Origin of the sequence: Bradyrhizobium sp. BLXBL-01, assembly GCF_051853025.1 — a bacterium.
Classification (GTDB): Bacteria; Pseudomonadota; Alphaproteobacteria; order Rhizobiales; family Xanthobacteraceae; genus Bradyrhizobium.
The window spans coordinates 6,892,873-7,008,215 of the sequence record NZ_CP182471.1 but is presented as its reverse complement, the minus strand read 5'-3'; the positions used below and the strand labels follow the sequence as shown (position 1 = coordinate 7,008,215).

At 63.7% G+C, this 115,343-nt stretch carries 96 protein-coding genes (1 of these 96 running past the window's edge); 46 read left to right on the top strand and 50 right to left on the bottom strand.

Translation table 11 applies throughout. The annotated features are described in order from the left end of the window. Nucleotides 1–630, top strand: partial view of a GDP-L-fucose synthase gene (gene fcl, locus ACNJYA_RS32465; protein WP_439401364.1) — the 3' portion only. The gene continues 312 nt to the left of window position 1, outside the view; the window shows 630 of its 942 coding nt (coding positions 313–942); the start codon falls outside the window, past its left edge; the stop codon is at nucleotides 628–630. A 1,059-nt stretch (nucleotides 631–1,689) separates the two neighbouring features. Here the strand turns inward: fcl and ACNJYA_RS32460 are convergent. The 4 genes from ACNJYA_RS32460 to ACNJYA_RS32445 form a co-directional block, all read right to left on the bottom strand. After that, on the bottom strand, nucleotides 1,690–3,018 hold the full coding sequence (locus tag ACNJYA_RS32460; protein WP_212257604.1) for an IS1182 family transposase: 1,329 nt from the start codon (nucleotides 3,016–3,018) through the stop codon (nucleotides 1,690–1,692). 1,547 nt (nucleotides 3,019–4,565) lie between these two features. Next, nucleotides 4,566–5,141, bottom strand: coding sequence for a hypothetical protein (locus tag ACNJYA_RS32455; RefSeq protein ID WP_439401363.1), 576 nt, complete (start codon nucleotides 5,139–5,141; stop codon nucleotides 4,566–4,568). Then, nucleotides 5,138–6,280, bottom strand: a complete 1,143-nt coding sequence (locus tag ACNJYA_RS32450) for an ERF family protein (RefSeq protein ID WP_439401362.1) — start codon at nucleotides 6,278–6,280, stop codon at nucleotides 5,138–5,140. The genes ACNJYA_RS32455 and ACNJYA_RS32450 overlap by 4 nt, the downstream gene beginning before the upstream one ends. Then, nucleotides 6,264–7,124 (bottom strand): YqaJ viral recombinase family protein, encoded by an 861-nt coding sequence (locus ACNJYA_RS32445; protein WP_439401361.1) that lies wholly within the window; start codon nucleotides 7,122–7,124, stop codon nucleotides 6,264–6,266. The genes ACNJYA_RS32450 and ACNJYA_RS32445 overlap by 17 nt, the downstream gene beginning before the upstream one ends. A gap of 193 nt (nucleotides 7,125–7,317) precedes the next feature. Here ACNJYA_RS32445 and ACNJYA_RS32440 point away from each other — a divergent pair, with 193 nt between their 5' ends. After that, nucleotides 7,318–7,764, top strand: coding sequence for a hypothetical protein (locus tag ACNJYA_RS32440; protein WP_439401360.1), 447 nt, complete (start codon nucleotides 7,318–7,320; stop codon nucleotides 7,762–7,764). A 404-nt stretch (nucleotides 7,765–8,168) separates the two neighbouring features. Here the strand turns inward: ACNJYA_RS32440 and terL are convergent, their stop codons facing one another. From terL to ACNJYA_RS32420, 4 genes are all read right to left on the bottom strand, one after another. Then, entirely contained in the window at nucleotides 8,169–9,575 is a 1,407-nt protein-coding gene (gene terL / locus ACNJYA_RS32435) for a phage terminase large subunit (RefSeq protein WP_439401359.1), read from the bottom strand. Continuing rightward, a complete protein-coding gene (locus tag ACNJYA_RS32430) occupies nucleotides 9,572–9,994 on the bottom strand; it encodes a DUF5681 domain-containing protein (protein WP_439401358.1) in 423 nt (140 codons plus the stop codon). The genes terL and ACNJYA_RS32430 overlap by 4 nt, the downstream gene beginning before the upstream one ends. After that, a complete protein-coding gene (locus ACNJYA_RS32425; protein ID WP_439401357.1) occupies nucleotides 9,991–11,460 on the bottom strand; it encodes a site-specific DNA-methyltransferase in 1,470 nt (489 codons plus the stop codon). The genes ACNJYA_RS32430 and ACNJYA_RS32425 overlap by 4 nt, the downstream gene beginning before the upstream one ends. A gap of 98 nt (nucleotides 11,461–11,558) precedes the next feature. Then, nucleotides 11,559–12,215, bottom strand: a complete 657-nt coding sequence (locus ACNJYA_RS32420; RefSeq protein ID WP_439401356.1) for a hypothetical protein — start codon at nucleotides 12,213–12,215, stop codon at nucleotides 11,559–11,561. A gap of 577 nt (nucleotides 12,216–12,792) precedes the next feature. Between ACNJYA_RS32420 and ACNJYA_RS32415 the strand changes: the two genes are divergently transcribed. Further along, nucleotides 12,793–13,545 (top strand): Crp/Fnr family transcriptional regulator, encoded by a 753-nt coding sequence (locus ACNJYA_RS32415; protein WP_439401355.1) that lies wholly within the window; start codon nucleotides 12,793–12,795, stop codon nucleotides 13,543–13,545. Nucleotides 13,546–13,768: 223 nt separating this feature from the next. Here ACNJYA_RS32415 and ACNJYA_RS32410 read toward each other — a convergent pair whose 3' ends face one another. The 11 genes from ACNJYA_RS32410 to ACNJYA_RS32360 form a co-directional block, all read right to left on the bottom strand. Then, nucleotides 13,769–14,143: a c-type cytochrome gene (locus ACNJYA_RS32410; RefSeq protein ID WP_172785785.1), complete on the bottom strand. Its 375-nt coding sequence runs from the start codon at nucleotides 14,141–14,143 to the stop codon at nucleotides 13,769–13,771. Nucleotides 14,144–14,155: 12 nt separating this feature from the next. Continuing rightward, complete coding sequence (locus tag ACNJYA_RS32405; protein ID WP_439364427.1) at nucleotides 14,156–14,788, bottom strand: c-type cytochrome; 633 nt, start codon at nucleotides 14,786–14,788, stop codon at nucleotides 14,156–14,158. Next, nucleotides 14,788–15,621: a substrate-binding domain-containing protein gene (locus ACNJYA_RS32400; protein WP_439401354.1), complete on the bottom strand. Its 834-nt coding sequence runs from the start codon at nucleotides 15,619–15,621 to the stop codon at nucleotides 14,788–14,790. The genes ACNJYA_RS32405 and ACNJYA_RS32400 overlap by 1 nt, the downstream gene beginning before the upstream one ends. Next, complete coding sequence (locus tag ACNJYA_RS32395; RefSeq protein WP_439401353.1) at nucleotides 15,605–17,440, bottom strand: methanol/ethanol family PQQ-dependent dehydrogenase; 1,836 nt, start codon at nucleotides 17,438–17,440, stop codon at nucleotides 15,605–15,607. The genes ACNJYA_RS32400 and ACNJYA_RS32395 overlap by 17 nt, the downstream gene beginning before the upstream one ends. 104 nt (nucleotides 17,441–17,544) lie before the next feature. After that, nucleotides 17,545–18,336, bottom strand: coding sequence for a heme-binding protein (locus ACNJYA_RS32390; protein ID WP_439364424.1), 792 nt, complete (start codon nucleotides 18,334–18,336; stop codon nucleotides 17,545–17,547). 70 nt (nucleotides 18,337–18,406) lie between these two features. Then, on the bottom strand, nucleotides 18,407–19,330 hold the full coding sequence (locus ACNJYA_RS32385; protein WP_439401352.1) for a cytochrome c oxidase assembly protein: 924 nt from the start codon (nucleotides 19,328–19,330) through the stop codon (nucleotides 18,407–18,409). Further along, nucleotides 19,318–19,671: a hypothetical protein gene (locus tag ACNJYA_RS32380; RefSeq protein ID WP_439401351.1), complete on the bottom strand. Its 354-nt coding sequence runs from the start codon at nucleotides 19,669–19,671 to the stop codon at nucleotides 19,318–19,320. The genes ACNJYA_RS32385 and ACNJYA_RS32380 overlap by 13 nt, the downstream gene beginning before the upstream one ends. Continuing rightward, the gene (locus ACNJYA_RS32375; protein ID WP_439401350.1) at nucleotides 19,668–20,267 is read right to left on the bottom strand and encodes a cytochrome c oxidase subunit 3; all 600 of its coding nucleotides are present in this window, start codon (nucleotides 20,265–20,267) and stop codon (nucleotides 19,668–19,670) included. Before ACNJYA_RS32375 ends, ACNJYA_RS32380 begins: the two co-directional genes overlap by 4 nt. Further along, nucleotides 20,264–22,171 carry a cytochrome c oxidase subunit I gene (ctaD, locus tag ACNJYA_RS32370; RefSeq protein WP_439403499.1) on the bottom strand — a complete coding sequence of 636 codons (1,908 nt, stop codon included), beginning with the start codon at nucleotides 22,169–22,171 and terminating at the stop codon, nucleotides 20,264–20,266. The genes ACNJYA_RS32375 and ctaD overlap by 4 nt, the downstream gene beginning before the upstream one ends. Nucleotides 22,172–22,173: 2 nt before the next feature. Further along, the gene (gene coxB / locus ACNJYA_RS32365) at nucleotides 22,174–23,499 is read right to left on the bottom strand and encodes a cytochrome c oxidase subunit II (protein WP_439401349.1); all 1,326 of its coding nucleotides are present in this window, start codon (nucleotides 23,497–23,499) and stop codon (nucleotides 22,174–22,176) included. A 308-nt stretch (nucleotides 23,500–23,807) separates the two neighbouring features. Continuing rightward, nucleotides 23,808–23,930 (bottom strand): hypothetical protein, encoded by a 123-nt coding sequence (locus ACNJYA_RS32360; RefSeq protein ID WP_257187481.1) that lies wholly within the window; start codon nucleotides 23,928–23,930, stop codon nucleotides 23,808–23,810. A 2,887-nt stretch (nucleotides 23,931–26,817) separates the two neighbouring features. On the opposite strand from ACNJYA_RS32360, the gene ACNJYA_RS32355 reads away from it, so the two are divergent. Then, the gene (locus ACNJYA_RS32355; RefSeq protein WP_271504703.1) at nucleotides 26,818–26,973 is read left to right on the top strand and encodes a hypothetical protein; all 156 of its coding nucleotides are present in this window, start codon (nucleotides 26,818–26,820) and stop codon (nucleotides 26,971–26,973) included. Nucleotides 26,974–27,009: 36 nt separating this feature from the next. On the opposite strand, the gene ACNJYA_RS32350 is transcribed toward ACNJYA_RS32355, so the two are convergent. Together ACNJYA_RS32350 and ACNJYA_RS32345 are read right to left on the bottom strand one after the other, a co-directional pair. After that, on the bottom strand, nucleotides 27,010–27,165 hold the full coding sequence (locus ACNJYA_RS32350) for a hypothetical protein (protein ID WP_439401348.1): 156 nt from the start codon (nucleotides 27,163–27,165) through the stop codon (nucleotides 27,010–27,012). 1,679 nt (nucleotides 27,166–28,844) lie between these two features. Continuing rightward, complete coding sequence (locus ACNJYA_RS32345) at nucleotides 28,845–29,108, bottom strand: hypothetical protein (protein WP_172785796.1); 264 nt, start codon at nucleotides 29,106–29,108, stop codon at nucleotides 28,845–28,847. 618 nt (nucleotides 29,109–29,726) lie between these two features. On the opposite strand from ACNJYA_RS32345, the gene ACNJYA_RS32340 reads away from it, so the two are divergent. Next, a complete protein-coding gene (locus tag ACNJYA_RS32340) occupies nucleotides 29,727–30,005 on the top strand; it encodes a hypothetical protein (protein ID WP_439401347.1) in 279 nt (92 codons plus the stop codon). 54 nt (nucleotides 30,006–30,059) lie between these two features. Here the strand turns inward: ACNJYA_RS32340 and ACNJYA_RS32335 are convergent, their stop codons facing one another. Then, nucleotides 30,060–30,797, bottom strand: a complete 738-nt coding sequence (locus ACNJYA_RS32335; protein ID WP_439364415.1) for a metallophosphoesterase — start codon at nucleotides 30,795–30,797, stop codon at nucleotides 30,060–30,062. A gap of 614 nt (nucleotides 30,798–31,411) precedes the next feature. Between ACNJYA_RS32335 and ACNJYA_RS32330 the strand changes: the two genes are divergently transcribed. Beyond that, nucleotides 31,412–32,842, top strand: a complete 1,431-nt coding sequence (locus tag ACNJYA_RS32330) for an undecaprenyl-phosphate glucose phosphotransferase (RefSeq protein ID WP_439364414.1) — start codon at nucleotides 31,412–31,414, stop codon at nucleotides 32,840–32,842. Between the two features lie 42 nt (nucleotides 32,843–32,884). Here the strand turns inward: ACNJYA_RS32330 and ACNJYA_RS32325 are convergent, their stop codons facing one another. The 3 genes from ACNJYA_RS32325 to ACNJYA_RS32315 all read right to left on the bottom strand — a co-directional run bounded on the left by ACNJYA_RS32325 (nucleotide 32,885) and on the right by ACNJYA_RS32315 (nucleotide 36,348). After that, a complete protein-coding gene (locus ACNJYA_RS32325) occupies nucleotides 32,885–33,172 on the bottom strand; it encodes a hypothetical protein (RefSeq protein WP_439401346.1) in 288 nt (95 codons plus the stop codon). A gap of 376 nt (nucleotides 33,173–33,548) precedes the next feature. Further along, nucleotides 33,549–35,750, bottom strand: coding sequence for a Wzz/FepE/Etk N-terminal domain-containing protein (locus tag ACNJYA_RS32320; protein WP_172785800.1), 2,202 nt, complete (start codon nucleotides 35,748–35,750; stop codon nucleotides 33,549–33,551). 31 nt (nucleotides 35,751–35,781) lie between these two features. Then, complete coding sequence (locus ACNJYA_RS32315; protein WP_246708843.1) at nucleotides 35,782–36,348, bottom strand: hypothetical protein; 567 nt, start codon at nucleotides 36,346–36,348, stop codon at nucleotides 35,782–35,784. Nucleotides 36,349–36,943: 595 nt separating this feature from the next. On the opposite strand from ACNJYA_RS32315, the gene ACNJYA_RS32310 reads away from it, so the two are divergent. Genes ACNJYA_RS32310 through ACNJYA_RS32295 form a run of 4 tightly spaced genes read left to right on the top strand, consistent with a single transcriptional unit; the run spans nucleotide 36,944 to nucleotide 41,704 of the window. Further along, complete coding sequence (locus ACNJYA_RS32310) at nucleotides 36,944–38,155, top strand: acyltransferase family protein (protein WP_257187480.1); 1,212 nt, start codon at nucleotides 36,944–36,946, stop codon at nucleotides 38,153–38,155. Nucleotides 38,156–38,162: 7 nt separating this feature from the next. Continuing rightward, the gene (locus ACNJYA_RS32305) at nucleotides 38,163–39,503 is read left to right on the top strand and encodes a hypothetical protein (RefSeq protein WP_439364411.1); all 1,341 of its coding nucleotides are present in this window, start codon (nucleotides 38,163–38,165) and stop codon (nucleotides 39,501–39,503) included. Between the two features lie 9 nt (nucleotides 39,504–39,512). Beyond that, nucleotides 39,513–40,619 carry an acyltransferase family protein gene (locus ACNJYA_RS32300; protein WP_439364410.1) on the top strand — a complete coding sequence of 369 codons (1,107 nt, stop codon included), beginning with the start codon at nucleotides 39,513–39,515 and terminating at the stop codon, nucleotides 40,617–40,619. Next, on the top strand, nucleotides 40,616–41,704 hold the full coding sequence (locus tag ACNJYA_RS32295) for an acyltransferase family protein (protein ID WP_172785803.1): 1,089 nt from the start codon (nucleotides 40,616–40,618) through the stop codon (nucleotides 41,702–41,704). Before ACNJYA_RS32300 ends, ACNJYA_RS32295 begins: the two co-directional genes overlap by 4 nt. A gap of 15 nt (nucleotides 41,705–41,719) precedes the next feature. On the opposite strand, the gene ACNJYA_RS32290 is transcribed toward ACNJYA_RS32295, so the two are convergent. Next, entirely contained in the window at nucleotides 41,720–42,817 is a 1,098-nt protein-coding gene (locus tag ACNJYA_RS32290; RefSeq protein WP_439401345.1) for a glycosyltransferase family 4 protein, read from the bottom strand. 287 nt (nucleotides 42,818–43,104) lie between these two features. Here ACNJYA_RS32290 and ACNJYA_RS32285 point away from each other — a divergent pair, with 287 nt between their 5' ends. Continuing rightward, nucleotides 43,105–44,559, top strand: coding sequence for a lipopolysaccharide biosynthesis protein (locus ACNJYA_RS32285; protein WP_439401344.1), 1,455 nt, complete (start codon nucleotides 43,105–43,107; stop codon nucleotides 44,557–44,559). 19 nt (nucleotides 44,560–44,578) lie between these two features. Beyond that, complete coding sequence (locus ACNJYA_RS32280; RefSeq protein ID WP_439401343.1) at nucleotides 44,579–45,940, top strand: polysaccharide pyruvyl transferase family protein; 1,362 nt, start codon at nucleotides 44,579–44,581, stop codon at nucleotides 45,938–45,940. A gap of 52 nt (nucleotides 45,941–45,992) precedes the next feature. Here ACNJYA_RS32280 and ACNJYA_RS32275 read toward each other — a convergent pair whose 3' ends face one another. The 7 genes from ACNJYA_RS32275 to ACNJYA_RS32245 form a co-directional block, all read right to left on the bottom strand. Further along, nucleotides 45,993–47,114: an acyltransferase family protein gene (locus ACNJYA_RS32275; protein ID WP_439364406.1), complete on the bottom strand. Its 1,122-nt coding sequence runs from the start codon at nucleotides 47,112–47,114 to the stop codon at nucleotides 45,993–45,995. A 235-nt stretch (nucleotides 47,115–47,349) separates the two neighbouring features. Further along, the gene (locus tag ACNJYA_RS32270) at nucleotides 47,350–51,258 is read right to left on the bottom strand and encodes an RHS repeat protein (RefSeq protein ID WP_439401342.1); all 3,909 of its coding nucleotides are present in this window, start codon (nucleotides 51,256–51,258) and stop codon (nucleotides 47,350–47,352) included. 466 nt (nucleotides 51,259–51,724) lie between these two features. Further along, on the bottom strand, nucleotides 51,725–53,116 hold the full coding sequence (locus tag ACNJYA_RS32265; RefSeq protein ID WP_439401341.1) for a hypothetical protein: 1,392 nt from the start codon (nucleotides 53,114–53,116) through the stop codon (nucleotides 51,725–51,727). Then, nucleotides 53,113–54,378 carry a glycosyltransferase family 4 protein gene (locus ACNJYA_RS32260; RefSeq protein WP_439364403.1) on the bottom strand — a complete coding sequence of 422 codons (1,266 nt, stop codon included), beginning with the start codon at nucleotides 54,376–54,378 and terminating at the stop codon, nucleotides 53,113–53,115. The genes ACNJYA_RS32265 and ACNJYA_RS32260 overlap by 4 nt, the downstream gene beginning before the upstream one ends. Before the next feature lie 30 nt (nucleotides 54,379–54,408). After that, complete coding sequence (locus ACNJYA_RS32255) at nucleotides 54,409–55,734, bottom strand: hypothetical protein (RefSeq protein ID WP_439364402.1); 1,326 nt, start codon at nucleotides 55,732–55,734, stop codon at nucleotides 54,409–54,411. Between the two features lie 103 nt (nucleotides 55,735–55,837). Beyond that, nucleotides 55,838–56,977, bottom strand: a complete 1,140-nt coding sequence (locus ACNJYA_RS32250) for a glycosyltransferase (RefSeq protein WP_172785812.1) — start codon at nucleotides 56,975–56,977, stop codon at nucleotides 55,838–55,840. Between the two features lie 253 nt (nucleotides 56,978–57,230). Next, nucleotides 57,231–58,334: a glycosyltransferase family 4 protein gene (locus tag ACNJYA_RS32245; RefSeq protein WP_260380388.1), complete on the bottom strand. Its 1,104-nt coding sequence runs from the start codon at nucleotides 58,332–58,334 to the stop codon at nucleotides 57,231–57,233. A 180-nt stretch (nucleotides 58,335–58,514) separates the two neighbouring features. Between ACNJYA_RS32245 and ACNJYA_RS32240 the strand changes: the two genes are divergently transcribed. Continuing rightward, nucleotides 58,515–59,402 (top strand): aldose 1-epimerase family protein, encoded by an 888-nt coding sequence (locus ACNJYA_RS32240; RefSeq protein ID WP_439364401.1) that lies wholly within the window; start codon nucleotides 58,515–58,517, stop codon nucleotides 59,400–59,402. 24 nt (nucleotides 59,403–59,426) lie between these two features. Here the strand turns inward: ACNJYA_RS32240 and ACNJYA_RS32235 are convergent, their stop codons facing one another. After that, entirely contained in the window at nucleotides 59,427–60,275 is an 849-nt protein-coding gene (locus tag ACNJYA_RS32235; RefSeq protein ID WP_439364400.1) for an MBL fold metallo-hydrolase, read from the bottom strand. A gap of 246 nt (nucleotides 60,276–60,521) precedes the next feature. Between ACNJYA_RS32235 and ACNJYA_RS32230 the strand changes: the two genes are divergently transcribed. Next, on the top strand, nucleotides 60,522–61,322 hold the full coding sequence (locus ACNJYA_RS32230; protein ID WP_212259472.1) for a response regulator: 801 nt from the start codon (nucleotides 60,522–60,524) through the stop codon (nucleotides 61,320–61,322). A 17-nt stretch (nucleotides 61,323–61,339) separates the two neighbouring features. Here the strand turns inward: ACNJYA_RS32230 and ACNJYA_RS32225 are convergent, their stop codons facing one another. Together ACNJYA_RS32225 and ACNJYA_RS32220 are read right to left on the bottom strand one after the other, a co-directional pair. After that, nucleotides 61,340–62,104, bottom strand: coding sequence for a lytic transglycosylase domain-containing protein (locus ACNJYA_RS32225; protein WP_212259501.1), 765 nt, complete (start codon nucleotides 62,102–62,104; stop codon nucleotides 61,340–61,342). 50 nt (nucleotides 62,105–62,154) lie between these two features. Further along, nucleotides 62,155–63,291, bottom strand: coding sequence for an alpha/beta hydrolase family protein (locus ACNJYA_RS32220; protein WP_439364398.1), 1,137 nt, complete (start codon nucleotides 63,289–63,291; stop codon nucleotides 62,155–62,157). A gap of 161 nt (nucleotides 63,292–63,452) precedes the next feature. Here ACNJYA_RS32220 and pgm point away from each other — a divergent pair, with 161 nt between their 5' ends. From pgm to ACNJYA_RS32200, 4 genes are all read left to right on the top strand, one after another. Continuing rightward, entirely contained in the window at nucleotides 63,453–65,099 is a 1,647-nt protein-coding gene (gene pgm, locus ACNJYA_RS32215) for a phosphoglucomutase (alpha-D-glucose-1,6-bisphosphate-dependent) (protein ID WP_439364397.1), read from the top strand. Nucleotides 65,100–65,414: 315 nt separating this feature from the next. Next, nucleotides 65,415–66,464, top strand: a complete 1,050-nt coding sequence (locus tag ACNJYA_RS32210; RefSeq protein ID WP_439364396.1) for an aromatic ring-hydroxylating dioxygenase subunit alpha — start codon at nucleotides 65,415–65,417, stop codon at nucleotides 66,462–66,464. Nucleotides 66,465–66,467: 3 nt separating this feature from the next. Beyond that, nucleotides 66,468–67,220, top strand: a complete 753-nt coding sequence (locus ACNJYA_RS32205) for a GntR family transcriptional regulator (protein WP_172785821.1) — start codon at nucleotides 66,468–66,470, stop codon at nucleotides 67,218–67,220. 11 nt (nucleotides 67,221–67,231) lie between these two features. Further along, nucleotides 67,232–68,212: a PDR/VanB family oxidoreductase gene (locus ACNJYA_RS32200; RefSeq protein WP_439401340.1), complete on the top strand. Its 981-nt coding sequence runs from the start codon at nucleotides 67,232–67,234 to the stop codon at nucleotides 68,210–68,212. A gap of 212 nt (nucleotides 68,213–68,424) precedes the next feature. Here ACNJYA_RS32200 and ACNJYA_RS32195 read toward each other — a convergent pair whose 3' ends face one another. From ACNJYA_RS32195 to ACNJYA_RS32185, 3 genes are all read right to left on the bottom strand, one after another. Beyond that, the gene (locus tag ACNJYA_RS32195) at nucleotides 68,425–70,386 is read right to left on the bottom strand and encodes a putative bifunctional diguanylate cyclase/phosphodiesterase (RefSeq protein WP_439401339.1); all 1,962 of its coding nucleotides are present in this window, start codon (nucleotides 70,384–70,386) and stop codon (nucleotides 68,425–68,427) included. A 168-nt stretch (nucleotides 70,387–70,554) separates the two neighbouring features. Next, nucleotides 70,555–71,415 (bottom strand): DMT family transporter, encoded by an 861-nt coding sequence (locus tag ACNJYA_RS32190; protein ID WP_439401338.1) that lies wholly within the window; start codon nucleotides 71,413–71,415, stop codon nucleotides 70,555–70,557. Nucleotides 71,416–71,481: 66 nt separating this feature from the next. Further along, complete coding sequence (locus ACNJYA_RS32185) at nucleotides 71,482–72,042, bottom strand: TetR/AcrR family transcriptional regulator (RefSeq protein WP_271504564.1); 561 nt, start codon at nucleotides 72,040–72,042, stop codon at nucleotides 71,482–71,484. Between the two features lie 297 nt (nucleotides 72,043–72,339). On the opposite strand from ACNJYA_RS32185, the gene ACNJYA_RS32180 reads away from it, so the two are divergent. Then, nucleotides 72,340–73,284, top strand: coding sequence for a hypothetical protein (locus ACNJYA_RS32180; protein WP_439401337.1), 945 nt, complete (start codon nucleotides 72,340–72,342; stop codon nucleotides 73,282–73,284). Between the two features lie 11 nt (nucleotides 73,285–73,295). On the opposite strand, the gene ACNJYA_RS32175 is transcribed toward ACNJYA_RS32180, so the two are convergent. Further along, on the bottom strand, nucleotides 73,296–73,661 hold the full coding sequence (locus tag ACNJYA_RS32175; RefSeq protein ID WP_271504556.1) for a nuclear transport factor 2 family protein: 366 nt from the start codon (nucleotides 73,659–73,661) through the stop codon (nucleotides 73,296–73,298). A gap of 287 nt (nucleotides 73,662–73,948) precedes the next feature. On the opposite strand from ACNJYA_RS32175, the gene ACNJYA_RS32170 reads away from it, so the two are divergent. From ACNJYA_RS32170 to hemC, 3 genes are all read left to right on the top strand, one after another. Further along, nucleotides 73,949–74,539, top strand: a complete 591-nt coding sequence (locus tag ACNJYA_RS32170; RefSeq protein ID WP_439401336.1) for a TetR/AcrR family transcriptional regulator — start codon at nucleotides 73,949–73,951, stop codon at nucleotides 74,537–74,539. Nucleotides 74,540–74,787: 248 nt separating this feature from the next. Next, nucleotides 74,788–76,413 (top strand): GMC family oxidoreductase, encoded by a 1,626-nt coding sequence (locus tag ACNJYA_RS32165; protein WP_439401335.1) that lies wholly within the window; start codon nucleotides 74,788–74,790, stop codon nucleotides 76,411–76,413. A gap of 26 nt (nucleotides 76,414–76,439) precedes the next feature. Next, complete coding sequence (hemC, locus tag ACNJYA_RS32160) at nucleotides 76,440–77,420, top strand: hydroxymethylbilane synthase (RefSeq protein ID WP_439401334.1); 981 nt, start codon at nucleotides 76,440–76,442, stop codon at nucleotides 77,418–77,420. A gap of 70 nt (nucleotides 77,421–77,490) precedes the next feature. On the opposite strand, the gene ACNJYA_RS32155 is transcribed toward hemC, so the two are convergent. Together ACNJYA_RS32155 and ACNJYA_RS32150 are read right to left on the bottom strand one after the other, a co-directional pair. Then, complete coding sequence (locus ACNJYA_RS32155; RefSeq protein WP_439401333.1) at nucleotides 77,491–78,645, bottom strand: alpha-hydroxy acid oxidase; 1,155 nt, start codon at nucleotides 78,643–78,645, stop codon at nucleotides 77,491–77,493. Between the two features lie 13 nt (nucleotides 78,646–78,658). After that, nucleotides 78,659–80,305 carry an L-lactate permease gene (locus tag ACNJYA_RS32150; protein ID WP_439401332.1) on the bottom strand — a complete coding sequence of 549 codons (1,647 nt, stop codon included), beginning with the start codon at nucleotides 80,303–80,305 and terminating at the stop codon, nucleotides 78,659–78,661. 224 nt (nucleotides 80,306–80,529) lie between these two features. Here ACNJYA_RS32150 and ACNJYA_RS32145 point away from each other — a divergent pair, with 224 nt between their 5' ends. Continuing rightward, nucleotides 80,530–81,291: an FCD domain-containing protein gene (locus ACNJYA_RS32145; RefSeq protein WP_439401331.1), complete on the top strand. Its 762-nt coding sequence runs from the start codon at nucleotides 80,530–80,532 to the stop codon at nucleotides 81,289–81,291. A 203-nt stretch (nucleotides 81,292–81,494) separates the two neighbouring features. On the opposite strand, the gene hemE is transcribed toward ACNJYA_RS32145, so the two are convergent. Then, the gene (gene hemE / locus ACNJYA_RS32140) at nucleotides 81,495–82,529 is read right to left on the bottom strand and encodes a uroporphyrinogen decarboxylase (protein WP_439401330.1); all 1,035 of its coding nucleotides are present in this window, start codon (nucleotides 82,527–82,529) and stop codon (nucleotides 81,495–81,497) included. Nucleotides 82,530–82,635: 106 nt separating this feature from the next. On the opposite strand from hemE, the gene ACNJYA_RS32135 reads away from it, so the two are divergent. Further along, nucleotides 82,636–82,851: a hypothetical protein gene (locus ACNJYA_RS32135; RefSeq protein WP_172785832.1), complete on the top strand. Its 216-nt coding sequence runs from the start codon at nucleotides 82,636–82,638 to the stop codon at nucleotides 82,849–82,851. A 176-nt stretch (nucleotides 82,852–83,027) separates the two neighbouring features. After that, the gene (locus ACNJYA_RS32130; protein WP_439401329.1) at nucleotides 83,028–84,929 is read left to right on the top strand and encodes a diguanylate cyclase; all 1,902 of its coding nucleotides are present in this window, start codon (nucleotides 83,028–83,030) and stop codon (nucleotides 84,927–84,929) included. A gap of 5 nt (nucleotides 84,930–84,934) precedes the next feature. Here ACNJYA_RS32130 and ACNJYA_RS32125 read toward each other — a convergent pair whose 3' ends face one another. Further along, nucleotides 84,935–85,153, bottom strand: a complete 219-nt coding sequence (locus tag ACNJYA_RS32125) for a SlyX family protein (protein ID WP_197955420.1) — start codon at nucleotides 85,151–85,153, stop codon at nucleotides 84,935–84,937. Further along, a complete protein-coding gene (gene trhO, locus ACNJYA_RS32120; protein WP_439401328.1) occupies nucleotides 85,143–85,901 on the bottom strand; it encodes an oxygen-dependent tRNA uridine(34) hydroxylase TrhO in 759 nt (252 codons plus the stop codon). The genes ACNJYA_RS32125 and trhO overlap by 11 nt, the downstream gene beginning before the upstream one ends. Before the next feature lie 196 nt (nucleotides 85,902–86,097). On the opposite strand from trhO, the gene ggt reads away from it, so the two are divergent. The 5 genes from ggt (at nucleotide 86,098) to ACNJYA_RS32095 (ending at nucleotide 92,313) form a co-directional block, all read left to right on the top strand. Next, nucleotides 86,098–87,684, top strand: a complete 1,587-nt coding sequence (gene ggt / locus ACNJYA_RS32115; RefSeq protein WP_439401327.1) for a gamma-glutamyltransferase — start codon at nucleotides 86,098–86,100, stop codon at nucleotides 87,682–87,684. A gap of 173 nt (nucleotides 87,685–87,857) precedes the next feature. Beyond that, nucleotides 87,858–88,472, top strand: coding sequence for a (2Fe-2S)-binding protein (locus tag ACNJYA_RS32110; RefSeq protein WP_439401326.1), 615 nt, complete (start codon nucleotides 87,858–87,860; stop codon nucleotides 88,470–88,472). Nucleotides 88,473–88,515: 43 nt separating this feature from the next. Next, complete coding sequence (locus ACNJYA_RS32105; RefSeq protein WP_439401325.1) at nucleotides 88,516–89,493, top strand: FAD binding domain-containing protein; 978 nt, start codon at nucleotides 88,516–88,518, stop codon at nucleotides 89,491–89,493. Nucleotides 89,494–89,495: 2 nt separating this feature from the next. Continuing rightward, nucleotides 89,496–91,787: a xanthine dehydrogenase family protein molybdopterin-binding subunit gene (locus ACNJYA_RS32100; RefSeq protein ID WP_439401324.1), complete on the top strand. Its 2,292-nt coding sequence runs from the start codon at nucleotides 89,496–89,498 to the stop codon at nucleotides 91,785–91,787. 61 nt (nucleotides 91,788–91,848) lie between these two features. Then, nucleotides 91,849–92,313: an FKBP-type peptidyl-prolyl cis-trans isomerase gene (locus ACNJYA_RS32095; RefSeq protein ID WP_036013901.1), complete on the top strand. Its 465-nt coding sequence runs from the start codon at nucleotides 91,849–91,851 to the stop codon at nucleotides 92,311–92,313. Between the two features lie 58 nt (nucleotides 92,314–92,371). Here ACNJYA_RS32095 and ACNJYA_RS32090 read toward each other — a convergent pair whose 3' ends face one another. Then, the gene (locus ACNJYA_RS32090; protein WP_439401323.1) at nucleotides 92,372–92,590 is read right to left on the bottom strand and encodes a CsbD family protein; all 219 of its coding nucleotides are present in this window, start codon (nucleotides 92,588–92,590) and stop codon (nucleotides 92,372–92,374) included. 128 nt (nucleotides 92,591–92,718) lie between these two features. On the opposite strand from ACNJYA_RS32090, the gene ACNJYA_RS32085 reads away from it, so the two are divergent. The 3 genes from ACNJYA_RS32085 (at nucleotide 92,719) to ACNJYA_RS32075 (ending at nucleotide 94,316) form a co-directional block, all read left to right on the top strand. Continuing rightward, complete coding sequence (locus ACNJYA_RS32085) at nucleotides 92,719–93,237, top strand: cupin domain-containing protein (protein WP_128262978.1); 519 nt, start codon at nucleotides 92,719–92,721, stop codon at nucleotides 93,235–93,237. Between the two features lie 126 nt (nucleotides 93,238–93,363). Continuing rightward, nucleotides 93,364–93,792: a VOC family protein gene (locus ACNJYA_RS32080; protein ID WP_172785841.1), complete on the top strand. Its 429-nt coding sequence runs from the start codon at nucleotides 93,364–93,366 to the stop codon at nucleotides 93,790–93,792. 35 nt (nucleotides 93,793–93,827) lie between these two features. After that, nucleotides 93,828–94,316 carry a VOC family protein gene (locus ACNJYA_RS32075; RefSeq protein WP_439401322.1) on the top strand — a complete coding sequence of 163 codons (489 nt, stop codon included), beginning with the start codon at nucleotides 93,828–93,830 and terminating at the stop codon, nucleotides 94,314–94,316. 141 nt (nucleotides 94,317–94,457) lie between these two features. Here ACNJYA_RS32075 and ACNJYA_RS32070 read toward each other — a convergent pair whose 3' ends face one another. Together ACNJYA_RS32070 and ACNJYA_RS32065 are read right to left on the bottom strand one after the other, a co-directional pair. Then, complete coding sequence (locus ACNJYA_RS32070; RefSeq protein WP_439403498.1) at nucleotides 94,458–95,498, bottom strand: hypothetical protein; 1,041 nt, start codon at nucleotides 95,496–95,498, stop codon at nucleotides 94,458–94,460. Nucleotides 95,499–95,527: 29 nt separating this feature from the next. Next, nucleotides 95,528–96,229, bottom strand: a complete 702-nt coding sequence (locus ACNJYA_RS32065) for a FecR family protein (RefSeq protein ID WP_439401321.1) — start codon at nucleotides 96,227–96,229, stop codon at nucleotides 95,528–95,530. Between the two features lie 200 nt (nucleotides 96,230–96,429). Between ACNJYA_RS32065 and ACNJYA_RS32060 the strand changes: the two genes are divergently transcribed. Then, entirely contained in the window at nucleotides 96,430–97,710 is a 1,281-nt protein-coding gene (locus ACNJYA_RS32060) for a phospholipid carrier-dependent glycosyltransferase (protein ID WP_439401320.1), read from the top strand. A 54-nt stretch (nucleotides 97,711–97,764) separates the two neighbouring features. On the opposite strand, the gene ACNJYA_RS32055 is transcribed toward ACNJYA_RS32060, so the two are convergent. Continuing rightward, complete coding sequence (locus ACNJYA_RS32055; RefSeq protein ID WP_172785846.1) at nucleotides 97,765–98,406, bottom strand: OmpA family protein; 642 nt, start codon at nucleotides 98,404–98,406, stop codon at nucleotides 97,765–97,767. 373 nt (nucleotides 98,407–98,779) lie between these two features. Here ACNJYA_RS32055 and ACNJYA_RS32050 point away from each other — a divergent pair, with 373 nt between their 5' ends. The 3 genes from ACNJYA_RS32050 to ACNJYA_RS32040 all read left to right on the top strand — a co-directional run bounded on the left by ACNJYA_RS32050 (nucleotide 98,780) and on the right by ACNJYA_RS32040 (nucleotide 100,643). After that, a complete protein-coding gene (locus tag ACNJYA_RS32050) occupies nucleotides 98,780–99,016 on the top strand; it encodes a hypothetical protein (RefSeq protein ID WP_172785959.1) in 237 nt (78 codons plus the stop codon). Nucleotides 99,017–99,114: 98 nt separating this feature from the next. Further along, nucleotides 99,115–99,360, top strand: coding sequence for a hypothetical protein (locus ACNJYA_RS32045; RefSeq protein ID WP_260383735.1), 246 nt, complete (start codon nucleotides 99,115–99,117; stop codon nucleotides 99,358–99,360). A 122-nt stretch (nucleotides 99,361–99,482) separates the two neighbouring features. Continuing rightward, nucleotides 99,483–100,643 carry a winged helix-turn-helix domain-containing protein gene (locus ACNJYA_RS32040; RefSeq protein WP_439401319.1) on the top strand — a complete coding sequence of 387 codons (1,161 nt, stop codon included), beginning with the start codon at nucleotides 99,483–99,485 and terminating at the stop codon, nucleotides 100,641–100,643. Between the two features lie 38 nt (nucleotides 100,644–100,681). Here the strand turns inward: ACNJYA_RS32040 and ACNJYA_RS32035 are convergent, their stop codons facing one another. After that, entirely contained in the window at nucleotides 100,682–101,161 is a 480-nt protein-coding gene (locus tag ACNJYA_RS32035; RefSeq protein WP_172785849.1) for a DUF2809 domain-containing protein, read from the bottom strand. Between the two features lie 80 nt (nucleotides 101,162–101,241). Between ACNJYA_RS32035 and ACNJYA_RS32030 the strand changes: the two genes are divergently transcribed. From ACNJYA_RS32030 to ACNJYA_RS31990, 9 genes are all read left to right on the top strand, one after another. Further along, complete coding sequence (locus ACNJYA_RS32030; RefSeq protein WP_439401318.1) at nucleotides 101,242–102,579, top strand: MFS transporter; 1,338 nt, start codon at nucleotides 101,242–101,244, stop codon at nucleotides 102,577–102,579. 233 nt (nucleotides 102,580–102,812) lie between these two features. Beyond that, nucleotides 102,813–103,919, top strand: coding sequence for an efflux RND transporter periplasmic adaptor subunit (locus tag ACNJYA_RS32025; RefSeq protein ID WP_439401317.1), 1,107 nt, complete (start codon nucleotides 102,813–102,815; stop codon nucleotides 103,917–103,919). A 220-nt stretch (nucleotides 103,920–104,139) separates the two neighbouring features. Next, a complete protein-coding gene (locus tag ACNJYA_RS32020; RefSeq protein WP_439401316.1) occupies nucleotides 104,140–107,277 on the top strand; it encodes an efflux RND transporter permease subunit in 3,138 nt (1,045 codons plus the stop codon). 33 nt (nucleotides 107,278–107,310) lie between these two features. Next, nucleotides 107,311–107,910 (top strand): TetR/AcrR family transcriptional regulator, encoded by a 600-nt coding sequence (locus tag ACNJYA_RS32015; RefSeq protein ID WP_212259013.1) that lies wholly within the window; start codon nucleotides 107,311–107,313, stop codon nucleotides 107,908–107,910. Nucleotides 107,911–108,126: 216 nt separating this feature from the next. Next, on the top strand, nucleotides 108,127–108,750 hold the full coding sequence (locus ACNJYA_RS32010) for a flavin reductase family protein (RefSeq protein ID WP_172785854.1): 624 nt from the start codon (nucleotides 108,127–108,129) through the stop codon (nucleotides 108,748–108,750). A gap of 304 nt (nucleotides 108,751–109,054) precedes the next feature. Continuing rightward, a complete protein-coding gene (locus ACNJYA_RS32005) occupies nucleotides 109,055–111,322 on the top strand; it encodes an acyl-CoA dehydrogenase (protein ID WP_439401315.1) in 2,268 nt (755 codons plus the stop codon). Next, entirely contained in the window at nucleotides 111,322–112,605 is a 1,284-nt protein-coding gene (locus ACNJYA_RS32000; protein ID WP_439401314.1) for an acetyl-CoA C-acetyltransferase, read from the top strand. Before ACNJYA_RS32005 ends, ACNJYA_RS32000 begins: the two co-directional genes overlap by 1 nt. Nucleotides 112,606–112,607: 2 nt before the next feature. Beyond that, nucleotides 112,608–114,704, top strand: a complete 2,097-nt coding sequence (locus ACNJYA_RS31995; protein WP_439401313.1) for a 3-hydroxyacyl-CoA dehydrogenase NAD-binding domain-containing protein — start codon at nucleotides 112,608–112,610, stop codon at nucleotides 114,702–114,704. 21 nt (nucleotides 114,705–114,725) lie between these two features. After that, nucleotides 114,726–115,136 carry an acyl-CoA thioesterase gene (locus ACNJYA_RS31990; protein ID WP_027577195.1) on the top strand — a complete coding sequence of 137 codons (411 nt, stop codon included), beginning with the start codon at nucleotides 114,726–114,728 and terminating at the stop codon, nucleotides 115,134–115,136. The last annotated feature ends 207 nt before the right edge of the window (nucleotides 115,137–115,343 follow it).

Below are 115,343 nucleotides of genomic sequence, written 5' to 3'. Positions count from 1 at the left end.
GCGGAGAAGCTGATGTTTCTCGGCTCGTCCTGCATCTATCCGAAGCTGGCGCCTCAGCCGCTCCGCGAAGACTACGTGCTCTCGGGTCCGCTGGAGCCGACCAACGAACCCTATGCGATCGCTAAGATCGCCGGCATCAAGATGGTCGAGGCCTATCGCAGTCAATACGGTTGCGACTTCATCAGCGTGATGCCGACCAACCTCTACGGGCCCGGCGACAATTATCATCCTGAACTGAGTCACGTCGTTGCTGCGCTCATGCGCCGGTTCCATGAGGCCAAGTTGTCCGGCGCGCAGAACGTCGTGGTGTGGGGCACCGGCACGCCCCGACGCGAGTTCCTCTATGTCGACGACATGGCGGATGCCTGTGTGCACCTGATGAAGACTTATTCCGGCGCCGAGCTGGTCAACATCGGTACCGGAAAGGACATTGCCATTGCTGAGTTCGCCCAACTCGTCGCAGACATCGTAGGTTACAACGGTGAGATCGCGTTTGACACCTCGAGGCCAGACGGCACGCCGCGCAAGCTACTCGATGTCAGCCGTCTCGAAGAGCTCGGTTGGCGCGCGAAGACCTCCCTCGCGGACGGTCTGAAGCAGGCGTACGCGGCATATCTGTCGCTTGGATGATAGCGCGGTTACTCCTGCTTAAAGCAAGCTGTCCTATTGCACCTTGAAGGCGTGTCACGTCGAAGGCGATCGAGCCTTCGATAGTCGTATTTTCTCGACGGTGTTTGCCGCGTCGGCGCGAGCACGGGCGCCGGTCGCGCTCCCTGCTTCTCTCCCTTCGCGTGAAGATCATAAAGTTGAGTAGCTTCCCAGCTCATCGTCGCCAATTAGTCATAAGCAAAGTTTTCTCTGAATGCGTCTAAAGCGCAAAATAAAAAACACGTGAGATTTAATCGTCCCATGTGCGGTCGCCGCACTCGCATTCAAATGAGCGCAGGGTCTTTTCCCGATCTGGGAAATGCACGACCTTTAGCAGGCGGAGCGTTCTTCCGCAGAATCTACACGTTCTATTTGGCCGGCTTTCGATTTCGCCAACCTTTTCGGCTCTAAACAGCTCCATCCCCTCCCCCAACCCGGCTCTCCTGAGCAAGAATTAGGCAAATACCCTAGATTGTCATCAAGAATCAACTTAGCCCCACTTGCGCAAACTGCGCTGGGCCGAACCAACTCCGATAAGATTGTCGCATCACCCGACAAGGCGGCAACTTCGGAATACGGTTTCTCGAGCACCAGTTAGAATGAGGAGTCTACGTAATGCTTCCTGAAAGCTCGATTATTGCCCTTGTTCGTACATGTTGACGACGCGGCAGCGTAGGCTGGCGCCGTCGCCAAAGAGGTAGGTGGCCACCTTCCAACTTTCGACGCGTTATCAGTCATTATGGCCAGGATTACGTATCATGTTGCCACAGCGCCGATCCAGATCGAGCGATCCGCCTTAAGAGACACCTTGAGAAATTCTTGACCGGAAAATGGGAAGATTTGCCCCCCGTTCAGTCGCTTGACCACGGGCCGTGTCACAGCTGGGCGCGGGCGTCATCCCATCAAGGATGCTCAATTGACCCCCAAACGGCTCCGACATCCGTAGAGCCTGTGAGCCAATTCGTTTTGTTTCGGCTTCGGCATCAAGGGGTGGTATCGCCCCTTGATGGGGGAAGCCGGCGGCGTCAGGCTGTTGGTTATCTATGCTTTTGCGAGACGATGCCCTTGCAGGATGTTGTTGGTGAGGGCGTACCAGAGGACGACGGCACGGACCTTCTCGATGCCGCGCACGGTCAGTTGCCTGAGGTCCCAGTTGCGCCAGCGGGCATGGATGCATTCGCAGATGGTACGGGCCTGGTACTGTGCCTTGCCGGCTTCGCTGGCCATGCGAGCACGCCAGGCCGCTATGCCAGGACCGTCGCTGCTCCGGGGTAAGAAGGGATCGACACCGCTCCTGGATTGGGGCGGTGGACAGTAAACCTCGATGCCCTCGCCATGCGCCCATTCGATGTCGTCGCCAGTGCAGAACCCGCCATCGGCGAGGTAGCGGCGTGGCAAGCGCTTCAGCCGAGCGCGCGTTCGCTCCAGCATCGGGCGCATCAAGCCACGATCTGAGCCGCTGTTGTCGACATCGATCGCGACCACGATCAGTTCGCCAGCCGCGCTAGCCACCTGCACATTATAGGCCGGACGGAAGCCGGCATCGGCCATCTTCATCACCCTGGCCTGCGGGTCGGTGGTGGAGGCCCGAGGCTCCTTCGGCTTCTTGCCATTGCCGCCCTTGTCGTCGAGCTGTTTTCGCTTGCGCTTGATCTCGGCCAGCGCGGCCTGCGCGGCTTGCACCCGCTCGCTGCGTTCGCGCGCCGCCCGCTCTTTGGCGGCCCGGATCCGCCGATTGCTGGCTTCCGGGTCCGCATCGACCTCGCGCTTGAGCTCTTCCACAATGGCCTCGGCCTGCGCCATCTGCCGATCCAGCGTCGCCTCCCGCCGGAACGATCCGGTCCCGGCATTCGCTCGTATCCGCACCCCGTCCTGGGTCAGCTTCTCCAGATCGACCAGCCCTGCCTCGTTCAGGGCCACCAGATGTTCAACCAGCAAACGGTCGAGCAAGTCGGCACAGCCGACCCGGAAGTCCGACAGCCCGTGATGGTTCAACGACACGCCACCGCAGAGCCAGCGGTAGACGTCGTGGCTGTCGCAGAGCCGGTCCAGCGCCCGCGCGCTGCCAACGGCATCGCTCGCGGCGTACAGCCAAAGCGCCAGCAACAACCGTGGCGATGGCGCCGGATGGCCCGGCCTGTTTTCCCGTGCCTTGACGCGATCTTCCAGCTCGCTCAGGTCCAGCCCTTCGACATAAGCCCAGATCACCCGCGCTGGATGATCCTGCCCGATCAGGCTGTCGATATCGACCGCTCGCAATTCGACCTGATTGCGCACAGGCTCGCGCAGCCGAGGTGCGCCTTGCGGCACCGCTTCGGTTCGTGCCGACTGCTCCGGCAATTCACCAAAAAGTCCGTCGTCAGCCATCATCCTCTCCAGCAGATCAGTCTGCCCAGAGAATCACATTCGTCTGACGTGCGGTACAAAAGATTCACAGTCTCGTACCAGCCGGTGCTCGGCATGGCTTCGTTCGTCACTTCAGTACTTAGGCTTGGGCTAAGGCGTCGGCCTGGTGCGCGGCCTCTCAGAGCACCGTCACCATGAGGCAAATTCGTTCAAATATTACTTCGCAAGTGCTTGATCCTCTGCATCACGAGCCTTCAAGCGGTTTCCGTTATACGTGAGGCGTGTCGCCGATTACACCGAGATTACGCCTGATTGCCGATTTCGAGAACAGCGTCGATGGCGGCCGAAAGCGACCCACAAGCTAACTGTTCACTTTCCGCACGTTCCTCTCAGGGTACCGAACTGGTGACGTCGTGACGTACTACACAGCCTTTGCAAATTGCCAGCTTCGAGTTCAGTCGCCGATCATTGGCTGCGTCAATCTCATCACGCACCGCCCACCATGCTTCAGAGTAAGGTCGCAACGTTGCTAGCACCTTCTCACGTTGGTAGGTTGGGTCTTCAGGGTGCTTGTCTTCGTCATGCGTCGGCGCTCGCCTCTGTGTGGTGGGCAGGTTGGGGTCGCGGCCAAGTCCATCCCAGGCAACGGTATGTGTGAGTTGAGTGGGCGCGCTCGCACAGGATGCAGTGACCAACGACAGCGCGATCACTGAAAGGGTGGGATTAAAATGCATGTTCTCGTCTCAATAAGCGGTGACGAGATACATGTTCCGCTTCCGGGAACCTACATCCAGCACGGTTAGCAGATAGTTAATGTCCACTCCCTCAGGGCGGCGGTCCACTCTCGTCAAGGCACCCGGTGTCTCTCTCATAGGTGAGGACGCGGCCCATTTGCTCGGCAGCAGACGGGCCCAGGCGCCCGAAGTAGTACGTGTGGACTGAAGTGCAGGCTCACATTCGGCGCGGCGCTCCGCTTTCGCGACTTGGCCTAGAAGTCTTCAAGTAAAACGAGGGCCGTTGGTCTTGGCGCACGTGCGTGGCGCATTTATCGGTGAGTGCGCCGGTTTCGCTGGCTCCGACACCAGTTGCAATTCGGCGAGGACGGTGACTGTGGACGTTACTCATGAAACCCTCCGGCTCGCTTCGCCGTATTATCCTGGCCCGACTGAGGCGAAGCGGTTAGCTGCACCGTTCAAAAGTGATCACGAGCGAGCGAGACCAACGAGAATGCATGCCTACCAGTTGAAAAACGGGGCTGCATGAGGCAATTGCAGCGGTGCAAGCAGCGAAAGAGGTGTCATCGCTGTCGACGAGCAGCGTGGCGCTGTACTGGCAGGGCGAGCCGGGCGACCGACCTGAGCCGGAGGAAGTGCGGGAAGCCGCGCATCGGCTGGAAATGCTGGCGGATGCCCCGGAAACTGCGCAAGCAACAGCCTCATTGATCAGGCGGAGCCGAAGATTGCGGGTGCGATGCTACTGCTGTTGCTTCGCACCTCGCTTCGGACCTCAGCGGTCGCGATGAAGCTATCATTGAGCACATGGCCACATTGAGGGCTCGGCGATCGGATCTTTCACCGCGGCCGGCGTATCGGTCCACTTCCGAGGTGTTGGTTTCTGATCTCGCGGAGGAGCAACATCCGTTTGGTTTGTGCGGCGTTGAGCAAGCCGTCGAACAGGACCAGGACCTCGCGCGCCTGGACGTAGACCTCGGTGGTGACGGCGGCTTGATCGAAGCCGTAGGCGCCAAGCCGCGCCTCGATCTCGGTCGCAGCAATCGGGTCAATGCGCCAGCTCAGGGCATTTTGCTGCGTGTAGTATTCCGCCCGGGGTTCGAAGTCGGGATCGATCCCGACCCTGTCGATGTGCCGCAGCGCCGCTGCGATCGCCTTTTGGCGATAGGTCTCGAGCAATTTGTGCCGCAGCATGCGGTAGCGCTGGATCTCCCAGGACAGCTCGGCGATATCGATGGCGAGCAGCCACTCAATGGCGGACCGGGGCGCAAGGTCGGCAAAGATGGCCTGGCGCAGCGCCTGGTAATGGTCGAGATGTTCGCCGGGCAGCAACAGGGGCGGCGGCGCCAAGGCGGCAAACTCGGCCGGGAGTGCCGTGGCGGTCAGTTCGCATGCGGTTTGGAACGGGCCGTTCATCGGGATGCGGCCTCCGCGCCGAGGTTGGCGAGGACGGCTGCGGCGCCCGCCGCGTTGTCGGCCGGACCATGGACCGGGCTCGCCGCCCACAGCTCCTGTGCGAGCGGCAGTGGGGCGATCTGCAGGTTGGCCCACCACGCCCGCTCGTTGCCATGCCGATGCAGCTCCTCGTGATGGGCTCGGCACAGCGGCACCGTGAACTCATCGCTGACCTTGCGCCCGAGCGCCCGCGGCTGGGCGAATGTCAGATGATGGGCATCGCATGGCGTTTGCCGGCACACCAGGCAGGGCTGCTCCCGGACAAACAGCAGGTGCGCCTTGCTGCGCTTGCGCGGCGGCTCCTTGGGATGCGCGAGCCCCGCCTCGGGATGCGCGGGCTGCAGCGCGGCGTCGGTGTCTGCGGCAGGCGCCGTCGGGGGTGGGGCGCCATCCAAGTCGGCCGTCTGCTCGGCCTGGGCCGGGGCCGCGTCCTCGAGCTTGGCCTGATAGGCGGCCTCGACGCGCCGGGCATCCGGCTCCTGCAGGCTGTTCTTGAGCGGCAGGCTCGCCCTGGCCCAGCCGAGCAGATCGGTGCTGGCGGGCAGCGCCTCGAGCTGGCGCAACAGCTGCTCCCGGAGTGCGGCGGACTCGCCCGGCCGCAGCACCGGCGCATGGTTGAGCGCGCCCTTGCCGGGCGCGGCCCTGAGGTTGGGAGGTGCCGGGGGACCCGCGGCCGTATCCGGGGCGTCCAGATCATCCTCGCCGGCAATCCCAACCAGCGCGAACAGGGCGTAGCGTCGGGCGTAGGTCAACGCCGCCCCCATGCGCTGCGGCGCCTCGATGTCCCGGGCGGCGCAGACCGGCCAGTCCGAGGAGATCCACTCGCCGGAGGAATGGGCGAGCAGGGTGGTGAGGTGGATGTGGCCGCTGGTTTCTTCGACCCGGGTGGTCTGGATGGTGGCGATCTCCTGCTGGCTCAAGGTCTTGCGCACGATGTCGAGGCCGCTCGCCAGCGAGGCGTAGCGAAAGGTGCGGTCGTCATCGCGCAGGAACGGCGAGCGGATTTGAGCGGTCAGGGTCTTTTCCGGGTTGGTCAGCTCGGCTTGGGCGCGGGCCAGCGCCGCCGCGATCGCGCCGATATGCTCACTGGCCTGGTGCATGGACGGCCTCCATCTCAACCGGATCAAAGCTGACGGCGCCGGCTTTGGAGCGCTTGGCGCGAACGCCATGGCCAAACGCCTCCTTGGCATCCTCCGGCAGCAGCTTCTTGAGCTCGGCCTTGGCCAGCTCGTGCTCGGCATGGGCCTCGCGGGTGCGCAGGTAGATCGCCGCACATTCGGCCCAGACATTGGACGCGCTCATGTCGACGACCTTGACGGCGGGGAGCCGCGGCCGTGGGGTCTCGATGCCAAACAGCAGCGGCGGCTCGCCGCTCTGCACGCAGCGCCAAAACTTCTTCTCCGCAGTCAGCAACAGGTGCTGGTAGAGCGGGTCGGCATGCACGGTGATTTCGATCCATTTGCCGCCGCCGGTGATGATCGAGAGCACGGCCGCGCGCGCTGCGACCACCCACATGTTGTGCTGCAGCTGCGCCATGTGCTTCTCCGCCGCGGCCTCTTCGGTAAAGCCCCAGGGCAGCATGAACTTGGCCTCGAACACCGCGCCGGTCGGGGCGACGAGGCCGTCCAGCGTGGCCGCCATCCAGCCATGGACGGAATGCCGCACCCGCTTCTGGATGTCGGTGATCGCGTGCCCGGTGGCGTCCTGGTACCAGGCGCGGTTGAGCGCTTCGGTGGCGAGGCCGAGCTGCACGACCAGGTTGCGGGACAAATCTTGCGGCGCGATCTCGCCGCGCTTTTCCCGCCACAGGCGAAGCAGCGCGTCCTGGTCGTGGCCCATGATGATGCGTGCGTCCGAGCCGCCAATGAAGGCGCGGCGGTCGTGGCGGTTCAAATTGATGACGGAGCGGGGCGCCTCGGCGCCGTCGGTTGCAATTGTGGTCACCGGTCTCTCCTGGGTTGGCACACGCGGCTTGCCGCCGCACCGCCAAAACCCCCGCCGCTGCGAGGGGAGAGACCGGGGCCAAGGGCCGAAAGGCCGGTCCGGTGATTAACGCTCCTTTTGCGCGGGAATGCCAGTCCTTTCTGCAGCCATTTTGCGACTCGTTTGGCGGGAAAAGCCTTGAGGTTTCAGGAGGTTGGAGCGAGCTTTCGGGGGCCGCAACCCGCCCCGGCCGAGGCGCTCGGACATGACGTCAATTCGACAAATCGAAGCCAATCGCCGCAACGCCAAGCGCAGCACCGGGCCGAAAACGGCGGGCGGCAAGACGAGGTCCAGCCGCAACGCGCTGCGTCATGGGCTGGCTTGCAGCGCCATCAGCGATCCTGCCGAGGCGGCGAAGCTTGCCGTCGCGATTGCTTCCGGGCTCGGGCATCCGGTCGCGCCCGATGCGGCGATGGCGCTGGCGCGGTCCAAGCTCGCGCGGCTGCAAATCCGCAGCCTGCGGCAGTCGATGTTGGCCGCGCTTTTGACCGGTCCACTGCCGGCAGATCTGAAAGGGCTTCAAGGGCTGGAGCGCTACGACCGGGCCGCTTTGGTGCAGCAGAAGCGGACGCTTCGCTCGCTCGGCGTCGCCCGCGACTAAGGCAAGGTCAGCTGGCTTCGTTCTGGAAATTGGCCGCACCGCCCGATGACTGCGGCAATCCTTGTTGATAATCATCCTTGCGCGCAGCGGGCTGGAATCGGGTCTCCGCGCTCGGCGGCACCAAGAAGCGGGTCGATCTCGAGCTGGAGCATGCGGCGATCAACGGAGCGGGCAGCAGTCGAGGTAAGTCTCCCGCCAGCCAAAAGACGTTGGACGCCGATATCCGTCGGATAGACGCCACCGAGCAGTTCGCTTCTTCCTTTGTCATTCGCCGAAGGAGGCGCTGTGCGCCCCCTTCGACTGCTCTGACATTCACGTCTGGAACGGTCGTGAGCGCGGTTCGACCATCATGCGGCTCGGGCTGCGCGATTGGGTGATGGAGAGGCTCGCCTTAGCGGCAACCATCAGAGCCAACTGAAAGTGTGGTCGTAGCCATTGGTGTCATCGTAAGCAAGCGCCTGGCTGATGCTGTCGACCTGATCGTCGTGACGGCCTTGCGGGAAGGTCAATAGCTCCATCTCGAGATCGGGCAGGAATGGCGCGTTCCTGGGAAACCACACCCGTCCGGCCGCAAACTTCGCCTGCTGGACATACAGGCGACCGATCTTGTCGTGCTCGACCTTGATCGGGTTGACGAAGCAATCCGTTCGATCGCCGAGCTCCTGGGCCAAGGCAATTCCAGTGGAGGCCTCCTCGATCAGGATTTCGTGCGGCTTGAAGCGCCTGGCGAGCTCGATCGCGGTGTCGCGCAGCGCCGGATACTCGAAGCGGCCGCGCACGAGATCCAGCAGGTAATAGGTCCCGTCCACGACCAGCCACGTCGTACACACTGACCAGTCATTTTGAGCGCCATTTTTCGCAGCAGTATCCCAGCTCTGGATGATGCGGCAGCCCAGCCCATCTTGTGATGGGGGCTCGTCGTAATATCGCAGCCAAGGGCGCTTGATCATGGCGCCGCCGGCCGGCACCGGCGCCTGCTGGTATTGCGCAGCGAACACATCGGGCCCGAGCGTCTGCTGCAGCTTACGCAACATTTCAAGCGATTCATGGGCGGGATGCAGCGCCTCACCGGCCCTCCTGAAATGGAATTGGTTGGGCCCGATCGGGATCGCGGCGTCGGTCTCGGCGATCGCGGGCAGGCTGAGCACCTTCCACTCATCGGATGAACTAGCCAGAAACCCGGACAGATCGTCGAGATGAACGCGCTGCATCACCAGGATCACAGCGCTAGTCAGCTTGTTGTCGAGCCGCGACATCAGCGTATTGGTGACCCACTGGTTCACGGCAATTCGGCGCGACTCCGATTGCGCATCGGCCGGCTTTTGCGGATCATCAATCAGGATCAGGTCACCACCCAGTCCCGTCAGCGTTCCCGAAACCGATGTCGTCCGGCGCGAACCGCGCCGGGTCGTGACCAGCTCGGATTCGGTACTGCGCGCGATGCGCATGTCGGGAAACGCGCGCCGATACCAGTCGGAATGCACGATGGAGCGGAAGTCGCTGGCATGTTTGGCCGAGAGGTCATCACCATAGCTGAGGGAGATGATGCGGCGGCCCGGCGCGTGCCCGAGCAAGAACGCCGAAAATGCCACTGATACCGTGATCGATTTGAGGTAGCGCGGTGGCATGTTGATAATCAAACGCGTCAGCTCGCCGCGGCGTACGCGCTCGAGCTGATAGGCAATCGCCTGGATGTGCCAATTGGGCAGGAATTTGGCGCCGGGGTTTAGGTGAAGAAAGCAGCGGTAGACGAAGCTGAAGAAGTCAGCGCGCAAGATGGCGCTTAACAATGCGAAGTCGTAGGCAGTCATTTGGAATCTCCTTGCTTTTTGAATTTCTCGTAAAGCTGTGTGTTATAGAAATCCAAGACCTTGCGATCGTCGATGTCGAGCTGCGGCACTGCAGGCTGTTCGCTGGACTCGACCTGCTGCTTGCGGTTGAGAAGGAAGGCGGCCGCTTTGTCCTTGCCCTTCAGCGCATCGTCGGCAGCTTTGGTCAGGATGCCTTCGAGCACGCTGATCATCCGCGCCTTGCCGTTGTCACGGATGGGGATTTTTCGATTGAGAATCTCGTTGATGATGGTGGCCTCGTTCTTCGAGCCTTTCGGCCGACCGTGCTTGTTGCCGGATTGACCCGGCTTGAATTGGTGCTCGGGGGGCGGGCGGCCGTAGCCGACGTCGGTTCGTTTTCCGCGCCCCCCGCCCGGTCCGGTTTGCTTGCGGCGGCTCATGTGGTGCGCTCCGCTGACGTGGTCGCTCGCTCAGCCGCCACCTCGTCGAAGGTCTGGCCGGTCGCGACCAAGATGGCATCGCGCTTGGTGACGTCCTGCCAGCGGCGGATGGCAGTATCGACGTAGAGCGGATCGATCTCCAGGCCATAAGCGCGGCGGCCGACGCGCTCGGCCGCCAGCAGGGTAGTGCCCGAGCCCAGAAAGGAATCGAGCACGAGATCGCCGCGCCGGGTGCAGTCCTTGATCGCATCCGCGAACAGCGCGACCGGCTTCACCGTGGGATGCACCGCGAGATCATCGAGGCGATCTTTGCGGAAGGTGTTGACGCCGGCATAGGTCCAGACGTTGGAGCGGTTGCGGCCGTGGCGGCCAAGCTCGACGTTGTTGAGGTGCGGCGCATCGCCGTTCTTGTAGAGGAAGATCAGCTCGTGCTGGGAGCGATAGAAGCTGCCTTGGCCGGCGTTGGTTTTGTTCCAGACCACCAGGTTCTGCAGCGGACCGTAGACGGCGCAGCCCGCGGCATGCATTTCGCCAAGGTGGCGCCAGTCAATGAAGATGTAGTGCATTGACCCGTCGTGCGAGAACTTGACGGCCAGGCGCATCCAGCTGGTGAGAAAATCAGTAAACTTGGGCGACGACATTTCCCCAGACCCCACCGCAAATTCGCGGTGCTTGATCTTGCCGCGGCCGAGCGTCTTGGAAATTTGCACGTTATAAGGACAGTCGGCGATCAGCATGCTGGTCCGATCGGATCCCATTAGCCTCGCCCAATCGCTGTGATCGCAGGCATCGCCACACAGCACACGATGCGTATCAAGCTGCCACAGCTCGCCCCTGCGGCTGATGGGCCGCTCGCCGATCGTGCAGGACGCGTCACCTGAATCATGCTCTGAATTGCCGAAATCGAGCATCAACCCGTCGATTTCGGCCGGCGCAAACCCGGTGATGTCGAGGCTGAGATTGCATTCCGGCAGCAAGGACGCGAGCTCACCAAGTTCTTCGGCGAGCAGTTTGCGATCCCAGCCTGCGTTCGCTGGTATCTTGTTGTCGGCGAGAGCAAGTGCGCGCTTTTCTGCGTCGCTCAGGCCGCCCATCACCAAGACGGGGACCTCCTTCAGGCCAAGCTGCTTGGCCGCCTCCCAGCGGGCATGGCCGCAGATGATCCGCCGATTTGCGTCCGCTAGGATCGGGTAGGTAAATCCGAATCGCAGGATCGAGTTTGCGACTTGCTTGATTTGCTTCTTGCTGTGGGTTCGCGCGTTCTTGGTAGCTCGCTTGAGATCTCCGAGCGGCAGAAGCATCAGGTCGCGTAGAACAGCTCGCGACAAGCGAGTGCTTGTCTCGGCAGCCTTCAAATCTTGTCCAATGGGACGTTCGAGGTGCTTAGTTCGTTTACTGGAGTTGGAAAGCGCGGTACGACTGTCAGGCCGTGGTTTGGAGGCGGCCTTTGTTCGACCCAGCGTCATGTTGCTGCTCCTCGTTGTTGAAGGAGCTAGCTATATTCAACATTTTTGGGACGCCTGCACCAGCCGCGATCCAAGTCCAACTGTGGCGAGAAGGCGGCTCACGACGTTGCCGCTCCGCCACGACGTGGTCGCTCAATGGGGATGCGCATGCCAAATTTGCGCAAGGTGTTGGCGATCTGCTGCAGCGACGGCGGCGCAAGCTCCGGCACTTGGTCGGCAATGTAGCCCTGGATTTGCTTTAAACCGCAGCTGCTATGGAGGCTGGGAAGTCTGCTGCAATCCAGCAGCGGTGGCCATCCAGGGGTCGGGGAGCGATAACACTCGTGTCCGGCGTGCATGAACGCGATTGTGGCGTGGACAATGCGCCACTCCAAATCCGTGACAGTGTGGGAAAGTGAGGCCGGCACGACCTCGGCGGCGCGGAGCCGTGTGCCATCGGTCAGCTCGACGACGCCACAGCCATCAACGGTCGCTTCATCGAATCGAGAGACGCTGAACTCCTCGCACTTGTCGCTACCTTGACGACTAGCCCGAACTAAGTCGCAGGCTGGCAGGCCGACAATGAAAGTTGTCTCCCCCGCCGCGTTCTCGGCAACAACGGCCGGCAAGCCAACGATATCTTGTGAGGGAAGTCGCAAGCTACCGATCCGGAGTTTTACGGTGTGTCCTCCGTCGAAAGTGGCGGACCGGTGCAGAACGTCCAGGGCATCAGCAATCGAGCGTCGCTTCTCCGGTTCTAGTTCGAGATGGGGCATGTTGTCCTCTGGATGCTAATCGGCCCCCAGATCAACGTGGGGCTCAGCGCTGAACGTTCAATCCGTAGCGCTACGGTGCTCGTTACAATCACTCGCGCCGGTGCTGAGCCAACAGGAAGGACGCGACATTCAATCACCGCCTGTTAATACCGTGCGCGCCGGGTCACCGTAGATTCTCTAGGACTACCCGGTTAGGCCGGGGCGGCAGAGGGTGTGGAGTTCTTGTGCGGCAGTCCGGGCAATTTCGGGTGCCGACTTTGGCGGAAGTGGCGAAGTCGATCCTCTCAACTTCCCATCGAGAGCAGGAACAGATCGTGGCACGAACCGTGAGAGCAGTGCGAGGAAGCGAAGCTTAAGAAGTCCCGTAAACGCACGCTCAAATCCTCATGCCGCCAAGCCTCTGCTTTGGCGGGTTCGGAGATTACGAAATCAAAAAGGCGGCCCCGGGGCGCAATGGGGCGTGAAGCCGTGACCGGACTATATCGTGCGTGGGTCTATCGGGAAAATTTGGAACAGGACCCCCGAACGCTGGTTTGAAGCTTCGGGTGCTTCGGCGTGCTCGAAGGGACATCCGCAAATGGCGCTCCAGACCGGGCCCGAGAATCGGCTTTTGGCGGCATTGCCGCCAGCGGATCTCAACCTGCTTGAGCCTCACGTTCAGAAGATAGCGTTCGAGTCTGACGCTGTACTGGTGCGAACCGGAGATGAGCTCAAACAAGTCTATTTTCCCCTTAGCGGGATCGTGGCGTTCCTGGTTGAGATGTCGGACGGACACATTGTCGCTTCCACTCTCATGGGCTCGGAAGGAGCGGTCGGCGCTCTCTCCATTCTAAGTCCTTCCCACTCGCCAGTCACAGCAACGGCCTATGTGGCGGGAGCTGCGCTCCAGATTCCTGTTCCACGATTGCAACAAGCCTATGAGCAGAGCGGTGCCATCAAGCGTGTTCTGCGCCTCCATCTCCGCACCCAATTGCTGCAGCTTCAGAACGTGGCTGCCTGCAACGCGGTGCACCCGGTGGAATGTCGCATGGCCCGATGGTTGCTTGAGATTCACGACCGTGTTGCCAACGGCGAGATCAGATTGACCCAAGAGGCGCTCGCACAACTTCTTGGGGTGCGGCGAACGACCGTGTCTCTAACGATGCGCAAACTTCGGGCAATCGGATGCATCATCTCGGAGCGGCGAGGCGCGTTGGAGGTCCACCGAGCGCAACTCGAAAGCGTCGCTTGCGAGTGTTATGACGTGATGCGCCAGCGGATCAAACGAATGGACGAGGAGGAGCTGGGCTCGCCGAATGCTTCGCATCTCCACTATTCCCCGTTCCGATGAATCGAATGTTTGGCACAGAACAGCAGCGTTTGGCGGCTCGTCGAGCGGGGGACTGTTACGGAAGTCATCCATTGGCTTTTCATGTCCCGCTTCGCGATGTTGCGACGGTCAGCTTAGGGTCACTCAGCCGCAGAGGACTTACCCTCACCCCCTTATTACTGCCTGCTCCTGACCTGAGTGGATTGGCGGCTCGCCGTCGCCACCAAACGGCGGTGCAGCGCAATTATTTCAGCGTATACAGAAAAGCCGCGATGTCGCGCGCGTCCTTCTGCGGGATTCCCATTCGGGGCATGGCGTTGCCCGGCAGCGCCTTCTGCGGATCTTCGATCCAGGCGGCCATGTTGTCCGGCGAGTTCTGGATGTAGCCGGCGATGTAGGTGCGTGTGCCGATCCGATGCAGCGGTGGGCCGACATTACCATTAGCGCCCGCAACGCCGGGAATGTCGTGGCAGGTGCCGCAACGGTAGTTCTTGACGAGATCGGCGCCGCGACGTGCGTCGCCGTTGAAATTGTCTGGGCCTGCAGCCCCCGCGTTGCCAATCATTGCCAGCCCCAGCAGTGACGCCATGATCAATCGTGAGGCAGGATTGTCGCCCATTGGCCATTCCGATCACGGCTTCTGGCCGAAATTGAATTTCTTAGTCGCCGACCAGGGATCGGATGTCGAGACTTGCTCGGTCGGCACCTGTTCGACTTCGGGCGAAAGCGGATTGGCCGCGAAGGTGCGGCCCCATTGGCGGTTCGGCTCGTTGCTGATCCTGCCGATATAGGTGACCAGATCCCAAATCACATTGTCAGGCAGCAGCGCGCCCCAGGCCGGCATTCCGTTCGGCCGTCCCTGGTAGATCGAGAGAAAGATGTTTTCGGGCTGCGATCCGTAGGTAAAGGTGTTGTTGCTCAGCGCCGGCCCCATGCCGCCGCCCCCGTTAGGCGCGTGGCAACCGACGCAGTTGAAGTTGACATAGTAGGTCATCCCGCGTTGCTCCGCATTGGGATCGCCCTGCATGGGGTTCTTGATCTGGGGCGGATCAGGCTGCGCGCCGGGGTGGAGATGACTGACCGGAACCTGCATGAATACACCGGGCCGGCCGTTGCCGACGCTGCCGCCGAAGTTCGGCCGGGGCGCCAGCGTGGGCATTTGTGCCTCCTGCGATTGCGGCAGAGTCTGCTGGGCCAGTACAGAGCTATGCGGTGCCGCCAGCAGCAGTGATATGGCGCTTGCGCGCATCGCTTGAGCTGACATCACTCGTGTCCTCCGGATGCAGTGAGCGGCTGTTCGACCAGAGGCACGCTGTAGCTCCGCAGCAGCGCGGCAATCTCGGATCGGTGCGCGTCGATGAACGCGTTCAGCCGGTCGCGCAAAGCGTGATCGCCCTTGCGCACGCCTATTGCGATGGCGAACTGAAATTGCTGGGGGGCGAAGCCCTCGTAGTCCTGGATCGGCGTCACCGTGAGCGGCACGGGCGAGCCTTGCGCGAAATAGCCGCCCAGTGGACCCCAAACGGCGGCAACGTCGATCTCGCCGTTCTCGACCGCCTCGATCAGGCGCGCCGGCGGATTGGCCTCCCGGTAATCACCGTAAATCGAATAGCCCCGGACGTTGTCGACGATACCCTGTTGGCCGAGCGCCTGTGCCGGCGGCGGATTGTTGCCGTCGTCGCCGATCAAGTGCACGCCGATTGCCAGGTCATGCAACCGCCGGTCGAGCAGCGAGGAGAGGTCGAGCTGCCGGTCTTGCCGGGTGACGAAGACGTAGGTCGAGCGGTAATAGGGCTTCGTGGTCTCCGCCATGCCATACCCTTCAGGCACGCCCATCACCACGTCGCATTGGCCCGCTTTCAGCGTGTTGCGGATGAATCCGCGACGCTGCGCCCACCAGGTGTAGGCGACGTTCCGGCCGAGATGCTGGGCGACCATGACGGCGAGCCTGTTCTCGAATCCCGCCCCGGCACTGTTCGAGAACGGCAGATTGTTCGGATCGGCACAGACCCGAAGCTCGCCGTCCGATGCGGCCCCCGGCGCGGGCGTGAGAGCAACCAGGACGGCGAGGGTGATCGCGCTATTTCGCAGGCGCATGGCTTGGATGCTCGCCGCTTGCGCCGCCGAGCTTGAACACCAGCAACTCGCTTCCGCCGGCAGTATAGAAGGGCAGATCCTGCGTCGCGCCGGTGAAGCCGAGTGCGGCGTTGCGCACACGCTGATCGACCTCGGCATTGGCCACCACGCCGGGCCAGCCACCGACGCCCGACAGGATCGCGATATATTGCTGTCCATCGGAGCCGCGATAGGAAACAGGCTGGCCGATGAAGCCGGAGCCGGCGCGGAATTGCCAGAGCACGCGTCCGTCCTTGGCATCCACCGCCTTGAACAGGCGGTCCATGGTGCCATAGAACGCGACGTCGCCGGCGGTCACCAGCGCGCCGCTCCAGACCGGCAGGTTTTCCTTGATCTCCCAGACCTTCTTGCGCGCGATCGGGTCCCACGCCATGAACTCGCCACGGTGGCCACCGGGCCCGGCATACATGTCGACATCTGCGCCGACATAGGGCGTGCCTGCGATGTAGCCGACCTGCGAGGCCTTGAAGTTCATGCAGAGATGCTGATGCGGCACATAGAGCAATTTCGTGCGCGGCGACCACGCGCTTGGCTGCCAATCTTTCGCACCGGGCGCTGCAGGGCAGATGTTCTCGACGGTCTTGCCGACGAGCGGCGTCTTCTCCTCATTTGGGACGATCTTGCCGGTCTTGAGATCGACTCCGTTATAGGCGTTGACGAACTCATAAGCGTCAGCCGAGATGACTTCGCCGGTGGCGCGATCCATGACGTACATATAGCCGTTGCGTCCGGGATGGATCAGCACCTTGCGTAGCTGGCCGTTGAGCTCGAGATCGACCAGCACGTTCTCGTTGATCTCGTCATGGTCGAACAGATCGTGCGGACTGAATTGATAGGCCCATTTCGCACGACCTGTGTCGGGGTCGCGGGCGAAAATCGACGCGCTCCAGAGATTGTCGCCGCTGCGTTGGTTGGCATTCCAGGGACTCGGATTGGCGGTGCCGTAATAGATCAGGTTCAGATCGGGGTCGTAGGAAATCCATCCCCAGACCGTGCCGCCACCAACCTGCCAGCGATACGCAGGCCAGCTCTTCACGCCGAGATCGGCACCCCTCAGATTGTCATAGAATGGCTTGAAGTCGTCCCCGATCAGCACATCCTTGTCGGGACCGGTCGAATAGGCGCGCCAGGCGATGGCGCCGGTGTTCTCATCGAGGGCCGTGATCCAGCCGCGCACGCCCAGTTCGCCGCCGCTGTTGCCGACGAGGATCTTGCTCTTCACCACGAGGGGCGCCATCGTGATCGTCTCGCCCTTGTTGATCTCGCCGAGCTTGGTGTGCCAAAGCTCCTTACCAGTCTTGGCGTCGATCGCGACGGTGTGGTTATCGAGCGTATTGAGGAAGACCTTTCCGTTGTCGAAGGCGAGCCCTCGATTGACGACATCGCAGCAGGCGACGCCCGCCGCCGCGGGCTCCGGCTTCGGTGCGTAGGACCATTTCAGCTCGCCCGTCGTCGCATCCAGCGCAAAAACGCGGTTGGGATAGGGGCCCGCATACGGACCGACCACATACATCGTGCCGTCGACCACGAGCGGCGCCGCCTCCTGGCCGCGGTCGGCGCCAAGCGAAAAGGTCCATGCCAGCTGCAGACGCGACGCATTGGTCGTGTTGATCTGGTCGAGCTCGCTGTATCGGGTGTTGGCATAGTCGCGGGCCGCCATCGGCCATTGACCGGGGTCCTTCATGCGGCTCGCCAGATCACTCTGAGCCGCAGCAGACGACAGCAACGCGACGGCCGCGCAAAGCGCGCTCAACAACCGCGCGGAAACACACACCAACATATGTTAGATCTCCACGGCGACGACGAGGCCGTGCGGCTTTGCAGGCCGGTTTGCGAAGGTACAAACCTTGCGCTTCTGCTTGGTTCCAAAGTGTGATTGCCGGGCTATCTCACCACGTTTCCGGAGACGCCTGCGCCGAGATCGACCGCGATCTGGTCCTCCTTGCCATTGCACTTGGGGTGACCGAAGCCTGAGGCGCTTTTGCCATCCGGCCCAATGTCGTAGATGATTGCGTCCCTCATGTTCGGACTGACGCCGGCGGGCACGTGGTCGAGCCCGAGCAGGTGGCGCACGCGCCAGGCGACGTTGTGATCGGCGCAAGAGCTGTCTCCGCTGACGCCGAGCGCACCGGCGATGCCGTTGCCGTCATAGAGCGCCAAGCCGCCGCCGAAGACGATGACGCCCCCAACGGGCTTGCCCACCATCGGATCATGCGTCGTCCCAAACTCGTCCGGGTTGCCGGCGTACAGGACCTCCGGAGACGGCGGGTTGCTCAGAACAGCACCGAACAGGAATCCGCCCGGCTGCGCCCCAGCGTACAGATTGGCTGTCGCCATCGCTTTGTCCTTGAGGCTGAACGCATTCGCCGTGTTGGCCTTCTCCGCTGCGATCGCCCGGCTGCCCGGCCATTGATCATCAACCTTGCTGCCGCTGTAGGTGACGGCGCAGACAATGCCCTGCCGATTGACGACCGCAGCCCACTCGTTGTTGTCCAGACCGCCATTGCTCGGGCCGCCGCCCGGCTTGACGCTCTTCTTGAGGATATCCGCGAGCTGATCATGGTCGACCGGACACGACATTGCAGGCCTGGGCTGGTCCTGCGCTTTCATACTTACGGGCAGCGAGAATACCGCCACCAGGATGGCAGCTGTCGCCGTGACGCATCGTGGGCCCATGTGATTTCCGTTCGGCATCGTATCAGCAGGCGAACGTTCGAACGGAAGTTGCAGTTCCTATGCGGGGGGCTCACCCCGGACTTTGAATGGAAGCGAGCGGCGCGTCGTTGTCATTGACGGTCAGCCACCGATGCGCAAAGAACAGCGCCGCGCCGGTATAGAGGATGCCCGTGGGCACCCACATCAAGATGCCGGCGAGCTGCTGGTCTTCGAGCGGCGAAAGGCCGAATTCGCCGGCGAGGGCGCCTTGGCCGGGGATCCAGACTCGCGGCGAGATGGTGAGCAGAGCGCCGAGCACGCCTGAGTGCACGATCGTGATGAACAGGCAGCCGATGGCGATGCCGTCGCGCATGCGGGTGCTGCGTCCCGCGCCGCGGCCGTGCAGCAGGACCCACCAGAACAACAGGGAAGTTGCGAAGAAACTGATGTGCTGAAAGCGATGGACCGCAGGGTTCGTGAGCGCCCATGTATAGAGCGGCGGGGCGTGCCAGGCCCAGAGCGCCAGGCCATGCAGCGCCGTTGCGCTCACGGGATGACCGACAAAACCCCACGCGCGCGCCACGGGCAGGGCATTCAGCATACGCCCGGCTGCGGGGCGGAACGATGCCGGCAGGCTCCACAGCAAGGGACCGTTGAGGCGCGCGTAGGCCATCAGCGGCGCGGCAATCACCATGAGGAGTTCGTGCTCGGCCATATGCGCAGTGAACAGGCGTTCGCCGAGCCAGTGTAGGGGCGATGTCACGGCGAGCGCTGCGATCATCCAGCCGATCCAGAAACCGCCGACCTGGCGGAAACTGACGCCGCGGCCGCCTCCCGCATGTGCCCACAGCCGCTGCGTCCCGACATAAAAGCCGATGCCGACCGCATAGAGCGGGGCCATGAGCCAGGGATCGTAGCTCCAGAGCGATCCCGCATCGACGTCTGAGAGCCCGTGCGCGGCTGCCGGCTGCGCGAGCAGCACTAGCAGCAGTGCTGCAAGTCTCAGCGCAGGCATGGGCTGATCAGGAGCGAGGCGGCCAATTGGTTCGCAATCACGAGCGCAAACAGCGCGCCCATGCCGACGCCAAGCCAGGCCATGAATGATTTCGGGCCGCCGCCTTGTGCATCGACCCATTCTGCGCCAGCGCTGCGGCGAACCGCACGGGCCGATATCGCAGTTCCAGCCAGTGCGACGATGGCCAGCACCACGCTGACGATCGTGCCGCTCACGCGCGTCGTCGCGCACGAGAAATGTGCGAGCACGTAGATGCCTTGCAGGTTCAGTCCCCATGCGATGGGTCCGAGCGCCACACCGGCCCAGTAGAGCAGCTTTGCATTTCCCTCGGTTCCGGTCATAGGCGCGGCATCCAATCGAGCAGGACATAGAGCGGCAGCCAGGCGAGCACGACGAAGTTCCAGTAGAACACGTTGTCGGTCACGTCGCTGAATCGGCGCGGCTTGGCGTGGCGGGTGAACATCAGCACGGCCAAGACGACGGTGTCGCCGACGTCGGTGGCGAGATGAACCGTATGCAATCCGAGAACTAGCCAGACGATGGAGCCATAGGCGGAATTGTCCCAACGGGTGTTGAGATGCGCGAACTCGAAGCCGCGCAGCACCAGAAGCGCGATACCGATCAAAGCCATCCCCATCAGGCAGATGCGGGTCTTTGCGAGATCCTGCCGGTGCGCGACGCGATTGGTGTATTCATTCGGGATAATGCTGAGCAGATAGAGCACGGTCGCGGTCGTACCGGGCCAGAGATCCGGCGGCGGAGCGCCGATCGGCCAGCTCGAGTTGACTGCGTAGAGGTAGAGATAGGCGCCGATGGCGACGGCGAAGCCCATGCCTTCGAGCGCCATAAAGCCCATGGCGCCCCACCAGGGGCCGCTGCGCGGACCGAAGCCGTAGGTCGGCAGCTCCGAGACGTTGCGCACGATTGTCTGTCTCACGCCTCGTCCTCCTTGCTGCCTTTGGGCCAGAACCAGCCGATCAGAGCAATGGCCATTGGCGGCGTGCCCCAGAGCACCGCCCAGGGCGTGAAGATCGAGCCGATGAAGAAGATCGTCGTCGCGATCGCCGTGAGCAACGGCCAGATGCTGGGCTCGGGCGAGGCCTCCCGGACTTGCGGCTCCGCTTCCGCGAGTGACGTCAGCAGAACTTCACGCCTGTCCGTGCTGAGGCCAGCGACCACGGGCAGGCTTTCGCCGTCGGCCCACAGGGGGTCGCGGTGCTTGACGACGGGAATGCGATCGAAATTCTGCGGCGGCGGCGGCGAGGACGTCGCCCATTCCAGCGTCGAGGCACCCCACGGATTGTCGCCCGCGAGCTCGCCCTTGCGCAGGCTGTAGATCACGTTGACGAGAAGCAGAGCGAAGCTGACCGCAAACACAAGCGCGCCGGCACTGGACACCAAGTTCAGGTGAGCCCAATCCATGTCGGCGGTGTAGGTGTAGACCCGCCGCGGCATGCCGATCAGGCCGAGAATGTGCATCGGGAAGAACGCGATATTGAAGCCGATGAAGGCGAGCCAGAAGTTCCAGCGTCCCAGCCGCTCGCTAAGCACGCGGCCCGCGATCTTGGGAAACCAATAATAGACGGCACCGATCAATGGGAAAACGGCGCCACCGATCAGCACGTAATGGAAGTGGGCGACGACAAAGTAGGTGTCATGCACCTGGGTGTCGATCGGTACCGAGGCGACCATGACGCCCGAGAGTCCGCCGAGCACGAAGATCAGGATGAAGCCGATCACGAACAGCAGCGGGGTCCGGTAGACCAGCCGCCCGTCCCACAGCGTCGCCAGCCAGCAGAAGATCTGAAGCCCGCTGGGCACCGCGATCAGCATGCTGGAAGCCGTGAACAGTCCGGCACCCAGCTGCGGTAGGCCGGTGACGAACATGTGGTGGACCCAGAGACCGAACGACAGCAATCCGGTGGCGATCAGCGACAGGATGACGATCGGATAGCCGATCACTGGGCGTCGCGCGAAGGTCGCGAGGATCGCCGAGACCATGCCGGTCCCCGGGATGAAGATGATGTAGACCTCGGGATGTCCGAAGAACCAGAACAGATGCTGCCAGAGCAGGGGGTGTCCGCCGGACGAAGAATCATAGAATCGGGTGTTGACCAGCCGATCCAAGATCAGCGACGTCGATGCGACCATGACCGACGGCATCGCGAACATTACGAGGAATGCAGTGACCAGCATCGCCCACACAAACAGCGGAATGCGGTCGAGCGTCATGCCTGGCGCGCGCAGCTTGAACACCGTGACAATGATCTCGACGGCTACTGCGAGAGCTGCGACTTCGGTGAAGGTGATCATCTGCGCCCAGACGTCGGCGCGCTTGCTCGGCGTGAATTGCAGATTGGAGAGCGGAACGTAGGAAAACCAGCCGACGTCGGGGCCGACATTGAACAGGAACGAGATCCAGAGAAAACCACCGCCGAACAAGAACATCCAGTAGCTGAAGGCATTCAGACGTGGAAATGCGATGTTTCGCGTGCCGACCATCAGCGGCACAAGATAGACGGCGAACGCCTCCATGACCGGCACGGCGAACAGGAACATCATGGTCGAGCCGTGCATCGTGAAGATCTGGTTGTATTTGTCCGCCGAGAGGAAGGTTTTCTCTGGCCCGGCCAGTTGAATGCGCATCAGAACCGCAAGGAGCCCGCCGAGACCCAGAAACGCAAATGCGGTCACGATGTAGCGGCGACCCACGACCTTGTGGTCCACCGACATGAGCGCACCGAGAAGCCCCGGGGGCGTGCGCCAGACCCGCTCTAGCTGTGTGGAGAGCCGAAGGCCGTTCAGGGCATCGTCCCGCAAGTCCTTCGGTTCAGCGGCCATGCTCACTTGAGCTGCTCCAGATAATGAAGGATCGCGATGAGTTCGTCCGATTGCAGCGGCATCTTCGGCATGAGATTGCCGGGCTTGATGTGCTGGGGATCGGCGATCCAGCCGGCAAGCGTCGCCGGAGTGTTCGGCAGCGTTCCTGCGGCAATTGTGGTGCGGCTGGCGAGATGGGTGAGATCCGGGCCTAGCTGCCCACCGGCCATCGTGCCGCTGATATTGTGGCACAAAGCGCAGCCGCGGCCGCGGAACAGCGCCTCGCCCTGCATGCCGAGTTGATCCGAGGGACTCGCCGCGCTTTGGTTCTCATGATCGCGCCAGCGGCCGAACTCGTCCGGCGGCAGGGCGATCACTGCGAACGCCATGTGAGCATGTTGCAGTCCGCAGAACTCGGCGCACTGGCCGCGATAAACACCAGCGTTCCTCGCCGTGAATTGCAACTCGTTTTTCTGTCCGGTGATCAGGTCCATCTTCCCGGTCAGGCTCGGAACCCAGAAGCTGTGGATCACATCTGCGGACTCCAGCTCGACTTTGACGGGCTGCCCGGTCGGAATGCGGATCTCGTTGGCCGTCACGAAGCTTTGGTGCGGACGATCGGCTTCATAACGAACCTCCCACCACCATTGGTGGCCAATGATCTTGATCGTAAGGACGTGTTCGTCCTTCGCGAAGACGGTGCGCTGCCCCGCATAGCTGACAAAGGAAAGGCCGAGCACGATCGCCGTCGTCGCGATTCCAAGCGCGAGGACCACGCGTCCGGAGCGTTCTTCGAACGCCTGATCAAGGTCCAACGGCTGATCCGTCAAGGGCTTTCGACGCAACATACCCACGCCGAGCACGATGACGACGGCGATCCAGACGATCGCCGCGATGACGAGAAAAATGAACAGCGTATGCTGGATCTGCTCTGACTGAAGGCCCTGCGGGTCGAGCGCCGACTGCTGACCGGCGCACGCGGCCAGCGGCCATATCGTGCATAGCACCAGGACCCCTCGTACCCAGACCGACATGGAATCTCTATACTCCGCCTCACAGGCGGAACCGTGCGATCCTACATAGGTTCCTATTCGTCGTCCGAGCGATTGGCAGAATGGGAGCCGCCCAGCCGTGATAACGGCGAGTGCGCTGGCACTGGGCCCGAGCGTCCTGGTGACGCTGAAAGTGCCGTCGGCCTCGGGCACGACAGCATCCACATCTTCAACGCGGCCAATACCTTGATGCCGGATCGCCGCGCGGACGTCCGCCTCGGCGACGCGCTGGCGGCGCATCGCATCCTGAAGAAACTTCCCGCGATGGAGCAGCAGTTCCGGTTGCGGATTGGCCACGATCCGCAGTTCGCTCCAATGCGCTACCGGAAAGCGCCATTACGGATCGCAGCGCGATCGGGATGGCGAAGCCTACCAAAGACTACGCCACGCTGATGTTGCCGGACAGAACGCTGTTGGTGAAGGTCGACCCGAGTGCGACGGGTGACGATTAGGTCGAAGGCGTACCACTTTGCAAGGGTTCGCGGACCTGCGAGGCGGAGCAGGACAATCACGGCGATATAGGTGATCGTGGTGCCGATCGCGGTTCGCAGAAGGGGCGCCCAGCCCAGAAAATGATTTGGCTGACGTCGACCATGGCCGGCCAACTAAAATGGCCAGCCCTTGATGGCAATCAGAATGAAAACGTCACCCCCGGCCATCAGCAGCAGGACCATCAGAACAGCGACGATCGCTCCGGGCTGGGCAAGCACGCGCAGGTCTTCGTGCATGGTCGGCTCCGTATCCCGATGTTCGTGTGCAATATCGTGATGCGCGGGAGGTTCCTAGAAGGATCTGGTGGCGTGAACCCTGCTTCAGGAAGGGCACATCAATCGGCTTGATGAAGATGCGTCGAAGCGTTGCATATTTGCAACCCGCGCTGCCGTGCAGGCTAGTAAGCTCGTCGACCGGAATGACGAAAACATATTTCGCTTTGATATAATCGCGGGGACGAAAAATGTTTGATGTTTATCGCAATGGCAAGCGTGACGTGCTCGTTCTAAGCGCAGGCTCCTCAATCCCAGGCGCTTGTTCTACAAATAGGTGGCGCAAGAGCAGAACAAGAATTCTCAAAGTAAGCGAGGAGATTAGGTCAACGGTTCAGCGACAAGGGTATTACGTCCGTAGCTTGCGGGTCACGAAAAAAGGACTGATCTAATTCGGGCGCGGACTCCGGCATCACTACCACCTAGCCGCTATGCTTTCGCTTTTCCGGGTGTCAACCGCTACTTGCCTAAATCCGGCGCCCCGGCCATTTCCGAGCCAACGTTTGCCGACAGCGTTCTCGACGCAACCTGCATACCGCATCGGCTGCTCGCAACCTCCTAACTGCTTGTCAATCGCTTTGGCGTAAAGTTCGGAGTACGGACATTCTACGGGAGGTGCGAGCACGGGCGTGATGGCCAAGCTCGCCCGAGCTGGCCTGTCCAGATTAGGGCGTCGAGATCAATCCGTTGGCTGTGGCAACTATCCAGCGATTCCCCCAGCGCACGATAGAGTCAATTCGCCCTATGCCAGAGACCACGTCACCGCGTGCGGCCATCCGAATTCCGTCGGGCCCTTCGAGCACCGCCGTTCCCCCGCGAACGTCCAGCACGGCCCAACCTGCAATGGTCGTTGGTCTTGTCTCGGCGGCCGACAGGAGCGGCCCCGCAGGCGCCAGCGAGCCAGTCACAGACGCGTCCGCGCCGACAGCCGAAGAAGCTGGGTTCGAAGTTTCCGCGGATTGCGCCCCGCTCGAGGTTTTGGCCAGAGGCTTCGCAGCAACGCTCGCGAACACCGTGGAGGGTTGCGCTAAAGCAGGTGCTGTTCGCGAGGCCGACGCTGACGCAAACTTTCGGGCGCTTTCGGCCTTACCGCTTGACTTCGTGTCCGGCATGCGGCGCGAAGCCGTTTCCACCTGAGCAGTCGGGCTGAGAGCCGAGAGAGCTGCAGGACCATACCAAGCACCAACCCAGCCCAATCCGAAGCCCCCAGCCAAAGCGACCACGACGAGCCAAATAGTGGGTTTTGAGGGACCGCTTGGCGCCAATAACGCCAGGACCTCATCTCGAGTAGAGGTCGAGAAATCCGATTGGTCGAAGGTGACGGGCCGTGCCGCGACCGCGCCATTGCCGTGATTGGCTACGGTCACGATCCTTTCCAAGGTATTCGCATGGTGCAATTGCATGCTCGGGTCCCTTGCGGTCGCCATGATCGCGCCGGGAGCTAAACCAACCCTTAACAGCCGGCGCACTCAGCACTAGTACGAGAGCCGTCGATCGAAGGGCCACCCAAGCGATACGAGCGTCACCCCTGCTAGCAGCCGTCGCGCGGGTAAAGGGCAGAATGGGACCACCAGCCTGAGAGATCGGGGCGCGCGTGAATGCTGCGGTACCAAGCCCGTAGCCTTGCCGAACAGGCCGAACTTGCGGAACGAAAACGACCCGAAAGACAAAGCGAAAGGAGTGCGCTGTGACAACGGTGTAGAGACCTTTGCGTCGCCCCATTTTAGTATGGTCGTCATTTATAGGGTTAATACCGTCGTCATTTATGGGTTGTATGTTGCTACCCTGGATTGCATATTTTTCCCGTTGTCGACCGCCTATTGCTTTCAACAATCATGGTTGGGCAGTAATGAGTAATCGAGGTCGGGTTCACAATTGTTCGACTATTCTGGGCGAGCGGGTCGAGGGACTGCTCGCACTGTTTCGAGAACTGCAGACTCTCCGGCATCGCCTACGAGCCGCTCAGGCGAGAACGATTGCGAGGACCAGCCGTATCCCCAAAGCCCGTCGTAGAAGGCGAGTGCTTCGGCGGAGATAGCTATTGCGAGCTCGTAGAGCCGTTCAGTGCGATGACCGAACTTGCCACTTCCGCTTTCTGGAAAGCTCGCGCCAGATCGCTCGACCACGACCTCACTATCCGGTACGCGCGCAGCACCGAAGCATTGGAGCAACAGTCGCACAGCTCTTTGGATCGGTGCACGATTGTTAATTTGCGTCGCGTGCGCGATTCAGGCCTGCTCTCTGCTAACGAACCAGACAAATAGATGGGGGCGAGGAGAATGATCGTACGGGCCGGAGCTATTGTTGCTTTGTTGCTGATCCCGCTGGGGTCCGAAGCCCTCGCTTCGCGTCACCACAGGCCGACGGGACGCATCTCGTGCAGCGAGGTCCGATACTACGTCGCGAAATATTCGGCACCAGTGGCCGAGATGTACGCACGCAATCATGGCGCTACTGACGCACAGATCGAACGGGCGCGGCGTTGCTTGGCCTCAAACGAGACTGCAGAAACCGAGCGACCACGCGCTTATACCGATTAAGGTCGTAGATCGGCCCCCATGGAAGTGCTCTTGTGTGTCGTTTGCTACACAAGGATGTAGAGCTGAGTGCTAGAATTGCCGAATGGATCATGCTGTGCATGCTAAACGGCTCAGAGATCGGTCGAAGGCCGGGTACTCGCCGAGATCATGAAGGGCCAGGTTGCCCGCGACAGCTACTTAAAGCTCGCTGAGGCTTGCGAAGTTCTGGCGCAATAAAGCAGTTCGGCGCCTCTTTCGCTACATCCCGCCTGGAAAAGTGGCTCTAATTCTTGTTTCGCGCTAGCCTTGGCGACATGTGAGTCGGGGGATTCATGGAACGGAAGCCTTTCGAGAGCATGGCTCTTGAAGAGCTCTGGCAACTTCACACCGTCGTCAATGATATTCTGGCCAAGAGGCTTTTGGCGAAGAAGGAAGAGCTAGAGCGACGACTGGAGCTTCTTAAGCGAGAAGACAAATCCCGCCATTGAGGCTCGCGATCCGCTCGCCGGTTCACGCTGGTGGGACTAGCTGCTTGAGGGAACCTTCATTGCCGGCGCGAATCGTTCGGAGAACGTTGCCGCTTTTGCATCCCGTGCCGCGGAAAGGGCAGCCGAAATAAACGTGGAACACCCGATGGTTGCCAGCGCCAGGAGGGCCGCACCGAAAATCAGGCTACGCATTTGACCCTCCCTCAACAGGCGTTACGGTCACAGCATCGGACTGCATTGTTTCAGCTTCGCTTCGTTGGGCGCCTGAAATGGCTTCGTACACGCGGCCGTGAATGCGCCCCACGTGCACGCTAAAGCTCCCGATCGATCGCCGCGCGGCTGGGGGCGTGGTTGTTCATTGATCCATCGCAAGTACCGCACGTGATCCGGTTGCAGCCTGCTTCCAGTGAGGCAACGATGCAGCTTTGGATCTTGGATGCGCTGGGGTGCGGGACCCTGGCGCGCTCCTGCTGCTCTATAGTCGCGAAAAGGCCGTGCATAAACTTCAGAGTGTTCTGCTTCTGCCGGCGGTCGTACACCTTACCAGAATACGCGATTGGCCAGCATGCTGCAGTGTTCCCTCGGGGAACAACTCGACCTGGCTGGGACGCGGTAGTCGTCGTTTAAATTTGTTAGCGACTAGGTTCGCCGAAAAAGGAAGACTCCGAGCGGGTGCCAACGGCGGCCCCAAAGAAGAACAAGTTGGGGGCGTCCATGAGCACCCGCGGTCGAGCGGTGATTCCTGCTGCTGCAATTCGCGAACGTCTTCAGAGTATCGTTTCTGCACTGGTTGAATTAGAGGAAATCCGAGCTCGAGTTCTCGCGGCTGAACAGAGCAAAAAACCAAAAAGGTCTAAGCCGAAGAAGCGCCGCCGCCGAGGCAAGCCCACTGGCAGGAAGCGCTAGCCGCCCCTTGCCTATGGCTTGCGACCGCGCCCGGGCGGCTAGAAGCCATCGTGCCTGCTCTCAGTTCGACTGTCGGTCTTGCGTGACGTCCTTCGCACGACCTGTTGTCAGCTCGTTCCCCCACGGGCTGGAGTATTCCATGGAGTCGGATTCACAAAGTTGAATCCCAAGTGGACGATTTCTTGGGATGAAGCTGTGTTTGCCGACTAGACAGCGGCAGACCTCTCGGTCCCAGCTCCGTTTTTCGATCCGGAAAAACCTCCAAGCTGGGGCCGATGTGGTCTACTCCGGAAGCGAGCCTTTTCCTTCTAGCAGCCGTACACTGCAGCTCGCGCCAATGTCCGGCCCATACACGCCGGCCGATGATGGGGACTGCTCATTGATCTATCGCAACGGTCTCCTCGGACCGCGAGGGATGGTGGGCTCTCAGGGAGCTTGCGATGGGCACGAATTAGCTAGCGGGAGTCCTCCGGCCGTGCTCGCGGGCCCGCCGAACTTCGATCCCGCGCAGGAGATGGTCGCGCGCACCCTCGGCTTGACAATGATGAGAGAAATACGTCTTGCCTGCTTGACGCGAGCACATTCCCTGATCATCGGCGGAATTTCCCTGTTAGGATTTTAATGCATCGCGACGCAATGCCTGCGATTTCAACGCTCATTTCGCATTTTACGTCCGTTGGCGCCCCCGCGACGGGCACTTTTCCCTGCAAAATTCCCTGTAAGCAGGGAATCATCGCCGGCGCCTTTTTTGCACTTTTGGGCGGACGTTTTTAATGTCGGCGTAGCTTGGGTTATGGGGGGGGCGGAGGCGCGAGTTTTCCTGTTCGCCGTCGGCCATGCTTGTCCGGCCGCTCTCCCAAAAGGCGCTGAAAGTGAGTCAAACAAAAAACCGCCGCGACCGTTTGCTCGGCGCGGCGGTTGATGATTGAGGACGGTTGGGTTGCTAGCCTGTTGCTCCGGCTGCCTTACCGCACGTACCAATATCCCCACCAGCGCTGCGACACCGGCCGCGCCTGCGCCTTCATGGCCGCGACTTCCTCCACGGGGCGCAGCTGCGGGCCGTAGATTGCCGGCGGGTAGACGTCGTCCCAGAACACAAGTCCGCCTTGGACGGCGGCAGCCCGGTGTGACCGGGCAAGCGCGAGCTCGGCGGCTGAGGTGACGGATGTCGCCAGGGTGAGGCCGAGAGCAGACAGGGCAATGGACGAAACAACGGCGCGGAAGTTCATTGGATTGAATCCCTCATGAAATGCGATGTGCGATAATGCGACGGGTTCCGGATGGTTGCAAGGGTATGGGCTCACCGGCTGACGCCGAATTTCCAGTTGCAGGGGCGCATGGTCTCGCCGGCGCGCGTCGGCTCGACCGGGACGGGCCTGGATGCATCGGCTGCGAGAACGTCTCTTAGGATTGTGGTCGCCATATATAGAGTGTTCGATGATCACCACCGGCCGAGACGAGATCGGGCAGAGGTCGGCCGCTTGGCACGCGCGCGGCATGCATGCAAAGCAGGCCGAACCTTGAACATTTTTTCGGCGCCCGTGAATCCTCTTGAACCATGATGTCGACACACTGCTCACTCTTCATAGGAGGCGCACGATCCAGGACGCTCCCATGACTTCTACGTTTGTCTCGGCTTTCATTTTCGGCGCTGGCCTCATTTTCGGATACGCGTTGCGCGCGTGGCGCGTCGAACGCAGAGCTGTGAACTCATCCAGCGGCGCCTCGCGCCGGGCGTCGCGGCCCGCTCCGACCTCTACGTTCGGCCATGCCCGGCGAGCCTTCTAGGCATCGTCCCATGCCACGGCTGCATCCAGCGTCACACCGAACCGATGGGACATGAAGACATGAGTGAGCCCAAGAACGATGCGCCGCGACGCTATATCGTGGACGGCGCCGGACAGCGCGTGCTCGTTGGTCTCACGATATCGGAAACGATCGAGTTCGAGGCGCTGGACAAGCCGGACACTCGTGCCGGTGCCGACATGCTCGGCGAGGCGGCGCGCGTCCGCGAGGCCAGGCATGGCGAACGCTGGGTGGAGCTCTACGTCAAGCACGAACGCGCCTGGAATGACTGGATGGCCCAGACGCGTGTGCGGCCGGCGCAGTCGCCGCTGCTCAATTAGAAACCGCGAGCGTCCATTCCATCTCGCGCGTCGGGGGCAGGAGGCTGAAACTCATCACACCGCGAGCATGCGGCTGCCCTGGATGCTCATCAGGGTGAGGTTGCCGGTCGCATAGGCGCCGGTGTCGATATTGGCGCGGTTGGCCAGCAATTCGGCGCTGCGGACCGGCGTATGACCGTGGACGATATATTTGCCGAACTGCTCCTCGCTGCGCAGGAATTCCTCGCGAATCCACAGCAGATCGCGCTCGGTTTGCTCGGCCAACGGGACGCCCGGACGAACGCCGGCGTGGACGAAAAAGAAGTCTCCGCAACTGAAGCTCAACCGCAGATTGTCCAGAAATTCCAGATGCTCGGTCGGCATCGCGCGAATCAAGTCACGCAGGATCGATGCCGGCTCGTCGCGCTTGAGATCGGGCGGAGCAAGCCCGTAGGACATCAATGTCTGGGTGCCGCCGAAGGCAATCCAGTCCTCGAACAGTGAAGGGTCTTCGAACACCCTCACCAGAAAGGCCTCGTGGTTGCCCTTGAGGAAGACCGCATTTCCCCGGCGGCTCCGCTCGACCAGGATGTCGAGGGTGGAACGCGTATCCGGGCCGCGATCGATGTAATCGCCCATGAAGACTTCGATAGCATAGCGCGGCCGGCTGCGCGCAACGTCGGCGTCGATCACCCGCAGCATGGGCTCGAGCAAATGCGCGCAGCCGTGAATATCCGAGATCGCATAGATGCGGACGCCGTCAGGCAATTGCGGTTTGGGAAGCGACGGCTGGGATCGCGCGAAAGATTTCATGGCGCTCATCGATCGGGTGGTCGGAAAAACATCCCCAAGTCGCCGGCACCGGAGAGCGTCCATCCAACGCGAACAAGGCGAGTTCCATGGGGGCGCAACCTGTTGTCAGTCCCGATCACGCCAAAAGAAGGGCACGGCATTTTTTGCCGAGTTGTTTTTGATGGTGACAGGAACGAGAGAGGTCCGTAGGAATTGCATCGCTGCCTCGAAGCGTGCGGCAAGTCTGCATGACTCGTGGCAGATTCTCGCATACACCCGCAGATAGAAATCCCTGGAAATTCTCGCAAGTGATCCGATGCTGCGTTCGGCGGCAGCAAAGCAGCGCCTCAAAGTTGAGCGAAGAGCGGTTCGTGCAACGATTGCGTCGCGTCCGATGCGGAACTTGATTCAAAATAGGGCACTCCGTTCGCTCATATGTCAGCACTGTGACGACATTTTCAGCGCGTCGAATTTCGCGACGCATCTCAATGCGACGCATTGTTCGTGCGCCGCAAAAGTTTCGCGTGCAGCGCCACAATGTCGCTGCGATCGAACAACACTTTCGGTGCGGGGGATTGACGAGTCTTCAGCATCACGATGAGCGTCAGGCACTCTCTCGATACGCAGAGGTTCGAATGGCTGTTGCAACTTATGGTTCTGAAAGCGCGCATGCGCTGTCATCTGCGCGCGGCAGTGCGCTTCAGAGGCCCTTTCAGATCGTCGTCATCGCTGCTGACTTTCTGTTGATTCTGCTGAGTTACGTGGCGGGGGCTTCGCTGTATGGTGTGGCGGTCGCATCGCCGACCGACGGTGCATCGGTGGGAGCCGGATTGTTCGTCGGCGTGGTGTTCGTCGGAATCGCCTATTTCCGGGACGTCTATTCCACGCACCGCCTGCTCAATCTGCTTTGGCAGCTTCGAATGGCGGCGTTTATCTGGCTGACGTCGCTCACGATCCTTGCCGTTGCGGCCTTCCTGCTGAAATCGACCGACAATCTGTCGCGCGGCACGGTCATCGTCTTCGCCGTGATCGGCGGACTTGGCTTGATCAGCCTGCGCTTCGTCTGGCAGGCCGTGTTCGGCACGAGCTTTGCGAGAAGCCGCCTGGTCGATCGCAAGGTGATCCTGCTCAGCCTGAAGCCGCTCGACTTCACCTCGAGCCGCTTCAAGGATCTGCGCAGGAACGGCTTCGACGTCATGCGCCATTTCGTGCTCGGAGATGACCGGGATGATGGCCAATGGGAGCGGCAGATTCGCGACGTCATCCGTCAGTCGCGCGCGGCCGATGTCGACGAATATCTGCTCGCGATCGACTGGAACGAATTGCCGATGCTGCGCAAGCTCGGGCCATATTTGCGCGCCGTCCCGCAGCCCATTCGCCTGCTGCCGGACGATTCGGTTGCCGACCTGGTGACCCGTCCCTTTTTGCCGGTCAGCGGCACCGTCGCGGTCGAGATCCAGCGGCCGCCGCTCACCATTCTCGAACGGCTGCAAAAGCGCTGTCTCGATGTCGGCGTCGCTCTGTTCGCGCTCGTGCTGCTGACGCCGCTGCTGCTGACCGTGGCCGTGCTGATCAAGCTGGATTCGCCGGGAACCGTCATATTCCGGCAGTCGCGCCGCGGCTTCAACGGCAAGCCATTCGAGATCTGGAAGTTCCGCACCATGACGGTCTCCGAGAATGGCGAGACGGTAACCCAGGCGACCAAGAAGGATGCTCGCGTCACCAAGATCGGCCGCTTCCTGCGCATGACCAGCATTGACGAGCTGCCGCAGCTCTGGAACGTGCTGCGGGGGGACATGTCGCTGGTGGGACCGCGCCCGCACGCGCTCGCCCATGACAATTACTACGACGAGCTGATCAGCAAGTATGTCTACCGCCATCACATGAAGCCGGGCCTGACCGGCTGGGCTCAGGTGAACGGATTCAGGGGCGAAACGCCCACGATCGATCTGATGGAAAAGCGGGTCGAGTACGACGTCTGGTACGTCAGCAACTGGAGCATCTGGCTCGACCTGAAGATCATGGCCCGCACAGCGTCCGCAGTGATGTTCCAGGAAGCCTATTAGGCGCTCAATCTCTCAATCGCCTGCCTCCGGCCCCCGGGGGCCTCAGGTTTTATTCTGCGGGGGCTTGCCGAGGAGCCGCATGATCGCATCGCGCAGGGCGAGCAGCGGCGGCACGAGCACGAAGAAGGCGCCCATCGCGACGGAGACGATGACGTGGCGGATCGAGAAAGGCTCGTCCTGCTCGATCTGGCGCCGGCTCGGGTCGATGGGCGCGGGTGAGAGCGTCGTCGCCATGGGTTGGCGGAGCGTCTTGCGTGGAGGGACCACGATCAACACGAATAGAATGTTGAGCAGAACCCAAATAGTCAAAATCGTCAGGACGATCAGCATCCGAGCCTACCGGAAAAGAACTGCGAGTATGAGCCGAGATTAGCCTCGGGGAACCGAGAAAGAAAGATGCCTAAAGTTTCGGCATTTTCAGGCATCAAGCTCGGATTGTCTCGTCTTATCGACGGATGATTGTCCCTCGGCGCATTGTTCCGGCGACCACCGTACCCGTCAATCCTTGCTTTTGGCTAGAGCAATAACTGCAAGTTGTGGATTCCGGACGAATACGGACTCGCGCGCAGGTCCGGCGCGCTTGCCGCATCTCCGGTCCGTGCGCGAGGGCGCACGCGATGCCATTCAAGCGACCGCCAAGCACGAATAAGGCCCGCTGCCAGATGGCTGCGGGCCTCAAGATCGCTCAGTTCGGCTGGACCTCGCTCTAGGCGTGCTCGACGTAATAACTGTTGTGGTGCTTGCCCTTGTAGGCCTCGATGCGCTTGAGCATCTTCGGATTGGCGCGGTTGAGCACGGCGCCGAGCAGCTTCTTCTGCAGGACCTCCGACCCGGAAACCGACTCCTGTAGCGCGCTTCGCGTCGTCTGCCCCCATTCGATGACGTAGACCATGGCGTCGATCAGGAGGCTGACGGCCTTGGAGTCCGCCACCGGCATCACCGGGGCGAGATCGATCACGATGTACTCGTAGTGCTCCCTCAGCACCTTGAGCAGCTCGGCCATCGCCTTCGAGCCGATGACGTCGGCGGAATTCACCATGCGGGACGCCACGACGGAGGGGAGGAAATCCAGTCCCGTCTCCTTGCTCCGCTGCACGTGGTAGCCGAGGCTCGCGGGGTCGTTGAGTGCCTCCACGAGCCCGCTCTTGGCGTTGGGCGCGAGCTCCCGCGTCAGCGAGCGCGTGTGCAGGTCGCCGTCGATCAGAACCGTGCGATGGCCCGTGAGCGCGATCAATTGCGCGAAATTCGCGGCGACGGTCGTCTTTCCTTCCTTGGGAAGGGAAGAGACGATGCCGATCACCTTGATCTCGCGGGTCAGGCGCGCGACATCGATCGACACCTTGATATTGCGCAGTGTCTCGGCGAACCGCGAGAACGGATGGTCGACGACGTAGCGAGACACATCGGATGCGCCGGTCTTGGTGGCCGGACCGATATCGGGCAGGACGCCGAGGCACTTCACGCCGAGCTCGTCCTCGACCTCGCCGGGGGTTCGCAGCACGTCGCTCAGCAGCTCGCGTGCAAAGGCGACGCCGAAGCCGAGACAGAGGCCGCCGACGAGGCCCCCCACCAGCGCCAGGACCGTGCGCGGCGAGCTCTTGCGATCGGGCTTGGTGGCGGTGCTGATGAGGCGCGATTCGCTCAGCGGGAAGCTCTGATTCTGCGTCGCGCTCTGCAGCTTCTCAAGGAAATTGTTGTAGAGATTGCGATAAGTGTCGGCGGCGCTTTCGAGATCGCGCAGCTTGACTGCGGCCTGGCCGGTATCGCCGGCCTGGGCGACGAGCTCCTTCACGTTCTTCTCGAGCGAGGCCTCGCGGCTCTTTGCGATCTCATAGTCGCTGCGATAGGCGTCGCCGATCCGATGCAGCTCATCGGCGATGTTCTTGCGCAGCTCCTCCATCTTGTTGGCCAGGTTCACCGCCGCAAGATGGCCCTTGCCGTAGCGCCTGGACCAGTCGGCATATTGGGCCTGGAGGTCGAGATATTGGGCGCGCAGGCGGGTAATGACCGAATTGTTGAGAGCATCGGTCACCGTCGATTGTGCGACGTCCTGGTCCGAAATCGCGGTGATCCGGTCGAGCCGGGCCTTGGCTTCGGCCGTCGACGCCCGCGCTTGAACCAGCTGGGTGTTGAGGTCCGACAATTGTTGTTCGGACATCAGGCCGCGGCTGGTTCCGACGATGTTGTGCTCGGCCTTGAAGGTCTGCACGGCGCGATCGCTGGCCGACGCCTGCTCGCTCAGCTCGATGCTGCGCTGCTGAAGCCACTCGGTGGCCCGCTTGGTGGATTGATATTTGGCCTCGAGAGCGCCGACCAGGTAGGCATTGGCGATGGCGTTGGCGATCTTGGCGGCCTTGTCCGGGCTCCGCGCGCGATAGTTCAGCGACAGAACATAGGTCGTCAGCACGCGCTCCGTCCGCAGGTTCTTCTGAACCTGCTCGACCACGGCATGTTCGATTCGCTCCTGTGACGCCGGCTCGCCGGAGCCGAACAGCGAGGTGATCTTGCCCATGATCAGGGAGAGAAGGCCCGGATTGGAGCCGTTGAACTCCGGATCCTCCGTCAGCTTCAGGCGACGGACGACGGACAGGATCAGATCGTCCGAGTTGATGACTTCGACCTGGCTGTCGACATAACCGGTGTCGATCAGGGCGCTGCTGGCGTTGCTGTCCTTGTCCAGCACCTGCGCCTGGCGCGTGTCCATCATGATGCGGGCGTTCGCCGTATACATGGGTTGCGCCGTGACCAGATACAGCATTACCAGGGCCAGCGAAGCTCCGACACACGCCGCGATGATCGGCCACTGGCGGCGGAGCACATCGGCCACACGCTCGAAGCTGAGGACTGCCCCGCCGAATTCGATGCCGAATCGGTGTCCCGACTGGAAATGTTCTCTAGGCTGGTACATGTGCTAATTCGCTGCCTTTGGTGATCATCGATCAATTCGGAAGGGGGACGGGCTTGAATGGATTGGCCAGCTTGGTCTTCCACTCGCCGTCGAGCAGGCCGCCGCCTCGGGGCGGTTGGGCCGGGCCTTTGATCTGCGATTGCGCCTGGACGCCGGAATTGTCTTCGCCCGCGGCGGCATAACCAGACTGCACGTTGAGATCGCCGATCCGCTGCGCGAAATCCCTGATCTTGCGCGCGGCATCCGGCTTAGTCGTCGTGCACCGCCCTTCGGCGATCCGCAACGCGGCGCCGATGGCCGAACGATCGCTCGAAGCCGATGCCGAAATAAGCGTCTGCACCGACGGCAGCAATGACGGATTGGTGGCAATCAGCGTCGCGAGCCGGTACCGCAACTTTTCCTTGTCATTGCGCAGTCGCTCCAGAAGCGAGGAGGGCGACTTCACGAAGGTGTCGAGTTCCAGTTGCGAGGCGCGGTCCGAAAATTCGACGCACTGAGCGCGGCAAGCATCGGCGCTCGAGACGATCAGCGCAGAACCTATCAAGACAGTCGGTAGCCATCGCGGTTGTGCATGACGACGTGTTAGTCCGCGGCCCATCCGTGTTCCTTGCTTCTGTTGCAATTGGAGAACAGGCGAAACTTGGCAGGTAACTGTGTCATCTTTTTGTGCGGCGCAAAAGCTGGAGCGCGAACGTCCATGCGCACAACGTTGCTCGAATTTGCGCCGGTTGCAAAAGCACGATTTACAATGCCTGCGAGATTGGCATATCGCGCTCACGAATGTTGCAACTTGAAAACATATCAGGCACTCGCAGGCCGCCACGTCGCAAAACCGACACAAGTCGCAGCGCACGACTATTGTTCCCTCGCATAAAAAATTTTTCGTCGCCGCATCCATGCGCAGACGGATCAATCTCATACGCGCCGCTCTTCATCGCATCAGCGCCGAATTTCGCGCACACTTTCCACGCAAATACTCGCAATCATCACGGCTGATGAAATTTGCGCCCGAAGCACGCGGCGTCTCAAACAAAAAGTGGCGTGAAGTTGGCGCTCGCATGTCCGAATGATCTGCGAGCATTGAAAGTATCGTCGGTCGTCATGCATCGCGTGCGAGTCGTGGGATCGCGGCGATTGAACATGCGCGAGACCTGATACACACTGCTGCGGTGCAATAGCTATGGAATGTTGATGTGACGGAGTTGGTTCATCGTGAGAAGGCACATGTCCTGCCGCTCGACAGCATTCGGGGGATCGCCGCGACTTCGGTGGTGATTCACCACCTTCTGCTGATGCCGACATTCCTCGCGGCGTTTCCGCACAATGCGTGGATCAATTGCTCGTTCTTCCGAAGCGCTTGGCTGCTGGTCGACTTGTTCTTCGTTCTCAGCGGGATCGTCATGTCGCTCAGCTACGTCGAGAGCGACTTCGGGCGCTTCTCGCTGCGCGAATTCATGGTGCGGCGCCTGGCGCGGGTCTATCCGCTGCATATCGTCATGCTGGTCGCCAATCTGTTGTTTCGCCTCCTGCGCATCAGCCTGGTCATGGCAGGCGTCGTCGTGGCCGCGCCGGCGGCGTTCGAGGTGAACAACGCCTATTCGTTCGTTCTCAACGTCTTTCTGCTGCACTCGATGGGCTTCATCGACTATCTCAGCTGGAATGCGCCGAGCTGGAGCATCAGCGTCGAGTTCTACACATATCTGGTGTTTGGCCTGATCGTCCTGTTTGCCCAGCGCATGCGCTCCCTGCTGTGGTTCTACGTTCTCTGCGGCCTGGTCGCGGTGGCTAGCCTCGTCGTCATCATCTTCGTGCTCGACAAGAGAAGCCTCGGGCTTCAGACCGATTTCGGCATCCTGCGCTGCTTCGTGAGCTTCTTTCTGGGCGTGTTGACGGTGCGGATCGTCGATCGCCTGCCGGCCAAGCCGGGCCCGGCCGTCCAGGGCCTGGTGCAGCTCGCCGCCATGATCGCCAGCGTTGTCCTGGTGAGCTTGGCGGAGACCAATCCCGCCGCGACCTTCCTCGCGCCGGTGACGTTCGCGATCTTCCTCGGCAGCCTGCTCGCCTTTCCCGATGCGATTCTCGTTCCGCGGATGCTGGTGGCGGGGCCGCTGGTCTGGCTCGGACGTCGCTCCTACTCGATCTACATGGTGCACGCGCTCGTGGTGCTGCTGTCCGAGTATTTCGTGCGGGCGCTCGGGGCTGGGCGGATCGCCGCTCTCGATTCGGTCTGGGCGGGCCTGCCGGCCACGCTGAATCTCGTTGTCTCGCTTGCCGCCGTGCTCGTGGTTTCGCACTTCACCTATCGCTACGTCGAGATTCCCGGCGGCAGGTGGATGCGGAACGCTCTGGGCAGCCGGACCGATTTCTCCGCCTCTCCGGCGCCATCGGCGCGGCCGACCAACTGAGCCGGACATGACCCTCCTCGCGCTGAACCGGCCGAAAATGACGCTGATCAGCCTCAACATCGAGGCGATCGCGCTCGGCGTCTATCTGATCCGCGACGCCTTCGGCGGCGTCATCCGCTACTACACCAGCATCTACCACTTGAATCCGCTGTGGTATCTGCCCGACGCCGTTGCGCTTCTGTGTCTGGCCCAGTTCTTCATCCATTGCATCCTGCGTAATCGTAGCACCCTGGCCCTGCTGGTGCTCGTGCAGATCATGCTGTCGCTCGTGCTCGGCTATTTCATGCTGGGGACGACGAACGCAGCGATCTCGTCCTTCAAGATGATGTTGCCGGTCTTCGTCGGATTTTGTTTCTGCGATTCGAGCCTCGGCTCATACCGCAAGCTGCTTTCGGTGATCGCCGTGACGTTCTACCTGTCCGTGATCGGCGTCTTCCTGACGAAATTCTACCTGATGCCTTGGGTCGGCTACAAATACGAATCCTTCGGCGCCGTCCGCGAAGCCGGCCGGCTGTGGTGGGCCTATGGCGGCGACGACCAGCGCCTGATGGGCTTTGCGGCCGACAATACCATGGCCGCCTTCTTCATCCTGGTGTCGTTCGCGATCACCTCCATTCGCAAGAGCACGACGTGGTGCCTCCTGTTCGGCTCCATCGCGATCTATGCCATCAAGCTGACCACGAGCAAGACGACCATGATCGTCCTGGTGCTCTATTTGCTCTTGCTGGTGTTCGTGCGGATGCTGCCGGAAAAGTCACGCTTCCCCGCCATCCGGTCCATCGCGCAATGGTCTTTCGCCTCGATCTTCGTGCCGTTCTTCATGATCGTGGTCGCGTCCGGCACCGCCGCCGTGCCGCATTCGACCTTGTTCAGCATCCTCGATCGCATCAACAACAGTTGGCAGAAGCCGTTCATCTACCTGAGCCAGCTCATGCCGGTCGGCCTGGTGACCGGCTGCGGCGCGGGCTGCTTCAACTATCCGCAGCAGCTGTTCTCGCCGCTCGCGCCGTTTTGGGTGCCGGTCGACAATTTCTACATCGGGACGTACCTGATGTTCGGTCTTCCCTTCGTCGCATTCATGGTGATGGTGTTCCGGGCAACATTCGGTGCGACTGACGTGTACAAGCTGACGCTGCTCTTCATCGTCAACCTGTTCACGATCACGGTCTTGAACTACGGCCCGGCCTCCGGCCTTCTGATCATCGCGCTGAGCTTCAGCGAAGTGTTCTCGCGGCGTGCGACCTCTGCACGTGGGGCCGACGCCGTGCCAATCGTCATGCGGCCACCGGTGGTGCCGCCACTGGATGGCTTCCGCCCGGATCTACCGGCGGCGAGCGGAAGCAGGTGAGAACGAACGATGCATAGACGGCTCGCATTCATCGACACGCTGCGCGGTATTGCCGTGTTGTCGGTCCTGGTCCAGCACGTATTCGAGGTGATCGTCGAGAAGCACCCGACGGGCGCCTATTACTGGCCCATCCACGACGTGTTCGGCTATTACATGAACTTCGGCCGGTTCGGCGTCGTCTTGTTCTTCTTCGTCAGCGGCTTCGTCATTCCGTTCAGCTTCCCGGACAGCGCCACGCCCGTGCGGGATTTTACCATCAGCCGTTTCTTCCGGCTCTATCCGGCCTACTGGACATCGCTCGTCGTCGGGCTCGTGACGATGCAGCTCTTCGACTCGAAAGTCTATCCGCTGGGGCAGATTGCCGCCAACGTGACGATGTTGCAGACGTTCGTGAACGTCCCGAACCTCTGGGTGTTCTACTGGACGCTGGCGATCGAGCTCTTGTTCTACGTCGGATGCACGATCCTCTTTGCGATGGGGCTGCTGAACCAGCGCTTCACGGCGGTGACGATCGTCATCGCAGCCGCGCTGGTCGGAACCACCGCTGCGCTCCTGGTCGAGAACAGGGCCGTCTCGTCGGTGATGGAGGTCGGGTTGAACCTGTCGGCGATGTTCCTCGGCAAGATCATCCGTGACACCGTCATTGGTGGCAAGCTGCGATGGACCCATGTGGCCGTCTGCACGCTGCTGTATGCGGTCTTCGCCGCCACCCTGTCCGACCGGCGTTTCGGAGGCGTGTACCACGAGAATTTCTTCTACAGCTATTCGATCGGATCGGCCTATGTCTGCGCGGCGCTGGTCTTCATCGCCTTTGCCGTGTTCGGCGAGCGAATGGCGTGGCGTCCGATGGCGTTCGTCGGCGTCATCAGCTATTCGGTCTACCTGATGTCGCCGTTCGTGATCGTCGCCGTCCATCGCCTCGTTTGGTTCGGCGACGGGCCGCTCGGATGGTCGATCTTCATGGGCGTGATCCTGGCGTTGTCGATCCTGGTCAGCTGGATGACCTACGCCTTCGTCGAAAAGCCCTGCATTTCCTTCGGGCAGAGGTTCCGCTCGGCGCGGCGGAAGCCGGTCGTTCTCGAGCCCGCCCTCAGCACCCAGGGTGCCGCGGAGTGATCAAGACACCGCACCAGCCGGGCGCCGCCTATGACGGGTCGTTCGTTCCGTCGGTCCAGGGCCTGCGCGGCATCGCCGCGCTGAGTGTGCTGATGGACCATTTCTACGACATGCCGAAGGGCGGCATGTACGACATCCCCGATCCCGGCTTCCTGCCGCCGCTCTGGGCTTGGCTGCAATCGGTGATCAATGTCGGCGGGCACGGCGTCGAGCTGTTCTTCATGATCAGCGGCTTCCTGATCCCGGCGAGCCTGGTGCGGCACGGGTCGTTGTCGCGGTTCTTCTTCGATCGCGTCCTGCGCATCATGCCGGTGTTCGTCGTGCTGCATCTTGCGCTGTTCGCGATCGGTCCGATCGTGGCCTACAAGTTCTTCCGCGGCATCGACCTGAGCAACTATCTCGCGATCTTCGCGGCCAATCTCTTCTTCGTGCAGGACGCGCTCGGCCTGCCGATCGCCCAGCAGAACGCCTGGACATTGACCTATGAGTGGGCGTTCTACATCTGGTTTGCGCTGACGTTCTCGGTCTGGCGCACCGGCGGCAGATTGCTGGCGGCGCCTCTGCTGCTGCTTGGCATCGCCTGCCTGATGCACTGGCCGATCACCGCCTTCTTCTGCATCGGCATGCTGTTCAGCGCCACTGGATTTCGCATCTCGATTCCGGGGCGGGCCGGCTTGGTCGCCGGCCTTGCTTGCGGAGCTGCGCTATATGCGAGCCTGGTGTTGTTTCACCCCTTCGTCGGGCTCATTCCCGGATTTCTGCTGTTCGGCATGGTGCTTGCTCCGGACTCCGGCCTCGGCAAAGCTCTGAGCGCACCGGCGCTGCAATATGTCGGCAAGATCAGCTACAGCCTCTATCTCGTGCACCCCTTCGTGCTCTTCCCCCTGCAGGTGATCGGCCTGAAGCTGGTCGCCGTCGGCGTCGACCGCTGGCTGCTGTGGGCCGGCTTCATCGGGCTTGGGCTGGTGATGTCGCTGGTGGCAAGCGCGATCAGTTATGAACTGATCGAGGTCAGGCTGAGGCGATTGCTGGATGGCGCGATCCGCGGCATGTTCTTCCGGCCGCAGATCGAGCAATCGGTTTGAGGGCGCCGATCGCGCTCAGCTCACGGTGCGACCGGCGAGCCGGTGATACGATCCAAGGAGCTGCTCGGCGATGCGATCCCAATTGAGAAGGCCGGCCGCGGTCTGCCGTGCGCCTTCGGTTAACGTCGCGGCCAGCGGCTTGGAGGTCAGCACGCGTTCGAGTGCGTCGGCCAAAGCCGTGGCATCGCCGGGCGGAACCAGCAGCCCGTTGACGCCATCCGTCACGACGTCGGGAATGCCGCCGGTGGCGCTGGCAACGACTGGCCGGGAATTGCCATAGGCCGATGCAAGCACGCCGCTCTGCGATGCGTCCTTATAGGGCAGGGCAACCACGGTGGCGGATTGAAACAGTCGGCCGGTATCCGCGGGCGAGATATAGGCGTTGATGGTCTTGACCGTCGGCATCGCCTCCATTCGCGCGCCGAGCCGTGTCATCTCAGGGCCGCGGCCGGCGACGATCGCTTCATGAGCCACACCGCGCTTGGCCAACATGTCGATCGCATCGATGAAGACGTCGAGACCTTTGTAGGCCCACATCCGCCCAAAAAACAGGATGCGTGCAGCCTCAGGCGCGGTGACCGCACCTCCGGCTGGCGGAACCATGAGCACGCCGTGCATGCTGGAGACGGTTTCGCCCTTGAAGTCGGGCGAGGCGCGGCGAAAATCGGCGATGCAGCTCTCGCCATGCGTGGTGACGACCGATGCTGCCGCGCGCATGCGACCCCGCCATGCATCTTCGCGCGGCGACGTACCGGAGCCGCCTTCCGAATGCGGGATCGCATCGTGAACGGTCAACACCAAGGGAATGCCGAGCGGACGGAGAAACTGGATCAGCTTGGACGTGTAGATCTCCGGAACTTCGTGACAATGAATCACGTCGGGGCGAAACGAAATTATGTCCAGGAACGAGGCCGGGATGCCGATCGCGCCGCCGCGCCGAAGGCTCAAGTCACGAATTCTCGTCTCGAACGGAGCCGTCACGGCGATATCGGCCAGTTCCCATTGCTGATTGGCGTCTTTGCGGTTGAGCACCAGCCGGACGTCGCAATGGCGGGCCAATCCCGACGCGAGACGGTAGGAATATTCCGCAAAATGCGGTGCGTAGATGGCCACACGCAAGCGCCTGGAGCTGCGGAGAGAACGCTGGGCGGGCGGGTTCATCAAGGCATCCATTTTGCATCACTCGCAAAGTTGATCGGAGTGTAGTCCACGATTTGAACTCACTTCCACTCTAAATCGGAATCGTGACGGCACTCATCTGATTGCCATCACTCCGTCGTATTGTCGCGAGCATTCAGTGCTCCGCCGTGATCGGAGATGGTGACGTCGCGGCAGCATCGCGTGCCACGCGTCTAGCTTACGATTGTGGTTGGATCTGTCGGAATTGGGTCGAATTGTTGATGAACGTCACGGGCAAACAGCATCAGGTCGTGATTGCCTTGTTCTGGTCGCTTGCCCAGAATTGGGGCGGCCGGGCGCTGTCCTTCGTGCTGTTCCTGGTGCTGGCCCGGCTGCTCAATCCCGCGGATTTCGGCCTTGCCGCGCTCGTCGCCTTCATCCTGCTGCTCTTGAGCTCGGTCGCCGAATTCGGCTTCGGTGATGCGTTGATCCAGCGGCGAACGCTCGAACCTGCCGATGTGACGCTGCCTTTCTTCTGCTCATTTGCAGCGTCGACGATCCTTGCGGTTCTGATTGCTGTCCTGGCGACGGATATCGAGCGCTGGTTCGACGTGAAGGGGCTCGCGCCGCTGCTCACCGCCGCGAGTCTCTCGCTTCCGATCGGCACCGCGACCCTGTTCCAGGAGGCGCTCTACAAGCGCCAGATGGATTTTCGCGTGCTCGCGGTCAGGACCATGGTGGCGACCGCCATCTCCGGCGTCGTGGGAATTGCCTGCGCCTATGCCGGGTTCGGTGCGCTCAGCCTGGTGATCCAGGTGGTGGTTCAGAGCGCGGTCAGCGGCCTGTGGCTCTGGAGCCAGCCGCGTTGGCTGCCGATGCGCGGCTACGATGCCAGAAGCTTCCGCGAGCTCTCCGGCTATAGCGTCCATGTCGTGCTGAACCGGCTGCTGGATTTCGCCATCGTTCGCACCATCGACATGATCATCCTGTCGCTCTATGGCGTCGCCGCCCTCGGCATCTACACGGTCGGTGCGCGGGTCTACATCATCCTGATGCAGCTGCTCACCCAGGCGGTCATGGACGTCGCGCTCAGCGCGCTGTCCAAGATCGCGCATGAGCGCGACCGGATTGCCGGGGCCTACCTGCGCAGCGTCAGTCTCGGCGCGCTGGTCGGATCGCCCATCTTCGTGCTGCTTGCGGCGATCGCGCCGGAAGTGTCCCTGCTGCTGTTCGGCGCGAAGTGGAGCGGCAGCGAAGCGGTGATGCGACCGCTGATGCTGGTCGGCGCGATCCAGACGGTGCAATTCGTCAACAGCGCCTATTTCGGCGCGCTGGGCAAGCCGAACTACGTCTTTGCGCTGAACATCATCAAGTTCTGCACGGTCGTGCCTGCGATGTTCCTGCTGCCCTCGCGCGACATCGGCCAGCTGGCGACGATCTTCGCCTTCGCGCAGCTCGTGGTCACCCCCGTGACTTTCGCGCTGGCGCTCCGGCTCTTGGGCCTGAGCTGGAGCCAGTTCCTGCGTCCGATTGCGGGCTGCCTGTGCGCCATCGTCCTCGCCTATGGCGCGGTCGTGTTGTGCCGCGCGGCGACGCCCGACATCAACCCGTATTTGCGGATGGGGCTGCTGTCGTCATGTTTCGGCGCGACCTATCTGATGAGCATTCTGCTGTTCTGGCGGAAGCAGCTCTTCTCCCTGATCGATTTCGTCGTGAAGCGCGGTGCGACCGCCTGAGGAAGACGAGGAGGACCACGTGAAGCAATTGATCCCCGTACCCGTGCGCAGGCAGCTTCGAGGCTGGCTCAACAGCGCGAAGAACACGCCCTTCGCGGTCGATCTCCTCGAATTGCGCAGATGGCAGATCGCCCGGAAGGATGTCGGCGTCAACGCCGCACCGCGCAACAATCCGCGCCGCCTCCTGGTGCTGCCCTCCGATCCCTGGAGCATTCATCAGTCGCGCGGCGACGAGGCCATGATCGAGGCGGCCGCCGGAGAGATGAAGCGGGCCTATCCGGATCTCGAGATCTACATCGTCACCGCCACCGCGGCGGCCAGCGCCGACGTCCGCGTCATGGGCTTCAAGCCGCTCGAGCTCTGGAAGCAGCCGTTTTCCTATGAGACGGTCGCGCAGGAGCTCTCGATCATCCGTCCCGATTTCGGCGTCATCCTGGGCGCCGACGTGCTCGACGGCTATTATTCTCCGGTGGATGCCGCGCGCATGCTGCTCGTCGCCGACCTGATGGCGGCGTTCGGCGCCAAGGTCAGCGTGCTCGGCTTCAGCTTCAATTCCCGTCCCGCGAAGGCGCTGCGCGAGGTGTTCCGGCTGATCGATCCGGGTGTGGTCCTCAATCTGCGCGATGCGATTTCGCTCCGGCGTTTCGACGACTTCGCCCGGAAGCGCGCCCGGCTCGTGGCGGACGCGGCGTTCATGCTGACGCCGCGAGCGGACACCGCCGCAGTCAAGGCAATCGCGGCCACGATCGCGCGACAGCGCGCGCAGGGTCGCAAGGTCTTCGTCTTCAACATCCACCCGATGCTGTTCAAGAAGCCGGAGCCGGCCAAGCTGCGGAAGATGATTGAGCTCGCGGCGAGCGCCATGGAGCGGCTGTCGCGGCAGCACAATGTAAGCTGGGTGCTGCTTGCACATGACTACCGCCCCGAGATCGCCGACGACAATTGCCTGCGGCCGCTGGCCGACCGGCTCAAGCCCACGCTCGGCGAACACGTGCACCATGTCGAACAGACGCTGTCGGCGGGCGAGATCAAGGCCGTCGTCGGGCTGGTCGACGGCGTGATCACCGGCCGCATGCACCTCGCCATTGCGGCGCTCGGACAGGGAACGCCTGTCGCCGCGATCACCTATCAGGACAAGTTCCAGGGCCTGTTCGCGCATTTCGGCATCAGCGAGCAGCTGCTGCTCTCGCCGGCCCAGTTCCTCGTCGGCGACAGCTTCGAGCAGTTTGTGGGGCACTTCCTCGGTGCCTTTGAGGCCGCCGGCGACCAGGTCCGCCAGGCGCTGCCTGATGTCATGGAGCTGTCGCGTGCCAATATCGCACCGTTACTCGGCGATAGCGCGATCCGGATGGCAGCGAAGGCCGACGGCAAGGTGGCCTGAACGCCTCCTAAGCGCGATGCGATTAGGGTCAATCGTCATCGCGCTTTAGGCGTCAGTTGACCGCCCGCTCGGTATTGTCGAAGCGCAGGGCCGGTTCGGCTGCCTGAGCCTTGCGCGGCGACGCGACGCCGATATCGGCCCAACGATTGATCAGGCGCCGCGCCGGATTTTCGAAATAGGCGTAGGTACGGTCCGCGATGACGGTGAGGACTACGCAGCATGCCAGGGCGAACAGGCCGAACTGGTCCGGGCGCAGCTCGAGCCAGGTCCATAGCGGCTTGAACACGGCAATGAGGATGGCGTCGTGCAGCATGTAGATCGCGTATGAGGTGTTGCCGAGCCGTCCGAGCAGCCGCGCGCCGGGAAATTCCCTAAAGGCGCTTTCGCCAACCGCGGTGAGCAGGATGGCACAGGAGAACAGCAGGATGGCCAGATCCGGCTTGGCGAAGACGTTGAGCACGAGCACGGAGAGCCCGAACACGGCGATGCCGGCGAACACGACCGGCTTGTGCCGGTAGGGCCCTGACATTCGGAACAGGATGGCGAGCAGGATGCCGTTGAGGAAGCTCGGCAAGGCGCGCAGCATGCCGTAGTCGAAATTGGCGCCGTACATCTGCGACCGCTCCTGCCAGATCGGCAGATGGCCGTGGGCAAGGACCAGATAGAGCGCCGCCACGATGACGCCGAGCACGACCGGCTGGACCTTGCGCGCCAGCAGCATCAGGAGCGGAAAGATCAGATAGCAGAAGAATTCCGCGCTGATCGACCATGACGGCGAGTTGAAGCTGAGATGGTTGGTGACGCCCCAGGCCTGGAGCAGCAGCAGGTTGTAGAGGAAGTCCAGCGGGGTTGATCGCGCCGTGCGCTCGAGGCCGACGCCGATCAGCACCACGAAGACGAGCAGGCTCAACAGGTGCAGCGGATAGATCCGCGCGATGCGTCGGATCATGAACCGGGAATAGGCCCTGACACCACGCGCGTCGGACGGGTAGGAGTAGGAGATCACGAAGCCGGACAGGATGAAGAACATGTCCACGAACAGGCCGAAGGACCCGTTCCAGGCCGGCGAGATGCCCGGGTCGATCATCTTGAGATGAAAGATGAAGACGCCGAGGGCGGCAACGAAGCGATAAAAGTCGAGGACGACGAAACGTCTTGCTTCACTGGCTTCCATCGGGCCTCGGAGTCCTTGCGCGGGTCGTCTGTCTTCTAGAGACGAATTGTGACGCAAGTTCGCAGGGCGCGGCGCCGTCGCGGCCATCCGTCCGAATTCATGCGGCCCATCCAATAGCGGATGGCTGCCAGCTCCTGCTCATCAATGAGGCAGGCGCCCGGCAAACGAACAGGGGGCCGGGACATGGTCCCGGCCCCTTCGATGTCGATGCGCGCTTGGGCAAATGGCGCCCAGCTCAGACGAACAGGAAATCGTGGCTCGTCAGGTTCGAGACATAGACGTTCTTCAGCAGGATCGTGTCGTTGGCCGAGAACGTGATGAGCGCGTTCGTGCCGGACTGCGTCATCTGCAGGTGGCTGTAGTCTGCGGCCAGGAGCTTCGAGATCTGGATCACGTCGTGGCTCGTGCCGTCGCCGGCCTGGAAGTTCAGAACCTGGTCCTGGCCGTGATCGTAGGCGATCGTGGTCGAGCTCGGCGCGGCCGAGAACACGTCGTTGCCGGACCCGCCCTGGATCGTCACGCCGGCAGCGACCGCCGTGACGTTGTGGGTGCCGTCGGTCTTGGTCTGATCGAAGAACTGCAATGCGCTGGCGCTGTTGTAGTTTTCGTGCTGCGTCGTGCCGGTCTGTCCGTTGAAGTTGAACAGGAACACGTCCTTCGTGCCGTCGGCATTGTTGGCGATCTCCTGGGTCTTGACGCCGGCACTGTTGTAGATGTCCGTCAGCTTGCTGCCGTCGTTGTGGATGACCTGGGTATAGTCCAGCGTGCCGTCGGCGTGGGTCCGGGTGAGCTCGACCAGCTTGCCCGAGGCGTCGAGGTGCTGATGCTGGGTGGTGTAGGACTGCCCGGTGACGTTGTAGTTCCAGTTGTCCGACGTGCCGTCGGCATTCTTGATGTAAGCCGCGGTCTTCACGCCGGCGGTGTAGACCGTCGTGGAATTGTAACCGTCGCTCTTGGTCGTCACCTCGCTGGTGATGACGCCGTTGGCATCGTACCAGTCCGAGGTCTTGGTGCCGTCCGCGCTCTGCACCAGCTTGAAGGCCAGGCTGTTGTCGGCGTGGGTGCGCACGATGTTGGTGAGGAAGCCGGTCGTATCGTAGGTGTCGTGCTCGTTGGTGTAGTTCTGGCCGACGACGTTGAACTGGAACACGTCCTTGGATCCGTCGGCGTGATAGTCGGTCTCGGTCTTCTTGACGCCTGATGCATCGTAGTTGGTGACGACGCTGCTGCCGTCGCTGTTCACCACCTGGGTGTAGTCGAGCGAGTTGTCGGCATGCCAGCGGATCACCTCCGTCGTCCGGCCGGCCGGATCGAGGTGCTGATACTGCGTCGTATAGGTCTGGCCGGTGATGTTGTAGCTGTAATTGTCGTGGCTCATGTCGGCGTTGGTGATGTAGGCCGCGGTCTTCACGCCGTTGGTATAGACCGTGGTCGAGCTGTAGCCGCTCGGCTTCTCCAGCACCTCGCTGGTGAGCACCCCGTTTGCGTCGTACCAGTCCGTCGTCTTGGTCCCATCGCTGCTCTGCACCAGCTTGAACGCCATGCTGCCGTCGGCGTGCTTGCGGATCAGCGTGGTGAGGAAGCCGCTCGCGTCGTAGATGTCGTGCTCGGTCGTGTAGCTCTGGCCTTTGATGTTGAAGAGGAAGACGTCCTTGCTGCCGTCGGCGTGGAGATCGGCTTCCTTGATACGCGTTCCCGCCGCATCGTAATTGGTGACGACGCTGCTGCCGTCGGCGTTGATGACCTGCGTATAGTCGAGCGTGCCGTCGGCATGCTTGCGGGTCACTTCCGTGATCTTGCCCGTGGGATCGACGTGCTGGATCAGCGTGGTGTAGCTCTGGCCGGTGATGCCGAAGGCGTAGTTGTCCTGGCTGCCGTCGGCGTTCTTGACGTAGGTGTTGGTCTTGACGCCGTTGCTGTAGACCGTGGTGGACATGGTGCCGTCGGCTTTCTGCACCACCTCGCTGGTGAGGGTGCCCGCGGCATTGTACCAGTCGGTCGTCTTGGTCCCGTCGGGCGTCTGAACCAGCTTGAAGGCGAGGCTGCCGTCGCTGTGCAAGCGCGTCAAATTGGTGAGGAAGCCGGTCGAGCTATAGACGTCGTGCTCGGTCGTGTAGTTCTGGCCCTTGATGTTGTAGGTCCAGACGTCCTTGCTGTGATCGGCATGATAGGTGGTCTGCACCAGCTTGACGCCGGTGGCGCTATAGGTGGTGATCACGCTGCTGCCGTCGCTGTTGTAGACCTGGGTCGAGTCCAGCGTGCCGTCGGCGTGGCTGCGGGTCACCGAGGTGACCTTTCCGGAGGCATCGAGGTGCTGCACCTGCGTGGTGAAGCTCTTGCCGGTGATGCCGTAGGTGTAGTTGTCCTGCGAGCCGTCGGCATTCTTGACGTAGGCGGCGGTCTTCACGCCGTTCGTGTAGAGCGTGGTGGAGTAATAGCCGCCGGACTTCTGCACGACTTCGCTCAGCAGCGTGCCGGCCGTGTTGTAGGTGTCGGTGGTCCGGGTCCCGTCGGTGGCGATGTGGACGAATTTCGTCTGCACGCCCGAGGTGTAGCTGATCAGGTCCTTGGAGCCGTCGGTGTAGGCGACGGTGGTCGAGGTCGGCTGCCCGTTCGAATTCAGGCCGGTGTCCGCCTTCGACACAAGCGTTCCGCTGGCGTTGTAGGTCTTCGTGCTGCTCCAGGTCGCGGCCGTATTCGTCACCGAGAACGAGTAACCGCCCTGGATCTTGGAGAGGGCGCTGCCGTAATGGGAGATGATGTAGTCCATGGTCGCCTTCGAGGCGACCGGCAGGACGTGCGAGTCGGTCAGTGTGATGCTCTGCAGCGCCGTCGATTTGCTGAGGTCGGACAGTTGCGGCACGATCTCGGCCGCGGTGCCGGTGACGCTGGTCCGCGTGTCCGGCGGCGTCGGCGTGGTCGCAGGCGCGTCGATCTCGATGATCAGCGGGTGATCGCTGACCGGAATCGTGATCGAGCTGACGTCGGTGTAGCTGGCGATCGCAGTGGTGCCCGTCAGGGTGTCGTAAACCTTCACGGTATGATGGACGGCGCCGAGGTTCACGGTGACCGTCTGGGCCGCATTGGACAGCTCGGTATCGGTGGCGTCGTTCCAGAGCTTCGGCTCGGCCCAGACGACGAGCTCGTAGGCGCCGTTGCTCTTGCCGAGCACCATGCTGTTGCCCGTGGCCGGCATGTTGCTCAGGGTGTAGTTCAGTGGGTCAGTCGGCTGGAGGCCGCCCTTGCCGTCGTCGGCCAGAATGGTCGTGAGATTGTGAATCGCCGTCGCGGCGAGCTTGGGCGTGCCGTCGGAATTGAACAGTCCGAAGTTCGCTTCCGGGTTGGTGTTGGCGGCCGAGGAGTCGCGGTCGAACAGCTCGTAGAGATAAGTCGCGCTGACGCCGGCCTTGTAGGCATCGACCAGCGTGTTCAGGATCGATTTGGCCTGCACCGTCTCGTTGACGCCGAGATATTGGGTGTTGGCCTGCGTGGTATAGCCGGTCTCGGTGATGACGACGGGTTTTCCCGGTGCCGCGGTCATGACGGCGCTGAGCGTTGCCGCGATGGAGCTGTCGGTGGTCAGGCTGGTGCTGACATAGGCGTGGGCGTTGGCATAGTCGACCGAGCCCGACATGTCGCCGAGCTGCTTGTAGCCCTGTGGATCGTTGTAGGCCAATGACAGATTGTAGACGGGGATGCTGGCGAGCGTGGCGTTGGAATTGACGGCCTGATAGAGCGCGCTCTGGAACTGGGCCGCGGCCGAAAGGCTGGAGCTGCCATTGTAGCTGAAGGGCTGGTGATTGGCCTCGTTGAGCCCCTCGATGGCGCTGATGCTGCCCGCATGGTTCGATGCGAATTTCTGCAGCGAGGCGATGTAGTTCTGCAGCCCGACCGTGCCCGTCTGCGGCAAAGCGGACGAAACCAGGAAATCGAACTTGTAACCGGCGGCAGCGAGGCCCTCGACCACCGGTTGCGCAGCCGGGCTGGTTCCCATCGCGTCGCGAAGATGGGTGACGCCGAGATATTTGAGGTCATCGACCATCACCGCGAGATTGTTGTAGCCGGTCCACCCGAACCCGGCATGCGTGTTGACGCCGATGGAGTTGATGAAGCCGCTGGCAGACAGGATTGTTTGATCGGACATTGCCCACTCGAATTTCAGCGCGAACGAAATTGCTCGCAGGGATTTGCGTTCAACCTTCTCTGTCGAGTGTGAATTTCAGATAAAAATGGAAGCTACAAATCGCGAGTGAAACGCGGTTCCTTGCGTAGGAACAGATCGACTCGAGTCGCAGCAGAATGCTTGATGCGATGCCCGTGCAGCGTGGCGTCACGAAGGCGCTTTCAAGATTTTCATGATCTGCGTTGCTGAATATATGCGCATAAGATCCGAGATCGTAGGATTGCACAGCGCGCCGGCAGCCATGCCGCCTTCATGGGCGGGTAAGGTGATGCTTTTTAACGCACTGGTTGTGTCCGTATTTTCCCGGGTATTGGTGCCTCGGCTTCCGGGGAAAGGCTGACGGTCTCGCGAGGGAACTGGACCGGCTCGGCTCAAGCATCGGCTTGACCATCCGCAAGGTCCGGCAAGAAGCGATGCGTGCCGCCGATTAACCGCGGCGGGCCAGCATCAGAAAGTCTCCGCGCCATCCGACGATCGCCGTTGCGATCGCGGCGATCATGATCTTGCCCGCGAGCCAGGCCGCCGGCTCGGTCGGCATCGCGCCGAGCGATCCGATCAGCGCCGCTGCCGCCAGCGCCTGCACGACCAGGGACCAGCGCGGGAATGCCTCGAACCGCAGCGTCGGGCCGAGCGCGACCAGGATCGTCGCGAGCGTGGCGAGGCAAGCGCAGCCCACTGCCTGTCGCGGCGACAGGCCGGCCCATGTCGCGGCCAGCGCGAGGGCGGCGACGATCGCGAGCTGGCCGGCCGCAACGACCACGAGCCTCGTCGCGCGCTTCTCCAGGTGCGGAACGACCGCGACGGTCGCCTGGAGATGCGTGTGCAGGAAATAGAAGACGGCGACAACAGGTGCCGTCGTCAGGAAGCCATCAAGGCTCTCCCGCGGAACCAGGATACGGGCTGCATCCGGAATGAAGCCGACCAGGCCGCCGAGCAGCACGAGTGTCGTGCAGACCATGAATTCGAACATCCGCCGCGCCGATTGAACCGACTTCATGACGGTTCCGCGTTCGAAGTCCTTCACCACATCGGGATAGCTCACGGTGTGGATCGCTGCATTGAGGACCCAGAACGGGCGTTGCAGCAGGTCGAGCGCGATCGAAAATCCGGCGCCGGCTCCCGTCGCGCCCAGCCGGCCGATGATAATGAAGCGGAGCAGCACCGGCACCGACAGATGGATGACGGACGCACCCGCCGCCAGCATGCCGTAGCGGGAGAAATCCTTCCAGTCGGCCAGCACCCTCCGCAGCGGAACGCGCTCCAGGGGTGTGCGATAGGCCAGCAGCCCGGTGAGCAGGCCGAGCGCGTGGCCCGCGCCGACGCCGAGCAGCGCCGCCTCGGCCGTTCCCCAAATCGCGGCTCCCGCGGCGGCCCCGGTCAGGAGAGCGGTGGCGCGAAACGCCAGAAGAGAGGAGGCGATGCCCAGCCGGTCGGACAGACGGACCGACAGGAAATAGAGGTCGGTCAGGCCCTGAAGCACGGAGATGCCGAGGCCCAGCGCGATGATCCCAGCCGGGAGCACGCTGGCCAGCGATGCGCAGCTGCCGACCACGACGAGCGCGGCCGCGCTCGACATGCCTGCGGCGAAGAGCGACCACCTCAGCCGGGCCGCCTCGTCCTCCCCGGCTGCTGCCAGAAAACGCAATCCGGCGAGCTGCAGCCACTCGAACATCAGGACGCAGAGCAATTGGCTCGAGGCCAGTGCCAGCGAGAAATTGGTGTAGTCGGCGGCGGGCAACAGGTGACTGATCGCGAAGATCAGGATGATCGCCGCGGCACTCTGATAGAGGTAGCCCGCCATCGCGAAGAGGCGTGTCATCTCGGAATGAGGCGTTCCTTGCCGACGGCCCGCGGCGCTTTGGTTGCCGAGCGCATGCGCGACATCCGCTGCTCGCGCAATTGCTCATACAGAGTCTTGTAGGATGACAGCACGTCGGCAAATATCCATTTGTTGGTATCCGCGATCAGGCGCCGGCTGATCTCGTCGATCTTGTGCGGATCAGACGCGACTGCCAGCATGCTGTCGGCCAGGGATTGCGGATCGGCATCGGTCAGCCAGCCCGTCACGCCGTGCTCGATGACCTCGGGCATGCCGCCAAAGCGCGTTCCGAGCAGCGGCCTGCCGGCCGCCTTGGCATCTGCCACGACGAGTGGACCGGGGTCGTGCCAAATGGATGGCGCGACCACCACGTCGACCTGCTGGTAGAAATCGTCCGGCGCCACGAAGCCCATGAACTCGATACGCGCATGCGGCGCGAGCGCCCTGAGGCGGCGTTGCTCCTCCTCGCTGACCCGGCCGGCGATCATCATCCGGATGCGGTCGGGCGGCAGCATGGCAAGGGCATGCATCAGGTTGTCGATGCCCTTCTCCTCGGTGAGGCGGCCGATGAACCCGAACGTCACTTCCGAGCTGCAGACCGGGCGAGGATAGGGCTCGCGCGGCGGCTCGGTCGAGGCGTTGCGGATCACGGTGCGGATCGGCGTCTCCGCGAACATGCCCATATCGGTATGGATCGACAGCACGCGCTCGCTCACGCCGACCACGGCGCTCAGCCAATGCGTCGCCCGCTTGCGATGAAAGGTCAGGATCCCGCAGCTCGTGCAGGTGTGCTCGCAGGAGCGTCCCTTGTCGAAGCGAGAGCAGCGCGGGCAGGTCAGATAATAGTCGTGAAGCGTATGCAGCACCGGCACGCCGAGCTGGGCGGCGACGCGCCAGATCGCGGTGGTGAGACCCGACAAATTGTTGGAGTGCAGCACGTCCGGCTTGAAGGCCCGGATGCGTTCCGCGATCACCGGCGCCTCAATCTGCCAGTCGTCGACCGCATGCCAGATGCTGCGCAAGACGGTGTTCTTCTGCTCGGTGAAGGGGCGATAGATGTTCTGGACCGGCGCGGAATAGACGTTGATGCCGTTGCAGCTTTCGCGCTCCTGCCCATGGGAGGACGCGGCCCGGATCACCTCGACCTCGTCTCCGCGCTGCGCCAGGCCCTCGGCGAAGCGCCGCGCGAAGATCTCTGCACCGCCGACGATCTTCGGGGCCTGAGGCGTCGGATAAAGCGTGGACGTCAAAAGAACTTTCATGGCGTAACCTCATGTCTTGCAAAATCGCGCTTACCGCGCCGGTCTTATCTCCAGGGAGGGCATGGCACCGTTGCTTGCTGCAATGAGAACCGGCGTGCTCGAAACCGGAATCCAGGCTCCGGACGCAGGTCTTGCGGCCGAGTCGCACGGCAGCGCAAACGTTGCGCCTTCCTGATCGCCCTTGAGCCGGACCTCGTAACGCCGGTCGGGAGCCTCGGACCAGACCGCAACTCTGGCGCCGGACGTCGTCGTTGCGTTGATCGACACGACGCCGCTGGCGAGCTCGCGCTTCTCGGCGCTCAGGCTGGAGCGGATGAAGGCCCAGGCGCCCTGGACCGCGCAGGCGACGGGTTTCGGCGAATTGTCGAAACGGTAGAGCCCGAAATTGTGCTCCAGCTCCGATGGATTCTGTCCGCTGTCCTTGAGCTCGTAGAGCCAGATGCCTTTGAGCCAGCGCGCCGCGGTCGACGCCCACAGGATGAGCTGCGCACTATTGTCGGCCTGGGCCTGCTCGCTGACGCCGCATTTGTTGCTGGCCGTGGTCCAGCCGGTCTCGGTGACATAGACCGGGAAGTCGGGGTTTCCACTCGCCTGGCCGACGAGCCGGTGAAACGCCGTGAGTCGCTCGATGATCTCGGCCGAGGTCCGTTTGCTCGGGCCCATGCAGAAATTATAGAGATGGATCGAAGCGCCGTCGGCATACTGCAGAATGCCGGTTCGCAGCATCTTCTCCGTCCACGCCCAGCCCAGATCGTCACCGAGGGCGCCGACCAGGAATGGCGCATTCGGCGCCGCGCGCTTGACCGCAGGTCGCGCGACTTGCGCCAGCGCCAGATAATTTTCCGGCGAGAATGCGGCATCTTTCTTTGCCGCCAGATTCCACTCGTTCCAGAGCTCGAACAGGGGATGCTGCGCCACGACGGATTGCGCCGCCGCTGCCGCATAGTCGGCGAACCGCTGCCGCGCCTCATCGGTCGTCGGCGGCGAGGAATTCGGAACGAGATGATGGCCGAAGGCGAGAATCAGCAGCGGACGCGCAATGCCGGATCTGACCTGCGCCTCGAGCCGGCCCAGCCTGGGCGTGAAGCCCATCCGGCGTCCCGCCGTTTCGAAATCGGACCAGGGGAAATCGTCGCGGAAGGCGTTGAGGCCGAGTTGCTTGATCTGGGCGATGTTCTCCGCAGGCACGTATCCCCGCGCGCTCACCGGCCCGCCCAACCCCTGATGGGTGCCGACGCCGAGCAGGAATCGGGCGTCGAGCGGTTGAGCGCAGGCGGGGACCGACAGAACAATGACCGAGATGAGGCCCGCGAGGCGAAGGACATTGTCGCGAAGCAACGTGCGTGGGCGTGTCATGGTCTAGATCATGCTCACGCGCGATGCAGGGGCAGTGACATTATTCGAGAGCATCGCCATCGCGATCTCCCGCATCTGCTAGGGCAAGCGTGCATGTTGATCATCAGAAATTCTTGGAGAGGTCCGACTGCAGCCCCGCCTTCGCTTCGACGGGCGTCTGGTCGTCCCGAAGCAGCTCGGCATAGACCTGCTGCAATTGTGCATGCGTCTTCTCGACGTCATAGAGCTGCTTGAAGCGGTCGTAGCCGCGCTGTCCCAGCACCTTGAGGTCGAGATCGAGTGCTCGCCGGAAGCCGTCGACGAGCGGCTGCACCGCGACGGGCTCGCAAAGCACGCCGGTGACGCCGTCGACGACGATTTCGGGCAAGGCGCCGCTGCGGAATGCCAGGATCGGCTTGGCCGCGCGCATCGCTTCCAGGGCGACGAGGCCGAAGGCTTCCCATCGTGACGGAATCACGACGAGATCGGCTGCCTCGAGCTGGGTCTCGATGGTCGGCCGGTCCAGCCAGCCCAGCAGGGACACGTTGGGCGGCACCGCCGGGCCTTCATACTTGTTGACGACGGAGGCGCCGATCATGCGGATGTCGAGGACGTCCTCGAGCGCGCGCGCCGCTTCGATAAGGAGATCGAAGCCCTTCTGCCGATCCAGGCGTCCGATGAACAGCACCTTGACCTTCTTGGAGGTCCAGTCCGCCGAGACGGGCTGCGGCGTGCGGCTCTTCGAGATGCCGTTGTGGACCAGGGTGAGGCGGTCGGCAGGAATTCCCGCGCGCAACGCCTCGCTATGCTCGTCGCCGGAGATGCAGATGATTCGGTCCGACGTGCGCGCAAGCAGGTTCTCCGCCGCCTTGGTCAGCACGTGACTGAAGCGGCCGGTCTCGCGCGAAAATGCCCAGCCGTGCGGACAATAGACGACGCGCGGTCCGCCCGAGCGGGCTGCCAGCGCGGGCCGGAGCACGAGCCCCGCAAAGGAAGAATGCAGGTGCACCACGTCAGGTCTGAAGGCGTCCAGCGCTTGCATGCTTGCACGCAACATCTGGAATAGGCCGGCGACGCTGCGGCCGGATCGCTCGAATGTCGTAATCTGGTTGTCATCGACCGCGCCGAGGTCGTCCCGATGATCCGACGGCACGACATAATGCACGTTCTCGGCCCCGAAGCTGGCCTGCTGCTGAGGATGCAACTCGTTCAGATAGCTCGCGATCCCGCCACGGATCGTTTCGGCGATGTGCAGCACTTTCATCGTTTGCCTTGCATAGGGCCGCGTTGGAGAGCCGGACATCTGTATCCCTGTTCTGTGTTCGCTAGTGCGAAACACAGTTCCTCGAATACGTAGCGATATTGGGGCAGGGATGTGGTCATGTTGCGCCAAGCCGCTCGTGCTTGCGATCGCCGCAAGAACGAAGAAGAAGTTTCATGGAACCGTGCTGAGAGACGCGAGTTGCAAATCGTTTGTGCAAAAACCATTGCGCGCGATAGGCGAACCGCGCCGCGTTTCACGCAGCGCTGGCGACGTTCGCCGGCGCCGCGAGGTGATCGAGCAACGCCTTCGCCGATTTCTTCCACGAATAGAATGCAAGACGATCCTGTTGTCGCCTGCGTTCCTGCTCAGAGATCGCGCCGATTGCCAGTCTTTCGAGCATGAGCTGCTTCAGTGCTTCGGCATCCGTGGCGCCAAAATACGCAGCCGCGTCGCCGCACGTCTCCACGACGGCGTCGGCCGTCGAGGCGATCACCGGGCAGCCGAAGATCATGGCTTCGAGTGGCGGGACACCGAATCCCTCGTAGAGCGACGGAAACACGAAGGCCGATGCGTGCGCATAAAGTGCGGCAATCTCGCTGTCGGTCAGGCGGCCGGCCAGCAGCAGGCCGGAAACCCCTTCGCCGGAATGATCCTGAAAGACCTTGCTGTTGTCGCCGCCGACGATGACCAGGGGAACGTCAGCCCGGTCGAGCAGCTGGATGGCACGGATCGCGACGGACAGATTCTTGTTCTTGGTTTTCGAGCCCACGAACAGGAAGAACTTCTGCGGCCGGACGCCAAGTCGGGCCAGAATGCCGGGATCGGGCTTCGTGGCCGCAAAGTGTTCGGCACTGTTGGGGAAGATCGGAATGCGCGATGCCGAGAGATTCAGCACATCCGCAAGCTCCTTGCGTGAAAATCCCGATACCGTTGCGATGCTTGCGTGCCGGGCGAGCATCCGACCCATCGTGCGATGGACGGTCAGATAGCGCCAATTGAAGAAGTCGGGCCTGCGAAAGACCTGGGCGTCGTGAATCACGACAATGTGGTCGCGATGGAAGACGGGCCCGGAATTGGCCAGGCTGATCAAGCGGCCTCCGGCGGCGGCGCGGGCGAGATCGACTTGATCCCACGCGTGCCCATGCAACCGGCCGACGGCGCGAATCTTGATCCGGTCGAGATGAAGTTCCTCGCTTGCATCCGCAGGCTTCAACAATTGCCAGTCTGCGTTGCGCAGCACGGCCGGAATCTGCTCCGACGCGAGCAGCCCGTCGATCGCCTTGACCATTTCGGCGGCATAGCGCTGCACGCCCGTGAGCTTTTGCGACAGAAAGCGGCCGTTGATGAAGAATTTCAATTGACTACCACGATGGTTCATGGAGTCCCGGCCGGGTTCGCGGGGAGCTCGCGGTGGAGAAGCCGCACGTGAGCAATCGTTAGGTACAGAAATATGACGCAGCCCGGCATGGCTCGGAGGCGCCGCCTGCATGGCCGGCGTCGCCTTGCTGCGTGCCAGGGCGGGGTGTAGAGGTCGGCAATGACCGACGACACCCACTCCTTTCGCAGCGGCTCGCTCACCGCGACCGTCAAGGCGCACGGCGCCGAGCTCTGCTCGCTGAAGGGCGGTGGCACCGAATTCCTTTGGCAGGCGGGGCCGGAATGGCCGCGTCACGCGCCGCTGCTGTTTCCGATCGTCGGGCGCCTTGCCAACGACGAATTGCGGCACCAGGGCAAGACGTATCGGATGACGCAGCACGGCTTTGCCCGCGACAGCCGCTTCGTGTGGGCGGAACGCGGCGAGAGCCGCTGTACTCTTGTGCTCGAGGACAACGAGACGACGCGCGCGCTCTATCCATTCCCGTTCCGGTTCACGGCGGCCTATGCGATCGATGAGTCCGGCCTCGATCTGACGCTCACGATCGCAAATACCGGCAAGGAGACGTTGCCGGCGTCGATCGGCGGTCATCCCGCCTTCAATTGGCCGCTGCAGCCCGGCGCGGCCAAGGAGAGCTATGCACTGACCTTCGCGAGCGCCGAATCGTCTCCGATCCGCCGTCTGGAAGCTGGATTGCTGCGCCCCGTGGCGGAGCCGAGCCCGGTCAAGGGCACGTCGCTTCCCTTGTCGGATTCCCTGTTCGTCGACGACGCCGTCATCTTCGACCGCATCGAGAGCCATTCGGTCCGCTATGCCGCGACGGGCGGTGCATCAACCGGACCTTGGCTGAAAATGTCTTGGCGCGGATTTCGCGAGCTCGGCGTCTGGTCGAAACCGTCAGGTGCGCCGTTCCTCTGCATCGAGCCCTGGCGCGGCTATGCAAGTCCCGCCGGCTTCCAGGGCGACTTCACCGACAAGCCGGGACTGATGCACATCGCGGCCGGCGCGGAAGAGCAATTATCGTTCCGCATCGAGGTCGGATCGTCCTGAGGCCGGCGAGCTGATCGACGATGCCTAGACCTCGATGCGCGTGAGATCCTCGCCGAGCACGACCGGTCCTGCATAGTCCCGCCTGACGTCATCGAGCAATGCGGTCAGCATGGCGTCGTCGGTGCGCGGACGGTGATGGGTCAGCGCGAGCTTCTTGACGCCGGCCTTGGCCGCGATCTTCCCGACGGTGTCGCCGCAGGCGAGCGTGTGTTTCGCAAGCCGGCGGAAGTGCTCGTTGTTGATCTCGGGCGTTGCGAGAAAGCAGACCTGGACCAGCAGGTCGGCGCCTTCGGCCAGGCGCTCCAGCCCCGGGCAAGGGACCGTGTCGCCGGAAATCGCAATGACCTTGCCCTCGGCCTCGAAGCGATAGCCGAGACACATCCAGCGCTCCAGGAAGGCCGGCGACATGTCGAGACCGTCGCCATGCGAGACCAGTTCGGCGCTGATCTTCCAGCGACCGGTATCGAGAACGGGACCCGGCACGATGTCCGTTGCGGCGACAGGCTTCCAGCCGCCGAAGGTCGGCTCGCCCTGGTCGCGCCAGGCGATGTCCTTGTCGTAGACCTGCGTGACCAGCGTGTTGACGAGCCGCTCGGTGTCCGGCGGTCCATAGACGCGCAGCTCGTCCTTGCGCCCGTGCATCCACGAATTCAACATCACGTCGTAGAGATCGCCGATGTGGTCGAAATGGTGATGGGTGAGGAAGACCGTGTTGATGGCGCCGAGCGGCACGCCCGCCTTGTGAAGCTGCACCATGACGCCACGGCCGGCGTCGAACAGGATGTTCTCCTCGCCAAGCCTGATCAGCGTGGTCGTCGCCATGCGACGCGGGTCTGGACGTGGGCCGCCGGTGCCGAGCAGTATGACCTCCATGGGCCACCTCCGAGTGCAGGCTTTTGGACGCACAGTAGATGTGAGCTCACGGGCGGAGCAATCCGCAGCGGGCTACCCGAAGTGTAATCTGATTTTCAGAGAACGGGAGGCTGCCGGCGCGATGGTGCGCGGAATGAGAATTGTGGGCCAATTCATACTAAATACGTTGAGACCATGACCAATATTGTTTGCGCGTCACAACGCGCCTAGTATTGCGGCAGGCAATTTCGGGGGCTCGAACAGGCTGTGAATGTCCGTTCACATGACAGCGCGACGCGCAGCGACTTGAATTCGCAGGTCGGATCATCCAGGACCGTGACGGTTTCCGCACGTCAGGAATCGCGTCCGGCCGGCCGCGAGCGGCTGATCGTCGTCGAGGACGATCCGGTGACACGGACCATGCTGGTCGACTATTTCAGCGACAACAATTTCGATGTGGTCGGCGCCGGCTCCTGCACGGAGTGCCGTCAGGCGCTGCGCGCGCGCACTGATCTCGTCTTCCTCGACGTGCAACTGCCCGACGGCGACGGCTTCGAGCTCGCCAAGGAGATCCAGGCCGCCGGCAACGTGGGCATCATCTTCGTGACGCGGCGCGACACCGACGTCGACCGCATTCTCGGCCTCGAGGTCGCCGGCGACCATTACGTCACCAAGCCGATCAACCTGCGCGATCTGCTCGCGCGTGCGCGCAGCGTGCTGCGGCGGCGCTCGATCGACCGAAAGGCGGCGCGCAACCACAATTCGATCGCCTTCGGCGACTGGATCATCGACCTGACCCGGCGCGAACTGCTCGGCAACGACGGCAAGCCGGTGGCGCTGACGCGCGCCGAATTCGACCTGCTGGCGGCGCTCGTCGGCGCCGACGGCAGGCCGCTCAGCCGCGACTATCTGATCGAGGTCGTCAGCAACCGCCAGGCCGACGTCGACATCCGCACGGTCGATGCGCTGGTGGCACGACTGCGCCGCAAGCTGGTCGGCAGCGGCACGCCCGTGATCGCGACCGTCACCGGCGTTGGCTACAAGCTCGCGCTCAGCGAGCGGCTCTAGAGCATAGGGCATCGCCGTCAGCGCGATGCAACGCGCTTCCAACGTGCTTCGATGCGCGCCTTGATCTGGCTGACCCTCGCCTCGTGAGCGGCCCAATAGGCGCGGCTGGCGGCTGCGGTGCCTTGACGATAGCTGGCATAGACGGCTTTGGGCTGCACCGGCATCTTCGGGCGGCTCGCCGCTTTTGCGGGCGCCGCAGCCGCAGCCGCAACGGCAACTGCAGGCGCCGGATCCGGAGCAGCCGCAGCTTCGGGGCCTGCCGGCATTGCGCTCATCGCGAGAAGCCGGTTGCGGGCCCGGTTGCAATAGACCTGCGACCGCGCGGTCATCTCCTCTTCGCCATGACCCGCCCGGTATTTCATCAGGGCGCGGCAGAGGTCCCCGCCCGAAAGACGCCAGGCCTGGCTGAGATAAAGCACCCCGTAATGGATGTTGACGTCGGGTTCGGCCAGCTCCGCGTTGCTGCCGTGGAAGCCCAGCATCGCCGCCGTCTCGGGGCGCACCTGCATCAGGCCGATTTCGCCCGCGCCGCCGATGATTGCCGGGTTGTAGCCGCTTTCGACGAAGACGATCGCCTCGGCGATGTCGGCCGGCAGATTGGTGCTTTTTATTTCCCGCTCGATGATCTTCCGGATCATCGCGCGCGATGACGGCGTTTCGCCGGCGCCGAGCTCGGTCCCCCCGTCGCCCGCAAGCGCGCCGATCGGAGCCGACACGAGCAGGACGACCGCGACATGCCTCCACGTCGCGCCGAGATTGAAGCGTGCCCGATCCCACAGCATGGGCTTGTCATAGAGCTCCGGAGTTAACAAACCGGCCTCTGGCGCGTCTGTCACTGCCGCGCGCGGGCGCTCTGCTCGGTGGGTCTGGCCTGCGATGGCTCGGCCAGCTGGTCATCGACCGCATAGAGCGTGCAACTGGGCGACCATTTCATGCAGGCCGCCAGCGAGTCGCGCCGGGCCTCTTCAGTTGTCGCACGGCCGGTGCGCCAGCCGTAGCCGCCGTTCGGCGACACCGCAAAGGCCTTGTGCGGCAGCAGGCTGGCGAGATAGCGCGCGAACTCGGCCCGCGCGGCCTCGCTGAGCTGGGGCGGTGGCGGCAGCGGATCGGGCAGGCTCAGGAGTTCACGGCCGAGCCCGCGCTCGCGCAGGAAGGCGTCGAGATACGGTGTCCATTGCGGCCGGCCCGCGACCGAATAGAGATAATGGCCGTCGTCGCCGTAAGCCGGCGCCGCCACGAACCTCGCATTGCCGCCACCGGCGCGAAACCCGTCATGGAGGCGGCGCGCGAGATCGGGACCGAAATAGGAATCGTTGCTCGCATAGACCCACAGCATCGGCACGCGCGAGCTCTTGCCGAAGGTGGCGAAGGTCTGCACCAGCCCCTCCTCGTTGCAGACATCGTCGTCGTCGCGCGAGCCGCGGCCGCCGGCGAAGTTGATCGCGGCGACGAGACCGGGCGGGGCCTGCGCGCTCAGCGCCACCGTGGCAAGGCCGCCGGCGGAATGGCCGGCCGCGATCATGCCCGAAATCGTGACGTCGCCCCGGTGCGCCATCGCATCGATCGCGGCGCGCAGATCGGCAACTGCGACGGCGGCCGCCGGCAGGTACGCCGCCTTTGCGCAACCGCCGACGCTGTCGACGCGCCCGCCGGGCGAGGTGCCATAGCCGCGCCGCATCACGATCAGCGCCGCAAAGCCGCGCCGGGCGTATTCCAGCGCAATGCCGTAATATTTATGCGCCGACATCGCCGCTCGGTCCTCGAACTTGCGCGGCGAGCCGTGGCTGAGCAGCGCCAAGGGATAGCGCTTCGTCCCCGCAGGTCGGACCAGGAAGGCCTCGAGCCCCTGCGGTCCGGCCTCCGCCATCGGGATGCGAAGGTCCTCGGTGTAGAACTCCGCGGCGCGCGCCGGTGCGCCGGCCAGGATGAGGCCGGCGATCAGCACGAGCAGCTTGCGCGAAGGGATCATGAGACGATTCGATGGGTGGTGGTGCCGAGCATAGCACGAACCCGCTGCACCACCTTCGCTACCCCCAAGGAACGCCTTCCCCCTCGCGCGTGTTGTGCCCTTGGCGGGGGCCGGGCCGATGCTATGGTGTCCCGCACTCACGACAGGACGAGGATATTTCAGTGGCAGAAGTCGATCCCGCGGCGGGCAAGCAGGCCTCGCCGGACGTGCTCACCAATATTCCGCGGCTGGTGACGGCCTATTTCGCCAACAGACCGGATGCATCGGATCCGGCGCAGCGCGTGGCGTTCGGCACGTCGGGCCATCGCGGCACCTCGTTCAAGAACACCTTCAACGAAGGCCACATCCTCGCGACCACGCAGGCGATTTGCGATTACCGGAAGGAGAAGGGCCTGACCGGCCCGCTCTTCATCGGCATCGACACCCATGCGCTGGCCGAGCCTGCGCTGGTCAGCGCCGTCGAGGTGTTCGCCGCCAACGGCGTCGAGGTCATGATCGACAAGGACGGCGGCTACACGCCGACGCCGGTCATCTCGCATGCGATCCTCACCTACAACAAGGGCCGCAGCAGCGGCCTCGCCGACGGCGTCGTCATCACACCCTCGCACAATCCGCCCGAGGACGGCGGCTACAAATACAATCCGCCCCATGGCGGGCCTGCCGATACGGACGTGACGGGCGTCGTCGAGAAGCTCGCCAACGCCTATCTTGCAGGCGACCTCGAGGACGTGAAGCGCATCGACTATGCCAAGGCGCGCAAGGCCGCGAATGTCCACGCCTACGACTTCGTCACGCCTTACGTCGCCGATCTCGGCAATGTCGTCGATCTCGACCTCGTCAAATCCGCCGGCGTCAAAATCGGCATCGATCCGCTCGGCGGCGCCGCCGTGCATTACTGGCATCCGATCATCGAGCGCTACGGCCTGAAGGCCACGATCGTGAACGAGGCGATCGACCCGACCTTCCGTTTCATGACGGTGGACTGGGACGGCAAGATCCGCATGGACTGCTCCTCGCCTTACGCGATGGCGAGCCTGATCGGCATGCGCGACCGCTTCGACGTCGCCTTTGCCAACGACACCGACGCCGACCGCCACGGCATCGTCACGCGCACCGGCGGGCTGATGAATCCGAACCATTACCTGGCGACCGCGATCTCCTACCTGTTCGCGCACCGTCCGGACTGGGGCAAGGATGCCGCGATCGGCAAGACCGTGGTGTCGAGCTCGATCATCGACCGCGTCGCCAAGAAGCTCGGCCGCAAGCTGGTGGAGACGCCGGTCGGCTTCAAATGGTTCGTCGACGGCCTCGTCACCGGCGGCTTCGGCTTCGGCGGCGAGGAGAGTGCAGGGGCCTCGTTCCTGCGCCGCGACGGCGCGGTGTGGACCACCGACAAGGACGGAATCATCCTCGGCCTGCTCGCTGCCGAGATCATGGCCAGGACCGGCCGCGATCCCAGCCAGATCTTCAATGAGCTCACCGCCGAGTTCGGCATGCCGCACTACGCGCGCATCGATGTCGCCGCCACCGGGCCGCAAAAGAACATCCTGAAATCCGTCACGCCGGAGCAGCTCGGCCTCAAGGACCTCGCCGGCGATCCCGTCCGCGCGACGCTGAGCAAGGCGCCCGGCAACGGCCAGCCCTTCGGCGGCATCAAGGTCGAAACCGATTTCGGCTGGTTCGCCGCGCGGCCGTCCGGCACCGAGGACGTCTACAAGATCTACGCCGAAAGCTTCCGCAGCCCCGAGCACCTGAAGCGGATTCAGGAAGAAGCTCAGGCGGGGTTGGCGAAGGTGTTCGCGGCGTAGCTCCCCGGCGCAAGCGCCCCTCTTACCCCTCCCTTGGAGTCCCTTGAGGGTGGGCCGCGTGCCCCGCTTGGACCGCAGTCACCGCCGTCATTCCCCGCGAAGGCGGGGAATCCAGTACTCCGCGGCGGTCATTGGTTCAGGCAATTTCCGCTGCGGAGTACTGGATCGCCCGCCTTCGCGGGCGATGACAGCGGGATGAATGATGTATACAGAAACATGAGCAACGGTATTATGTTACGCCGCTTTTAGCCTTGAACAATTCCATCCCTCCGCTATTGTATACATAACGTATTCATAAGCCGTGGGAGCGAGACAATGACAAAACCCTTCCCCATGAACGCCTGGTACGCTGCTGCGTGGGACGCCGACGTCAAGGCGGCGCTGTTGCCGCGGACGATCTGCGGCAAGCATGTCGTGATGTATCGCAAGGCCGACGGCTCGGTGGCCGCGCTGGAGGACGCCTGCTGGCATCGCTTGGTGCCGCTGTCCAAGGGCCGGCTCGAGGGCGACACCGTCGTCTGCGGCTATCATGGCCTGAAGTACAACGCGCAGGGGCGCTGCACCTTCATGCCCTCGCAGGAGACCATCAACCCGTCGGCCTGCGTGCGCGCCTATCCCGTGGTCGAGCGTCACCGCTACATCTGGCTCTGGATGGGCGATCCTGCGCTGGCCGATCCCGCGCTGGTGCCGGATATGCACTGGAATCACGATCCCGCCTGGGCCGGCGACGGCAAGACCATCCACGTCAATTGCGACTACCGCCTCGTGCTCGACAATCTCATGGACCTCACCCACGAGACCTTCGTGCACGGCTCCTCCATCGGCAATGATGCGGTGGCCGAGGCGCCGTTCGACGTCACCCATGGCGAGAAGACGGTCACGGTGACGCGCTGGATGCGCGGCATCGAGCCGCCGCCGTTCTGGGCCAAGCAGCTCGGCAAGCCCGGCCTGGTCGACCGCTGGCAGATCATCCGCTTCGAGGCGCCGTGCACCATCGCGATCGACGTCGGCGTCGCGCCGACAGGGACCGGCGCGCCGGAAGGCGACCGCTCGCAAGGCGTCAACGGCTTCGTGCTCAACACCATCACGCCGGAGACCGAGAAGACCTGCCATTATTTCTGGTCCTTCGTCCGCAATTACCGCCTCGGTGAGCAGCGCCTCACCACCGAGATCCGCGAGGGCGTCTCCGGCATCTTCCGCGAGGACGAGCTGATCCTGGAAGCGCAGCAGCGCGCGATGGACGAGAACCCCGATCGCATCTTCTACAACCTCAACATCGATGCCGGCGCGATGTGGTCGCGCAAGCTGATCGACAAGATGGTGGCGAAGGAAAACGCCCCAAAGCACCTTCAGGCCGCGGAGTAGAACATGGCCGAGCGTGAGGTCGACCGCTCCATCTCGCAGACCGTGAAGGCGCAGCTCGCGCTGCGCGACCAGATCCTGTCGGGCGCCCTGCGTCCCGGCGAGCGCATCTCCGAGCTTCAGGCGGTGGAGACGACCGGCGCCTCGCGCACGCCGGTGCGCATGGCGCTGGTGCGGCTGGAGGAGGAGGGTCTGCTCGAGGCCATCCCCTCCGGCGGCTTCATGGTGAAGGCGTTTTCCGAGCGCGACATCTCCGATTCGATCGAGCTGCGCGGCACGCTGGAAGGTCTGGCGGCGCGCTTTGCCGCCGAGCGCGGCGTCGCCGCGCGCGAGCTCGAGCCGCTGAAGGAGTGCCTCGCTGCAATCGACGAGCTGCTGCGGCAGGTGCCGATCTCGGTCGATGCGTTCTCGTCCTACGTCACGCTGAATGCGCGCTTCCATGCCCAGCTCACGGAACTGTCGCGCAGCCCGCCGCTGATCCGGCAGATCGACCGCGCCTCGGCGCTGCCGTTTGCCTCGCCGAGCGGCTTCGTGATGGCGCAATCGGCGTTGCCCGAGGCGCAGCAGATCCTGATCATCGCCCAGGAGCACCATCGCGTCGTGATCGACGCCATCGAGAACCGTGAAGGCGCGCGCGCCGAGGCCGTCATGCGCGAGCATGCGCGGCTCGCGGTGCGAAACCTGCGGCTCGCGCTGCGCAACCGGACCCATCTCGACCTCTTGCCGGCGCTCGCGCTGATCAAGACCGCAACCGATTGAGGGCAGTCACCATGCGCTTCATCGAGACCTGGACCCCCGCAACGCTCGTCGCCACCCGCGATCTCACCCCGAACGTCCGTGAATTCCTGATCAGGCCGGATCAGTTCGAGGCCACGGCCTATCCGGTCGGCAGCCACATCAATGTCAGCGTCACCATCGACGGCCTGCCGGAGACGCGGTCCTATTCGCTGGTCGGCGAGGCCTCGTCGCACAGTTTCAAGATCGCGGTACGCCGCACTGACGATTCCCGCGGCGGCTCGCGCTACATGTGGTCCTTGCAACCGGGCGCGCGGCTCGACATCACCCAGCCCGCCTCGCTGCTCGCGGTCGACTGGAGCCGCGACAATTATTGCCTGATTGCCGGTGGCATCGGTATCACCCCGATCCTCGGCGCCGCGCAGGCGCTGGCGCGGCACGGAGCGGACGTGACCCTGCATTATGCCGTGCGCTCGCGCAACGAGGCCGCCTATCTCGACGATCTCGCCGCGATGCTCGGCGATCGTCTCGTGGTTCATGCCAGCGACGAAGGGCACCGGCTCGATCTCGACGCGCTGTTTGCCTCATTGCCGCAAGGCGCGCTGGCCCTGTTCTGCGGCCCGATGCGCATGCTGGACGCCGCGCGCCATGCCTGGATCGGCGCCGGCCATCCGCTCCCCGATCTCCGCTACGAGACCTTCGGCTCCAGCGGCACGCTGCCGACCGAAACGTTCCGCGTGCGCCTGAAGGACTCCGGTGTCGAGCTCGAAATCCCACGCGAGCGCTCGATGCTCGACGTGCTCAATGCCAGCGGCCACGACGTGATGTACGATTGCAAGCGCGGCGAATGCGGCCTCTGCGCCATCGACGTGGTCGAGGTCGACGGCGAGATCGACCATCGCGACGTCTTCTTCAGCGACCACCAGAAGCAAACCAACCAGAAGATCTGCGCCTGTGTCTCCCGCGCGCGTGGCACCATCACGGTCGACACGCTGCTCCGGGCGGATGCGGTTTGAGCTAGGCCGGAGCGGGACTCTCTTAGGAGGAAGCGGACGGCGCCGCGGGCTCCACCTCTCCCGCTTGCGGGAGAGGTCGCGCCGAAGGCGCGGGTGAGGGCTCTCTCCTCTGGGGGAGTCCCGCCGTGGAGACAGCCCTCTCCCCAGCCCTCCCCCGCAAGCGGGGGAGGGAGCGTACCTTCCAAGTCGCCGGCACCGAGGCACAATTTTTCCTACGCCGCGTAAATCGCCCGGTACTTCTTCGTCTCCAGCAGCGCCATCACCCCGTCCGCGGCCACCGGCCGGCTGATCAGATAGCCCTGCACCTCGTCGCAATTGATCTGCCGGAGATATTCGAGCTGGTCGGCGGTCTCGACGCCCTCCGCCACCACGCCGATCTGCAAATCGCGCGCGAGCGAAATCACCGACTTCACGATCGCCGCGCAGTCCGGCTGCACCAGCATGTCGCGGATGAAGGACTGGTCGATCTTGATCCGGCTGAACGGCAGCTTGCGCAGGTAGGTCAGCGAGGAGAAACCGGTGCCGAAATCGTCGAGCGCCACGGTGACGCCGAGCTCCAGCAGCGCGTTCAGGACCGTCGCAGCCGAGCCGTATTTCGACAGCAGCATCGATTCCGTGATCTCGATCTCGAGCCGATGCGGGGCGATCCTGGCCTCGGCGAGCGCCTCCACGATGGTCTGGAGGATGGCCGTGTTGTGAAACTGCGCGGCCGAGAAATTCACGGCGACCCTGATCTCTTCGGGCCACTCCGCAACCGTCGCGCAGGCGCGGCGGATGACCCATTCGCCGATCTCGTGGATCAGCCCGGTCTCCTCCGCGATGGCGATGAACTCGCTCGGCGGCACCAGCCCGCGCGTCGGATGCTGCCAGCGCAGCAGTGCCTCGAAGCCGGTGACGCGGTTGCTGCCGAGATCCAGGAACGGCTGGAACACCAGGAACAGCTCGTCGCGCGCGATCGCGCCTGCGAGGTCCGATTGCAGCGCCTTGCGTTCGCGGGACGACCTGTCGTCGGCTTGCTCGAAGAAGCAGACCGTGCCCGGCCCGGCCTTCTTGGCGCGGTAGAGCGCGGCATCGGCATTCTTCATGAGATCGAGCGGCGTGTTGCCGTCGCGCGGCGCCAGCACGATGCCGACGCTGGTTGCGCCGACGATCTGACGGCCCTCGATCTGGAACGGTTCGGCGAAGGCCGCGACGAAGCGTTCGGCGATCTCGAGCGCATCCTCCGGCCGCGTCAGGTTGGCCATCACCAGCGCGAACTCGTCGCCGCCGATGCGCGCGACGTGCTCGGCGGCGCGCGTGCAGCGTTGCAGGCGGTTTGCCACCTGGACCAGGAATTCGTCGCCGGCAGGATGGCCGAACTGGTCGTTGACCTCCTTGAAGCGGTCGAGATCGAGCAGGAGCACCGCGAATTCCTCACCCGATAGCGCCAGCCGCTTGAGCGCGGCGTCGAGCGTTTCATTGAAGGCGACGCGGTTGGGCAGATGGGTCAGGGGATCCAGCCGCACCGTGCGCTCGGCCTCGATCTCTCGCATCACGCGCCGGGCGAACGAGAACGAATTGACGAACACGCTGCGCAGCAGGACGCTGCCGTAGACCACGACGAGAAAGGCGATCAGGAGAAAGGCGAGATCGCCGTTCCGGCCGAGGCAGATGGCGATACCGAGGAAGATCGGCGCCGTGAAGGCGATCGCCGCGATCGGGATGGTGGCGAAGGCGAGTGCCCCGCCGGCCAACATGCCCGCGCACAGGCAGGTGATGACGAGCTGGCCGCCGGTCGAAGCGCCGGCGAAGAAGGCGACCGGGACGATGCCCCAGGCGGCGCCGAGGATGAAGGCGTTGCGCACCAGCCGGTGCATCGCGCGACGCGAGACGAATTGCGGCTTGGTGATGCGGCGCGCCGCGTGCGATTGCAGGCCGAACGCGATCGCGGCGCCGGCGACGGAAGCCGCCCAGATCAGCGCAGGGATCCTGTCCGGCGATGGCCACAGCGCGATCGCGAGCACAATGGCGTTGCAGGCATTGGCCAGCATGATACCGACCGAATAGCCGAGCACCAGCGACATCTGCTCGGCGCGGATTTGCCCGGCGACGGCCTCGTCGGCTGCGGGACCGCCAAAGGCCGACAGATCGCCGGCGAACAGCCGAGCGACATAGTTGGTCGTTTGAGTCCGCATCCCAGAGCCTAGCAGCAGGGCCTTTCGTCCAGCCGGTTCGGAGACTTTGCCGCAAACCTTTGACGAACTATGAATTATCCACGGCTGCGGGGGGCGCCGTAACCACTTCTGCGTGTTCGTCACGGAATATCGATAACAAATCGATACAAATGCCCGACAGGCCGGACATCAAGCGGGGCGAGGGCGCGGTCTCAGCTGAGTGATGGCGACCCCGGACATCGCGAGCAGTCCGCCGACGATCAGCTTTGGCGTGAGCCGGTCGCCGAGAAACAGTACGCTCGAAAGCAAGGCAAACACCGGAAGCAGCAGCCCGAAGGGCGCAACGCGCACCATCGAGCAACGGGCGATCAGCCAGAACCAGAGGCCAAACCCGACAATTCCCCCCACGAAGATCGTGTAGGCGAGCGCCAGCCAGCCGAGTTCGCCCGCCGTCACAAGGCTCGCCGCTTGTCCATATTCAAGGAGCAGCGACATCAACATGACCTGCGGTACCGTGAGCAGCGAGGACCACCCCATCAACATCAAGGGATCAAAGGGGCCGTAACGCTTCGTCAAGACGTTGGACACCGCGAAGGCAAAAGCGGCACCACCTACAAGCAGCAGCGGAATCAGGTTGGTCGACAGGCCCGGCTCCGCCGCGAGCACGGTCACGCCCACGAATGCAAGTCCGACTCCGGCAGAGGTGGCGAGAGACGGCCTCTCCGCCAGAATGGGCCAGGACAACAGGATGGTGAAGGGCGTGGCGAGCTGGTACGCGACGGCCGATATGCTTCCCGAGCCGAGTCCAAGGCCGACATAGAAGAGCCCGAAATTCAGTCCGCCCAGGAACAGCGAAATGGCCGCAACAGGACCGAGTTGTCGACGCGTGGGCCTGTCGACGAAGGGAACGAGCAGCACCGCGATGGCCAGAAAGCGTAGCGCGAGGAAGAACAGCGGCGGAAACTCGGCGACGCCCACCTTGATGGCCACGAACTGATATCCCCAGATCATGGGAACGGTGATGGCGCAAACGATCTGGATGCCAGACATGGCTCACCTTTTCAGGACCGATCAGTCCATATATGGATGCGCCGATACGCCAAGGCATCCATGGGATTACTTTAGGAAGCGGCCGACGAGAGCGTCGGCGGCGGCTTGCGATGCGACCCGTGCCGGAGCTGTCTTGCCGACTACACGCAGTCCTTCGACGAAACAGACGAGAATGTTGGCGGCGATCGCGGGCTCGACACCGTCGGCCAACTTGCCGGCCGCTTTCGCGCGGGACAGTGCATCCGTCACCTTGGCTTCCATGGCCCTGAAGAAGCTCGCAACGCGGCGACCCACTTCGGCATCCCGGCCGGCCAATTCCATGGCAGTGGCCACCAGGAGGCATCCGCGCCGACCGTTGCTCCCGCTGGTGCGCTCGACGTAGCCGGCAAGGTAGGCCCGCAGGCCCGCCACCGGATCGTTGCGAGGATCGAATTCCCCCTCCATCCGCCTCAAGGCATCCGCGATGTAGCGATCAAGCGCGCGCAAGAACAGCGAATGCTTGTCACCGAAAGCGGCGTAGAGGCTGCCCCGCGACAACCTCGTCGCACGAAGCAGGTCGGGCAGGGCCGTGGCATGATAGCCACGCGACCAGAACACCTCCATCGCGCGCTCGACGGCGATCTCCATATCGAAATTTCGCGGCCGGCCGCGAGGCACCCGCGGCGGTGTTGTCTGCCTCATGCCAACATATATAGACCGATCAGTCCTTAAATGGCAAGCGGCGCACGGGACTTGCTCATGGCGCCCGCAATTCAGCCCTTCCGAATGGGTGTAAGGTCAGGCCTCATGCGTCGCTCGATCGGCTTTTTGCCGCACTTGGACCGATCGAGACGCCTCCCTCTGTGGCATGATACGTTCGGTGGACCGACCGGCACCGCGCGCCGCGTCGGCACTGCATGCATTCGAGATCCCGAGGGCCTGTCCATGAGCGAGCCTTCAGCCGATGTTTCGGCAATTGTCGGATACACGATGGACAAATGGCGGATGGACCGCCTTCCCTGGGCCATGTGGGCCTGCGTCGCCGGCCTTGCGGTCGCGCTGCACGCCGAGAGCCGCGGCCAGAATGGTGCCGTTTTGGCCGTCGTCTATCTGGCCCTGTTGGGTCTGGCGTTCGCAGGCTATGCACTGACGACCCTGATCGGGCGGTCCGGCCTGCCATTGCTTCTTGAATTGTTGATCGGCGTCCTTGTCCTGATCATCGTCGCCGGCGTGATCGGTGTGATCAGCGTGTTGGTCGGCGGGCCAAGCGGCCGCTCCAGCTATGTCGGGACCGTGCGCAGTCTCTATTGGAGCCATCTCGTGAATCCATCGCTGAATGTTTTCGGCTGGATGATGCTTTACCTGGGATTGGGATGGATCGCGTTCTCGTCCTACCGGCACTTCTATTCGGACCGGGCCGTCGTCTCCATGTCTTCCGCGGGCATCCACTTTCACAGGCCGTGGCTCAAGGGTCTCTTCATTCCCTGGCAGGAGGTGCGTGGGGTGGGCCATCTCGTCGTTCCCGGCATCTCGGGGGTACCGTACGTCAGTCCATACGCTGCGGCCGTCACGGTCGGTCAGGATTTCTATGAGCAGCATATCGCCGCGAAGCGCAGCTTCTTCTCGCCACCGGGGGCGGAGGCCATGTTCCAGCCGAAAGGCGAGACGATGCAGGTGGTGCTGAGCAGCGCCGACATGGCGGTCAAGCCGGAAGATTTTCTCGGGCCTGCCGAGGCGCGGTGGAAGGCATTTCGGGATCAACCGGCGTCGCCTGCCCAACGCGGCGGCACCGTCTTCTACGGACGCTGGTCGATCGATGGCTCGCGGTGGCAGGCCGTTCAGTTTCTTGCGCCTCTCGTCGGTCTGGCTGTGGTGGTGCTGTACCGATAGGGCATTCCGGGTCAGCGTCCGAGCTGCTTCGGATCGTAGAAGAAGCGCTCCTCGACGATCTCATTGCCGCGCCAGGTCTGCCACGCGATCTCCTCCAGCGTCCGCGTCACACCATCGGCGCCCGTGAAGGAGAATTTCCAGCGGCTGGCGACGACGTCGCCATCGATCAGGCTCGGGCCGAGGCGCACGGCAGTGACCTCCTTGAACGCCGCCAGCACGCCGCGCTCCTTGTCCGCGAGCTTGTCGCGTCCGACCACGGGCGCGGCGAGGTTCTCATAGGTCGCGGTATCAGGGGCGTAGTAGTCGAGGATCGCGCCGACGAAGTCGCCATCCTCCAGCCGCTTCGCAAAGGCTTCGACGATCTCGCGGCTCGGCATGTTGTCACCTCAAGGCTAAAACCGACTGATGGTCGGTAAATACCGACCGATAGTCGAAAAGTCAACTGGCCGCCCGCGGCAAATTCGATTAGAGCTTCACTTGATCAAATTGAGGTGCGTCCGCGAAGAAGGTCGGCCCCCTCTCCCGCTTGCGGGGGAGGGCTGGGGTGGGGGTGCCTCCGCAATGAAGAACCCCCAAGAGGAGAGAGCCCTCACCCGGCGCTTCGCGCCGACCTCTCCCGCAAGCGGGAGAGGTTGAGCAAACCCGCGGCTCCAGATGAGGACGCATGGCCAAACAGGCGGAACGGCGGGCGGCGACATCGGAGGCGATCCTGACGGCGGCGCGGCGCCTGTTTGGGACGCACGGCTTTGCCGCCACCACCATGGACGACATTGCCGAAGGCGCTTCGGTCGCCAAGGGCGCGGTCTATCATCACTTCAAGACCAAGGAATCGGTGTTCGAGGCCGTGTTCGATCAGGTCTCGCGCGACCTCGTTGCCGAGATCGACCGCACGGCACGCGCCGAGAAGGACGTGCTCGCCGCCATGGTCGCCGGCACCCAGCACTACTTCGCAGCGACCGCGAAGGGGCCGACCGGCCAGATCATCCTGCGCGACGGCCCGGCGGTGCTTGGCTGGGAACGCTGGCGCGAGATCGACGCGCAGCACTTCGGCGGCAAGATGCCGCGCGCGCTCTCCGCCGCGATGGAGGCCGGCCTGATCGCACGGCAGCCTGTCGAGCCGCTCGCGCGGCTGCTGCTCGGGGCGGTTACGGAGGCCGCGGTCGCCTGCGCCGGACGCGCCGATATCGCAAAGGCGGGCGGGGAATATGCCCGTGCGTTCAAGTCGCTGGTGGAAGCGCTGCGCGTCAAGGCATGATCGCCTTAACGCGGAGCCAGCTATGTGGGTGGTGTCGACTCCGAGTTCGCTTCACCTCTCCCGTAGGGAGAGGTCGGATCGCATCGAAGATGCGATCCGCGTGAGGGGTTACGGTCTCACTTTCCGTTGCGGCCCCTCACCCGGATTGCTACGGACGATGCTGCGCATCGCCGCGCGCAATCCGACCTCTCCCCGCCGGGGAGAGGTGAAGTCGGAAACGCCCACGCCAACAAGAAGAACAGTAGCGCATGAACGCAACTTCCTCCCTCGCACCCACCGATCCCGAATTCGACTACATCATCGTCGGCGCCGGCTCCGCCGGCTGCGTGCTCGCCAACAGGCTTTCGGCGAACGGCAAGCACAGCGTGCTGCTGCTCGAGGCCGGCCCGAAGGATTCCAACATCTGGATCCACGTCCCGCTCGGCTACGGCAAGCTGTTCAAGGAGAAGAGCGTCAACTGGATGTACCAGACCGAGCCGGAGCCCGAGCTGAAGGGTCGTCAGGTATTCCAGCCGCGCGGAAAAACGCTGGGCGGATCGAGCTCGATCAATGGCCTGCTCTATGTCCGCGGCCAGCACGAGGATTACGACCGCTGGCGCCAGCTCGGCAACACCGGCTGGGGCTATGACGACGTGCTGCCCTATTTCAAGAAGGCCGAGAACCAGTCGCGGGGCGCCGATCATTATCACGGCACGGGCGGGCCGCTGCCGGTGTCCAACATGATCGTGACCGATCCGTTGTCAAAAGCCTTCATCGATGCCGCAGTCGAGACCGGTCTGCCCTACAATCCTGATTTCAACGGTGCGACGCAGGAAGGCGTCGGCCTGTTCCAGACCACGACGCGCAACGGTCGCCGCGCCTCGACTTCGGTCGCCTATCTCGGTCCCGCGAGGGCGCGCAGCAACCTCAAAATCGAGACCTCCGCACACGCTCAGCGCATCCTGTTCGAAGGGCGCCGGGCGGTCGGCGTCGAATACCGGCAAGGCGCCTCCTTGCGCCGCGCCCGCGCGCGCAGGGAGGTGGTGCTGTCGAGCGGCGCCTACAATTCGCCGCAGCTGCTCCAGCTCTCCGGCGTCGGCCCGGGCGATCTCCTGCGCCGGCACGGCATCGATGTGGTGCTGGACGCACCGGGCGTCGGTCACGATCTGCAGGATCACATGCAGGTCCGCATCGTGATGCGCTGCTCGCAGAAGATCACGCTCAACGACACCATCAATCATCCGCTTCGCCGCACCATGGCCGGCGCGCGCTACGCGCTGTTTCGGAAGGGCTGGTTGACGATCGCAGCCGGCACCGCGGGCGCGTTCTTCAAGACCAGTCCGCGGCTGGCCTCCCCCGACATCCAGGTGCACTTCCTGCCGTTCTCGACCGACAAGATGGGCGAGAAGCTGCACGCCTTCTCCGGATTCACGGCGTCGGTGTGCCAGCTCCGGCCCGAGAGCCGCGGCACCTTGCGCATCAAGAGCGCAGACCCGGCCGTGCCGCCGGAGATCCGCATCAACTACATGTCCACCGAGACCGACCGCACCACCAATGTCGAGGGCATCAAGATCCTGCGCAAGATGTTGAACGCACCGGCGCTGAAGCCGTTCGTGGTGGACGAGTACGATCCCGGGGCGAAGGTATCCACGGACGCCGAGATCCTGGACTATTGCCGCGACCGGGGCAGCACCATCTATCATCCGACCTCGACCTGTCGTATGGGCAACGACGCGCTCGCGGTGGTCGATCAGCGGCTGAAGGTGAGGGGACTCGAAGCCTTGCGTGTCGTCGACGGCTCGATCATGCCGGATCTGGTGTCGGGGAACACCAACGCGCCGATCATCATGATCGCCGAAAAGGCCTCCGACATGATATTGGAGGATGCGCGATAAACTTCGCTGCTTGAGAGGGTTTGGACTTGGCTACGCGATTCAAGATCGGCACACGCAAGAGCGCCATGGCGCTGGCACAGACGGAAGAGATTGCGCGCCGCCTGACCGCCGCCGTGCCCGGTCTCGACGTCGAGATCGTCAAGTTCGACACCACGGGCGATCTCGACCAGACCAGCAAGCTGTTGCCGCATGGCGGCAAAGGCGGGGCCTTCGTGGCTCAGATCCGCGCCGCGGTGCTGTCGGGTGAGCTCCAGGCAGCGATGCATTCGCTGAAGGACATGCCGGGCAACGAGGACACGCCCGGCCTTGTCATCGGTGCCACGCTGTCGCGCGATCCGCCCAGCGACGCGCTGGTGCTGCGCCACGGCGTGACGTTGGAAGCGCTACGCCAGTCCCGCGGCAAAGGCTTCAAGATTGGCACCAACGCCGTCCGTCGCGCCGCCTATGCGCGGCGGTTGTTCCCGGAGGTGGAGGTGATCCATTTCCGTGGGGCCGCCGACACAAGGGTGCGGAAACTCGACAATGGCGAGAAGCAGCGCCTTCCGGATGGCGGCGCAGTCGGGCCTGCCGACGCGCTGATCATGGCGCGCTCGGGCCTGGATCGCGTCGGGCTGGCGCATCGCATCGCCTACGAATTCACCGCGGTGGAGATGCTGCCGGCGGCAGGGCAGGGCATCGTCGCGGTCGAATGTGCCGCGCAGGACTGGCAGACGCGACAGATCCTGTCGTCGATCGACGACGCCTCTGCGCACGCTTCCGCCGACGCCGAGCGCGAGGTGCTCTGGGTGCTCAACGGCCACTGCAATTCGCCGGTGGCGGGCTTCTCGACCATCACAGGCGATCAGATGTCGCTCACCGCCTCGGTGCTCGATCTCTCCGGCAACACCATCATCGAAGCCTCGCGCACCGGGTCCGCCAACCGCCCGCGCGAGCTCGGCCGCGCGGTGGGACTGGACCTGCTGACGAAGGGTGCAGCGGAGATCATCGAGCGCAGCCGGCCGCGCTAAAACCGTCAGGTCCCGCGCGCGCCGCTCAAATTGATGACAGCCTCCTATCGATTGCCGTCGCGCCGGTGTTTCACGCCGCCGACTTGAAGCGCAAATTGGCGCGCGAGAGTTGGTTGATCGAGGTGCATCCCATCAGCTTCATGTCGCGCTCGAGCTCGGCCCGCAACAGGCCGAGGGCCCGCTCGACGCCGGGCTGGCCGGCCGCCGCCAGCGGATAGAGATAGGAGCGCCCAAGACCGACGGCCTTGGCACCGAGCGAGAGCGCCTTCAGGATGTGGGTCCCGCGCTGGATGCCGCCATCCATCATCACGTCGATGCGATCGCCGACGGCGTCGACGATTTCGGCGAGTTGGTCGAAGGCGGAGCGAGAACCATCGAGCTGCCGGCCACCATGGTTCGACAGGATGATCCCGGCGCAGCCGATCTCGACCGCGCGGCGCGCATCGGCCGGCGACATGATCCCCTTTAGACAGAAAGGCCCGTTCCAGCTTCGCACCATCTCGGCGACATCGTCCCAATTCATCGACGGATCCAGCATCTCGGTGAAATACCGGCCGATCGACACCGCGCCACCGCTCATGTCGACATGCTCCTCCAGTTGCGGCAGCCTGAATCTCTCGTGGGTGACATACTGGATGCCCCATTGCGGCTTGATCACGAACTGGAGCATGCCGGCGAGCGTCAGACGGAAGGGGATACTGAATCCCGTCCGCAGGTCGCGCTCGCGATTTCCACCGGTGATGCTGTCGACCGTCAGCATCATCACCTCGACGCCGGCGTCCTTGGCGCGCTGCATCATCGCACGGTTGAGCCCGCGATCCCTGTGGAAGTAGAACTGATAGACCTGCGGCGTATCATGGGCCTTGCGCAGGTCCTCGAGGCTGACCGTGCCGAGCGAGGAGACGCCGAACATGGTGCCGTAGCGCGCCGCGGCCGCAGCGACGGCACGCTCGCCCCGATGGTGAAACAGACGCTGCAAGGCCGTCGGCGAGCAATAGAACGGCAGCGCAAGCTTCTGTCCCATGACGGTGACCGAGAGGTCGACCTCTTGCACGCCGCGCAGCACATTGGGCACGAGGTCGCATTGCTCGAAGCTCGCCGTGTTGCGGCGGTGGGTGACCTCATCGTCCGCCCCACCGTCGATGTAATCGAAGATCGGCCCGGGCAGTCGGCGACGCGCCAGCCGCCGGAAGTCGTGAAAATTGTGACACTGTGACAATCGCATCGCCAGCCCCCGATCAGGGCACGAGCAGCTTGAGCGGCCAGACATAGGCCTGGCCCAGCACCAGGATGCCGACGAGAACGACGAGCGCGAAGCTGTGGAAGAAGACGAAGCGCAGGATCGTGCCCTCGTGGCCGTACCATTTGGTGGCCGTGGACGCGACCACGATGCTCTGCGCGTCGATCATCTTGCCCATGACGCCACCGGAGCTGTTGGCGGCTGCCATAAGCACCGGACTGACGCCGATCTGTTCGGCGCTGATGCGCTGAAGTCCCCCGAACAGCACGTTCGAGGACGTATCCGACCCCGTCAGCGCGACGCCGAGCCAGCCGATCAGTGCGCCGAAGAACGGATAGAGCGTCCCGGTCTTGGCGAAGGCCAGTCCGAGCGTGGCATCCGTGCCGGAGTAGCGGGTGACGAAACCGAGCGCCAGCATGCAGGCGATGGTCGCGAGCGAGTAGCGCGTCAAATAGAGCGTGCGCGCATAAATTCGGATCAGACCGAGCGGACCGTAGCCGACCAGCAGGCCCGAAATGATCGCCGACAGGAGAATGCCGGTGCCGGCCGCCGAGAGCAGATTGAGCGCATAGACCGCGCCCTCTGCGACAGGCTTGGCCACGACCGGCGGCGCCTTCTGAACGAGGTTGTGCAGCCCGACCACGGGAAACTTGGCGACCCAGATGCCGTCGAGCCAGCTCTTCACCTGCGGCGTGCCCCAGGCGAAGACGAAGGCCGAGAAGATGAGCCAGGGCGTCCATGCCTTGGCGACAGCCGCCTTGGTGGCCTTGCCGACGGGAGCCTCGTCCGATAGCGGGGCGCCATAGCGCGCCGGCATCTCCTTCATCGCATGCCTGGGCCGCCAGACGCGCAGGAACAGCGCGAGGCTTGCCATCGAGACCACCGCGGCAATCACGTCGACCAGCCACGGGCCATGGAAGTTCGAGACCAGATATTGCGGAACGGCGAACGAGACGCCGGCCACCAGAACAGCGGGCCAGATCTCGAGCATTCGGCGGAAGCCGACGAAGGCCCAGATCAGCCAGAACGGCACCAGCAGCGAGAAGAACGGCAGCTGCCGCCCGATCATCCCGCTCAGCTCCTGGAGATCCAGTCCGGTCACCGCGCTGAGCGCGATCACGGGCGTTCCGAGGGCGCCATAGGCGACCGGCGCGGTATTGGCGATCAGCGATAGGCCGGAGGCGGCGAGCGGCGAAAAGCCAAGCCCTATCAGCATCGCGGCGGTGACCGCAACCGGCGTGCCGAACCCTGCGGCGCCCTCGAAGAACGCACCCAGCGAAAACGCGATGAAGAGCAGCTGCAGGCGGCGATCGTCACTGATCGACGACACCGAGCGTTGCAGCACCGCGAACTCGCCCTTCTCGTTCAGAAGCTGATAGAGAAAGATGATGTTGATGATGATCCAGCCGATCGGCAGGAGCCCGAAGCCCGCGCCGTAGACCGCGGCCATTCCGGCCATGCCCGCCGGCATGCCGAACGCGAACACGGCTACGCCGAGGGCGGTGACGAGGCCAATGGCCGCCGCCCAATGCGCCTTGATCTCGAAGACCGCAATCGCACTCAGCAGCACGATGACCGGCAGCGCCGCCGCGGCGGTCGAGAGCCATGGATTGTTGAAGGGGTCGTAAGCCTGGGTCCACGCCACGAAAATCTCCTCGGGTTGTCCTCATCCGCCGCCGCGCTGGTCCACGGTCTTGGGCATCGAAATTTGTCGGATATCTACCTTGGTAAAATTAATTTACCACAACTGTCAATTGGGAAATATTATTCATCGTGTATCGATGGTGGGGATGAGGCTTGACCGCCGGCGCGGAGGCGCCATACTCGCAAAGCGAATCTGCACACTGCACCAAAGGGATAGGTGCCATCTTGAGCAACGTCGTCCGGACCCCGAAAATTGCGGAAGCGATGGCCGATCACATCGAGAAGCTGATCCTCGAGGGCGTATTGCGGCCTGGAGAAAAGCTCGCCGCTGAGCGGGATCTCGCCGAGAAGCTGGAAATCTCGCGACCCTCGCTGCGCGAGGCGCTGCAGATCCTCGAAAAGCGTGGGCTGCTCGCCACCACCCGCTCGGGGACGTTCGTCGCCCAGTTCCTGTCGCCGCTGCTGCGGCCCCTCGCAACGCTGATGCAGGACAAGCCGCGTGTCACGGCCGACTATTTCGAATTTCGCAGGATTCAGGAGGCGCACGCCGCCCGCTTCGCCGCGCTACGCGCCACCGAGCTCGACCGTCAGGCGATCCGGGATTGCGCCGATCGGATGCGAAAGGCCCACAAGCTCGAAGATCCGAGCCAGGAGGGTGATGCCGACGTGGAGCTTCATCTCCTGATCTACGAGGCGAGCCACAACGTGGTGTTGCTCCACGTCATGCGCGCGCTTGCCGACCTCTTGCGCAACAACATCTTCTACAGCCGCGCGCAACTCTATTTGCGCGAGGGCGTCCGCGACCAGCTGCTGGAGCAACATCTGGCGCTCGCGGAGGCGGTGATCGCAGGCAAGACCAAGGAGGCTGAAGCGGCTGCGGCCGAGCATATCCGTTTCACCTTCGAGACGGTCGAAGAGATCAGGCGCGACGATCTCCGGCTAGAAACGTCGCTCAGCCGAGTGAATCGCAGCGATTTCCTCGCTTGACGTGACCTCTCTCCGAGCGCAGCCCGCCTCGGTAAGCCCTGCCGAAATCACGATCTGCGATGATGCGATTCTGCGCCTGTTTTGCCCGACAAGTCAAAACGCACGCGCGAGTCATGCCAGTCCAAGGTTTTCAATGACTTGGCTACTGTGCATGGGGTTGTTTTCGCACTTTTGTTTTGCCGCGCCCAAAAGGGCGAAACAAATCAGCCGCGCACGCGCCGGATCATCTGCTCGACATGGGCGATCGGCGTTTCCGGCTGGATGCCGTGGCCGAGATTGAAGATCAGCCGCCCGGCAGCAAAATTGGCCAGCACGTTGTCGACCGCGCGGTCGAGCGCGGCGCCGCCCGTGATCAGCACCAGCGGATCGAGATTGCCCTGCACCGCGACCTTGCTCTGCACCCGCTCGCGGATGAAGGCCGGCTCCGCGGTCCAGTCGATGCTGACCGCGTTGACGCCAGTCGCCTCGACATAGGCCGGCAGCAGCGCGCCGGCGCCGCGCGGGAAGCCGATGATCTTCGCGTCCGGCACCTTGGCCCTTACGCCCTCCACGATGCGCCGCGTCGGCTCGATCGACCAGCGCGCGAACTCGGTCGGCGGCAGCACGCCGGCCCAGGTATCGAAGATCTGCAACGCGTCGGCGCCGGCGGCGAGCTGTGCCAGCAGATATTGAATCGAGTTGTCGACCAGCACGTCGATGATCTCAGAGAAAGCTTCGGGATGCCGGTAGGCCATCATCCGGGCCGGCGCCTGGTCCGGCGTGCCGTGGCCCGCGACCATGTAGGTCGCCACCGTCCACGGCGCGCCGCAGAAGCCGATCAGCGCAACCTTGGGATCGAGCGCGCCGCGCACGATCTTCAGCGCCTCGAACACCGGCTCGAGCTTGCCGAAATCTGCGCGCGGCGCCAGCGTCGCCACCTTGGCCGGATCGTCGAGCGGCTCGAGCCGCGGGCCCTCGCCGACCTCGAAGCGCACCTCACGTCCGAGCGCGTAGGGGATCACCAGAATGTCGGAGAAGATGATCGCCGCGTCGAAGCCGAACTTTCGGATCGGCTGCAGCGTCACCTCGGCGGCGAGCTCCGGGTTGAAGCAGAGATCGAGGAAGCCGCCCGCCTTGGCGCGCACCTCGCGATATTCCGGCAGGTAGCGCCCGGCCTGGCGCATCATCCACATGGGCGGCACGGACTGGCGCTGGCCGGAGAGGACGTCGATGAATGGTTTCGTCGAAGACTGGGGCACGAATGGTCCTGAACAGGGTTGTGCCTCCTGATACACCGCCGCGGCCCTCAGCGGAACAGGGGAACCTGGACGATCGGGCCGCGTTGACCAGCCAATGGAGGAGATCATGGCTGAGACATTCAACCCCGCGCCGCACGACAAGCACGCCGAAGACCTGCGCGAGGCGCTCGCTGCCGATCGGCAGTCCAAGCTCGACAACGGGCTGAGGGACACGTTCCCAGCCTCCGATCCCGTGAGCGCCGCACAGCCGACGCCCTCGAAGGCCGATGCCGACGCCGAGCATCCCTCGCTCTGGGCCAAGGTTAAGGCCATCTTCAGCTAGCGGCGTCGGACGCGCCGGATTCCGCTAGGCCCGCTAATGTCCTGTTAGCGATGCGCCGATCGGCGCGTCCGTAAGACTACTGGAAACGGCGGAAACCGCCGCGTATTCCGGTAGGGATTTCAGGATTAAATAACAGAAGCAGCAGAGGTTTCCGTACGATCGGAGGACCCTGCCGCATGAGTGCTACCCAACGAGCCGGATGGAGCCGCCTGCCGCTGCGCGCGGCGGCTTTCGTCGCGCTGACCTGCGCGACCATCCTCGGCGTCAGCGGTTGGCGTGAATGGGCGGCACGCGATGCGGTGCTCAAGGGCGCCGAGACGGAGATGGCGAACGTTGCGCGTTCGCTGACCCAGCATGCCGAGGACAGCCTCGATCTCTTGGATTCCGGCGTCGTCGGCGTGGTCAGCCGGTTGGAGATGGACGGCACAGCGCCGGCCACGATCGCGAAGCTGCGCACCTTGCTGGACGCGCGCAAGAAGGCGATCGCGCGCATTCACAGCCTCGCCATCATCGACGATCAGGGCAACTGGCTGACCTCGCCCGGTACGACCGGCGCCACCTTCAGCGACGATGCTTTCTTCCGATATCACCAGCTTTCGCCGAAGCGCGAGGCCCATGTCGGCCGTCCCGTGAAGAGCCTGCTGGACGGCGAATGGGTCGTCACCCTGTCACGCCGCTTCAACAAGCAGGACGGCAGCTTCGGCGGCGTGGTGCTCGCGACCATCAGCTCGAAATATCTGTCGCATTTCTACGAGCAGTTCGAGATCGGCCGCAACAGCTCCGTGTCACTGGCGCATGGCGACGGCCTGATCGTCGCGCGCAATCCCAGCAACGGGACATTCGTCGGGCGTAGCGTCGCCGACAAGCCGCTGTTCCGCGAGCCGAGCCTGCAACGGCCGAGCGGCGCCTATCATTTCAAGTCGCCGCTGGACGGCGCCGAACGCGTCAGCTTCTTCAATCGCAGCAGCCGCTTCCCGCTCCTCCTGCTCGCCACCGTCGACAAGGACGAGTTGCTCGCGCCCTGGCGCGCGGCGGCAATCTCCCGCATGCTCTACGTGCTCGCTCTGGTGATGCTGATCGCGGTGATCGGCGGCGTGCTGGTGCGGCAGTTGCAGCGCGGCCAGCGCATGGCCGTCGCGCTGGCCGAGACGGAGGCGCATTTCCGCCTGCTGGCCGAAGGCTCCAGCGACATGGTGACCCGCATCGGCCTCGATGAGCGGCTGCGCTATGTCTCGCCCTCGTCGGTCCGCGTCGTCGGCTGGCGTCCAAATCAGCTGATCGGTTCGCCGGCCCTCGCGGGTGTCAATCCGGAGGATCTGCCGGAGGTCAAGGCGATCGTCGACGCCATGAAGCGCGGCGAGAAGGAGGAGGCGCGTCTCACCTACCGCAACTCGCACCGGCAGAACGGCGAGATCTGGCTGGAATCGACCATGCGGGTGACGCGCAAGGACGATGGCCGCGTCGACGGTGTAGTCGCGATCTCCCGCGACATCACCGAGCACAAGAAGCTGGAAACCAGACTCGAGACGCTGGCGATCGAGGACAGCCTCACCGGCCTTGCCAATCGCCGCCGCTTCGACGAGCGTCTGAAGGAGGAATGGGCGCGTGCCTATCGCGACCGCTCCAGCCTTGCCTTGCTGATGATCGACGTAGACCACTTCAAGGCCTACAACGACGAATACGGCCATCCCGCGGGCGATGCGTGCCTGCGCCTGATCGCAAAGATCATCGCGACCGAAGCGCAGCGCGTCGGCGATCTGGCCGCGCGTTATGGCGGTGAGGAATTCGCCATGCTGCTGCCGAACATCGACGCCGCCGGCTGCGCCGCGGTCGGCGAACGGATCCGCAGCGCCATTCACGAGGCCGGCCTCGCTCATGGCAGCAACCTCGTGGCTGGATGCGTCACTGCCTCGCTCGGCGGCGCAGCCTGCCGGCCGGCGTTCGAACGAACCGCGGGAGTCGCTGCGCTGGTCGAAGCTGCCGACCGGGCGCTCTATGCCGCCAAGGCCGCAGGCCGCAACCGCCTGGTGACGTCCGGCGAGGTCATGGACCTGCTGCCCAAGGCGTCCGGCCAGTAACCCGCTCAATAATGCGGCGGAGGCTCGTTGGCCGGCCCTGGCGCATTTGCCTCGGCCTCCTGCAGCCGAGCATTGAGCTCCGCGATCTGTCGCGTCAGCCTGTCGATCTGCTTCCACTGCGCGGTGATGGTCTGGTTCAACGTCTCGATCGTGTCGTCCTGATAGGCGAGACGCGTCTCCAGCGTGTCGATGCGCTCGCTCAGCGTCTTGATCTCATTCGTCACGCGTTTCGTCCTTGTTTCGCTCGCGCAAGCCGTGGCCGAGCGCCACGCGCTCGTCGAACACGAAGCATTCGCCGCGCCAGCGGCTCTGCGCCTCCGGCACCTCTTCCAGATATTTCAGAATGCCACCCTTGAGGTGATAGATCTCGGCAAAGCCGCGTGCGAGCAGATGCGCGCTCGCCTTCTCGCAGCGGATGCCGCCGGTGCAGAACATCGCGATCCTGCGGTGCCGTGCCGGATCGAGCTGCTCGGCGGCAAAGTCCTTGAACTGCCCGAAGCTCGTGATGCCGGGATCGACCGCGCCCTCGAACGTCCCCATCGCGACCTCGAAGGCGTTGCGGGTGTCGAGCACGAGCGTGTCGGGTGCCGCGATCAGCGCGTTCCATTCGCGCGCATCGACATAGGTGCCGACCTGGCGGGTCGGATCGGCGGCCGCATCGCCCAGCGTGACGATCTCCTTCTTCAGCCGCACCTTCAGCCGTCCGAACGGCATCGCCTCCGCAGCGGAGAATTTCAATTCGAGATTGTTCAGCCTGCCGCCGAACATGTCGCCCTGTGCGAGCTCACGAGCGAAGGCGTCGATCGCCTCCGCTGCGCCGGCGATCGTGCCGTTGATGCCCTCCTGCGCCAGCAGCACGCTGCCCTTCAGCCCAAGTCCGGCGCAGCAAGCGCGCAGCGGCTCGCGCAGCTCGCGGTAATCCGGGAGGGCGACGAATTGATAGAAGGCGCAGACCGTGTAAGCCGTTTTCATGGCCGCTCGTTTAGCAGGCGGCCGGCGCCCGGAAAACCCGCATCGCGAAAGCCGGAAAAAGGTCTATACGCCCAGCGGATGGCTGCCATTTTCCTGGTATGCCAGCATTGCCCCGCCGGGCGGGAATGTGTCATGTAGACGCGGTTTTCGAGATGGCGCGCCCATCGCGCCGACGGCCAAGAGAGCAAGACATTCGATGAGAAACTTCCATTTCCCCGGCAGGTCCACGGTCCACGCCACCAACGCGATGGTGGCGACCTCGCATCCGCAGGCCTCGCTCGCCGCGATCGAGGTGCTGCGCGAGGGCGGCACCGCGGTGGACGCGGCGGTCGCCGGCTCGGCCCTGCTCGGCGTGATCGAGCCGCAATCGACCGGCATCGGCGGGGATTGCTTTGCGCTGATCCAGCCGCGGGGCGAGGGCAAGATCGTCGCCTATAACGGCTCCGGCCGCGCGCCGAAGGCGGCGAATGCCGACTGGTATCTCGAGCGCAAGATCAACTCCGTGCCGCTCACCTCGGCGCATGCGGTCTCGATCCCCGGCGTGATCGACGCCTTTGCCACCGTGCTGCGCGATCACGGCAAGTTCGGTTTCGACCGGCTGCTGCAGCCTGCGATCAAGGCGGCCGAGGAAGGTTATGTCGTCGCGCCCCGCATCGCCTTCGACTGGAAGAACCAGTTCGAGAAGCTGAAGAATGGCACCAACACCGTGCGCTATTTGTTGCCGGGCGGCCAGCCGCCGGTCGCAGGCGACGTCATCCGCCAGGCCGAGCTCGGCAAGACGCTGCGCGCGATCGCCAAGAACGGACGCGACGCCTTCTACAAGGGCGAGATCGCGGAGGACATGGTCGAGACCCTCAGGGGCATCGGTGGCCTGCACACGCTCGACGATTTCGCCGTGCACACGACCGAAGTGACCACGCCGATCGGCACCATGTACAAGGGCTACGACGTCTGGCAGTGCCCGCCGAACGGCCCGGGCGTCACCGCGCTCTTGATGCTCAACATCCTGTTGCGCTTCGATCTGACCAAGTATGCGCCAGTGAGCGTCGAGCGCTTCCATCTCGAGGCGGAAGCGGCACGCATCGCCTACATGAACCGCGAGATGCATGTTGCCTCGCCTGCGCACATGAAGATCAACGTCGCCGAGATGCTCGAGAAGGGCTTTGCCGACGAGTACATCAGCAAGATCCGCATGGACGGCATGCTCGACCTGCCGAACGTCGCGCCGCCGATGAATCCCTCGACCATCTACATCACGGTCGTAGACAAGGACCGCAACGTCTGCTCGTTCATCAACTCGGTTGCGCATTCCTTCGGCTCGGCGATCGTCTCGAACAAGACCGGTGTCTTGTTCCAGAATCGCGCCGGCGGCTTCCGCATCCAGCCGGGCCATCCCAACTGCATCGAAGGCGGCAAGCGCCCGCTGCACACGATCATGCCGGGCCTGCTCACCAAGGGCGGCCGTTCCACGATGTCGTTCGCGGTCATGGGCGGCCAGTACCAGCCGACCGGCCAGACTCACCTCCTGACCAACATCCTCGACTACGGCTGCGACGTGCAGGAGGCGATCGACATGCCGCGCGGTCTGCACTACGAGGGCCAGTATCAGCTCGAGGACAGCGTGCCGGCCGACATCGTCGAGGGCCTGAAGAAGCTCGGCCACAAGACGACCAGCGTGGTCGGCCCGCTCGGCGGCGCCCAGGCGATCTGGATCGATTGGGACAAGGGCACGCTGACCGGCGGCTCCGATCCGCGCAAGGACGGCTGCGCGCTGGGTTATTGATCGGCCGCGCAGTTCCCCACGCGAGATCAGGAAAAGTTGACGAAGGGCGGCGCGGCATTTGCTGTGCCGCCCTTCTCTCATTCGGAACTGCACTCATTGCTTCCGGTTAAGGGGCGATGAGCGGTGCAGGCGTGCGCTGCTTTAATCTAGCAGATCAGCGGCGGAGGCCTGCCATGCCCGACAAACCAGGTTCCAGATCATCCGGATTCGACCGGCGCGCCTTCATCACCGGTGCGGCTGGCAGCGCGCTGATCCCAATGACAGCGCGCGCCGCATCGGAGGAGGCGCGGGCACCGGCGGCGCAGGATCCCTCGCTTCCCGTCGAGGTCACGCTGCGCGTCAACGGCAAGGACAAGCGCCTGAGCATCGATGCGCGCGCCACGGTGCTCGATGCCTTACGCGAACATCTCAAGCTCACCGGCAGCAAGAAGGGCTGCGACCACGGCCAGTGCGGCGCCTGCACGGTGCTGATCGACGATCGCCGCGTGGTGTCGTGCCTGACGCTGGCCCTCGCCGCCGAAGGGCAGGAGATCACGACCATCGAAGGCCTCGCCACCGACGACCGCTTGCACCCGATGCAGCAGGCCTTCATCGACCATGATGCGTTCCAGTGCGGCTATTGCACGCCCGGTCAGATCATGTCGGCGATCGCGTGCGTGAAGGAGGGCCATGCCGGCAGCGAGGCCGACATCCGCGAATACATGAGCGGCAACATCTGCCGCTGCGCCGCCTATCCCAACATCGTCGCCGCCGTGAAGCAGGCCGCGCCCGAGATCATGAAAGGCTAGGCGCATGCGACCGTTTTCGTACCAGAGAGCATCAGACCCCGACATGGCCGTGCGAGCGCTCGGCGCCGCCGCGGCTGCCAACGATCCGCTGACGAAGGCGTCGGTGCAGCCGCTTGCCGGCGGCACCACGCTGATCGATCTGATGAAGCTCGACGTGATGCGGCCCACTGCGATCCTCGACATCAATCCGCTGGCCAACGCCTGGTCGGCGATCGCCCCAGGCGACGATGGCTTGCGCCTCGGCGCGCTGGCAAGGATGTCCGACGTCGCCGCGCATGCCGAGATCCAGCGCAGCTATCCGGTGATCGCGGATTCGCTGAAGCTCGCCGCCAGCGCCCAGCTGCGCAACATGGCAACGCTCGGCGGCAACGTGATGCAGCGGACGCGCTGCAACTACTTTCGCGATGTCTCTTATGAGAACTGCAACAAGCGCAATCCCGGCTCCGGCTGTGCCGCAATGGATGGTATCAACCGCATGCATGCGGTGCTCGGCGTCTCCGAACATTGCGTCGCGACCTATCCCGGCGATTTCGCGCAGGCGCTGATCGCGCTCGATGCGATGGTCGAGATCACCGGCAAGGCCGGTACGCGCAGCATGCCGTTCGCGCAGCTTCACAAGGCGCCGGGCAGCACGCCTGATATCGAGACTGCGCTTCAGCCCGGCGAGCTGATCTCGGCATTCTCGATTTCCGGCCGCTGGCCGCGCTCGGTGTATCTCAAGACGCGCGACCGGCAATCCTTCGAATTCGCACTGTCATCAGCTGCGATAGCGCTCGACGTCCGGGATGGCACGATTCGGGACGCACGCGTCGCGCTCGGCGGCGTCGCCACCGTGCCCTGGCGCGCGCGTGAGGCGGAGGCGCTGTTGAAGGGACAGAAGTTCGACGAAGCGCTGGCACAGCGCGTCGCCGAGGCCGCCTTTGCTGATGCCCGCGGCCGCCGGCACAACGGCTTCAAGATCGCGCTCGGCAAGCGTGTGGTGGCACGCGCGCTCCAGCAGGCCGTAACGATGGAGATCTGATCATGACCGCTGCAGCTCCCGGGCCCAAGACGAATATGGGGCAGCCCGTGCCGCGCTATGATGCGGCCGCAAAGGTCACGGGGCGGGCGACCTATGCCTCCGATATGCCGCTGGACAATCCGGCCTACGCGTTCCTGGTCACCAGTGCCATCGCCAAGGGCCGCATCGACCGCTTCGAGTTTGACGATGCCAAGCGCGTCCGCGGCGTGATCGACATCGTCACGCACGAGAACGCCCCGAAGCTGAAGGACTCGAAGCTGTTCAGCAATGGCGGCTATGCCGGCACCACGATCCAGCCGCTGAAATCGGCCGAGATCGCCCATGACGGCCAGATCATAGCCGTGGTGGTCGCGGAGAGTTACGAGGCCGCGCGCGAGGCGGCCAACCGCGTCAAGGTCAGCTACACGGCTGCTGCACCCAGCGCGACCTTCGATTCGCCGGGGACGACGACAGCCGCCGCGAAAGGACAAAACTCGCAGTTCAAGGAAGACCCGAAGATCGGTGATTTCGCCACGGCGTTCGATGCGGCCGAGGTCAAGCTCATCGCCTCCTACGAGACGCCGACGCAGCATCACAATCCGATGGAGCTGTTCACGACCAGCTGCGCCTGGATGGGCGACCATCTCGTCATCTACGAGGGCAGCCAGTATGTCTATGGCCTGAAGAACGGCGTGGCCGAGCAGCTCGGCATCGACGCCGACAAGGTGCGCGTGGTCAATCCCTATGTCGGCGGCGGATTTGGTTCGCGGGGCTCGATGACACCGCGGACCGCCATCATCGCCGCCATTGCCAAGCGCCTGAACCGCCCCATCAAGCTGGTCCCGACCCGCGACCAGGGCTTCACCATCGCGACCTACCGCGCCGAGACGCGGCATGAGATCAAGCTTGGTGCCAGCCGGGACGGCAAGCTGGTCGCTTTGAGGCATGAGGGGACTGAAGTCTCCTCGCGCCCCGATGCCTATTGCGTCGGCGGCACCAAGACCACGACACGGCTCTATGCCTGTCCGAACGTGGACAGCCTGGTCTCGATCGTGCGCGCCGATCGCAACACGCCCGGCTTCATGCGGTCGCCCCCGGAGGTGCCGTATCTGTTCGCGCTGGAGAGCGCGCTGGACGAGCTCGCCGTCAAACTGAACATGGATCCGGTCGAGCTTCGCCGTATCAACGACGCCACCAGGGATCCCATTGACGGCAAGCCCTACACGTCGCGATCGCTCATGGCGTGCTTCGACGAAGCCGCCAGGGCGTTCGGCTGGTCGCAGCGATCGCCACAACCGAAGTCGATGTCCGATGGCGACTGGTTGATCGGCTACGGCTGCGCTGCCACCTGCTATCCGACGGCGATGGCGCCGTCCGCCGCACGCGTGCGACTGCAGCGCGACGGCCGCACTCGCGTCGAGATCGCCGGCCACGAGATCGGCACCGGCGCCTACACCGTCATCGCCCAGACTGCGGCCGAGCGGCTCGGCGTGCCACTGGAGAAGGTCGCGGTCTTCATGGGCGACAGCGACTTGCCGCCCGCGCCGGTTGCCGGCGGCTCCAACTCGACCGCCAGCACCTGCTCGGCCGTGATGATGGTGTGCGATCAGATCCGACAGCGCCTGCTCAAGGCGGTGATGCCGAGCGACAGCCTCGCCGACAAGGCCAAGGAGACCGTCGGCATCAGCCCGGCACCGTCGACCCAGGCGGCCAAGGGCGATCGTCCGCTCGATATCGAGAAGGCGTTCGATGCGCTCGGCGTCGGCGTGGTCGAAGAATATGGCGAGTGGAAGCCGGAAGGCGCGCCGATGGACTCCTTCCGCGCCATGCACAATGGGCAGGTACGGCTGGTCGGCGGCCACCAAATGAAGGACAAGATCGCCTACGCCTTCGGCGCCGAATTCGTCGAGGTCCGCGTCAATCGCTTCACGCACGAGATCCGCTGCCCCCGCCTGGTCGGCGCGTTCGCGGCAGGCAGGATCATGAATCCGCGCACCGCACGCAGCCAGCTCATGGGTGGCCTGATCTGGGGCATGTCCTCGGCGTTGCTGGAAGCCACCGAGATCGATGACCGCTATGCGCGCTACGTCAACGACAATCTTGCCGATTACCTCCTGCCCGTGAATGCCGATGTGCCCGGCGTCGAGGTGATCATGCTGTCCGAGCAGGACGATCATATCAATCCGGTGGGCGCAAAGGGCCTCGGCGAGCTCGCCAATGTCGGCACCAATGCGGCGATCTGCAACGCGATCTATCACGCCACCGGCCAGCGCATCCGCAAGCTGCCGGTGCGGCTGGAAAATATCGAGGTCTAAAGGGGTGGAAACGGCGACCGCCTTGGGTTAGACACCTCCCGCCTCAAACGGAAGGTGTTTAATGCAGCGTTTCCAGCGCGCGCTCCTCGCCCTGATGTCGGCACTCGCGATCACCGTGATCGCCAGCGTGTCGCATTTCGTTTCCACCACGGCCTCGGCCCAGACCGCAGGAAAGACCATGACCACAGCTTCAGGCTTGCAGATCATCGACTCCACCGTCGGCACCGGTGCCTCGCCGCAGCCCGGCCAGATCTGCGTGATGCACTACACCGGCTGGCTCTATGAGAACGGCCAGAAGGGCAAGAAATTCGACTCGTCGGTCGACCGCAAGGAGCCGTTCGAGTTTCCGATCGGCAAGGGCCGCGTCATCGCCGGCTGGGACGAGGGCGTCGCCTCGATGAAGGTCGGCGGCAAGCGCACGCTGATCATCCCGCCGCAGCTCGGCTATGGTGCCCGCGGTGCCGGCGGCGTGATCCCGCCGAACGCGACGCTGATGTTCGACGTGGAATTGCTCGCGGTGAAGTGACGGCACAACAAAAAGACCGGCCTTGCGGCCGGTCTTTTCATTTTCAATCTTACGCGCGTCACTCCGCGGCGCGGCGAGCCGCAGCGGCGGCGCGATCCATCGCATCCTTTGCGGCGTCCTTGGCATCGCCCATGGCCTGCTGGCCCTTGCCCTTCACTTCCTGCACGACGCCCTCGCCCTTCATGCGATCGGATCCGGTGGCTTCACCGACGCCCTGCTTGGCCTTGCCGATCGCCTCGTTGGCGGCGCCCTTGATATTGTCGGTCGTGCTGCCCATGAAAATCTCCTTTCGAGTTGCTTGGAATGACAACTCTGGGCGGCTACGAGGGTTCCGATTTTGGTATGGCTTGCGGCTGCGGCTTTGGGTTAGTTTGCCGCGCACGGAACCAACAGAAAGCAAGTCCCATGACCGGCCATGACCATTCGCATTCCCACCATGACCATGGTCATCATCATGATGACCGCTGGAAACATGACGGCGTTCGCGTCATTCCCGGCAATCAGCTCGATACCAATGTGCCGTCGACAGCGGGCATGGACCGTGCAGCCGCGATCAATTTCGCCCGCGTCGGCGCCCAGAAATTGTGGGCGGGCACCGTCAGCATCAAGCCGGACGCCAAGACCGGCGCGCATCACCACGGCCATCTCGAAAGCGTCATCTACGTCGTGAAGGGCAAGGCGCGCATGCGTTGGGGCGAGAGCCTGCAGTTCACCGCGGAGGCCGGCCCCGGCGATTTCATCTTCGTCCCGCCTTACGTGCCGCATCAGGAGATCAATGCCAGCCCGGACGAGGTGCTGGAATGCGTGCTGGTGCGCAGCGACGGCGAGGCGGTGGCGATCAACCTCGACATCGAGCCGGTCGAGAAGCCCGAGACCGTGCTATGGATCGACCCGGTGCACCGCGATCCCAACGAGAAGAAGTAAGACCCTTCAGGGGGCGGGGGCGGTGCGACAGACCCCGCGGATCGGGGTCAAAAAAATTGTCGGAAGCGGTGTCGGATAGCGGCCTGGCCGTCCGTCCTTGGGCAGAACCCCGCCAAGGAGCTTCCGATGCCCAAGATGATCTTCGTCAACCTGCCGGTGACCGACCTCAAGCGCGCGACCGCCTTCTACGAGGCCGTCGGCGCGGTCAAGAACCCGCAATTCAGCGACGACACCGCGAGCTGCATGGTCTTTTCCGAGACCATCTTCGCCATGCTGCTGACCCACGACAAATTCCGCCAGTTCACGCCGAAGCCGATCGCGGACGCCAGGACCTCGAACCAGGTGCTGTTTTGCCTGTCCGCGGACAGCCGCAACGAGGTCGACGAGATCGTCGGCAAGGCGGAGGCGGCGGGCGGGGTGGCCGATCCCGGCCCGAAGGACGAATACAGCTTCATGTACGGCCGCAGCTTCGAGGATCCGGACGGGCACATGTGGGGCGTGAACTGGATGGATCTTGCGGCCGCCCCTCTGCAGCCCGACTTGGCGAACGCCTGAGCAGACACCCATAGACCTCACGAGGAGCATTCATCATGTCCAAGCTCGTGCCCTGCATGTGGTTCAACGGCGATGCGGAGGACGCTGCAAAATTCTACGTCTCGCTGGTCCCGAATTCGGCGATCACGCACGTTCAGCGCAACGTTGCGGATGGCCCGTCCGGCAAGGAAGGCTCCGTGCTCGTCGTCGAGTTCACGGTGGCCGGGCAGCCGCTGGCCGCGCTCAATGGCGGCATGAAGATGGAATACACCCATGCGATCTCGCTGATGATCCATTGCGACGACCAGGCCCAGGTCGACAGCGTCTGGAACGCGTTCCTCGCCCATGGCGGCAAGGCGGAGCAGTGCGGCTGGCTGAGGGATCGCTGGGGCGTGGCCTGGCAGGTCGTGCCGAAGGTGATGTTCGAGTTCCTGTCGAGCCCCGACAAGGCCGCAGCCGCGCGCGCGATGCAGGCGATGATGAAGATGGTGAAGCTGGACGTCGAAGTGTTGCGGCGCGCGTTCGAAGGCAAGTCGGCGGCGTGAGCCTGATTCTCTCGCCATTCGATCGGTGTCATCGCCCGGCTTGACCGGGCGATCCAGTACTCCGAGACGGAGAGGCCGCGGCGTACTGGATGCCCCGGTCAAGCCGGGGCATGACAGCCGGTGTGAGGTGAGACCTCGCCGCTAATAATTGATCCTCAGCCCCACGCCGCCATGGATCGTGTTGCCGACCGGCTGCGGGCCAAGCGTGCCGTTGGCGAAGAGGTCCACGATCCAGCCCTTCTGCACGCGAAAGCCGAGGCGGCCGCCATATTCGAACCAGCCCTGGTTGCCGATGGTCGGGACCACCATGCCCTGGCCGGTCACGGTGGCGACGATGCCGCTGTGGCTGGCGAACGACTGCACCCAGCCGCCATTGATGTTGGTCTCGATGTTGCTGCCGAACAGATGCGTCCACTGGCCGCCGATCTTGACCAGGCTGGTGCGGTCGGTGCCATCAGCGATGCTGGCGTCGAACGGATTGAATGCCACCGCGCTGTCGCTATAGCCGGAGACGCGTTGCCAGAGCTGCCAGACCTCGATCGAGGCCGCGACCTCGTCGCGCGGCGAGAGGCGGCTCATCCAGCCGGCGCGGCCGTAGACGGCGTAGTTGGACGCGTTGGTCGAGCTCGTCACGCTCACCGGGCCGAGACTGGTGTCGTAGCTGCGCGTGTAGCGCGCCTTCTCCCACGGCGTCAGGATCGCGCCGACGTCGAAGAACGGGCGCGACGAGCCCCAGTCGGTGAAGTCATAGCGCAGCGCGAAAGCGCCGATCGGTGCGCTCGTGATCTTGTAGCCGCCCTCGTTGTAATGCGTGTAGGCGATGCCGGCGAGCAGCGACAAATTATTGGTCAGCTCCTTGCGGCCGTGGATGCCGGCCGAGAACGAGCCGGCGGAGCCGAACGCGCTGATGCAGTCGCCGCAATTGATCTGCTCGTTGACGCCGAGCAGCACCGTGCCGAGCACCCGGTTGGTGATCATCTGGTTGAAGCGCTGATCCGCGAGGCCGCCGATCGAATTGCCGCTGGAATCCGCGCCGGTCGGTGACGGAGTTGGAATTGGCGTGGACGAGGGAGAAGGAGACGGCGAGGGGCTTGGCGAGGGCGACGGCGACTGAGCTGCGGCCGAACCGATGCCGAGCGCGGCCGAGCAGAATGCAAAGGCGACAAGGAACGCCGCCCGCATCGCGAACTGTTTTGCCCGGTTCAACATAGTCACCGCCCGCACAGCATGCCGTCGTCCTGGACGGCGGGCGTGATGGTCGGCGAGGCGCCGGCGTACTGGTTGACCGTGCATAACCCGGCGCTCGCGGCGCAATTGGCGGCGAATGTCCAGGGCGGCGTGTTGGTCTTGGTGATGCTCACCTTGCCGCCGGTCGAGGTGATGATGGCGGTGTCGCCGGGCTGGGTGAGTTGCACGCACTGGCCGCTCTTCGTGCAGACGCTGGCCGCGCCGTCCTGAAGCACGACGACGGAGCGCCCGCGCTGCGAGAGAATGTCGAGGGTGGTGCCGCGCACGCCGATGGTGGCGAGCGGCGTCGTGATCTTGTAGGCGGCCTTGTCGGAGTGTCCGGTGACGAAGCGGAAGGCGCCGGTGGTCATGCGGATCGCGACGTCGCGATAGCTGCGCTCGTCGTTGAAGACGGTGCGATCGAGCTTCAGCGTGGCGCTCGGGCCGAGCGACAGGTTGGTGCTGTCGGCCATCACGAAACGTGCCGCGCTGTCGGCGCCGGTCCGCACGGTCTCGTCGCGCAGCATGCTGTCGCCGACATTGATCGGCGTCGTGGTCGCGGCGACGCGCACCACTTCGTTCTGGATCACGACGGCCTCGCCGACGCGCGTCTGCGCCTTGACGCCGGACGCCGCGCAGATTGCGGCCGTGAGCAGTGTGGGTAAAAGCCAAAAACGCAAATTCATTTCGCAACCGATCGATGTGTCCCTGATCGTACCGGATCGCGCGCGCTTCTGATGTGGCGGAATTATCACAAGCGGCGCAGGACGTGCGTCATGCTTAGTGACAGTTGCGGCAGAATGCGTTCAATGACGTGGAGCAGTTTCTTTTTCTCCGCGGTGCAGCCAATTTGCCACGCAAGACAGCCCCACAAAAGACGCGCGAATTGCCTGCGGTTCCGGCGGTGTCGCGGAGCGCAGTGATCGCTGTCGCGATCTTCCTGATCGCGCATCTGGCGCTGCTGATCGGCGTCACCACGCCGGAAAAATTCGTCTTCGACGAGGTGCATTACGTGCCGGCGGCGCGCCAGATGCTTGCGCCTGCGATGTCGCAGCCGATGCTCAATCCGATGCATCCGCCGCTGGCCAAGGAGCTGATCGCGGCATCGATCGCAACCTTCGGCGACAGCGCGCTCGGCTGGCGTTATCCCGCGACCTTGTTCGGCGCGCTCGCGATCGTCGCGATCTATCTGTGCGGACTCGCGCTGTTCGCAGCGCAGTCGCCGGCGATCGCCGCCGCGCTGATTGCGGCCTTCAACCAGATGCTCTACGTGCAGGCGCGCATCGCGATGCTGGATATCTTCGCGCTCGGCTTCGGTCTGCTCGCGACCGCCGCCTTCATGCATGGGTTTCGCAGGGAGCGGCCGCAAGCGCTGTTCGCGGTGGCGGGCAGCCTGTTCGGCCTTGCGGCCGCGTGTAAATGGAGCGGCCTGTTCCCGCTCGGCGTCTGCATCGTCGTCGTTGCGGTGATCCGCCTGATGCAGGGCTGGCACACGCTGTTCGCCGATGCAAAGCCGGACGACTGGTATCGGCCGGAGCTTTGGCCCGGCCTGAAGCTGCATCATGTCGCACTCTGCTTCGCCGTCCTGCCGGGCATGACTTATCTTGCCGCCTTCGTTCCGCTCTACGGATTGTCACTGCCGGACTTGATCGAGGCGCAGCGGCGGATCTTTGCCGACAACACCACGACGGCCATCGCCGGCCACACCTATATGAGCGCATGGCCGTCCTGGCCGCTGCTCGCGCGCCCGGTCTGGTTCCTGTTCGACAAGACGGCGGAGGACCACGTCGCTGCGATCGTCTTCCTCGGCAATCCCCTCGTGCTGTGGCCGGCACTGCTCGCACTCGCCATCGTGCTGCGCGACTTCATCCTGGCGCGGCGCTGGGAGGCATTCCTTATCGCGGCATTCTACTTCGGCCCCTGGCTCGCCTGGGCGTTGCTGCCGCGCACGCTGGGCTTCATCTACTACTATCTGCCGGCCGCGGCAGCGGCGTCGCTGGCGCTGGTCTATGCAATGCGCCGCGATGGGCTGCCGCGCTGGCTGCTGTGGGTCTATGTCGGCATCGCCGCGGCCGGCTTTGCGGTGATGCTGCCGATTTCCGCAGCCTTCGTCGGCACCTCGATGGGGAGCTTCAACCGGCTGATGCTGTTCCAAAGCTGGATATGATTTCGCCGCCTGCCGGGCTGCGGCAGGCGGCGTGTTTCACCCAGGGGCGGAGAGTTACTTCGCCGCGGTCTTGGTGTCCATGTTCACGACCTGGACCCGGCGGTTGATCGGGTCGGCGCCGTTGGCTGCATCCTTCAGCTTGGTCTCGCCGTAGCCGACGGTGACGAGATCGTTGCCGTTGAGGCCGTAATTCTGCATCAGGTACTTCTTGATGGTGTCGGCGCGCCGTTCGGAGAGACCTTGATTGTATGCTTCGCCACCCGTCGCGTCGGTGTGGCCGGCGACGACGAAGGTCGAGCCCTTCAGCGCCGGATCGGACAGCGCCTTGCCGAGCGCCTGGACCGAGGCCACCGACGTCTTGGCGATGTCGGCCGAGTTGTAGTCGAACTGGATCTCCAGATCGATTTTCGGCTTGGTCGCAGCGAGCTCGGCGATCTGCTCGCGCTCGCCCGTCGAGAGCGACCGGGTCGAGCGGTTCCGCACGGTGTTCAGGAAGGTCGCTTCCTTGGCCTGCACGGTCGTGTCGGCCTGGGGGCCAACGGACAGGCCGCGCGTCGCCGGCTTCGGCTTCAGCGCATCGACGATCTGGTCGGCGGAGAAGTTGTTGTCGCCGGCCAGCGCAAGGCCCGCCGTCATCGACAGGGCTGCGGAGAGGGTTATCGCCTTCAGTCCAAAGAATTTATCAAAACGGGTCATTGTCGTATCCTCGCTGTTACGCCTGATGGCGATTTGATGCTGCGAGCCTAGGGCAGGTTCAACGGCGTCGATGTGATCTTGGTCACATTCGAAACGACGAGCCGAGGGCACTCTGGTCCGGTTCGATCGTTCGCAGTCTGCTTTCGGGCCGGCAGTCGCGGGTTCCGGGAAACCCGAACGTCGCAAAGGCGTCGCCGCACCGCCCGCCCGCGAACAAGAATTCGACCAGATGCCCGCCTAGCACGCTTCAATCATTCGACAATTTGACGCGAAGGGAGGCGAGTTCCGTCCTGTGCCGAGGCCAAGTGACTATCAGCGCGACTATCAGTTCCATCGCAGCGGCCCGCCGGACCGGACAGTGACCCCGAGCACAATGCCCATCTATATCGGCGCGGCGATGATCGCGGTGGCGATCCTGCTGTCGACACTGATCACGGGGCTGACCTCGCGCTATGTCGGCCTGGAAGGGCCGACCGAGGAGAACATCTGGCTGGTCGATCGTCTCACCGGCAGTGTCTATCGGTGCCAGTCGGAGGGGCGCGGCAAGGCGTCGTGTGAACCCGATGTGGCGACCGGCAGCGTCGGGGAGCGCCCAAAAGCCGCACGTTAGGCGCAACGAAAATATCTTCTCTGCGAGCCGTTTGTCCGGGAAAGATGGATGCTGCGTTGGCCGGCATGTAGCCGGCTTCGTTTCCGGAGGAGAAATTGATGAAGACCCTGTTGCTCGCGGCAACGTTCGTTGCACTTGCTCTGTCTCCCGCATCCGCCGCCAAGATGGCATGCACCAGTGCGAACATGGCAAAGCTCGTTGGCGGGCTGGGCGGCGAAGACACGCCGGGCAAGATGGCAGCGAGGAAGTCGATGGCCTCGGCCAATTCCGAGATGAGCAAAGGCAACATGAGCGCCGCCTGCAAGCACTACATGAGCGCCGAAAAATCGATGGCGATGAAGTAAGGTTTCCTGCCGAACTTGCACGTTCTGGCCGCGCTGGCAGCAGATGGCAGCGCGGCTTTTTCTTTTTCGATTCTGCTCAGGTTCTTTCTCCCGGCACGAATCTCGCTACATTCCTCCTCGCAATGTCTCGCGCGCCCAAACCACTCCCGCTCACCACGACACAGGCCCGGCAGATCTGGCTGCATGCCCAGCGGCTGGATCAGCGCGCCCCGTTCGGCGAAGGCGCACAGGCCGCCGCGGCCGCTGTCGCCCATCTCGGCTATGTGCAGATCGACACCATCAACGTCATCGAGCGCTGCCATCACCACATCCTGTTCAGCCGGATCCCCTCCTACCACCGCGCCGATCTGCGCCATGCCCAGAGCATCGACAAGACCGTGTTCGAGTACTGGACGCACGCGCTCTCCTACGTGCCGGCGAACGACTTCCGCTTCTTCCTGCCGGCGATGCGCGAGCACCGCCGCGATGGGCACAAATGGTTCGCCGCGGTGAAGCCGGCCGACACGCGCAAGGTGATGCGGCTGCTGCGCACCGGGCCGCTGACGATCCGTGACATCGACGACGACGTGCTCGTCGAGAAGGAGCATCTGTGGCAGAGCCGCAAGCCGTCGAAGCGGGCGCTGCAGCTCGCCTTCTATACCGGCGCCGTCACCATCAGCGAGCGCCAGGGCATGCTCAAGACCTATGAGCTGACGACGCGTCATTTCGGCTGGGACAGGCTGCCGAAGCCGGCGCCGGCAAGCGAGATCACGGCCTATCTGCTCGATCGCGCGCTGCGCTCGCAGGGCGTGGTCAGCCTCGATTCGGTCTGCCATCTCGATGCGCCGAGCAAGAAGCCGGTCGCGCGCCTGATCGCCTCGCGCGTCCGCCGCGGCGAGCTCGTGCCTGTCGCGATCGAGGGCGCCGGCAAGCAGGAGCACTGGGCCTCGCCCGCAGCGCTCGAGCCGCATGAGGTATCGCCCGATCTCGTCCACATCCTTTCGCCGTTCGATCCCCTGATCATCCAGCGCAAGCGTACCAACCTCATCTTCGGCTACAACCATCTGTTCGAGGCCTATGTGCCGAAGGCCAAGCGCAAGCTCGGCTATTTCGCGCTGCCCGTGCTGGTCGGCGACGAGATCGTCGCCGCGCTCGATCTCAAGACCGACCGGCAGAACAAGAAGCTCTTGATGCAGAAATGGACCTGGGTCGGGCAGGGCAGGAAGACGGCGGGCCGCAAGGAGCTGAAGCGCGTGATCGAGGACGAGCTCGATCGCTTCGAGCGGTTTCAACTGGCGGAGTGAGGGCTTGGCATCCGTCTCGTAGGGTGGGCAAAGGCGCGTTAGCGCCGTGCCCACCATCTGCTTGTGGTGGGCACACTGCGCTTTGCCCACCCTACGAGGGTGTGCATCTTGGCAACTCGATCGATCCAAACGCCGAGCGCAATCCCGATCACGTAGGCCACGAGATTCCACAGCGAAAAGATGCGCCCCAATAGCAGCGCGCCGGCCGTGGTCAGCCGGAACGCATCGAGCCATGGCGTGTGCACCAGCCGGGAGAATTCGACGACGACGGCGATCACAGCCGCGATCGCCGCAATCTGCGTCTGCGTGAGTCTCGGCAGCACGGCTCCGACCAGCAGAAACACCATCGTGGCCCATAACAGCGAGCCGCCATACTTGACCACGAAGGCTGGAAACCCGAGCGGGAATCCGTACCAGCGCAGCGACAGCCCGCAGACGATCACCGCGAGTGCGAGGCCGGCGCGGATCAGCGAGATCCGCATCGGCGCCACGGGTTGATCCGGCTGCGCTCCGCGCATTGCTCGCTCCATTGACTCTTTGCCCGCGATGCTCAAAACCGCCTGTTGAGCCCTAGAAAAGCAACAACCCGGGGGAAGCCATGAGCCAAACCACCTATGCCGGTTCTGTCGGCGGTGCCAAGAGCGCCAAGAGCGACATCGAAACCGCGACCATCCGCGCCATTTCCTGGCGCCTGATTCCCTTCCTGGTGCTGGCCTACTTCTTCTCCTATCTCGACCGCGTCAATCTCGGCTTTGCCGCGCTGACCATGAATGCGGACCTGAAGTTCACGCCGCTGATCTTCTCCTGGGGCGCCGGCATCTTCTTCATCGGCTATTTCATCTTCGAGGTGCCGAGCAATCTGGCGCTGGAGAAATTCGGCGCCAGCCGCTGGATCGCCCGGATCATGGTGACCTGGGGCATCATCTCGGCGCTGATGGCGATGGTCAGCGGCGTCACCAGCTTCTATGTGCTGCGCTTCCTGCTCGGCGTGGCCGAAGCCGGCTTCTTCCCGGGCATCATCCTCTATCTCACCTATTGGTATCCGGCCGAATATCGCGCCCGCTTTCTTGCGGCCTTCGCCATTGCGGTGCCGGTCTCGACCGTGATCGGCGCACCGATCTCGGGCCTGTTGCTCGGGCTCGACGGCATGATGGGGCTGAAAGGCTGGCAATGGCTGTTCATCATCGAGGGCATCCCGTCGGTGCTGCTCGGCATCGTCACCTGGTTCTACCTCACCGACAAGCCGGGGAAGGCGGACTGGCTCTCGGCCGAGCAGAAGGCGTGGCTCAAGGCGAAGCTCGATTCGGAGATTGCGGCCAAGCAGGCGGTGAAGCATTTCTCGCTCGGGGAGGCGCTGTCTTCACCGAAGGTAATCGCGCTCAGCCTGATCTATTTCGGCTTCGTCGGCGCGCTCTACGGCATGCAGTTCTGGCTGCCGCAGATCGTCAAGGCGTTCGGCCTCACCAACGCCCAGACCGGATTCGTCACCGCGATCCCGTATCTGTTCGGCACCATCGCCATGATCCTGTGGGCGCGGCATTCGGATGCGAGCCGCGAGCGCGTCATGCATGTCGGCGCGCCGCTGCTGCTCACGGCGATTGCGCTCGGCACTTCCTCCTATCTCACTGATCCCACGCTGACCATGGTGGTGCTGACGGTCGCCGCGATCGGCGTGTTCTGCTGCTTCGGCGTGTTCTGGACGCTGCCGACCGCCTGGCTCTCCGGCACGGCGGCCGCCGGCGCCATCGCGCTAATCAACTCGATCGGGAACCTCGCCGGATTCGGCGGGCCGTACCTGATTGGCTGGGTCAAGGAAGCGACGGGGCAGACCTCGACCGGTCTGCTTGTGCTCGCCGTGCTGCCGCTGCTCGCGGGCATCCTGGTGTTCGTCGGCGGCCACGACAGCAAGCACGAATTCGGCGAGCGGGGCCAGTGAGAGATCTTCGTAACGGCAAAGGCGCTCTTCGCGCCGGGCCCACCATCTTCCCCGACCGAGCGGTCTGGTGGGCACGCTACGCTTTGCCCACCCTACAATAGCACCTCGCGGCTAGGCTTATTCTTCTCCTTACCACCCCTTAACGATCACGCATTCCTGATGAATGACGATTATTGACTTTTATCAGTGAACAGTCGACATTCCTCTCAATCGAGATGCAGGAGTGTCCTTCGATGTTCGTCCGGTCGGTTTTGTCGAGCTATTCCAAGCTTTTGGCAGGAGCGGCGCTCGCCCTGATGGCCGTTTCGCTGGCAGGGTGCAACGATACCGTCGCCGAGAAGGCCGAGCCGCCGCGACCGGTTCTGGTGGCAACCGCCCATTATGATGCCGAGACGCCGGAGCGCAGCTTCGTCGGCACCATCCGCCCCAGGATCGAGAGCGATCTCGGCTTCCGCGTCGCCGGCAAGGTTGCCAAGCGCCTCGTCGAAGTCGGCCAGACGGTCGACATCGGCCAGCCGCTCGCCACCCTCGACGAGGTCGATTTGAAGCTCCAGGCCGAGCAGGCCGTTGCCGAGCAGAGCGCCGCAACCGGCGTGCTGGCCCAGGCCGCCGCCGCCGAGCAGCGCGCCAAGGACCTCAAGGCCAAGGGCTGGACCACGGACGCCCAGCTCGACCAGAGCCGCGCCGCCGCCGATGAAGCCCGTGCGCGCTTGAACCGGGCCGAGCGCTCGGTCGAGTTGACCAAGAATTCCCTTTCCTACGCGACGCTCGTTGCCGACGCCCGCGGCGTCGTCACCGCAACGCTGATCGAGCCCGGCCAGGTGGTAGCCGCGGGCCAGGCTTCGATCCGTGTCGCCCGCTTTGCCGAGAAGGAAGCGGTCGTCGCGATCCCTGAGACGCTGGTTGGACGTGCCAAGTCGGGCGTCGCCAGCGTCACTCTTTGGTCTGAGCCGAACAAGAAATACACGGCCAAGCTGCGCGAGATCGCGCCGGCGGCGGATCCCGCCACGCGCACCTATCTGGCAAAGTTCTCGCTGCCCGAGGCCGACGACAAGGTCGCGCTCGGCATGACCGCGACGCTGACGCTGTCGGATGCCGCCAGCGAGCGGGTCGCGCGGCTGCCGCTGTCGGCGCTGTTCAACGAGGGCGGCAAGCCGTCCTTCTACGTCGTCGACGACAACGGTGGCGTCACGCTCAAGCCGGTCACGGTGAAGTCCTACGAGAGCAAGGACGTCGTCATCACCGGCGGTGTGGAGGAGGGCGCCAAGATCGTCGCCCTCGGCGTGCAGAAGCTCGATCCGGGCCAGAGGGTACGGATCGTGTCGTCGCTGAGTTTCTAGTTCTTACCGCTCTGGGTTCGCCCTGCGGTCGCCCCGGAGCGGCAAGAGCAATGAGTTTGTCGTGTGAGGTGAGTTTCGGCCGTTGTCCCTAAGCAAAGGCTGAAGCGGCGAAGCGATCCAGAACCTGCCCAGCCCCCTGGATTGCTTCGCTGCCTCGCCACGACGGTTCGAGCAAAGCGGCTGTCGTTGTTTGCAACTGGATCGTCTTTCGGAGAGTGCGATGAAGCGCTTCAACCTTTCGGCCTGGGCCGTCAGCCATCCGACGCTGGTGCTCTTCCTGATGCTCGTGCTCGGCGTCGCCGGCTTCTTCTCCTACGAGAAGCTCGGGCGTGCTGAGGACCCGTTCTTCACGGTGAAGGTGGTCAACGTCTCCGTGATCTGGCCCGGCGCGACCGCGCAGGAAATGCAGACCCAGGTCGCCGATCCCATCGAGAAGAAGATCCAGGAGCTGCCCTATTTCGAGAAGGTGCAGACCTATTCCAAGCCCGCCTTCACCGCGCTCCAGGTCACCTTCCGCGATTCGACGCCGCCGAAGGACGTGCCGTACCTCTTCTATCTGCTGCGCAAGAAGCTGGTCGACGTGCAGGGCCAGCTGCCCTCCGGCATCCTCGGGCCCGTCGTCAACGACGAGTTCTCCGATGTCGATTCCATCCTCTACATGATGACCGGCGACGGCGCCGACTATGCCCAGCTCAAGAAGGTCTCCGAAGGCTTTCGCCAGCGCCTGCTCAAGGTGCCCGGCGTGACCAAGGTTGACGTCTACGGCAACCAGGATGAGCGCATCTTCGTCGAATTCAGCCATGCCAAGCTCGCCACGCTCGGCATCACGCCGCAGGCCCTGTTCGATTCGCTCGCCAAGCAGAACAACGTGACCCCGGCCGGCACGGTCGAGACCTCCTCGCAGCGCGTGCCGCTGCGCGTCACCGGCGCGCTCGACGGTGCCAAGGCCGTCGCCGAAACGCCGGTCGAGAGCAACGGCCGCGTGTTCCGTCTCGGCGATATCGCCACCGTCACCCACGGCTATGTCGATCCGCCGAGCTTCGTCGTGCGCCAGGAAGGCAAGCCCGCCATCGGCATCGGCGTCGTCACCGCCAAGGGCGCCAACATCCTCGAGCTCGGCAAGCAGGTCGAGAAGGCGACGGCCGACTTCATGAAGTCGGTGCCGCAGGGCGTCGACGTCAGGCTGATCGCCGACCAGCCCAAGGTAGTCGAGCACGCCGTCGGCGAGTTCGTGCATTCCTTCATGGAAGCGCTCGTCATCGTCCTGTTCGTCTCGTTCCTGGCGCTCGGCTGGCGCACCGGCATCGTGGTCGCGCTGTCGGTGCCCTTGGTGCTCGGCATCGTCTTCGTCGTCATGAACACGATGTCGCTCGACCTGCACCGCATCACGCTCGGCGCGCTGATCATCGCGCTCGGCCTGCTCGTCGACGACGCCATCATCGCGGTCGAGATGATGGTGGTGAAGATGGAGCAGGGCTGGGACCGCATGCGCGCGGCGTCCTTTGCCTGGGAATCTACTGCGTTTCCGATGCTCACGGGAACGCTGGTCACGGCCGCTGGCTTCCTCCCCATCGGCTTTGCCAATTCCGCGGTCGGCGAATATGCCGGCAGCATCTTCTGGATCGTGGCGATCGCGCTGGTCGCCTCCTGGTTCGTGGCGGTGATCTTCACGCCCTATATCGGCGTCAAGCTGCTGCCCGAAATGAAGGCCCACCACAACCATGATCCGCATGCGGTCTACGAGACCCGCATGTACCGCGGCCTGCGCGCCATCGTGCAATGGTGCGTCAACCACCGCATCACCGTGGTGGTCGCGACCGTCGGCGTCTTCGTCGCCTCGATCGTCGGGTTTGGCCATGTCCAGCAGCAGTTCTTCCCGCTGTCGGAGCGGCCCGAGCTGTTCCTGCAGCTGCGCCTGCCCGAGGGCACCGCCTTCAACGTCACCGAAAAGGCGGTGAAGAAGGCCGAGACGCTGCTCAAGGACGACAAGGACATCGAGACCTATACCGCCTATGTCGGCCAGGGCTCGCCGCGCTTCTGGCTCGGCCTCAACCCGCAGCTTCCGAACGAGGCCTTTGCCGAAATCGTCATCGTCGCCAAGGGCGTCGAGGCGCGCGAGCGCATCAAGGCCAAGATCGAGACCGCGGCTGCCGAGGGCTTCCTGACCGAGGCGCGCGTGCGCGTCGACCGCTTCAATTTCGGCCCGCCGGTCGGCTTCCCCGTCCAGTTCCGCGTGATCGGCCCGGATGCCAACAAGGTCCGCGAGATCGCCTACCAGGTCCGCGACGTCATGCGGGAGAACAAGAGCGTCAAGGACGTCCAGCTCGACTGGAACGAGCAGTCACCTTACCTGAAGCTCGTCGTCGACCAGGACCGCGCCCGCGCCATGGGCCTGACCCCGCAGGACGTCTCGCAGGCGCTGGCGATGCTGATCTCGGGCTCGCAGGTCACCACCGTGCGCGACGGCATCGAGAAGGTCGGCGTGGTCGCCCGTGCGATCCCGTCCGAGCGTCTCGATCTCGGCGGCGTCGGCGATCTCACCATCACCTCGCGCAATGGCGTCGCCGTGCCGCTGCAGCAGATCGCTCGAATCGAATATGCCCACGAGGAGCCGATCATGTGGCGGCGCAACCGCGACATGGCGATCACCGTGCGCTCCGACGTCGTCGACGGCGTGCAGGCGCCCGACGTCACCAACCAGATCACGCCGAAGCTGAAGGCGATCAAGGATCATCTCGAGCCGGCCTACCGGATCGAGCCGGGCGGCGCGTTCGAGGAATCCGCCAAGGGCAACGCCTCGATCTTCATCCTCTTCCCGGTGATGGTCATGGTGATGCTGACGCTGCTGATGATCCAGCTGCAGAGCTTCTCACGCCTGATCCTGGTGTTCCTGACCGCGCCGCTCGGCATCGTCGGTGCCTCGCTCGGCCTCAACGTCGCCAACGCCCCGTTCGGCTTCGTGGCGCTGCTCGGCCTGATCGCGCTCGCCGGCATGATCATGCGCAACGCGGTCATCCTGGTCGACCAGATCGAGACCGACGTCAGCCACGGCCTGACCCGGCGCGAGGCGATCGTTGAGGCGACCGTCCGTCGTGCCCGACCGGTGGTGCTGACGGCGCTCGCCGCCATTCTCGCCATGATACCGCTGTCGCGCTCGGCCTTCTGGGGCCCGATGGCGATCACCATCATGGGCGGCCTGTTCGTCGCGACCTTCCTGACGCTCCTGTACCTGCCGGGCCTCTACGCCCTGTGGTTCCGCAAGAGCCTGGATGAGGCCGGAACGCCCGAGCAGCCTGCCGCGCCGCAGCATGGGAGCGATGACCCGCACGCAATTCCGCTTGCCGAAGCGGCTGAATAGATGAGAAGACTGCTGACCAACGAGTCCTGACTGATGGCCCTTGTTTCGGAACATATCGAAGTCGACACCCGGGATCGCATCCTCGAGGTGGCCGAGCGGCTGTTCCGCCAGATCGGCTACCAGAAGACGACGGTCGGCGACATCGCCAAGGAGCTCAGGATGAGCCCCGCCAACGTGTATCGCTTCTTCGAATCGAAGAAGGCGATCCATCAGGCGGTGGCGCGGGGCCTGATGGGCGAGGTCGAGCTGGAGGCGCAGCGGATCGTGGCAAAGCCCGGTCCGGTCAAGGAGCGCTTCCGCGAGCTGCTCACCACCATCAATCGCATGAACACCGAGCGCTATGTCGGCGACAACAAGCTGCACGAGATGGTCGCGATCGCGATGGAGGAGGACTGGGACGTCTGCGTCGCCCATATGGAGTGCATCGCCGGCGTCATCGGCCAGATGATCGCGCAAGGCGTCGCCTCCGGCGAGTTCGAGGCGCCCGACCTGCAACTGGCCTCGCTGTGCGCCTGCACCGCGATGATTCGCTTCTTCCATCCCCAGATGATCGCCCAGTGCGCCACCAAGCCGGGCCCGACCATCGACCAGATGATCGATTTCGTCATCGCGGGTCTGTCGCCGCGCCACTGACGGGCGGGGGCGTTTGCTCCTATAAGCAGACTGATCGCCCCGGCATGACCGCCGGAGGCGGGCCGGGACGGACCCACAAACTCCGTCATTGCGAGCCAACGGGTCCGCGCGAAGCGCGGCCCGATGACAGGCTCCACGAAGCAATCCAGACTGTCTCCGCGGAGGGATTCTGGATTGCTTCGCTGCGCTCGCAATGACGAAAAGGAAGCAAGCGCGGTGACCGACAAAGACCTGTACTTCTACGAGCCCTCCAAGGGCCACGGCCTCAAGCACGATCCCTTCAACGCCATCATCGCGCCGCGGCCGATCGGCTGGATCTCCTCGCGCGACGCCAGGGGCCACGTCAACCTCGCGCCCTACAGCTTCTTCAACGCGTTCTGCTACGTGCCGCCGATAATCGGCTTCTCCTCCACCAACTGGAAGGACACGGTGGCGAACATGGAGCAGACCCGCGAGTTCGTCTGGAATCTCACCACGATGGATCTCGCCAAGCACATGAACGCGACCGCGGCGCATCTGGCGCCGGAGGTCGACGAGTTCGAGGTCGCGGGGCTCACGGCCGTGCCCGGCAAGGTCGTCAATGTCCCGCGCGTGGCTGAGAGTCCCGTCGCCTTCGAGTGCAAGGTCTCCGACATCGTCCGCCTCAAGGGCGCCGACGGCAAGGAGGCCGATGCCTGGCTGACGCTCGGCGAAGTCGTCGCCGTCCACATCGACAAGGCCTTGATCAAGGACGGCGTCTACCAGACCGCCGCCGCCCGCCCCATCGTCCGCGCCGGCCGCCGCGGCGATTACTTCGAGATCAAGCCGGAAAACATGTTCGAGATGGTCCGGCCGGATTAGGTCACTCCGTCATTCCGGGGCGACGCGTAGCGTCGAGCCCGGAATCCATAACCACCATCGGGAGTATGGATTCTCAGGTGCGCAATTGCGCACCGTAGCTCGCGCCAAGAGGCGCGCCCCGGAATGACGCTGAGAGGACATTGCCGCAAACCCCCTCCCGGAACTGTCCCCACGCCCCGGCCGTTATCGCCTGGGCGGCCGCCCGGCCGCGTCAATTCGCTTGTTTTTGCCCGCGAAGTGTTCACGCACCCCGGCCACTTTCCGCTAAAATGCCCGATACCCGCGCCGATGCATGAGGTCCGCCATGAGCTTCCGCCGCGACACCATCACAAAGCCGATCTTCTCCTGGGCGCGCGGCGTGCTGCCGGCGATGTCCGACACCGAGCGGGAGGCGCTGGAGGCGGGCGACGTCTGGTGGGATGCCGATCTCTTCACCGGCAACCCTGATTGGTCGAAGCTGCTGAAGGTCCCGCAGGCGAGGCTGACGGACGAGGAACGGGCGTTCCTGAGTGGCCCCGTCGACGAGCTCTGTGCCATGCTCGACGAGTGGAAGATTTTCTGGGAAACGCGCGACCTGCCGCAGGACGTCTGGCACTTCGTCAAGCGCGAAAAGTTCTTCGGCATGATCATTCCGAAGGAGTTCGGCGGCCTCGGCTTCTCGCCCTACGCGCATTCGGAAGTCGTACGCAAGATCTCGACCCGCTCGATCGCGGTCGCGGTCACCGTGATGGTGCCGAACTCGCTCGGCCCCGGCGAGCTCCTGATGCGCTTCGGCACGCACGAGCAGCAGCAGCGCTGGCTGCCGCGGCTCGCCGACGGACGCGAGATTCCCTGCTTCGGACTCACCAGCCCGGAAGCCGGCTCGGATGCCGCCTCGATGGTCGATACCGGCATCATCTGCAAGGGCGAATTCGAGGGGCGCGAGGTCGTCGGCCTCCGCCTCAACTGGCACAAGCGCTACATCACGCTCGGTCCGGTCGCGACGCTGCTGGGCCTTGCCTTCAAGGCCTATGATCCCGATCATCTCGTCGGGGGCCAGGAAGAGCTCGGCATCACCGTGGCACTGATCCCGACGAACTTGCCCGGCGTCGAGATCGGGCAGCGCCACCTGCCCTCGATGCAGGTCTTTCAGAACGGCCCGAACTGGGGTCGCGACGTCTTCATTCCGCTCGACTATGTCATCGGCGGGAAGGAGCGCCTGGGGCAGGGCTGGAAGATGCTGATGACCGCGCTCGCCGCCGGCCGCGGCATCTCGCTGCCGTCACTGTCGGCGGCCGGCGCCGCCTATGCGGCGCGCACCACCGGCGCCTATGCCCGCATCCGCGAGCAGTTCGGAATCTCGATCTCCAAGTTCGAAGGCGTCGAGGAGCCGCTCGCGCGCATCGTCGCCACCGCCTATCAGCTCGACGCGGCGCGCCGGCTGACCTGCGCGGCGCTCAATGCCGGCGTCCATCCCGCCGTCATCTCCGGCATCATGAAGCTGCACGCGACCGAGCGGATGCGCACCGCGATCGACGACGCCATGGACATCCATGGCGGCAAGGCCGTGATCGACGGTCCGCAAAACTATCTCGGCAATCTCCACCGCGCCGTGCCGGTCGGCATCACGGTCGAAGGCGCCAATATCCTGACCCGCAATCTCATCGTGTTCGGGCAAGGAGCGATCCGTGCCCATCCTTACCTGCTCGACGAGATGAATTCGCTCGCCGATACCGATCGCGAGCGCGGCCTCAGCGCGTTCGACAAGACGTTCTGGAAGCATGTCGCCCACAGCTTCCGGACCCTGTTCCGCGCCTTCGGCCGGAGCTGGACCTTTGGCGCCTTCGCGCCGGCGCCGGATGCGGGCGACGCCACGCCCTTCTACCGCCAGCTCTCGCGCTACTCCGCGGCGTTTGCGTTCTGCGCCGACATGGCGCTGCTGACGCTCGGCGGCGCGCTCAAGCGCAAGGAGATGCTGTCGGCCCGCTTCGGCGACATCCTGTCCGAGCTCTACCTGCTCTCGGCCGCGCTGAAGCGCTGGCAGGACGAGGGGCGGCAGAAGGAGGATTTCGCGGCGCTGGAATGGTGCATGGCGACCGGGCTCAAAACCATCGAGAACCGGCTTGCCGAAATCCTGGCCAATTTGCCTAACCGCTTCGTCGCCGGCCTCCTCAAGCTCGTGGTCCAGCCGTTCGGCGCCCGCGTGCTCGGCCCGTCCGATCGCGTCGTGCACCAATGCGCTGCCATCGTGCTGGACCCGTCCGCGGCACGCGAGCGCCTCACCCCGGATCTCGCTCATGTCGACGACGACGGCGGCTTTGCCCGGCTGGAGCGCGCGTTTAAGCTGGTCGCGGCGACAGATGCGATCGCCAGGCGCATGCGTGCTGCGCATATCCGCGACTGGAAGGAGGCCGTCAGCAAGGGCGTGGTCACCCAGGCTGAGGGCGAGCAGCTTGCTGCAGCTCATGAAGCCGTCACAAAAGTGATAGAGGTCGACGATTTTGCGCCGGAGGCGCTGTCGCCGATTTACAAGAAAACCGTCAATGTGCATCAGTTCTTCCAGGAACTCGGTGAGCAGAGGGCGGCGAGCTGATGGCACGACCGGTATTTATCGTCGACGGCAGCCGGACGCCGTTCCTGAAGGCGCGTTCGGGGCCCGGGCCGTTCACGCCGGTCGATCTCGCCGTGCAGTGCGGCCGGCCGCTGCTGGCGCGGCAGCCGTTCTCGCCCGATAGCTTCGACCAGCTCATCCTCGGCTGCGTCAACGTGATCGCTGACGAGATGAACCCGGCCCGCGTCGCCGCGCTTCGGCTCGGCATGGGCGAGGACATGGTCGCCTTCACCGTGCAGATCAATTGCGGCTCGGGCATGCAGTCGATCGACACCGCCTATCGCTATATCCGCGAAGGCCATGCCGACATGATTTTGGCTGGAGGCACCGAGGCCTTGAGCCACGCGCCGCTGGTCTGGCCGAATTCCGGCGTGCGCTGGTTCGCCGGTCTTGCCACTGCCAAGGGCGTTGCCGCGAAGATCGCCTCAGCGTTCAAGCTGAGGCCGCGCGATCTCAAGCCGATCATCGGCCTCGAGCGCGGCCTGACCGATCCAGTCACCGAGCTGAACATGGGCCAGACCGCCGAGGTCGTCGGCCATCTCTTCGGCATTACGCGCGCGCAGTCGGATGCCTATGCCGCCGAAAGCCATCGCCGGCTCGCGCATGCGCAAAGCGCGGGTTATCTGAAGGGTGAGGTCGAGACCGCATTCTCCCGCGACGGCAAGTTCTTCGACCACGACGACGGCGTGCGCCCGGACTCGACGGCCGAGACGCTCGCCAAGCTCCGGCCGGTGTTCGAGCGGCCGTGGGGCCAGGTCACGGCCGGCAATTCCTCCCAGATCACCGACGGTGCGTCTTGGGTGATCCTCGCCTCCGACGCCGCCGTGGCAAAGCACAAGCTCACGCCGAAAGCCGTCATCGTCGACAGCCATTGGGCCGCGCTCGATCCCAGCATCATGGGGCTCGGCCCGGTGATGTCGGTGACGCCGCTGCTCCAGCGCAACGACCTCACCATCAAGGACGTCGAGACCTGGGAGCTGAACGAGGCCTTCGCAACGCAAGTGCTCGGCTGTCTCGCCGCCTGGAACGATGACAAGTTCTGCCGCGAAATATTGCGGCTCGATGGTGCCGCCGGCGAGATCGACCGCGAGAGGCTGAACGTCGACGGCGGCGCGATTTCGCTCGGCCATCCCGTCGGCACCTCCGGCAATCGCATCGTGCTGCATCTCGTCAATGCGATGAAGCGGCTCGGCACGCGGCGCGGAATTGCCACCGAATGCATCGGCGGCGGGCTCGGTGGCGCCATGCTGATCGAGGCGGTGTGACCATGGATTCCAAGATCATGACCGCGCTCGGCGGCCGCGTGCTGGAGATCGGGCCGCGGCCCGCACCGGATGGTCCCTACAAGCACTTCAAGCTGACGCGCCATTCGGATGGTGTCGCCTGGCTGCTGTTCGACCGCGCTGACGCCAGCGCCAACACGCTCTCGTCCGACGTGATGGAGGAGTTCGACGCCGTGCTCGCGGCGATCGAGACCGAGCGCCCCGCCGGTCTCGTCATTCGCTCGGCAAAGCCGTCGGGCTTCATTGCCGGCGCGGATGTCAACGAATTCCGCGGCGCGTCCGATCCCGACATGGTCGAGACGCGCATCCGCGCCGCGCACGCGGTGGTCGACCATCTGGAAGCGCTAAAGCTGCCGACGGTCGCGGTCATTCACGGCTTCTGCCTCGGCGGCGGGCTCGAGGTGGCGCTGGCCTGCCAGGCGCGCATCGCCATCGAGGGGGCGCGTTTCGGCTTCCCGGAGGTGATGCTCGGCCTGCATCCCGGTCTCGGCGGCACCGCCCGGTTCACCGCGCTGGTCAATCCGACCCAGTCGATGGCGCTGATGCTGACCGGCCGCACCATCGACGCGCGCCGCGCCAAGGCGCTCGGCCTCGTCGACACCGTGACGCAGGAGCGCCACGTCCAGGGCGCGGTGAAGGATGCGCTGTTCGGCCGTCTGAAGCGGGCCAAGCCCGGTCTGCTGACGCGCGCCGCCAATCTCGGGCCGGTGCGCGGCCTGCTGGCCAAGCGCATGCGCGCGGAGGCCGCGAAGGCTGCATCGCGCGAGCATTATCCCGCGCCCTATGCGCTGATCGATCTCTGGGAGACCCACGGCGGCAGCAAGTCCGCGATGCTGAAGGCCGAGCAGGCCTCGTTCGCCAAGCTGATGGTGACGCCGACCGCGCAGAATCTGATCCGCGTCTTCTTCCTGCGCGAGCAGATGAAGAAGGCGGCAGGCTCCGCTAGCACGGTGAAGCAGGTCCACGTCATCGGCGCCGGCGCCATGGGCGGCGATATCGCGGCCTGGTGTGCGGGGCAGGGCTTTCGCGTCTCGCTCGCCGACATGAAGCCGGAGCCGATCGCGGGCGCAGTCAAACGCGCGGCCGAGCTCTACGGCAAGATCATCCGCAAGCCCACCGACGTGCGCGACGCGCTCGATCGCCTGATCCCCGACATGGACGGCGAGGGCGTCCGCAACGCCGATCTCATCATCGAGGCGGTGCCGGAGAAGCTGGAGCTGAAGCAGAAGGTCTATGCCGGGCTCGAGCCGCAGATGAAGCCCGGCGCGATCCTCGCGACCAACACGTCGAGCATTCCGCTCCAGGACCTGCGCACGACGCTGGCGCGGCCGGAGCGGCTGGTCGGCCTGCATTTCTTCAACCCGGTGTCGCGGCTGCAGCTGGTCGAGGTCGTCAGCCATGACGGCAACGATACACAAGTACTCAAAGAGGCGCTCGCCTTCGTCGGCGCCATCGACCGCCTGCCGCTCGCCGTGAAGAGCTCGCCCGGCTTCCTCGTCAACCGCGCGTTGACGCCTTACATGCTGGAAGCGATGGTGATGCTGGACGAGAAGACGGACCAACGCCTGATCGACGCTGCGGCCGAGCAGTTCGGGATGCCGATGGGACCGATCGAGCTCGCCGATCAGGTCGGGCTCGATATCTGCCTCGACGTCGGCGACATGCTGCGCACCAAATTCGGCGATCTCCTGCCGCCGACGCCGGCCTGGCTCCGCGAGAAGGTCACCAAGGGCGAGCTCGGCCGCAAGACCGGCAAGGGTTTTTACACCTGGAAGGACGGCAAGGCGGAGAAGACGCCGTTGCCGCAGACCGGTCCGCGCGTCACTGACCAGATGATCGACCGCCTGGTGCTGCCGATGTCCAACGTCTGCGTCGCGGCCCTTCGCGAAGGCATCGTCGACGATGCCGATGCAATCGATGGCGCCATGATCTTCGGCACCGGTTATGCACCGTTCCGCGGCGGTCCGCTGAACTATGCGCGCACGCGTGGCGTCGAAAACATTGTATCCACTCTTCGCGCGCTGGCTGAACGATTCGGCGCGCGTTTCGCGCCCGATCCGGGCTGGGACAATTTCAAGTGAGCAATCTCGCGTGAGAGGGGCATGAACGAGCAAGCCACGACCGGGCCGAGCGGCGATCTCTGCATCCGCACGCTGGCGATGCCGGCCGACACCAATGCCAACGGCGACATCTTCGGCGGCTGGCTGCTCAGTCAGATGGACGTCGGCGGCGGCGTGTTCGCCTCGAAGGTTGCGCGGTCGCGCACCGTGACGGTCGCTATCGAGGCGATGAATTTTCGCAAAGCGGTCTATGTCGGCGATCTCGTCTCGGTCTATGCCAATCTCGTGCGCGTTGGGCGCACCTCACTGACCGTGCATCTCGAGGCCTGGGCATTGCGGCGCAAGGAGCTGCATCCGTTCCTCGTCACCGACGGTCATTTCACCTATGTCTCGATCGACGACCACGGCCGTCCGCAGGCGATCCAGCGAAACGATCCGCCGATCGCGACGTAATCGCGCGCGGCGCTCTGCCTCACTTTGCGAGCTTTGCAGCGCCGCAAAACGCGGCACGAGCAAGTCACCTCGTCGCGGCTTTCGCCAAGAACCAGTCATAAAACGGATGAGGTCCCGGCGTACTCAATTGCGTGTCGATTCGGGGTGGAAACGGCCTCAAATGCCTAGGGAACCTTTGGGCAGGAGCACCGTTGTTTGCCCGCACTG

Coding starts and splice junctions, on each gene's coding strand:
- ACNJYA_RS32460 (WP_212257604.1), bottom strand. CDS start 3,018: ATGATGGCTGACGACGGACTTTTTGGTGAATTGCCGGAGCAGTCGGCA.
- ACNJYA_RS32350 (WP_439401348.1), bottom strand. CDS start 27,165: ATGCGTAGCCTGATTTTCGGTGCGGCCCTCCTGGCGCTGGCAACCATC.
- ACNJYA_RS32085 (WP_128262978.1), top strand. CDS start 92,719: ATGACCGGCCATGACCATTCGCATTCCCACCATGACCATGGTCATCAT.
- ACNJYA_RS31995 (WP_439401313.1), top strand. CDS start 112,608: ATGGATTCCAAGATCATGACCGCGCTCGGCGGCCGCGTGCTGGAGATC.
- ACNJYA_RS32200 (WP_439401340.1), top strand. CDS start 67,232: ATGCGCTTCATCGAGACCTGGACCCCCGCAACGCTCGTCGCCACCCGC.
- ggt (WP_439401327.1), top strand. CDS start 86,098: ATGAGAAACTTCCATTTCCCCGGCAGGTCCACGGTCCACGCCACCAAC.
- ACNJYA_RS32410 (WP_172785785.1), bottom strand. CDS start 14,143: ATGGGCGACAATCCTGCCTCACGATTGATCATGGCGTCACTGCTGGGG.
- ACNJYA_RS32390 (WP_439364424.1), bottom strand. CDS start 18,336: ATGGGCCCACGATGCGTCACGGCGACAGCTGCCATCCTGGTGGCGGTA.
- ACNJYA_RS32335 (WP_439364415.1), bottom strand. CDS start 30,797: ATGAAATCTTTCGCGCGATCCCAGCCGTCGCTTCCCAAACCGCAATTG.
- terL (WP_439401359.1), bottom strand. CDS start 9,575: ATGACTGCCTACGACTTCGCATTGTTAAGCGCCATCTTGCGCGCTGAC.
- ACNJYA_RS32340 (WP_439401347.1), top strand. CDS start 29,727: ATGAGTGAGCCCAAGAACGATGCGCCGCGACGCTATATCGTGGACGGC.
- ACNJYA_RS32360 (WP_257187481.1), bottom strand. CDS start 23,930: ATGCACGAAGACCTGCGCGTGCTTGCCCAGCCCGGAGCGATCGTCGCT.
- ACNJYA_RS32265 (WP_439401341.1), bottom strand. CDS start 53,116: ATGACACGCCTCTTCGCGATGGCGGGCTACCTCTATCAGAGTGCCGCG.
- ACNJYA_RS32035 (WP_172785849.1), bottom strand. CDS start 101,161: ATGCGCGGAGCGCAGCCGGATCAACCCGTGGCGCCGATGCGGATCTCG.
- ACNJYA_RS32330 (WP_439364414.1), top strand. CDS start 31,412: ATGGCTGTTGCAACTTATGGTTCTGAAAGCGCGCATGCGCTGTCATCT.
- ACNJYA_RS32240 (WP_439364401.1), top strand. CDS start 58,515: ATGACCGACGACACCCACTCCTTTCGCAGCGGCTCGCTCACCGCGACC.
- ACNJYA_RS32095 (WP_036013901.1), top strand. CDS start 91,849: ATGCAGCGTTTCCAGCGCGCGCTCCTCGCCCTGATGTCGGCACTCGCG.
- ACNJYA_RS32015 (WP_212259013.1), top strand. CDS start 107,311: ATGGCCCTTGTTTCGGAACATATCGAAGTCGACACCCGGGATCGCATC.
- ACNJYA_RS32345 (WP_172785796.1), bottom strand. CDS start 29,108: ATGAACTTCCGCGCCGTTGTTTCGTCCATTGCCCTGTCTGCTCTCGGC.
- ACNJYA_RS32135 (WP_172785832.1), top strand. CDS start 82,636: ATGGCTGAGACATTCAACCCCGCGCCGCACGACAAGCACGCCGAAGAC.
- ACNJYA_RS32090 (WP_439401323.1), bottom strand. CDS start 92,590: ATGGGCAGCACGACCGACAATATCAAGGGCGCCGCCAACGAGGCGATC.
- ACNJYA_RS32165 (WP_439401335.1), top strand. CDS start 74,788: ATGAACGCAACTTCCTCCCTCGCACCCACCGATCCCGAATTCGACTAC.
- ACNJYA_RS32070 (WP_439403498.1), bottom strand. CDS start 95,498: ATGCGGGCGGCGTTCCTTGTCGCCTTTGCATTCTGCTCGGCCGCGCTC.
- ACNJYA_RS32110 (WP_439401326.1), top strand. CDS start 87,858: ATGCCCGACAAACCAGGTTCCAGATCATCCGGATTCGACCGGCGCGCC.
- ACNJYA_RS32030 (WP_439401318.1), top strand. CDS start 101,242: ATGAGCCAAACCACCTATGCCGGTTCTGTCGGCGGTGCCAAGAGCGCC.
- ACNJYA_RS32105 (WP_439401325.1), top strand. CDS start 88,516: ATGGCCGTGCGAGCGCTCGGCGCCGCCGCGGCTGCCAACGATCCGCTG.
- ACNJYA_RS32285 (WP_439401344.1), top strand. CDS start 43,105: ATGAACGTCACGGGCAAACAGCATCAGGTCGTGATTGCCTTGTTCTGG.
- ACNJYA_RS32000 (WP_439401314.1), top strand. CDS start 111,322: ATGGCACGACCGGTATTTATCGTCGACGGCAGCCGGACGCCGTTCCTG.
- ACNJYA_RS32025 (WP_439401317.1), top strand. CDS start 102,813: ATGTTCGTCCGGTCGGTTTTGTCGAGCTATTCCAAGCTTTTGGCAGGA.
- ACNJYA_RS32225 (WP_212259501.1), bottom strand. CDS start 62,104: ATGCTGTGGGATCGGGCACGCTTCAATCTCGGCGCGACGTGGAGGCAT.
- ACNJYA_RS32080 (WP_172785841.1), top strand. CDS start 93,364: ATGCCCAAGATGATCTTCGTCAACCTGCCGGTGACCGACCTCAAGCGC.
- ACNJYA_RS32050 (WP_172785959.1), top strand. CDS start 98,780: ATGCCCATCTATATCGGCGCGGCGATGATCGCGGTGGCGATCCTGCTG.
- ACNJYA_RS32255 (WP_439364402.1), bottom strand. CDS start 55,734: ATGACACGCCCACGCACGTTGCTTCGCGACAATGTCCTTCGCCTCGCG.
- ACNJYA_RS32190 (WP_439401338.1), bottom strand. CDS start 71,415: ATGTCTGGCATCCAGATCGTTTGCGCCATCACCGTTCCCATGATCTGG.
- ACNJYA_RS32355 (WP_271504703.1), top strand. CDS start 26,818: ATGGAACGGAAGCCTTTCGAGAGCATGGCTCTTGAAGAGCTCTGGCAA.
- ACNJYA_RS32385 (WP_439401352.1), bottom strand. CDS start 19,330: ATGCCTGCGCTGAGACTTGCAGCACTGCTGCTAGTGCTGCTCGCGCAG.
- ACNJYA_RS32400 (WP_439401354.1), bottom strand. CDS start 15,621: ATGCGCCTGCGAAATAGCGCGATCACCCTCGCCGTCCTGGTTGCTCTC.
- ACNJYA_RS32005 (WP_439401315.1), top strand. CDS start 109,055: ATGAGCTTCCGCCGCGACACCATCACAAAGCCGATCTTCTCCTGGGCG.
- ACNJYA_RS32260 (WP_439364403.1), bottom strand. CDS start 54,378: ATGAAAGTTCTTTTGACGTCCACGCTTTATCCGACGCCTCAGGCCCCG.
- ACNJYA_RS32045 (WP_260383735.1), top strand. CDS start 99,115: ATGAAGACCCTGTTGCTCGCGGCAACGTTCGTTGCACTTGCTCTGTCT.
- ACNJYA_RS32195 (WP_439401339.1), bottom strand. CDS start 70,386: ATGCGGACTCAAACGACCAACTATGTCGCTCGGCTGTTCGCCGGCGAT.
- ACNJYA_RS32395 (WP_439401353.1), bottom strand. CDS start 17,440: ATGTTGGTGTGTGTTTCCGCGCGGTTGTTGAGCGCGCTTTGCGCGGCC.
- ACNJYA_RS32305 (WP_439364411.1), top strand. CDS start 38,163: ATGACCCTCCTCGCGCTGAACCGGCCGAAAATGACGCTGATCAGCCTC.
- ACNJYA_RS32250 (WP_172785812.1), bottom strand. CDS start 56,977: ATGAAAGTGCTGCACATCGCCGAAACGATCCGTGGCGGGATCGCGAGC.
- ACNJYA_RS32075 (WP_439401322.1), top strand. CDS start 93,828: ATGTCCAAGCTCGTGCCCTGCATGTGGTTCAACGGCGATGCGGAGGAC.
- ACNJYA_RS32205 (WP_172785821.1), top strand. CDS start 66,468: ATGGCCGAGCGTGAGGTCGACCGCTCCATCTCGCAGACCGTGAAGGCG.
- ACNJYA_RS32380 (WP_439401351.1), bottom strand. CDS start 19,671: ATGACCGGAACCGAGGGAAATGCAAAGCTGCTCTACTGGGCCGGTGTG.
- ACNJYA_RS32210 (WP_439364396.1), top strand. CDS start 65,415: ATGACAAAACCCTTCCCCATGAACGCCTGGTACGCTGCTGCGTGGGAC.
- ACNJYA_RS32055 (WP_172785846.1), bottom strand. CDS start 98,406: ATGACCCGTTTTGATAAATTCTTTGGACTGAAGGCGATAACCCTCTCC.
- ACNJYA_RS32270 (WP_439401342.1), bottom strand. CDS start 51,258: ATGTCCGATCAAACAATCCTGTCTGCCAGCGGCTTCATCAACTCCATC.
- ACNJYA_RS32430 (WP_439401358.1), bottom strand. CDS start 9,994: ATGAGCCGCCGCAAGCAAACCGGACCGGGCGGGGGGCGCGGAAAACGA.
- ACNJYA_RS32275 (WP_439364406.1), bottom strand. CDS start 47,114: ATGGAAGCCAGTGAAGCAAGACGTTTCGTCGTCCTCGACTTTTATCGC.
- trhO (WP_439401328.1), bottom strand. CDS start 85,901: ATGAAAACGGCTTACACGGTCTGCGCCTTCTATCAATTCGTCGCCCTC.
- ACNJYA_RS32040 (WP_439401319.1), top strand. CDS start 99,483: ATGTCTCGCGCGCCCAAACCACTCCCGCTCACCACGACACAGGCCCGG.
- ACNJYA_RS32020 (WP_439401316.1), top strand. CDS start 104,140: ATGAAGCGCTTCAACCTTTCGGCCTGGGCCGTCAGCCATCCGACGCTG.
- ACNJYA_RS32315 (WP_246708843.1), bottom strand. CDS start 36,348: ATGGGCCGCGGACTAACACGTCGTCATGCACAACCGCGATGGCTACCG.
- ACNJYA_RS32425 (WP_439401357.1), bottom strand. CDS start 11,460: ATGACGCTGGGTCGAACAAAGGCCGCCTCCAAACCACGGCCTGACAGT.
- ACNJYA_RS31990 (WP_027577195.1), top strand. CDS start 114,726: ATGAACGAGCAAGCCACGACCGGGCCGAGCGGCGATCTCTGCATCCGC.
- ctaD (WP_439403499.1), bottom strand. CDS start 22,171: ATGGCCGCTGAACCGAAGGACTTGCGGGACGATGCCCTGAACGGCCTT.
- ACNJYA_RS32415 (WP_439401355.1), top strand. CDS start 12,793: ATGGCGCTCCAGACCGGGCCCGAGAATCGGCTTTTGGCGGCATTGCCG.
- ACNJYA_RS32065 (WP_439401321.1), bottom strand. CDS start 96,229: ATGAATTTGCGTTTTTGGCTTTTACCCACACTGCTCACGGCCGCAATC.
- ACNJYA_RS32180 (WP_439401337.1), top strand. CDS start 72,340: ATGAGCGAGCCTTCAGCCGATGTTTCGGCAATTGTCGGATACACGATG.
- ACNJYA_RS32405 (WP_439364427.1), bottom strand. CDS start 14,788: ATGTCAGCTCAAGCGATGCGCGCAAGCGCCATATCACTGCTGCTGGCG.
- ACNJYA_RS32455 (WP_439401363.1), bottom strand. CDS start 5,141: ATGAACGGCCCGTTCCAAACCGCATGCGAACTGACCGCCACGGCACTC.
- ACNJYA_RS32320 (WP_172785800.1), bottom strand. CDS start 35,750: ATGTACCAGCCTAGAGAACATTTCCAGTCGGGACACCGATTCGGCATC.
- ACNJYA_RS32300 (WP_439364410.1), top strand. CDS start 39,513: ATGCATAGACGGCTCGCATTCATCGACACGCTGCGCGGTATTGCCGTG.
- ACNJYA_RS32420 (WP_439401356.1), bottom strand. CDS start 12,215: ATGCCCCATCTCGAACTAGAACCGGAGAAGCGACGCTCGATTGCTGAT.
- ACNJYA_RS32220 (WP_439364398.1), bottom strand. CDS start 63,291: ATGATCCCTTCGCGCAAGCTGCTCGTGCTGATCGCCGGCCTCATCCTG.
- ACNJYA_RS32185 (WP_271504564.1), bottom strand. CDS start 72,042: ATGGAGATCGCCGTCGAGCGCGCGATGGAGGTGTTCTGGTCGCGTGGC.
- ACNJYA_RS32100 (WP_439401324.1), top strand. CDS start 89,496: ATGACCGCTGCAGCTCCCGGGCCCAAGACGAATATGGGGCAGCCCGTG.
- ACNJYA_RS32170 (WP_439401336.1), top strand. CDS start 73,949: ATGGCCAAACAGGCGGAACGGCGGGCGGCGACATCGGAGGCGATCCTG.
- ACNJYA_RS32155 (WP_439401333.1), bottom strand. CDS start 78,645: ATGCGATTGTCACAGTGTCACAATTTTCACGACTTCCGGCGGCTGGCG.
- ACNJYA_RS32175 (WP_271504556.1), bottom strand. CDS start 73,661: ATGCCGAGCCGCGAGATCGTCGAAGCCTTTGCGAAGCGGCTGGAGGAT.
- ACNJYA_RS32325 (WP_439401346.1), bottom strand. CDS start 33,172: ATGCTGATCGTCCTGACGATTTTGACTATTTGGGTTCTGCTCAACATT.
- ACNJYA_RS32235 (WP_439364400.1), bottom strand. CDS start 60,275: ATGGAGGTCATACTGCTCGGCACCGGCGGCCCACGTCCAGACCCGCGT.
- ACNJYA_RS32450 (WP_439401362.1), bottom strand. CDS start 6,280: ATGCACCAGGCCAGTGAGCATATCGGCGCGATCGCGGCGGCGCTGGCC.
- ACNJYA_RS32130 (WP_439401329.1), top strand. CDS start 83,028: ATGAGTGCTACCCAACGAGCCGGATGGAGCCGCCTGCCGCTGCGCGCG.